Source organism: Vibrio sp. Of14-4, from assembly GCF_022347625.1.
GTDB classification, from domain to species: Bacteria; Pseudomonadota; Gammaproteobacteria; order Enterobacterales; family Vibrionaceae; genus Vibrio; species Vibrio pristinus.
In genome coordinates, this window is record NZ_JAKRGI010000017.1 from 1 (window position 1) to 98,973 (window position 98,973).

The 98,973-nt window shown below is 43.1% G+C and carries 97 protein-coding genes, 1 tRNA gene, 1 pseudogene and 1 riboswitch; of the genes and pseudogenes, 40 read left to right on the plus strand and 59 right to left on the minus strand.

The features are described from left to right. Positions 1-588: 588 nt before the first annotated feature. Together MHN79_RS15565 and MHN79_RS20930 are read right to left on the minus strand one after the other, a co-directional pair. Positions 589-1,620 (minus strand): IS110 family transposase, encoded by a 1,032-nt coding sequence (locus tag MHN79_RS15565; protein ID WP_239173640.1) that lies wholly within the window; start codon positions 1,618-1,620, stop codon positions 589-591. 375 nt (positions 1,621-1,995) lie between these two features. Then, positions 1,996-2,127 (minus strand): hypothetical protein, encoded by a 132-nt coding sequence (locus tag MHN79_RS20930; protein WP_275436459.1) that lies wholly within the window; start codon positions 2,125-2,127, stop codon positions 1,996-1,998. 347 nt (positions 2,128-2,474) lie between these two features. Between MHN79_RS20930 and MHN79_RS15570 the strand changes: the two genes are divergently transcribed. The 3 genes from MHN79_RS15570 to MHN79_RS15580 all read left to right on the plus strand — a co-directional run bounded on the left by MHN79_RS15570 (position 2,475) and on the right by MHN79_RS15580 (position 5,826). Next, positions 2,475-2,864, plus strand: coding sequence for a hypothetical protein (locus MHN79_RS15570; RefSeq protein WP_239173641.1), 390 nt, complete (start codon positions 2,475-2,477; stop codon positions 2,862-2,864). Positions 2,865-3,089: 225 nt separating this feature from the next. Next, the gene (locus tag MHN79_RS21005; protein ID WP_239173642.1) at positions 3,090-4,193 is read left to right on the plus strand and encodes an SEC-C metal-binding domain-containing protein; all 1,104 of its coding nucleotides are present in this window, start codon (positions 3,090-3,092) and stop codon (positions 4,191-4,193) included. Between the two features lie 310 nt (positions 4,194-4,503). Beyond that, a complete protein-coding gene (locus MHN79_RS15580) occupies positions 4,504-5,826 on the plus strand; it encodes a P-loop NTPase fold protein (protein ID WP_239173643.1) in 1,323 nt (440 codons plus the stop codon). Positions 5,827-5,998: 172 nt separating this feature from the next. Here MHN79_RS15580 and MHN79_RS15585 read toward each other — a convergent pair whose 3' ends face one another. Further along, a complete protein-coding gene (locus MHN79_RS15585; protein WP_343283932.1) occupies positions 5,999-6,250 on the minus strand; it encodes a helix-turn-helix domain-containing protein in 252 nt (83 codons plus the stop codon). 558 nt (positions 6,251-6,808) lie between these two features. On the opposite strand from MHN79_RS15585, the gene MHN79_RS15590 reads away from it, so the two are divergent. Next, positions 6,809-7,750: a hypothetical protein gene (locus MHN79_RS15590; RefSeq protein WP_239173645.1), complete on the plus strand. Its 942-nt coding sequence runs from the start codon at positions 6,809-6,811 to the stop codon at positions 7,748-7,750. A gap of 58 nt (positions 7,751-7,808) precedes the next feature. Here MHN79_RS15590 and MHN79_RS15595 read toward each other — a convergent pair whose 3' ends face one another. Beyond that, on the minus strand, positions 7,809-8,543 hold the full coding sequence (locus MHN79_RS15595) for a transporter substrate-binding domain-containing protein (RefSeq protein ID WP_239173646.1): 735 nt from the start codon (positions 8,541-8,543) through the stop codon (positions 7,809-7,811). A 1,503-nt stretch (positions 8,544-10,046) separates the two neighbouring features. Here MHN79_RS15595 and MHN79_RS15600 point away from each other — a divergent pair. After that, positions 10,047-11,180, plus strand: a complete 1,134-nt coding sequence (locus tag MHN79_RS15600; protein ID WP_239173647.1) for a BspA family leucine-rich repeat surface protein — start codon at positions 10,047-10,049, stop codon at positions 11,178-11,180. Positions 11,181-11,380: 200 nt separating this feature from the next. On the opposite strand, the gene MHN79_RS15605 is transcribed toward MHN79_RS15600, so the two are convergent. Then, positions 11,381-11,863, minus strand: a complete 483-nt coding sequence (locus tag MHN79_RS15605; protein WP_239173648.1) for an NUDIX domain-containing protein — start codon at positions 11,861-11,863, stop codon at positions 11,381-11,383. Continuing rightward, positions 11,860-12,798, minus strand: coding sequence for a histone deacetylase (locus MHN79_RS15610; protein WP_239173649.1), 939 nt, complete (start codon positions 12,796-12,798; stop codon positions 11,860-11,862). The genes MHN79_RS15605 and MHN79_RS15610 overlap by 4 nt, the downstream gene beginning before the upstream one ends. A 158-nt stretch (positions 12,799-12,956) precedes the next feature. On the opposite strand from MHN79_RS15610, the gene MHN79_RS15615 reads away from it, so the two are divergent. Then, on the plus strand, positions 12,957-13,637 hold the full coding sequence (locus tag MHN79_RS15615) for an SDR family oxidoreductase (RefSeq protein ID WP_160926519.1): 681 nt from the start codon (positions 12,957-12,959) through the stop codon (positions 13,635-13,637). A 37-nt stretch (positions 13,638-13,674) separates the two neighbouring features. On the opposite strand, the gene MHN79_RS15620 is transcribed toward MHN79_RS15615, so the two are convergent. Then, positions 13,675-15,624, minus strand: a complete 1,950-nt coding sequence (locus MHN79_RS15620; RefSeq protein ID WP_239173650.1) for a DNA topoisomerase III — start codon at positions 15,622-15,624, stop codon at positions 13,675-13,677. Between the two features lie 90 nt (positions 15,625-15,714). Then, on the minus strand, positions 15,715-16,053 hold the full coding sequence (locus MHN79_RS15625; RefSeq protein ID WP_114787932.1) for a Grx4 family monothiol glutaredoxin: 339 nt from the start codon (positions 16,051-16,053) through the stop codon (positions 15,715-15,717). Positions 16,054-16,321: 268 nt separating this feature from the next. Here MHN79_RS15625 and sodB point away from each other — a divergent pair, with 268 nt between their 5' ends. The 3 genes from sodB to MHN79_RS15640 all read left to right on the plus strand — a co-directional run bounded on the left by sodB (position 16,322) and on the right by MHN79_RS15640 (position 18,407). Next, positions 16,322-16,906: a superoxide dismutase [Fe] gene (sodB, locus tag MHN79_RS15630; RefSeq protein ID WP_152429998.1), complete on the plus strand. Its 585-nt coding sequence runs from the start codon at positions 16,322-16,324 to the stop codon at positions 16,904-16,906. Between the two features lie 130 nt (positions 16,907-17,036). Continuing rightward, on the plus strand, positions 17,037-17,546 hold the full coding sequence (locus tag MHN79_RS15635) for a VC2046/SO_2500 family protein (RefSeq protein ID WP_239173651.1): 510 nt from the start codon (positions 17,037-17,039) through the stop codon (positions 17,544-17,546). Between the two features lie 198 nt (positions 17,547-17,744). Next, the gene (locus tag MHN79_RS15640) at positions 17,745-18,407 is read left to right on the plus strand and encodes an SDR family oxidoreductase (RefSeq protein WP_239173652.1); all 663 of its coding nucleotides are present in this window, start codon (positions 17,745-17,747) and stop codon (positions 18,405-18,407) included. Positions 18,408-18,427: 20 nt separating this feature from the next. Here the strand turns inward: MHN79_RS15640 and MHN79_RS15645 are convergent, their stop codons facing one another. Then, a complete protein-coding gene (locus MHN79_RS15645) occupies positions 18,428-18,889 on the minus strand; it encodes a low molecular weight protein-tyrosine-phosphatase (RefSeq protein ID WP_239173653.1) in 462 nt (153 codons plus the stop codon). Positions 18,890-18,979: 90 nt separating this feature from the next. On the opposite strand from MHN79_RS15645, the gene cobO reads away from it, so the two are divergent. Then, entirely contained in the window at positions 18,980-19,585 is a 606-nt protein-coding gene (gene cobO / locus MHN79_RS15650) for a cob(I)yrinic acid a,c-diamide adenosyltransferase (RefSeq protein WP_239173654.1), read from the plus strand. A gap of 64 nt (positions 19,586-19,649) precedes the next feature. On the opposite strand, the gene MHN79_RS15655 is transcribed toward cobO, so the two are convergent. The 3 genes from MHN79_RS15655 to apbC form a co-directional block, all read right to left on the minus strand. Then, positions 19,650-21,791 carry an AsmA family protein gene (locus MHN79_RS15655; protein ID WP_239173655.1) on the minus strand — a complete coding sequence of 714 codons (2,142 nt, stop codon included), beginning with the start codon at positions 21,789-21,791 and terminating at the stop codon, positions 19,650-19,652. A 152-nt stretch (positions 21,792-21,943) separates the two neighbouring features. Next, entirely contained in the window at positions 21,944-22,585 is a 642-nt protein-coding gene (gene udk, locus MHN79_RS15660; RefSeq protein WP_114787926.1) for a uridine kinase, read from the minus strand. A 254-nt stretch (positions 22,586-22,839) separates the two neighbouring features. Then, the gene (gene apbC, locus MHN79_RS15665; RefSeq protein ID WP_239173656.1) at positions 22,840-23,913 is read right to left on the minus strand and encodes an iron-sulfur cluster carrier protein ApbC; all 1,074 of its coding nucleotides are present in this window, start codon (positions 23,911-23,913) and stop codon (positions 22,840-22,842) included. 11 nt (positions 23,914-23,924) lie between these two features. Here apbC and MHN79_RS15670 point away from each other — a divergent pair, with 11 nt between their 5' ends. The 3 genes from MHN79_RS15670 (at position 23,925) to MHN79_RS15680 (ending at position 27,164) form a co-directional block, all read left to right on the plus strand. Continuing rightward, positions 23,925-24,068, plus strand: coding sequence for a hypothetical protein (locus MHN79_RS15670; protein WP_239173657.1), 144 nt, complete (start codon positions 23,925-23,927; stop codon positions 24,066-24,068). A 2-nt stretch (positions 24,069-24,070) separates the two neighbouring features. After that, positions 24,071-26,146, plus strand: a complete 2,076-nt coding sequence (gene metG, locus MHN79_RS15675; protein WP_239173658.1) for a methionine--tRNA ligase — start codon at positions 24,071-24,073, stop codon at positions 26,144-26,146. Between the two features lie 205 nt (positions 26,147-26,351). Further along, a complete protein-coding gene (locus MHN79_RS15680) occupies positions 26,352-27,164 on the plus strand; it encodes a hypothetical protein (RefSeq protein ID WP_239173659.1) in 813 nt (270 codons plus the stop codon). 41 nt (positions 27,165-27,205) lie between these two features. Here MHN79_RS15680 and udp read toward each other — a convergent pair whose 3' ends face one another. The 11 genes from udp to moaA all read right to left on the minus strand — a co-directional run bounded on the left by udp (position 27,206) and on the right by moaA (position 38,961). Beyond that, positions 27,206-27,970, minus strand: a complete 765-nt coding sequence (udp, locus tag MHN79_RS15685) for a uridine phosphorylase (protein ID WP_239173660.1) — start codon at positions 27,968-27,970, stop codon at positions 27,206-27,208. 249 nt (positions 27,971-28,219) lie between these two features. Next, positions 28,220-30,523 carry a zinc/cadmium/mercury/lead-transporting ATPase gene (locus MHN79_RS15690; RefSeq protein ID WP_239173661.1) on the minus strand — a complete coding sequence of 768 codons (2,304 nt, stop codon included), beginning with the start codon at positions 30,521-30,523 and terminating at the stop codon, positions 28,220-28,222. 57 nt (positions 30,524-30,580) lie between these two features. Next, the gene (locus tag MHN79_RS15695) at positions 30,581-32,047 is read right to left on the minus strand and encodes an MATE family efflux transporter (protein WP_239173662.1); all 1,467 of its coding nucleotides are present in this window, start codon (positions 32,045-32,047) and stop codon (positions 30,581-30,583) included. 78 nt (positions 32,048-32,125) lie between these two features. Further along, positions 32,126-32,542, minus strand: coding sequence for a CBS domain-containing protein (locus MHN79_RS15700; RefSeq protein ID WP_160926502.1), 417 nt, complete (start codon positions 32,540-32,542; stop codon positions 32,126-32,128). A gap of 150 nt (positions 32,543-32,692) precedes the next feature. Beyond that, positions 32,693-35,404 carry a hypothetical protein gene (locus tag MHN79_RS15705; RefSeq protein WP_239173663.1) on the minus strand — a complete coding sequence of 904 codons (2,712 nt, stop codon included), beginning with the start codon at positions 35,402-35,404 and terminating at the stop codon, positions 32,693-32,695. Positions 35,405-35,938: 534 nt separating this feature from the next. Beyond that, entirely contained in the window at positions 35,939-36,142 is a 204-nt protein-coding gene (nrtS, locus tag MHN79_RS15710) for a nitrate/nitrite transporter NrtS (protein ID WP_202408474.1), read from the minus strand. A gap of 38 nt (positions 36,143-36,180) precedes the next feature. Further along, the gene (gene moaE, locus MHN79_RS15715) at positions 36,181-36,639 is read right to left on the minus strand and encodes a molybdopterin synthase catalytic subunit MoaE (RefSeq protein ID WP_239173664.1); all 459 of its coding nucleotides are present in this window, start codon (positions 36,637-36,639) and stop codon (positions 36,181-36,183) included. A 5-nt stretch (positions 36,640-36,644) separates the two neighbouring features. After that, positions 36,645-36,890, minus strand: coding sequence for a molybdopterin synthase sulfur carrier subunit (moaD, locus tag MHN79_RS15720; protein WP_239173665.1), 246 nt, complete (start codon positions 36,888-36,890; stop codon positions 36,645-36,647). Next, positions 36,887-37,366, minus strand: a complete 480-nt coding sequence (gene moaC / locus MHN79_RS15725) for a cyclic pyranopterin monophosphate synthase MoaC (protein ID WP_160926498.1) — start codon at positions 37,364-37,366, stop codon at positions 36,887-36,889. The genes moaD and moaC overlap by 4 nt, the downstream gene beginning before the upstream one ends. Positions 37,367-37,374: 8 nt before the next feature. Further along, on the minus strand, positions 37,375-37,887 hold the full coding sequence (gene moaB, locus MHN79_RS15730) for a molybdenum cofactor biosynthesis protein B (protein WP_239173666.1): 513 nt from the start codon (positions 37,885-37,887) through the stop codon (positions 37,375-37,377). 87 nt (positions 37,888-37,974) lie between these two features. Then, a complete protein-coding gene (gene moaA, locus MHN79_RS15735) occupies positions 37,975-38,961 on the minus strand; it encodes a GTP 3',8-cyclase MoaA (RefSeq protein ID WP_239173667.1) in 987 nt (328 codons plus the stop codon). Beyond that, positions 38,950-39,086, minus strand: a riboswitch (molybdenum cofactor riboswitch). (Overlaps the previous gene by 12 nt.) Before the next feature lie 174 nt (positions 39,087-39,260). Between moaA and yvcK the strand changes: the two genes are divergently transcribed. Then, positions 39,261-40,148, plus strand: a complete 888-nt coding sequence (gene yvcK / locus MHN79_RS15740; RefSeq protein WP_239173668.1) for a uridine diphosphate-N-acetylglucosamine-binding protein YvcK — start codon at positions 39,261-39,263, stop codon at positions 40,146-40,148. Here the strand turns inward: yvcK and luxU are convergent. From luxU to uvrB, 3 genes are all read right to left on the minus strand, one after another. Beyond that, the gene (gene luxU, locus MHN79_RS15745; protein ID WP_239173669.1) at positions 40,134-40,472 is read right to left on the minus strand and encodes a quorum-sensing phosphorelay protein LuxU; all 339 of its coding nucleotides are present in this window, start codon (positions 40,470-40,472) and stop codon (positions 40,134-40,136) included. The genes yvcK and luxU overlap by 15 nt on opposite strands. 4 nt (positions 40,473-40,476) lie before the next feature. After that, positions 40,477-41,874, minus strand: a complete 1,398-nt coding sequence (gene luxO / locus MHN79_RS15750; RefSeq protein ID WP_160926489.1) for a quorum-sensing sigma-54 dependent transcriptional regulator LuxO — start codon at positions 41,872-41,874, stop codon at positions 40,477-40,479. Positions 41,875-42,203: 329 nt separating this feature from the next. Continuing rightward, positions 42,204-44,234 carry an excinuclease ABC subunit UvrB gene (gene uvrB, locus MHN79_RS15755; RefSeq protein ID WP_239173670.1) on the minus strand — a complete coding sequence of 677 codons (2,031 nt, stop codon included), beginning with the start codon at positions 44,232-44,234 and terminating at the stop codon, positions 42,204-42,206. A 547-nt stretch (positions 44,235-44,781) separates the two neighbouring features. Here uvrB and MHN79_RS15760 point away from each other — a divergent pair. Next, positions 44,782-44,857 (plus strand) — tRNA-Asn (locus MHN79_RS15760). A gap of 226 nt (positions 44,858-45,083) precedes the next feature. On the opposite strand, the gene MHN79_RS21010 is transcribed toward MHN79_RS15760, so the two are convergent. Beyond that, the gene (locus tag MHN79_RS21010) at positions 45,084-46,766 is read right to left on the minus strand and encodes an ATP-binding protein (RefSeq protein WP_239173671.1); all 1,683 of its coding nucleotides are present in this window, start codon (positions 46,764-46,766) and stop codon (positions 45,084-45,086) included. A 67-nt stretch (positions 46,767-46,833) separates the two neighbouring features. On the opposite strand from MHN79_RS21010, the gene MHN79_RS15770 reads away from it, so the two are divergent. Continuing rightward, a complete protein-coding gene (locus MHN79_RS15770) occupies positions 46,834-47,244 on the plus strand; it encodes a BLUF domain-containing protein (RefSeq protein ID WP_239173672.1) in 411 nt (136 codons plus the stop codon). Between the two features lie 186 nt (positions 47,245-47,430). Here MHN79_RS15770 and MHN79_RS15775 read toward each other — a convergent pair whose 3' ends face one another. Both MHN79_RS15775 and MHN79_RS15780 read right to left on the minus strand, forming a co-directional pair. Next, positions 47,431-48,378, minus strand: a complete 948-nt coding sequence (locus MHN79_RS15775; RefSeq protein ID WP_239173673.1) for an ATP-binding protein — start codon at positions 48,376-48,378, stop codon at positions 47,431-47,433. Between the two features lie 12 nt (positions 48,379-48,390). Then, positions 48,391-48,933 (minus strand): heme NO-binding domain-containing protein, encoded by a 543-nt coding sequence (locus MHN79_RS15780; RefSeq protein ID WP_239173674.1) that lies wholly within the window; start codon positions 48,931-48,933, stop codon positions 48,391-48,393. Positions 48,934-49,181: 248 nt separating this feature from the next. Between MHN79_RS15780 and MHN79_RS15785 the strand changes: the two genes are divergently transcribed. Beyond that, positions 49,182-49,997: a phosphate/phosphite/phosphonate ABC transporter substrate-binding protein gene (locus MHN79_RS15785; RefSeq protein WP_239173675.1), complete on the plus strand. Its 816-nt coding sequence runs from the start codon at positions 49,182-49,184 to the stop codon at positions 49,995-49,997. A gap of 9 nt (positions 49,998-50,006) precedes the next feature. Next, positions 50,007-51,662, plus strand: a complete 1,656-nt coding sequence (locus MHN79_RS15790) for an ATP-binding protein (RefSeq protein WP_239173676.1) — start codon at positions 50,007-50,009, stop codon at positions 51,660-51,662. On the opposite strand, the gene MHN79_RS15795 is transcribed toward MHN79_RS15790, so the two are convergent. From MHN79_RS15795 to MHN79_RS15825, 7 genes are read right to left on the minus strand one after another with little or no spacing between them, the layout of a single operon-like run. Continuing rightward, the gene (locus MHN79_RS15795) at positions 51,637-51,990 is read right to left on the minus strand and encodes an Hpt domain-containing protein (RefSeq protein ID WP_239173677.1); all 354 of its coding nucleotides are present in this window, start codon (positions 51,988-51,990) and stop codon (positions 51,637-51,639) included. The genes MHN79_RS15790 and MHN79_RS15795 overlap by 26 nt on opposite strands. Positions 51,991-52,012: 22 nt before the next feature. Beyond that, positions 52,013-53,314 carry an HD domain-containing phosphohydrolase gene (locus tag MHN79_RS15800; protein ID WP_239173678.1) on the minus strand — a complete coding sequence of 434 codons (1,302 nt, stop codon included), beginning with the start codon at positions 53,312-53,314 and terminating at the stop codon, positions 52,013-52,015. After that, the gene (locus tag MHN79_RS15805; protein WP_239173679.1) at positions 53,311-54,936 is read right to left on the minus strand and encodes an EAL domain-containing protein; all 1,626 of its coding nucleotides are present in this window, start codon (positions 54,934-54,936) and stop codon (positions 53,311-53,313) included. Before MHN79_RS15805 ends, MHN79_RS15800 begins: the two co-directional genes overlap by 4 nt. Before the next feature lie 23 nt (positions 54,937-54,959). After that, positions 54,960-56,267: an ATP-binding protein gene (locus MHN79_RS15810; protein WP_239173680.1), complete on the minus strand. Its 1,308-nt coding sequence runs from the start codon at positions 56,265-56,267 to the stop codon at positions 54,960-54,962. Between the two features lie 12 nt (positions 56,268-56,279). Beyond that, positions 56,280-56,864, minus strand: coding sequence for a chemotaxis protein CheC (locus MHN79_RS15815; RefSeq protein ID WP_239173681.1), 585 nt, complete (start codon positions 56,862-56,864; stop codon positions 56,280-56,282). Beyond that, the gene (locus MHN79_RS15820) at positions 56,861-57,229 is read right to left on the minus strand and encodes a response regulator (protein WP_152429962.1); all 369 of its coding nucleotides are present in this window, start codon (positions 57,227-57,229) and stop codon (positions 56,861-56,863) included. The genes MHN79_RS15815 and MHN79_RS15820 overlap by 4 nt, the downstream gene beginning before the upstream one ends. 9 nt (positions 57,230-57,238) lie before the next feature. Beyond that, positions 57,239-58,390 carry an HDOD domain-containing protein gene (locus MHN79_RS15825; protein ID WP_239173682.1) on the minus strand — a complete coding sequence of 384 codons (1,152 nt, stop codon included), beginning with the start codon at positions 58,388-58,390 and terminating at the stop codon, positions 57,239-57,241. Positions 58,391-59,132: 742 nt separating this feature from the next. Between MHN79_RS15825 and MHN79_RS15830 the strand changes: the two genes are divergently transcribed. The 3 genes from MHN79_RS15830 (at position 59,133) to MHN79_RS15840 (ending at position 61,845) form a co-directional block, all read left to right on the plus strand. Next, positions 59,133-59,741 carry an outer membrane beta-barrel protein gene (locus tag MHN79_RS15830; protein ID WP_152429960.1) on the plus strand — a complete coding sequence of 203 codons (609 nt, stop codon included), beginning with the start codon at positions 59,133-59,135 and terminating at the stop codon, positions 59,739-59,741. A 351-nt stretch (positions 59,742-60,092) separates the two neighbouring features. After that, positions 60,093-60,791 carry a transporter substrate-binding domain-containing protein gene (locus tag MHN79_RS15835; protein ID WP_239173683.1) on the plus strand — a complete coding sequence of 233 codons (699 nt, stop codon included), beginning with the start codon at positions 60,093-60,095 and terminating at the stop codon, positions 60,789-60,791. A gap of 424 nt (positions 60,792-61,215) precedes the next feature. Continuing rightward, positions 61,216-61,845 carry an outer membrane beta-barrel protein gene (locus tag MHN79_RS15840; protein ID WP_239173684.1) on the plus strand — a complete coding sequence of 210 codons (630 nt, stop codon included), beginning with the start codon at positions 61,216-61,218 and terminating at the stop codon, positions 61,843-61,845. A gap of 51 nt (positions 61,846-61,896) precedes the next feature. On the opposite strand, the gene MHN79_RS15845 is transcribed toward MHN79_RS15840, so the two are convergent. The 12 genes from MHN79_RS15845 to MHN79_RS15900 all read right to left on the minus strand — a co-directional run bounded on the left by MHN79_RS15845 (position 61,897) and on the right by MHN79_RS15900 (position 72,707). After that, positions 61,897-62,370, minus strand: coding sequence for a hypothetical protein (locus MHN79_RS15845; RefSeq protein ID WP_239173685.1), 474 nt, complete (start codon positions 62,368-62,370; stop codon positions 61,897-61,899). Then, positions 62,357-63,082, minus strand: a complete 726-nt coding sequence (locus tag MHN79_RS15850; protein WP_239173686.1) for a helix-turn-helix domain-containing protein — start codon at positions 63,080-63,082, stop codon at positions 62,357-62,359. The genes MHN79_RS15845 and MHN79_RS15850 overlap by 14 nt, the downstream gene beginning before the upstream one ends. A gap of 262 nt (positions 63,083-63,344) precedes the next feature. Continuing rightward, positions 63,345-63,785 carry a polymer-forming cytoskeletal protein gene (locus MHN79_RS15855; protein WP_239173687.1) on the minus strand — a complete coding sequence of 147 codons (441 nt, stop codon included), beginning with the start codon at positions 63,783-63,785 and terminating at the stop codon, positions 63,345-63,347. Beyond that, positions 63,671-64,639, minus strand: coding sequence for a M23 family metallopeptidase (locus tag MHN79_RS15860; RefSeq protein ID WP_239173688.1), 969 nt, complete (start codon positions 64,637-64,639; stop codon positions 63,671-63,673). The genes MHN79_RS15855 and MHN79_RS15860 overlap by 115 nt, the downstream gene beginning before the upstream one ends. A 170-nt stretch (positions 64,640-64,809) precedes the next feature. Continuing rightward, complete coding sequence (locus tag MHN79_RS15865) at positions 64,810-65,256, minus strand: flagellar export protein FliJ (protein ID WP_239173689.1); 447 nt, start codon at positions 65,254-65,256, stop codon at positions 64,810-64,812. Between the two features lie 9 nt (positions 65,257-65,265). Next, on the minus strand, positions 65,266-66,612 hold the full coding sequence (locus MHN79_RS15870; protein ID WP_239173690.1) for a FliI/YscN family ATPase: 1,347 nt from the start codon (positions 66,610-66,612) through the stop codon (positions 65,266-65,268). Continuing rightward, complete coding sequence (fliH, locus tag MHN79_RS15875) at positions 66,605-67,354, minus strand: flagellar assembly protein FliH (RefSeq protein WP_239173691.1); 750 nt, start codon at positions 67,352-67,354, stop codon at positions 66,605-66,607. The genes MHN79_RS15870 and fliH overlap by 8 nt, the downstream gene beginning before the upstream one ends. Positions 67,355-67,357: 3 nt before the next feature. Further along, positions 67,358-68,377, minus strand: coding sequence for a flagellar motor switch protein FliG (locus MHN79_RS15880; RefSeq protein WP_160926467.1), 1,020 nt, complete (start codon positions 68,375-68,377; stop codon positions 67,358-67,360). Then, positions 68,340-70,088 (minus strand): flagellar basal-body MS-ring/collar protein FliF, encoded by a 1,749-nt coding sequence (fliF, locus tag MHN79_RS15885; protein ID WP_239173692.1) that lies wholly within the window; start codon positions 70,086-70,088, stop codon positions 68,340-68,342. The genes MHN79_RS15880 and fliF overlap by 38 nt, the downstream gene beginning before the upstream one ends. Positions 70,089-70,091: 3 nt before the next feature. Next, positions 70,092-70,448 (minus strand): flagellar hook-basal body complex protein FliE, encoded by a 357-nt coding sequence (fliE, locus tag MHN79_RS15890; protein WP_239173693.1) that lies wholly within the window; start codon positions 70,446-70,448, stop codon positions 70,092-70,094. Between the two features lie 13 nt (positions 70,449-70,461). Continuing rightward, positions 70,462-71,793, minus strand: coding sequence for a sigma-54 dependent transcriptional regulator (locus MHN79_RS15895; RefSeq protein ID WP_239173694.1), 1,332 nt, complete (start codon positions 71,791-71,793; stop codon positions 70,462-70,464). A gap of 2 nt (positions 71,794-71,795) precedes the next feature. Beyond that, the gene (locus MHN79_RS15900; protein WP_239173695.1) at positions 71,796-72,707 is read right to left on the minus strand and encodes an OmpA family protein; all 912 of its coding nucleotides are present in this window, start codon (positions 72,705-72,707) and stop codon (positions 71,796-71,798) included. A 414-nt stretch (positions 72,708-73,121) separates the two neighbouring features. Here MHN79_RS15900 and MHN79_RS15905 point away from each other — a divergent pair, with 414 nt between their 5' ends. From MHN79_RS15905 to lafA, 8 genes are all read left to right on the plus strand, one after another. Next, on the plus strand, positions 73,122-73,934 hold the full coding sequence (locus MHN79_RS15905) for a FliM/FliN family flagellar motor C-terminal domain-containing protein (RefSeq protein ID WP_239173696.1): 813 nt from the start codon (positions 73,122-73,124) through the stop codon (positions 73,932-73,934). Between the two features lie 2 nt (positions 73,935-73,936). Then, positions 73,937-74,305 carry a flagellar motor switch protein FliN gene (gene fliN / locus MHN79_RS15910; RefSeq protein ID WP_114787894.1) on the plus strand — a complete coding sequence of 123 codons (369 nt, stop codon included), beginning with the start codon at positions 73,937-73,939 and terminating at the stop codon, positions 74,303-74,305. Between the two features lie 35 nt (positions 74,306-74,340). After that, positions 74,341-75,078, plus strand: coding sequence for a flagellar type III secretion system pore protein FliP (gene fliP, locus MHN79_RS15915; RefSeq protein WP_239173717.1), 738 nt, complete (start codon positions 74,341-74,343; stop codon positions 75,076-75,078). 12 nt (positions 75,079-75,090) lie between these two features. After that, the gene (gene fliQ, locus MHN79_RS15920; RefSeq protein ID WP_114787892.1) at positions 75,091-75,360 is read left to right on the plus strand and encodes a flagellar biosynthesis protein FliQ; all 270 of its coding nucleotides are present in this window, start codon (positions 75,091-75,093) and stop codon (positions 75,358-75,360) included. Continuing rightward, entirely contained in the window at positions 75,360-76,136 is a 777-nt protein-coding gene (gene fliR / locus MHN79_RS15925) for a flagellar biosynthetic protein FliR (RefSeq protein WP_239173697.1), read from the plus strand. Before fliQ ends, fliR begins: the two co-directional genes overlap by 1 nt. Continuing rightward, entirely contained in the window at positions 76,133-77,260 is a 1,128-nt protein-coding gene (gene flhB / locus MHN79_RS15930) for a flagellar biosynthesis protein FlhB (protein WP_239173698.1), read from the plus strand. The genes fliR and flhB overlap by 4 nt, the downstream gene beginning before the upstream one ends. Positions 77,261-77,291: 31 nt before the next feature. Next, positions 77,292-79,382 carry a flagellar biosynthesis protein FlhA gene (gene flhA, locus MHN79_RS15935; RefSeq protein ID WP_239173699.1) on the plus strand — a complete coding sequence of 697 codons (2,091 nt, stop codon included), beginning with the start codon at positions 77,292-77,294 and terminating at the stop codon, positions 79,380-79,382. Positions 79,383-79,595: 213 nt separating this feature from the next. After that, the gene (lafA, locus tag MHN79_RS15940; protein WP_160926445.1) at positions 79,596-80,468 is read left to right on the plus strand and encodes a lateral flagellin LafA; all 873 of its coding nucleotides are present in this window, start codon (positions 79,596-79,598) and stop codon (positions 80,466-80,468) included. Positions 80,469-80,642: 174 nt separating this feature from the next. Here the strand turns inward: lafA and MHN79_RS15945 are convergent, their stop codons facing one another. After that, complete coding sequence (locus MHN79_RS15945; RefSeq protein ID WP_160926443.1) at positions 80,643-81,314, minus strand: hypothetical protein; 672 nt, start codon at positions 81,312-81,314, stop codon at positions 80,643-80,645. 524 nt (positions 81,315-81,838) lie between these two features. On the opposite strand from MHN79_RS15945, the gene MHN79_RS15950 reads away from it, so the two are divergent. Together MHN79_RS15950 and MHN79_RS15955 are read left to right on the plus strand one after the other, a co-directional pair. Next, complete coding sequence (locus tag MHN79_RS15950; RefSeq protein WP_160926441.1) at positions 81,839-82,471, plus strand: alternative oxidase; 633 nt, start codon at positions 81,839-81,841, stop codon at positions 82,469-82,471. Positions 82,472-82,488: 17 nt separating this feature from the next. Next, on the plus strand, positions 82,489-82,671 hold the full coding sequence (locus MHN79_RS15955; RefSeq protein WP_239173700.1) for a hypothetical protein: 183 nt from the start codon (positions 82,489-82,491) through the stop codon (positions 82,669-82,671). A gap of 98 nt (positions 82,672-82,769) precedes the next feature. Here the strand turns inward: MHN79_RS15955 and MHN79_RS15960 are convergent, their stop codons facing one another. The 3 genes from MHN79_RS15960 to MHN79_RS20945 all read right to left on the minus strand — a co-directional run bounded on the left by MHN79_RS15960 (position 82,770) and on the right by MHN79_RS20945 (position 84,937). Further along, a complete protein-coding gene (locus tag MHN79_RS15960) occupies positions 82,770-83,021 on the minus strand; it encodes a hypothetical protein (RefSeq protein WP_239173701.1) in 252 nt (83 codons plus the stop codon). Between the two features lie 250 nt (positions 83,022-83,271). After that, the gene (locus tag MHN79_RS15965) at positions 83,272-84,735 is read right to left on the minus strand and encodes an aerolysin family beta-barrel pore-forming toxin (protein ID WP_239173702.1); all 1,464 of its coding nucleotides are present in this window, start codon (positions 84,733-84,735) and stop codon (positions 83,272-83,274) included. A gap of 70 nt (positions 84,736-84,805) precedes the next feature. Next, on the minus strand, positions 84,806-84,937 hold the full coding sequence (locus MHN79_RS20945) for a hypothetical protein (RefSeq protein WP_275436471.1): 132 nt from the start codon (positions 84,935-84,937) through the stop codon (positions 84,806-84,808). Positions 84,938-85,357: 420 nt separating this feature from the next. Here MHN79_RS20945 and MHN79_RS15970 point away from each other — a divergent pair, with 420 nt between their 5' ends. Next, on the plus strand, positions 85,358-86,791 hold the full coding sequence (locus MHN79_RS15970; RefSeq protein ID WP_275436490.1) for a catalase: 1,434 nt from the start codon (positions 85,358-85,360) through the stop codon (positions 86,789-86,791). 89 nt (positions 86,792-86,880) lie between these two features. Here MHN79_RS15970 and MHN79_RS15975 read toward each other — a convergent pair whose 3' ends face one another. Then, positions 86,881-87,384, minus strand: a complete 504-nt coding sequence (locus tag MHN79_RS15975) for a Spy/CpxP family protein refolding chaperone (RefSeq protein WP_239173704.1) — start codon at positions 87,382-87,384, stop codon at positions 86,881-86,883. A 431-nt stretch (positions 87,385-87,815) separates the two neighbouring features. On the opposite strand from MHN79_RS15975, the gene MHN79_RS15980 reads away from it, so the two are divergent. Continuing rightward, positions 87,816-88,832 carry a bifunctional glycosyltransferase family 2/GtrA family protein gene (locus MHN79_RS15980; protein WP_239173705.1) on the plus strand — a complete coding sequence of 339 codons (1,017 nt, stop codon included), beginning with the start codon at positions 87,816-87,818 and terminating at the stop codon, positions 88,830-88,832. Between the two features lie 84 nt (positions 88,833-88,916). On the opposite strand, the gene MHN79_RS15985 is transcribed toward MHN79_RS15980, so the two are convergent. From MHN79_RS15985 to MHN79_RS15995, 3 genes are all read right to left on the minus strand, one after another. After that, on the minus strand, positions 88,917-89,402 hold the full coding sequence (locus MHN79_RS15985; protein ID WP_160926429.1) for a porin: 486 nt from the start codon (positions 89,400-89,402) through the stop codon (positions 88,917-88,919). 253 nt (positions 89,403-89,655) lie between these two features. Beyond that, a complete protein-coding gene (locus tag MHN79_RS15990; protein ID WP_239173706.1) occupies positions 89,656-90,123 on the minus strand; it encodes a DUF3429 domain-containing protein in 468 nt (155 codons plus the stop codon). Continuing rightward, complete coding sequence (locus tag MHN79_RS15995; RefSeq protein ID WP_239173707.1) at positions 90,120-90,665, minus strand: glutathione peroxidase; 546 nt, start codon at positions 90,663-90,665, stop codon at positions 90,120-90,122. The genes MHN79_RS15990 and MHN79_RS15995 overlap by 4 nt, the downstream gene beginning before the upstream one ends. A gap of 207 nt (positions 90,666-90,872) precedes the next feature. Between MHN79_RS15995 and MHN79_RS16000 the strand changes: the two genes are divergently transcribed. Further along, positions 90,873-91,592 carry a transporter substrate-binding domain-containing protein gene (locus tag MHN79_RS16000; RefSeq protein ID WP_239173708.1) on the plus strand — a complete coding sequence of 240 codons (720 nt, stop codon included), beginning with the start codon at positions 90,873-90,875 and terminating at the stop codon, positions 91,590-91,592. Between the two features lie 182 nt (positions 91,593-91,774). Beyond that, complete coding sequence (locus MHN79_RS16005; RefSeq protein ID WP_239173709.1) at positions 91,775-91,924, plus strand: hypothetical protein; 150 nt, start codon at positions 91,775-91,777, stop codon at positions 91,922-91,924. A gap of 11 nt (positions 91,925-91,935) precedes the next feature. Here the strand turns inward: MHN79_RS16005 and MHN79_RS16010 are convergent, their stop codons facing one another. After that, positions 91,936-92,385: a GNAT family N-acetyltransferase gene (locus MHN79_RS16010; RefSeq protein ID WP_239173710.1), complete on the minus strand. Its 450-nt coding sequence runs from the start codon at positions 92,383-92,385 to the stop codon at positions 91,936-91,938. 268 nt (positions 92,386-92,653) lie between these two features. Here MHN79_RS16010 and MHN79_RS16015 point away from each other — a divergent pair, with 268 nt between their 5' ends. From MHN79_RS16015 to MHN79_RS16025, 3 genes are all read left to right on the plus strand, one after another. After that, positions 92,654-93,010, plus strand: a complete 357-nt coding sequence (locus MHN79_RS16015; RefSeq protein ID WP_239173711.1) for a MerR family transcriptional regulator — start codon at positions 92,654-92,656, stop codon at positions 93,008-93,010. 51 nt (positions 93,011-93,061) lie between these two features. Beyond that, positions 93,062-93,874: an SDR family oxidoreductase gene (locus MHN79_RS16020; protein WP_239173712.1), complete on the plus strand. Its 813-nt coding sequence runs from the start codon at positions 93,062-93,064 to the stop codon at positions 93,872-93,874. Between the two features lie 172 nt (positions 93,875-94,046). Beyond that, on the plus strand, positions 94,047-94,676 hold the full coding sequence (locus MHN79_RS16025; protein WP_239173713.1) for a LysE family translocator: 630 nt from the start codon (positions 94,047-94,049) through the stop codon (positions 94,674-94,676). Positions 94,677-94,799: 123 nt separating this feature from the next. On the opposite strand, the gene aphA is transcribed toward MHN79_RS16025, so the two are convergent. Next, on the minus strand, positions 94,800-95,489 hold the full coding sequence (aphA, locus tag MHN79_RS16030; protein ID WP_239173714.1) for an acid phosphatase AphA: 690 nt from the start codon (positions 95,487-95,489) through the stop codon (positions 94,800-94,802). 317 nt (positions 95,490-95,806) lie between these two features. Here aphA and MHN79_RS16035 point away from each other — a divergent pair, with 317 nt between their 5' ends. Together MHN79_RS16035 and MHN79_RS16040 are read left to right on the plus strand one after the other, a co-directional pair. Next, entirely contained in the window at positions 95,807-97,183 is a 1,377-nt protein-coding gene (locus tag MHN79_RS16035) for an SPFH domain-containing protein (protein ID WP_239173715.1), read from the plus strand. Positions 97,184-97,450: 267 nt separating this feature from the next. Continuing rightward, on the plus strand, positions 97,451-98,611 hold the full coding sequence (locus MHN79_RS16040) for a tetratricopeptide repeat protein (RefSeq protein WP_239173716.1): 1,161 nt from the start codon (positions 97,451-97,453) through the stop codon (positions 98,609-98,611). 40 nt (positions 98,612-98,651) lie between these two features. Here the strand turns inward: MHN79_RS16040 and MHN79_RS16045 are convergent. Next, positions 98,652-98,973: pseudogene (locus tag MHN79_RS16045) on the minus strand (hypothetical protein); the annotation flags it as partial.

The following is a 98,973-nucleotide window of genomic DNA, read 5'->3' on the forward strand; positions in this document are numbered from 1 at the left end:
TCGACTTTGAATGCCCCTAAAAACCCAGAGACTTCAAAGCTAAACTCAATATCATTCGCCATACAGCTTCACTCTTGTGATCACAGTAATTGTGGATAACTAATCCACATACATATTAAATGTCTGAACTGTAACAAGTTATATTGAAATCATCACTGTGCAAAAACAGGGGATAAAAACCAAAAAGCACCCACTAATTCACTAATGGATTAGTGCAAATACCTAAAGAGGCATTTAAAGGAACCATAAGACTAGTGAAAACGACAGTTTTTACTGACAGAAGATAATTGTGGTTTTGTGATGGGGTTTGCAGTGCGGAGGTGGGCGGCTTTGTATCTCAGTCGTGGTTTTGCCCCGAAGTGTATATGGAATCCACGTATTTACAAAGCGACGAACCATAAAAGTTAAGATGCGGTCGTATATTCGGTTTCTGTTGGGGGAGCTACCCCCTAACCTTTGATGTTTGCGCACCTACTGACCTATTCAGTTAGGCAGTTTTTGAAAACATTACACTTCGGTCAGGTTCTCAGTAGGTTGGTCTTACCTATTATGCATCATCATTTTGTAAAACTTGGTACTGCGTTAAACTTAAACTGTTGCTGGTATTGATTGATATTTTGTCTCATAGCGAAGCATTGACCACGCGGTTCTAACCGTCTTATTTGCTAATGCAATACAGGCTCGTTTAAAGCCAATCCTCTTGACCAGTTCAATTAACCAAGCCTGTTTCTGGGTAGTAGGAATTTCAGGAAGTCTAGCAAGATAGGACATCGCACCTAAGTAGAGTAATGAGCGTAGATCCTTTACTCCACCAGTTTTGTTAATCCCAAGCATTATAGTTTTACCACCAGAGCTATGTTGTTTTGGAGTTAAGCCAACGAACGCTGAGGCTTGCCGACCATTTTTAAACTGATCGCCATTGCCTAATGTGACATACAGCATTGACGCTGTTGTTTCAGCTATCCCTTCTAACTCCATTAATCTACGACATGGTTCAATCTGTCGAGTAAGAGCGTTTTTGGTTTTTTCTAACTGCTTCAACTCTGATTTTAGATTGAGGTATTGTTGCCACATCATTGTAATCGTTGTAGCCAATGGTGCTGGCATTTCGGACTGTCCATCAAGGACCGAGGTAACTGATTTTTTTAGACCGATTTCTCCTTTAGCATTAACAACACCATACTCAAGAATGATCGCACGAATATGCTGGCCTATGGAAACCATAGAACGAGTTAATAACTGACGACTTGTTTCAAGAGAATGAAGTCCTTGCTGGTCAATTGTTTTGGGCTTACTGTACTTAAGACCAATTTGTAGTGCGGCATTCGCTACAGCTAACGCATCATTCGCGTCAGTTTTATGACCTTCAAGATAGCCTTTGACTTTCTTTGGGTTAATGATTCGTACATCGTGACTAAACCGTTCAGCGAAACGTCCCCAATAATGGCAGCTAGCACATCCTTCAACAGCCACAATAGAAGGCTTAGCCGTTGCCAAAAATTCTTTAAGTTTTTGCCTGCTCATAGCTTTGTTACTCAGTAGTTCTCCATGGATACTGATATGACAAACTTGAAAGACACTTTTCGCTAGGTCTATACCGATCACGTTACTATTTAGCATGCTGGAAGCCTCATTATTGAACACCTTGGCTAAAGTGTAGTTAGCCGAGGAGAGAGTGGATTCCATACATCAGTTACGACCCACATATGAACTTGGGAAACTCGAAGGGAAAGACTTTAGCTTTTCTAACGCTCAGATACGACAAGAGCCACTAAATAGTGGCTCTATTACGCGCTACCTGCGGTCAATACTCTATGAGCGGAAGAGAACAGGGCTATTGAAAGGCGGAGGTCTTTGGCTATCGCGGCGCGGCCTGCGACTCATCAGAGTAGACATCAATGTACTGAAAAAGTCCCGCTGTCATTGATAGAACCTAGTCTATCCTTAAACTCAACAACAAAGCAACCAGAGCTTAAATCTACCTCTACATGCTCGCTAACGGGTTCGCGTAATTCGGTAAGTCTTGATGCTTCCTTCAGCCTTAGCCTTCAGGTAAGCAGCTTTAATTGCTTTCATGCTTTCAATTTTCGCACTTCGAGCTTTCGAAATTTGCTTTATTGGCTTCATAGGTGTGCCTTTACTTTCTGACCACTGTTCCAAACAAACCATACTGCAAGTACCGATGGTTTAGCAAATCATCCTGAGTCAAAATCATCCTGAGTCGAGCTAACTCGCCTATGCCCCAAAATCACTTAGATTAAATACTCTACTTAGGTCAGAGGGCGTGCGTTTACACTACTAAAACTTATTCGATTGAGTTGGTAACTGCTCACTCCCGTCATTAGGCTACATCTTGCAGTCTAATCTCCCTTCATGTGTCATAAATTATTGATTATCAGTTGAGTTAATATAAAAATGACTGCATTGTCGATGGATGAAAAACGACAATTCGTCTTCTAATAAGCGTTAGCTGTTTGGAGAAAAACGAAGCTATGGTGAATCAAGAAGTTGATACTACAGGCTGTGGAATTGCGACTTTTGCGAATGCTTGTTCAATAAGTTCCTTTGAGCGTGCTCGAGACTGGATGTTAGATAGAGGTTTTTGTAAACAAAATGAGTTTGTCACAATTCGTCAAATGAAATCTGCTTTGGAACTGTGGACAGGTAAAATAATTACACTGCATAACTCGATTTCAAACGTATCAGATGAAGCTGTTCTATTTGTCGAGTATGAGAAAGGAACAAGTTATAGGCACTGGGTTTACTACAATAACGGGATCTACTTTGATCCTTTGCCACGGTATTCACAAGGCGTAAGTACTATTTCGTACAAAGTTACGAGGTTGCTAAACATACACAGCTAACAAACGTTCAAGGAATCAACATACTTTGTTTTAATCTGCAAGTACTCTTTTAGATCATCAAGTCTAACAAGGTTCTGCCCCAGCCTGTGCTTCATGTTGGAGTTTGAGTAAAGAGCATTCGGTAGATTCGATATACAAAAATTAACGCGTGGCAAAAGGCAATGACCTGACCCTATTATATTCTAATTGCTGCGGGTGTTGCATTACTTAAGGATAGATAGAACGGTGAATGAAATTGAGGTAATAAGAACACATCCATTGGCTGAATTACCTTTTGATCAGGCTATATCAGTATATCCATTGGTTGTTGAGCTGAAGGATATGGCAGTTCAAGAATTGAACCGCAAGATACATGAATCAGTTCCCGAAGCCGCTAATTTGATTATTCAAGGACTAGACTTTACAGCTAAAAGAAATGCAATTGTCTTCGAGATTAGTAAAGACGGTAAGAAGATGCTTGATTCGGGGAAGGCAATTCTCTCATTTGATAAATCAGGGAAATTATTGCCTCACATTAAAAGTTCAGAAACTGGAAAAATCATTGAGCAGTTTCGTGGAGCAAAATTTCCTTTGGCATCAAAGCTAGCTTCATTGAGCACTATCATAGTCAGTGCCGCACACATTGTATCAGGCGCTGATATATCAAGGAAGCTAGATAGAATTCAAGAAGGCGTTTCATTCCTTGTGGCTGCAAGAAAAATTGACCAAATGGCAGACCTTCGAAGCATATATGAAAATATTCGTGAGCTTTTGTCATTAGAAAAGACTCGTGAAGTGGAAAGGGACCTTAAAAAAGAAATTCGGCATTTGTCAAAGTTGAGGTATACTTGGGTTGGTGAAGTAGAGTACCACTTAAATCAGTTATCTTATGAAGATTCTTATGAATCCAAAAACTGGTTACAAAAGCTCTTTAGCCGAAAAAAAACTGTTGATGATAAAATTTCTACTAAGTTAACGCCGTTTACAGCAGAACTTCAACTTATAGATTTCACGATAGTTCTGGAGCTTCTTATTTATGAATACTGCGGTTTATCTAATCATCTCACTGAAGTAAGAATGGAAGATGAGGTCAAAAATATTGAGAAAATAAGAGACCTTCTGCTTGATAAAGCATCACTTTTGACAGAAGACAGTGTTGATGTCGATATTGTGGTACAAGGGTTTGATGATTTAATCAAGAAATTTGAATGTTTTGTAGGCGATTTTCAGCCTCATATAGATATTGATACCGATGATATTAAGCGTTTGGCTAAAAAGAAAAATATAGGAAGAAATGATGTTTGCCCTTGTGGAAGCTTTGCCAAGTACAAAAACTGCTGTCTGAATTAAGAAATGCTAACAAGGTAGTGTTTAGAAATCTGGCACGATTATTCCCCAAAGTGTCTTAGACCTTTTACTAATTCGCATCTTGTTCATGAGCTTTGTCCTACTAAAAGTTATCCATTCTTCTAATGCTGTTCGCTGTCAGCGTCCGTAACGTATTTCGAGGATAAACTCGACGTTTCTATTAGATTTTACGTTACTTAAGAGTCCATAAATCAGGACTAACCTTATGAAAATATCAACCTTATATTTTGTAATCAGCCTGTGCTGTTATCATACCAGTGTAGAAAAATTATAACTTCAAGGAAAACACTCTATGCGGCTATCACTTCCTGAAATTCAGATTCTCCCAAACCAAGGCTTTACTCAACATGATATTTTCCATAGGAAAAACTACGGTAGTCAACTAACAAATTTTATTTTAAATGCCAATGAAAACTTAGTATTTGCACTTGATTCAAACTGGGGAGCGGGAAAATCAACTTTTATTAAAATGTGGCATTCATATAACAATACACACAGCCCTCGACTTAAAACTATTTATTTTGATGCATTTGAAAATGACTATCAACATGACCCGTTTCTAGCATTAGCTTCAGAGGTGTATGATATCTTTGAAGAAGAAGATGAAGTAAATAAGCAGAAGTTTAAGGATAAAGCTTCAAATGTATGTAAAGCCTTTGGCCGCGGACTGATTAAGACTGGTGTTAAAGTTGCCACCGCAGGAGCTATTGATGGATCGACTTTTGACGTAGCTGAAAGGGAGCTGTCAACACTAGTATCAGATCAGATGGATAGTATTATAGCAGATAAGTTTGAAAGCTCGAAAGTTGACAAAAAGGCACTAAAAGAGTTCAGGACATATTTAAAAAAAATCGTAGAAGAACAGACTGACAATAATAATCTTGTGTTTATTATTGACGAACTTGATCGCTGTAGACCCGATTTTGCTTTAGAAATACTTGAAAAAATCAAGCACTTATTTTCAGTACCAGGTTTGACATTCATACTTGTTATGAACCGTGAACAGTTGCAAGAATCTGTTAAGTCTCGGTATGGAAATGGAATCAATGCTTCATTATATTTGCAAAAATTTATTAATGTTTGGTTGTCACTGCCGAAGTCTGAATCTACTAACAATCACGACTCTGTTACCTTTCTCAATCATGCGATAGAAAAGCTTGGTTCTAATTTATTACACCATAATCAGACGACAATACGAATGTTTTCAACATTGATTTGTCGAAACTCTATATCTTTTCGTGAAATCGAACGTATGTTGACTTATATTGCAGTGATGGAAAATACACAAACCTCAGGCAGTACATGGGAAGCAAATGAACAACTTGTCATAGCATGTGTATGTTACTTAAAAGTTTCCGATTCAATGTTGCTAAAACGGATATTAAACAAGTCAGTATCACCTACTGACGTAGCGAACTCTATAAAAGTCTCTCCAACAGATCACGACAGAGCATCACAAGCTTTAGCCAATGTTATTGCTGGCTGCTTATGTTCAGAAGATGAGTTAGAGGCAATGCTAGCTAACAAAGAAGTACAGCCAGACTCATGGGGTAATTTTAATCAAGACATGTTTTCAAATATATGCACAACATTAGATAGCTTTGCTGTGAGCTGATTGTAATGGATAAGGGAATTAGGATAGCTACATGTCGGCTTGTCGTATAGCTGCAATACTAGAAGTAATCCGTTATATTCTAATTTAGTAATGTAGCTGACAAGCTGTCCATAAATGGGGCTAACTTAGTATGATATTTGTGTGATCACCAAGCGATTCTGTCGTACCTTAATTACCAAGCGTCAGGATCAAACTTGCCTTGGTCTCTGCCTACGACCTTCTCTTCAATATGTAGTTCAAGGTTAAGAGAAGACAGTAGGCGCATTAAACTCTCGATGCTTGACGAAGCTGGGTCTCGTTCCAGTTTTGACACTGTAGTTTGTTTCAAACCCACAATGTCACCAACTAAAGTTTGATTGCGTTTTTGAGTTCGACGCACATCTCTTAGGTATATTCCCAACTGTTTGGGACTTGTAATCAACATCATATTCTCCATAACATTTTTAACCCCTTGGAGGGATAATACTACATTTATCCCTCCAAGGGGTTAAGTTTATTGATTTATACAATGCCTGAAATCACAACCATCGTTCTTTAGTTATCTTTGTCTAAAAATTTTATCGAGTTATCTGCTTGATTCACTTGCTAAGTTAAGCTGTTTTTGTATACTAAATGTGATTCACAATTGTCAACGCGACATTTGATTGATAATCGAAGGAAGCTAATAAACTCAAGAGCTTGATAAATATAGGTTTTCAAAGAGATAGGGTTCAAATCCCTATCTCTCCGCCACATTCTAAGCCCTAGTCGAAAGACTGGGGCTTTTTTTCTATTCTCAAATTCTCCGCGATTACTGAACGTATTGAAACTATTCTTATCCTCTCTCCTAAAAATCATTTGTCAGGACTTAGAAAATCATTCAAATTCAGCATTTTATAAATAAGTATAGATTTACAGGAATTTTCATAATTAATCTCATGACATCAATATACGCGTAAAGATAATTGCAATTATAGACAAATGACTTATCAGAAATATATCTATGAATGTGTTCACCAAAGCTAACCATATTATCCAAGTAAGAAATGGAAACCTTGATAAAGCCTCGTCATCTTATGCACTTAAGAAAGGAAAGACAGATCTTGCGAAAGAAATTATCCGTGTTAAACACGTTCGCGATGATGAAAAGCTGAAGACGCTTCAAGAAAAAAAGAGCCAACTTTTATCCGACTCACCACAGAGCAATGCGACAAAGATTCGCCTAATCGACAAGTCAATCGAAAAGACGCAGGATAAAATTAACAAAAGAGAGCACCGATTAAACCAATATGACCTCTCTGGTGTATCAAAAATCGGTACCGCTTCAAAAGCTGTTCCTTCATCTATACCCGAGACCACCTCTAAATCAGAGTCGTTTGATAAGTCTAACTGTGTCTTCCTCGGCAAAGGTAGTCGCGGTAACGTGTATCGCGATGGTAGTAATGTGATCAAAGAGGTTACTGGGGCGTCTAAAGCTCAAATAGATCACGAGCTCAACACATGTAACCAATGGCACAAGAAAAGTGAAAGCTCTTATTCTGAGGCCCACTTGCTTGGAGAACATCATCTGAAAATGCCGTTTAAAGAAGGTAAATCACCAACAAATGATCAAGTAAAAGCTGCCATCTCCGACATGCACAGCAAAGGATTTATGATAGGCGATGCCAAAAGCAATAATTTTGTTGTCGATGAACAAGGTACCGTCCATCCGATCGATTTTGGACTAGTATTCCAACGTTCAGATATTGAAAATATGAGTAGTGATATTGCTGCTGAGATTGTGGGTGATTACGTAAAAGGCGGGTACAGACTTATTCCTAATGAGCTTAAAGACGAATACTCACGTTGCATCAGAGACTTAGACTCAAAGTGCAAAGTACTTGGAAAGATAAATGTCAGAGACCAAAGTAGAGCTGGCTTACTAAACTTTAGTAAACGTGCATAGCTCCATGTAAGCCCTAGCCTTCGACTAGGGCTTTTTTATCATCTACATTAGCGCAAGATCACTCTGGCCAACTGCTGAGCACCTCAGCTTCATATTTTGCTATCATGGCGTCCAGCTCACCGCTGTCTCTTAGCTCAATAATTTTTTTGTTAATGATCGGAACCAGTTCAGCATGATCTTTGTGGATATAATGATAGAGTCCGAGCTGAGCAAGAGAAGGGCCAACTTGCTCCATCTTATTCTCACCTAATTGTTTAACAAGTATGCTGCCAAGTAGAGGGTTTGTTAGTGCAATTTGCGCTTGCCCACTAGACACAGATTGAATCATAGCCTCTGGGCTATCAACAATTTCAATACTGCTCTTTTTCATGTCTCGAGTTATTCCAGCGGTATGCTTAACCCCTCGAATAATAACCACTTTATACTGGCTTAACTCTTCTTTATTATTTACCTTTATTCCACTGTTGCTAAGAGCGTACCCTACCGTTTTAAGAGAGTAATAGGCGGTTGGAACACGAATAACATTGGGTGTTTGATCGCCGTATTCCCAGATCCGAGCAACTTCACCGGCCACCTTGCCTGAATTGGCAGCGCTTTGAGCTCTCAATCCAGGTAAAGGCGTCACCTCTATGTAATAACCAAGTTGACCATAGATTTGAGTTATGATTTTGGTGCTAATCGTTTGTTCAGGAAGGTTTGCTATTGAAGCAAAGATGTATTCCTCTGCGCTTGAACTAGATAAATAGCTTATCAGCCCAACTGCCACTAAAAATAGTTTCTTTATAAGGTCCATGTGCTATCACTTTGATTCCCTCAATAGACAAGTAATAGTAGATGAACTAACTGGTGGTCAAACTTATGTAACTAGTATGAAAAGAAAACACTCTTGAGTCTAAACAATTGATGATTGCGATGCACCATCAGTTCGTACTTGTAAAATGAATTACAAGGTAGGGATCTTATCAAGGTACTGCATTGTTTAATAAAAAATGGCTCATTATGGGTTACGTATTGAAGTTTGAGAAGAAAAAATACACTCCATAAAAGTAGCGACAACCAAATCGCCCGAGTCATCCTAACCATATCCGTCCATACACTCACCAAGGGAGCTGTTTGTAGCAATATTAAGTAGTTAGGATATACGCTATTTAACTCTCTTGCGTACCAACATCAGCCAATCTCTACCGCCTATATCGGGTGAGGTCAATCAATGTGATTTGGTTAAGAAACGTTGTGTATTGAACTGATAATTAAGCAGTATTTGATCACAAAATAATAATCTAATGGATAATTTCTGGGCATCTTTATACAGACTCCCTGACGAAAGATGCCAAGAGTTTAATGTCCTATAGATAAAGCACAGAAAGCGAGTGAATTTTATTAACCATATACTCTTTGCTCTGCTTATAACCCACTTGGCTTTCACTGCTTGCGCGCAGTCATTATAAATCACACTTACTTTAGTCCTTGTTGGTATGTTTTGGACTTGCTCTTTCGTGCACTAGTATTTTAAATCGGAAATGCCCCATTCTGTGTTGTGTGGTGAAGTTTTAGCAAAAATAATCGGGTAGATTTGATATAGAAAAACTAATGGGTAGCAAGAAGCAAGACTTGACCCCAGAAGTGTATACAGAAGTGTACGAATTCCATCAGGGCCAGATGTTATAGTACTTCACCCCAAGGCCGGATATATGGAAGCATATCTTTCTGTCATACGAGCATTTTGTCTTGCAATACGAGGCGGACCATATATGACCCCATTATATTCTTCTCTAATTACTTTCTGCTTGAGTCTTGAGCCGTATACTGGTGTTGCTAGCCGTTTTTCTATGATTTACTGCTCTATAATACAAAGTAAGAAAACTAACGGTTTTCATATCGACCATATAAACAACAGAGGTCACGTACCAAGATTAGAAATAATGCCTATAAGTATTGAACTAATACTTAATCCAGATTACCTAGAAAAGTTATATCGAGATCATGGGCTAAAATTAAATAAGGCTTTAGACCCAGAGTTGAACTACGAAATACAAAGTAAATATCTATTAAAAATCACACTTAGCTAAAAATAGGCAATCCGAAAAACTTAATAAAATTTAATATTTTTGAGTTAGTTAATATATGTGTTATAATTAAAAACCTGATTACTAGGTATTAGTTTAATAATAAAATCAACCTCTAAGTTACTTAGGTTTATTAATAAAGTCATATTATGAATAAATATTATAAAGCTCTATTAACAATAGTAGTTTTCCCACTATCAACACTAATAGCCAGTTGTGCGTCATATAAAATGGAAAGTGACGTCATCGATGTTAGGAGTAGTAACACCAGCAGTAAATCATACTCTTCTTGCGGAATTTACGAATCGTCAGACCCAGTTAGATTAGAGCTAAACAACCTCATCAATGCAGGTCCAAAAAACCAGTCTGCGATTGAAAACTTTGATACATCCTTAATTACAGATATGGCTTGCTTGTTCTATGAGGCAGATATTGCTGGCTACAATCTTTCTGGATGGGATGTGAGTAATGTCATTAGCATGGCGAATATGTTCCAATCTTCGAATTTTGATGGTGATATTTCCAATTGGGATACCCGTGCGGTGACTGATATGAGCTATATGTTCGCTTATGCAAAATCCTTCAATGGAGTGCTTTCCAATTGGGATACCCGTGCTGTAACCTACATGGCAAATATGTTCTCCAATGCAGAATCTTTCAACCAAGACCTTTCAAGCTGGAATACCCATGCTGTGACTGATATGAGTGCTATGTTCACTTCTGCAATATCCTTCAACCAAGACCTTTCAAGTTGGAATACTCATGCTGTGACTGATATGAGTGCTATGTTCGCTTCTGCAATATCCTTCAACCAAGACCTTTCAAGTTGGGATACTCGTGCTGTTAGTAATATGAAATATATGTTCGCCTTTACGAAATCTTTCAACCAAGACCTTTCAAGTTGGGATACCCGTAATGTGACTGATATGAGTTATATGTTCTCCAGTGCGGAATCTTTCAACCAAGACCTTTCAAGTTGGGATACCCGTACCGTGACTAATATGAGTTATATGTTCGACGGTGCAGGATCTTTCAACCAAGATCTTTCGAGTTGGGATACTCGTAATGTGACTGATATGAGTGGTATGTTCACTAATGCAAAATCCTTCAACCAAGACCTTTCGAATTGGGATACTCGTGCTGTGACTGATATGAGTGGTATGTTCACTAATGCAAAATCCTTCAACCAAGACCTTTCGAATTGGGATACTCGTGCTGTGACTGATATGAGTTATATGTTCTTCAATGCAAAATCTTTCAACCAAGATCTTTCGAGTTGGAGCGTTAGCAATGTTATGAATCATAGAGATTTTGCAAAAGGGACGTTATTTGAACAAGAAACATGGAAGCATCCTTTGTTTTAATGGGTTAACGTAATTGTAATGGGTGGAAGATCAATAGACATTGATCTTCCGAAAGTTCTCGGGGCCAGGTCTTTCCTTTTGCCCTAGCCAAGTTTATCCGAATACCCAGCATGCATAAGAAATTGTAATGTTGAGAGTTCCAGTTTCTGTTTCAATCAGAGAACAGAACACCACCACCCTGACTTTTAGAGGAGGCCAGATTACAAATAATTAACCTCTTCTTTCTCACCCTGAACATAACTGCCTAGGTGGGTAGAAAATTCTTGGTTGTCGATAAGTTCGAGTAGCTTGCGGGCAAGTTCTTTGGGGTATATGCACTTTTCGGCTAGTTCAGATAAAGGCACCCACTCTACTTTTTGGATGTAATGCTCATCGTTGAGTCCAACAAGGTTGTTAAGGTGGGGCTCGCCGCGATGACTTGTCACATGGTAAAACAGCTCACAGTGGTAGCGGTTTTTCTCGGTTTCTAAAAACTCGCGCACGCAAACAAGATCGCCCACTTCAATCTCGAGGCCGGCTTCTTCTTTAAACTCTCTGACTAAACATGCTTTCGAGCTTTTATCCCCCTCTTCTAAGCCACCACCGGGTGGCACCCAATATTCACCTGTGAAGTCTTTGACTTTTAAAAGCAATATCGAGTGCTGATGGATAAGAATGCCTGCCGCTCTAATTCTTTGTTTCATGACTTTTCTTCGCTCTTCGCATAAACCTCAAAGGCGGCATTCAATAACTGCATATGAATGGGCACCAATTCACTGTGATCGCTCCGGTAGCCACCACCGACCACACAGGCTATTGGTAGCGCGCGTTGTTTTGCCATCTCAAACATGCGTTTATCGCGGGCAAAAATCGCTTGCGTGCTGATGTTAAAATAGCCTAGTTCATCTTCTTGATGGATATCCACACCTGCGTCATACAAAATCAAATCCGGTTGATGAAGATTAATCGCCATTTCCACCACCGACTCAAACGTGCTGAGAAATTCTCGGTCGCTGGTCTCTTTTGGCAGAGCAATGTCCATATCTGAGTCTGGCTTTCTGGCCGGAAAGTTTTTATCACAATGGAAAGAAAGGGTAACAATCGCTTGGTTGTCTTGGCATAAAGTCGCGGTTCCATCGCCATGGTGAACATCACTGTCAACGATGAGCACCTTATCGATACCCTCTTGGCGCAGTGCTCGTTTGGCAGCCAACACCAAATCATTCAGCAAACAAAAGCCGCTGCCATAATCATAATGTGCGTGGTGATAACCGCCACTAAGATGGATAGCAATACCTTTTTCTATGGCAAGTTCTGCACTCAAGCAGGTTCCACCAGCGGAGGTGAGCGTGCGCTCAATCAAGCTCTCACTCCAAGGAAAGCCAATTCGTCGCATGGGCGAAACCGCTAACGTTCCAGAAAAAAGCTGCTCTATGTATTGCTTGCAGTGAGTTTGCTCAACTTCCTCTCTTAACAACGGCTCGGGCTGATGGTAGCAAAACCCTGTTTGCCACTGGCTATCGCTTTGGCGCTTGGTTTCGATTTTTTGATAGAGGAGCCGATATTTGTGGATCGGATACCTGTGCCCATCAGGCAAAGGGAGCTTGGAGTAAATTGGGTGATAGACTAGTGGAATCATTAGGTTTTGTTGACCTTTTTGAGCGACTATCTGCGCATATTTTGATGCTTGGCATGGTAACAAGTTGTCGCCCAATTGCAAAACATGCTTAAATTGATTTGCTTAGAGCAAGACGTCTTTTTTCTTGATTACCCTTCCCTAACTAATAAGGATTACCCATGACTACAGTGGTTATTACTGGCGCGAACAGAGGTATAGGCTTGAGCTTGGTTAAGCATTACCTTGCCAAAAACTATCAAGTGCATGCAACGTATCGCTCGCAAAGTCATGCCAGTGAACTGTTTAAGCTCGAAAGTCCAAACTTGCATTGCCATCAGCTCGATGTCACTAACTACGCCCGTTATGAAACCCTATCAAGCCAGCTTCCTGAGATAGATATTTTGATCAACAACGCAGGATATTATGGACCCAAAGGCTATGTATTTGGTGAAACGGATATTGAAGAATGGCGTAAGGTAATGGAAATCAATACCATAGCGCCAATGAAATTGGTTGAAGCTCTTTACCCTAACCTTGAGAGAGGCTCGCTGAAAAAGATCGCCTGCATCTCTTCAAAAATGGGTAGCATGGGTGACAATACATCTGGCGGAGCCTATATCTACCGCTCTTCAAAGGCCGCGCTCAACTCTGTCGTGAAAAGCTTGAGTAACGATCTCGCCAGCCAAGGCTTTACCGTTTTGGCGCTCCATCCTGGCTGGGTACTCACAGACATGGGCGGGCCGAACGCCATGATCACTACAGAGACTTCAGCCATGGGCTTAATTGAGGTTATTGAGTCTGCAACCGCCGACAACTCGGGTGAGTTTATTAACTTCGATGGCTCGCCATTACCTTGGTAACTGATACTTTGACAACTGATACCTTAATAATAATGAATTAGCTTGCGACGCGCTTTTTACCGCTGTACTTAGCGCGCCCGCCACGTTTGCGTTTATAGGCAGGCTTTTCCACTTTCGGTAAATGGCGCAGCGATTCAGGAACAGGTTGTGACTTTATTTGCTGCATCAAACCATCAATCTTGCCTTGAAGCGCCGACATAAAGGGCTGATACGCTTGATTTCTCTCCGCCATTCCCTGCAATTGGTGCTCCCAGTGGGCGGTCATGTCAGGATAGGTTGATTCAGCAGGCAGAGCATGAATAAGGCCTCGCCCGGCTGGCGAGCTTAAAATGGTTTTGCCTTGTCTTTTAAGAAGCTGGCGCTTAAACAAGGTATCGAGGATCCCTGCGCGAGTCGCTTCAGTGCCAAGACCATCGGTCTCTTTTAAGATCTTTTTTAACTCTTTGTCAGAGACAAAACGCGCAATACCTGTCATGGCTTGCAACAAACTAGCTTCCGTAAAATGTTTGGGAGGCTCAGTTTTACGATCTTTGATTTCCCCTTCCCGGCAAGTTAGCACACTGCCTTTAGGTAAAGGAGGAACGGTATCTACCCCTGTGTCTTCTTCATCGGTTTTACCAAGTAGCGCTTTCCACCCCGCAGAAACCAGTTGGCGCCCCTTGGCAACAAACTCACCACCAGCAATATCAAACACCAGTTTAGCTTCGGCATACACAGCCGCAGGATAGAACTGCATTAAATATTGACGCGCAATTTGCTGATAGACTTTCATCTCATTGGCTGATAACGCATTGACTGACGCTTTTTTGGGCGTGGGAATAATAGCGTGGTGAGCATCGACCTTTTTATCATTCCAAGCTTTGGATTTAAGCGTTAAGTCGGCTTGAGAGACGGCCGAATTAAGCTCTTTGGCATTATTGCTAATGGCACCACACACACTGCTTGCCTCAGCATAATGCCCTTTGGGCAGGTAACGACAGTCAGAACGTGGGTAGGTGATCAGCTTGTGTTTTTCGTACAAGGACTGACAAGTGTCAAGAACTTGCTGGGCACTCATGCCAAAGCGTTTCGCTGCATCGATTTGTAGCGCAGACAACGAATACGGCAGCGGTGCGAACTGCTTGGTTTGTTTTTGCTCTGATTCAACCACCTTCGCCGCTTGATTGGCGATTCGGCTTGCAACATTCTCTACCAGCTTTCGATTGAGTACTCTGCCCTCTTCGTCTTGCCAAGGGCGGCAAGCCTCACTGGGTTTCCAGCGAGCACGGATATCAAATTGACGCGCGCCCTCTTGATAAGGGATCAGCGCATCAAGCGTAAAATAATCTCGAGGAACAAAGTTTTCTATTTCTTCATCGCGGCGCACCACCAAGCCAAGCACTGGCGTTTGTACTCGCCCAACCGAGAGAACGCCTTGATAGCCTGCTTGCTGGCCAAGCAAAGTATAAGCTCGTGACATATTCATGCCATACAGCCAGTCAGCACGAGAGCGCGCCAACGCTGAAATAGAAAGAGGAATAAACTCCTGATTACTGCGCATTTGATTTAAGGCGCGTTTTACGGCGGGAAGGTTGAGATCACTGATCAAAAGTCGCTGCGCGCTGGTTTGCTTGGCTTTCGCCACTTTACAGTAATCTAATACTTCATCGACTAGCAGCTGCCCTTCACGATCGGGATCGCCTGCATGGATGATTTCTGTGCAGGTTTTGAGCAGCTTTTTTACCACGGTTAATTGCTTGCTGGCTGATTTTCTTGGTCTAAGCTGCCACTGCTGCGGCACTATGGGCAAATCTGCCATGTTCCACTTTTTGTATCTATCATCGTAGGCATCAGGCTCTACTTGCTCAAGCAAATGGCCAATGCACCAGGTCACCACATCGCCATTACCACAACGAATAAAACCTTGGTCTTTTTTCTGTGGATTAGGCAGCGCTGCCGCAATCGCGCGGCCAAGGCTTGGTTTCTCGGCGATAAATAAACGCGTCATAATCAATGTCAAGCAGATACAATAAGGGCTACATTAACCAATGTAGCCCTTAGAAATCAAGAAAAACTGTGAATTTAAACAGTAGTTTGTTTATTCTTCTTCGTCTGAACCTGCGCGCTCTGCCGCTTCTTTGATCAGTGGCTGAAGCTCACCTTTTTGGAACATCTCAATAATGATGTCACAACCGCCAATCAGCTCGCCTTCAACCCAAAGCTGAGGGAAGGTCGGCCACTGAGCGTAAGCTGGAAGCTCAGCGCGAATATCTGGGTTTTGTAGAATATCAACGTAAGCGAACTTCTCGCCACAAGCCATCAATGCTTGAGACGCCTGAGATGAAAAGCCGCAGCTAGGTAGCTTTGGAGAACCTTTCATGTACAACAGGATAGCGTTCTCTTCAATTTGCTGTTTAATTTTATCTATGGTTTCCATTGCTTCCTCTTTATATGGTATTACCGCAAATTATTGGCATATTTTAAACCATTGTCAGAGAATAAAAAGCCTATAATGTTTATGGCTTTATACCACAAGTTTATTTCATATAGAATTCTGCTGTGATGCTTTTAATAAAGTGAAAACTTGCTAAACTATAGCGCAGTTACCAAAACGACGTGGCGGACCATGGTCCACCATGATAATAAATTACATTGGAAGCAATCGAGGGAGTTTAACTCTCTCATATTTAATGGAGAATCGAGCAATGGCATTTGAACTACCAGCTCTTCCTTACGCAAAAGATGCACTAGAACCACATATCTCAGCTGAAACTCTAGATTTCCACCATGGCAAGCACCACAACACTTACGTTGTTAAGCTAAATGGTCTTATTCCAGGTACTGAGTTTGAAGGTAAATCACTAGAAGAGATCATCAAGACTTCTTCAGGTGGCGTATTCAACAACGCAGCTCAAATCTGGAACCACACTTTTTACTGGCACTGTCTTGCTCCAAATGCTGGTGGTGAGCCTACAGGTGCGGTTGCAGAAGCAATCAATGCTGCGTTCGGTTCTTTCGCAGACTTTAAAGCTAAGTTCACTGACTCAGCAATCAACAACTTTGGTTCTTCTTGGACTTGGCTGGTTAAAAAAGCGGACGGTTCTCTAGATATCGTTAACACGTCTAACGCTGCAACGCCTCTAACAGAAGCAGGTACGACTCCACTGCTTACTGTTGACTTGTGGGAACACGCTTACTACATCGATTACCGCAATGTTCGTCCTGATTACATGAACGGTTTCTGGGCGCTAGTTAACTGGGATTTTGTTGCACAGAATCTAGCAAAATAATTCTGCTACCAGTCTCTAACGCTTATTGCGTATCAAAAGCCAGCATCTGCTGGCTTTTTTCTTTTCTGTTCAACCATTTCACTAAAGTTTGTCTGGGTGTCGCCGTTACATAAGCATCAAGCGAGGTAAGATGCAAACTCAGATTCATACATTAGACAAAGCGGGAATAATTAACGAACTTCAGTTCGGTGATGGGATTAACCATGCCGTTCACGAAGGGCGTCGTGCTGACTTTGCCTTGATTCTATCGATGTTTTCTGATGATGTTAGAGATAATACCCCGATTGAGAAAGTCACTGAAATAGACACAACAGAAGAAGCCTTAAGACGCCGCTTTGAATTATCACAACCTCAAGAACTTCGCTCCAACCAAGAATCTTATCCAGTAGCGGCCACGCAGGCAGAGCTATTCCACTCTTGTGGCCTGCCAAGTGCCAAACTGAGCCACTACCTCAAACCTGATGCTTTGGCTTATCTACCGGAAGACACATTCAATCTTCCCGAAGACGTCTACCACAACCTATCTGGGCACCAACGTCGCCAATTAGGTGAGACTGGCAGCAAATCTATCATGCCAATCGATCTTTACAATCAGTTGGTCACAGCCCAAAGAAACTTCCAAATTCAAACACAAGTTTAAAGATCTATTCAGATCACAATTACTTTCATATCACTCATTTAATAATCAACAAATTTCTCATAAATGTGAATGAGCGCAAGTTATTTAATTTAACCCCAAGATATACACAAGTTATTTGACCTTATTCACACCAAGCGCACAATTAATCTACCATGATATGTGGACAAACTTTCAAGGCCGCCAATGGAGGCACAGTGTATGGACATAAAAAGTGCTGTAATATTAATAACTTCCGCAGGAACTCAACTCGGCAGCACCCTAGCTATGCACTTTGCATCTCTTGATGGAATTGTCATTATTTGTGATACCAATAAATCCCAATTAAATGAAACTTTTGAGCGATGCAGAAAAATTTCATCGAATATTTATCAGCATGCAATGAATGATCATTCTTTAGATAGCATTAACTCATTGTTTAACTTTATTGATCAATCCGTTCATCAATCCCCTGATGTACTGATCAATGCACTCACCAGCCAAACCATGCCAAAATTCTTTGATGAAAAAGCCAGCGATATTTTCACTCAGCATCTATCTTTGATGGCCGCCACTTTATTTACCTTTGGTCAGGCAACCGCTGAAAGAATGCGCCAAGACAAAAAAAATGGTGTGATTGTCAATGTGATTGCTCACGCGGATTACAGTGATATGTCTGGGTTTGAAAATGCTACTTCTATGGTTGCAGGTTTCACCCAAAGCTGGGCAAAAGAGCTGAATCCATTCAATATTCGTGTTGGAGGAGTGGTGCCTTGCTATGAACAGCAAAATATCCACTGGGCAAAGATACGTGATGAGTTAATTAGAAATACCGAATATATTGTCTCTAACGATTACTTTAGCGGCCGAGTTATGGCCGCCTAGTCAGATATTCGTCAAACGCTTTACTGGTTCGATAAGGTTTCGAGCAGCTTTTCTGAGGCTTGTTCAATCAAATCGACAACCAGTTCAAAACCATTGTCCCCGCCATAATAAGGGTCAGGGATTTCTTCGTGCTTGGTCTCACCATAGCTAAGAAACAGCTGCAATTTGTTTCGATACTCAACAGGACATTGCGCGTGTAAATCGGCAAGATTGTCCTTGTCAGCAGCCAAAATTAAATCAAAGTAAGCGAAATCCTCATCGACAATTTGGCGTGATACTATCCCTTTAAATGAATAGCCTCGACGCTCACCAACCGCTTTGGAGCGTGGATCGGGCGGATTGCCTTGGTGATAACCTATCGTTCCTGCTGAATCAACCTCAATATCAAAGCCCATGCGCTCAGCTTTCGCTCTTAGAATTGCCTCTCCTGTCGGTGAACGGCAGATATTACCCATACAAACAACGAGTATTTTCTTGGCCATATTTTCCTTTTCCTTACAAAGCCATGGTTTTTTGCACCACTGTGGATGCGTTATCATAGACTCAGTTTTTAAAATTAAAAAGGACTTCCCGTGACATCTGATAGCCAGAAACAAGAACGCCATCAGGCAAGACAACAAAAAGTGAAGCAACAAGTCGATGCGAGAGTTGCAGCAGCCCAAGATGAAAAAGGTCTGCTACTTATTATTACTGGTAATGGTAAAGGTAAATCGACCTCAGGGTTTGGAACCATAGCCCGCGCGGTCGGCCACGGCTTAACTTGCTCAGTCGCTCAATTTATCAAAGGCACTTGGGATAATGGCGAGCGCAATCTGCTAGAAAAGCTTGGCGTCGAATTTCAAGTAATGGCAACTGGCTTTACTTGGGAAACACAAGATAAAGAGCTCGATACCCAAGCGGCGCAAGTGGTTTGGCAAGAGTGTAAACGTATGCTCAGCGATGCTTCGATAGACGTGGTTTTGCTTGATGAACTGACTTATATGGTTAGCTACGGCTATATCGAATTAGAGGAAGTGGTTGACGCTCTAAACAACAGACCGCCGATGCAATCGGTAATTATTACTGGGCGCGGAGCACATCGCACTCTGATTGAAATGGCCGATACCGTGTCTGAGGTTAAGAATGTTAAACATGCGTTTGACTCTGGAGTCAAAGCGCTAAAAGGGGTTGATTGGTAACCGCCTTAAAATAAAAGCGCCCAACTGGGCGCTTTACTCAAAGCTTGTTCGTAACTAATGCAGCTTAGTTAAACAAGCCTTTAATCAGGCTGTTAACCGCATCCTTGGTCTTTTGATCTTTTATCTTATCGCCGAGTTTCTCATCTAGCTTTTTCAAACCACGATCAACTTCTTTTTCAACTTTCTGTTTCAATACATCGTCAAAGACCAGCTTAAATTTAGGTTTGGCCCAAGAACCAGAGATGTTAATTGGAATGGTCACATCTCTTAGCTCATCAATATTCTTACCACCTTGACCTTCCAGTGAGCCGACAATCGAAGTACTGACCGTAAAGTTAACGGTTTGCTCAATGTAGTTTGCACTGCCATTTCCTCGGATACGAAGCAGTGGCGATTGCATTGATAAATCATTGGTCGAAACAACACCTTTATTAAGCTTTAAGGTTGCTTTCATCGCACTAAAGTCGGTTTTTTGTGCTTCTTTAGAAGGATCGGCTTTTTGACCTTTAAACTTGGCGTAGTTTTCACGAATTAACTGAGCCACATTGATGCCATTCACCGCACCATCGGTAAAGTTAATGACCACAGTACCAACTAAATTCTTTTGAATCCCTGTTGGAGTCAGGCTACGGCCTTTCACATCAACATCGATGTTACCTGTACCTTCTAACTTATCATTGTTAGCCACATCGGAAAGCAAAGGCTGAACCTTAACACCTTTAATGCGCTTTTTGACCGTGTAGCTCGCTGGGCTTTTTCTTGCGTCCAGTTTTGCAGAAGCCGTGATCGAACCTTGGTATAAGTTCGAAGAAAAAGACGTCAGCTCAGCAATACCACGATTGACATAGAAACTAGTTTTAACCTTTTCCATCTTGGCGTTGCTCGCCTTAAATTTATCAATGGTGATATCGCCTTTGATATCTAGAGACTTAAGTGCGGATAAATCGGGTTCAACTTCTGGCTGAGTTGACGCCTTTTGCGCACTGTTTTGGCTTGGCGCTGCCTCTGGTTTTTCCGTCGATGCTTTGTCAGTCTTTGCTGTATCAAGACCAAGAAATTCATCCAAATCGATATTAGGGCTATGCAGTGAAAAACGCACTTTAGGAATATCACCTAAGGTTACATTGGCTTTACCATCGAATGCCAGAGCGTTAGCAGTTAGCTTCTCTAGCACAAAACTTATGTGGCTTTTAGTTAAGTCAAAGGATAAGTCGGAGACCATATCGACCTTCATTGGAGATTGAGGCAGAGTCTCGCCTTTAAACGTTGCATCAAGGGTTAACTTGTCCATCACCACTTTTGAGATCGCTTTATCGACAGTCAAACTGCCGCTGCCTTGCATATCAATGTCGAGATCGGCAGCACGCCCCATTAGGTGATAAGTCAAAGCATTGGCTTTATCAAAATCAAATGTCTCCAAACCTAGTTTGATCGAGTCAAACTTATTCGCTGGATCACTAAAGCCCGCATTGAGTTCTATGCTGCGCAATGAATACTCGGCAAAACCTTTCGCTAACTTAAACTCAGCGCTCCCCTGTGCATTGAACTTCTGTTGATTGTTCTCACCTTTCACCGCGAAATCAGCGCGGGTCCAGTTATCAATAGCAAACTCGGACAAGTTAAGAGAAACATCATACAACTTGGTGTATGAGCCCGCCTGTTTATCCTGAATTTCAATCGCTGCGTTAGATATGGTCACACCGGCAAGGTTAAGGCTCCAATCAGAGGCTGGTTTCTCTGTCGTGTCAGTTGGGGAAGGCTCTACTGGCGTATCAGTGGCTGCTGGCTCTTCTGATTCTGCTTGTTCTGTCTGCGCTTTGGTTAACGCATCAATGTTCTTGCGGCCATCTTTAAGTGTCTCAAGATAGAACTCAGCACCATCAAGGGTAATATTACCAATTTCAAGTTGCTGGTTTAAAAGCGGTGAGACTGATACATCGATGCCAACCGTATCAACTTTGAATAAATTCGGTTTAGAAAATCCTTGTGGGTTTCTCAGTTCTGTCTTGCCTAGCTCAAAGCCAAGCGATGGAAAAAACTTCCAACTGATATCACCTTCTATTACCAACTCCAAACCAGTGTGTTTTTGAGTTTGCTCAACGATAAGTGGCTTAAACTGATTGGGGTTGACGAAAAGCACCAGCGCTACAATCGCGCCAAGCAGCACGATGATTGGAATGGCAATAAATAGGAACAGTTTCTTCATCAGAATTATCCTTGCTATTCAGAGTTGTCGTAGATTGGCCAATACATCCAAAAGCGAACTTGGGTGATAAGGCTTATTACAGATAAAAAGAAAGTGGCACCTAAGGTGCCACTTCTTACGAAAAAAATAAAGCGCTTGAATAGGATTAAGGCTTAAGCTTTCAAAAGTTTTGCAATATGCGCTTTTAAAACATCTATCGCGATGCGATTTTTACCGCCACGAGGCACAATAATATCTGCGTGCTGCTTAGATGGCTCGATAAACTGCATGAACATAGGTCGTACTGTTTCTTGGTACTGTTTTAAAACAGACTCCATAGTACGGCCCCGTTCTTCTACGTCACGTCTCACACGGCGCAGCAAACAAATATCTAGCGGTGTATCCATAAACACTGTCGCGTGCATAAGTTCACGTAAACGAGGGTCTGTCAGAAGAAGGATTCCCTCAAGGATGATGACTTTTTTCGGTGTCATCAAGGTCGTATTTTCTGTACGCGTATGCTCAGAATAGCTGTATTCAGGCACTTCAACTGCATCACCTTTGGTCAGCGTTTTTAAATGCTCACATAATAAGTCATGGTCTAATGCGTTCGGGTGGTCGTAGTTGGTTTTAACACGCTCTTCCATGCTCAGGTGACCCTGATCGTTGTAGTAGCAATCTTCCGTAATTACACCAATTTGATGATCGCCTACTTTTTCACGAAGTTCATTATAGATAGTACTAGCGATTAAACTTTTTCCAGAAGCCGATGCGCCAGCAATACCGACGATGACGCATTGATTATTATCAGACATTATTCTTGCACCCGATGAATTGAATTGGTGTCGTGTTCTAATACTTAAACCGAGCAACACATGCCCACAAAGTACTAGTGTGTAATATATAAACCGCCTGATTATAGGGAGTTCGCCTTTGACATGCTAGTGAGGATTTCATCCCAGTGACTAATTAGAAGCAATAACGGTAACGCAAACGATTACCGCATATACCTCAAATTGAGTATTGTCCTAAAAGCCACAACAAGTATTAACACTAACGTAACGAAACATTAATCAAGCATTGTAAACTGAATAGACTGAGGCTTTTCTTTTCCATGCCAATACATTCTTGCACACACAGACTCTGCTAACTGAATATAGTCCGCCGCTTGTTCTGAATCTGGTCTTGCGACAACGCTTGGGCAGCCATTATCCGTGTCTTCTCTTAACGAAATATGTAAAGGGATTTGAGCAAGCAAATCGAGGCCAAACTCGCCAGCCATTTTTTGCGCTCCTCCGACACCAAAAATGGCTTCTTTACCCCCGCAATGGCTGCAAATGTGATAACTCATATTCTCAACCAACCCAATCACTGGTACCTGCACTTTTTCAAACATGGCCGCACCTTTGCGCGCATCCGCCAGGGCAAGATCTTGTGGTGTGGTGATAATCACCGCACCTGTCACTGGCACCTGCTGAGCTAGGGTTAACTGAATATCACCTGTACCCGGCGGCATATCAATCACAAGGTAGTCGAGCTCTGGCCACTCGGTTTCATTGAGCAGTTGAGCGAGAGCTTTCGAAGCCATTGGGCCGCGCCAAATTGCCGCTTCATCTTTTGACACTAAATAGCCAATAGAGTGGGTATAAATACCGTGCGCCAAGATAGGCTGCATCCATTTATCGTCTTTAACTTGGGGAGAGGCACCTTGTTGGCCAATCATAAGAGGTACGGAAGGACCATAAATATCCGCATCCAACAAACCAACTTTTGCACCGGATTTGGCGATAGCTAGCGCAAGGTTGACGGCGGTAGTTGACTTGCCGACCCCTCCCTTTGCTGAAGTGACGGCAATAATATTTTTAACGCCGCTTACCTCATGACTGACATGAGTCTGCAAAGCCTTTGGCTGCACAATTATTTCGTACTCAACTGGAGCAATTTGTCCATTACAATGTTGCGACTCTATCCAGCTCGATAATCTTTCTACTAGTGACGATGCCGCAAAGGGTATAGATACCGTGAGCTTGGTCGCTGTGGCCGAAACCATACCCGGCACACTAGCCCATTCTTGAGTAAGACTTGGATGCTCAAACTGATTAAGCCAACAGCAAAATTCTTCTGTGTTCGACAATTGACGCATAGGTCCTCCTTATGACTCTAATCCTAGCATTGCTCGTTAATGGACTGAACCCTGAAAAAACTAAGGTATTCGAGCAGATGATACCTTGGAGTCGTAATGTGGATAAGGTAGTATTAGGGTCAATTTTTTATATCTATCAGAAAAGCGAATATTAAGTATGGCAAACGATCAAAGAAACCTTGATCCAAGGAAACTGCTGGTAACTTGTGCCCTTCCGTATGCTAATGGTTCGATCCATTTAGGTCATATGCTTGAACACATTCAGGCTGATATCTGGGTTCGCTACCAACGCCTACGTGGTAACACGGTAAACTTCATCTGTGCTGACGATGCCCACGGCACGCCAATTATGCTAAAAGCACAACAGATGGGAATCACACCAGAAGAGATGATCGCTGCCGTTAGTGAAGAGCACCAAAAAGACTTCGCTGGTTTCGATATTAGCTTTGATAACTACCACAGTACTCATTCTGAAGAAAACAAGCAGCTTGCGTCACATATCTATTTAGAACTGAAGAAAAACGGTTTTATCTCTAGCCGTACGATTTCTCAGCTATTTGATCCAGAAAAAGAAATGTTCCTACCTGATCGTTTTGTTAAAGGCACTTGCCCTAAGTGTAAATCTGACGATCAGTACGGCGATAACTGTGACAGCTGCGGCGCAACCTATAGCACGACTGAACTGATTGACCCTAAATCAGCGGTCTCCGGCGCAACGCCAGTGATGAAAGACTCTGAGCATTTCTTCTTTGATTTGCCACAGTTTGAAAGCATGCTCCAAGAGTGGACGCGCTCAGGTTCACTGCAAGCTGAAACAGCCAATAAGATGCAAGAATGGTTTGAATCAGGCCTGCAACAATGGGATATCTCTCGCGATGCCCCTTATTTTGGTTTTGAAATTCCAGGCGAAAAAGACAAATTCTTTTATGTTTGGCTCGATGCACCTATCGGATACATGGGTTCATTTAAGAACCTATGCGATAAGCGCAGTGATTTAGACTTTGACGAATACTGGAAAAAAGACAGCACAACCGAGCTTTACCACTTCATTGGTAAAGACATCGTTTATTTCCACTCTCTATTTTGGCCTGCCATGCTCGAAGGCAGTGGTTTCCGTAAACCAAATAATGTGTTTGTTCACGGCTACGTCACTGTTAACGGTGCCAAAATGTCTAAATCGAAAGGCACATTTGTTAAAGCCAGCACCTATCTTGATCACCTCGATCCTGAGTGCCTACGATACTACTATGCGGCCAAACTCAACAGCCGTATCGATGACTTAGACCTTAACCTTGAAGATTTCACTCAACGTGTTAACGCAGATGTAGTAAATAAAATTGTTAACCTTGCGTCGCGCAATGCTGGCTTTATCACAAAACGCTTCGAGGGTAAACTTTCTGATGAGTTTGCAGAGCCAGAATTGTATCAAGAGTTTGTTTCCGCGGCCGATCGCATAGCTGAGCTGTATGAAACGCGTGAATTTGGCCGCGCAATACGTGAAGTAACCGCGCTGGCTGACAAAGCCAACCAATATGTTGACGAAAAAGCACCTTGGGTTGTGGCGAAAGAGGAAGGCAAAGACCAACTGCTACAAGATATTTGTTCTGTCGGTATTAACTTGTTCCGCGTGCTGATGACTTATCTCAAGCCTGTGATGCCTGCTCTAGCCGCACGCACAGAAGCTTTCCTAAATGAAGAGTTAACGTGGGAAGGAATAGCCAAACCACTAACAGGTCATGAAATCACCAAATTCAAGGCTCTGTTTAATCGTATCGATCCGAAAAAGGTTGAGGCTATGATTGAAGCATCAAAACAAGATGCCGCGGCAGAAATGGCAGCCAAAGAAAAAGCTGAAGCCGCTAAGAATCAAGCTAGCCAAACCGAATTAGATAAAGACCCAATTGCAGAAGAAATAGATTTCGATGCTTTTGCCGCTGTTGATATGCGTATCGCTCGTATTATCTCCTGCGAGGAAGTACCAAAAGCGAACAAACTACTGAAGTTTCAGCTTGATATCGGTGGCGAGACTCGTCAGGTTTTCTCCGGCATTAAGTCAGCATACAAGCCAGAAGAGCTTGAAGGTAAGTTGACCGTCATGGTTGCAAACCTCAAGCCTCGTAAAATGAAGTTTGGTATGTCAGAAGGTATGATTTTGGCTGCTGGACCAGGTGGAAGCGATCTTTGGATTCTAGAACCTCATGAAGGTGCTCAACCTGGCATGCGCGTCATGTAATAGTGCTTGATAGTATTACTTTAAAGCCCTGCTAAAAATAGCAGGGCTTTTTTGTGTTGTGTCTCACCACATTGGTGACGATTTGCACCGAAAACAAGCAATGCGCTGTCCCTACATATATTAAGACACTGAAAAATAAGAAATAATTACCTGGCATTAAAGCTGCTCCTGTACATGAGTACTCGCTAGCAATAAGGAGCAGCTTGTGTTCGTACTCATTTCTATTTTGTTATCACTGTGCATATTGATCGCACTATTTCAGGTATCTCAACATCGACAATCAGTACAACAGAGAAAATTGGACATTCTTATCTTACTCAGACAAATACTGTTACTTTGCCGGCAGCATCGCTCGTTAACTCATCAAAGCATTACCTTGCCAACATTAAACAACCAGCATCACGCCTTAAAGGATCTAGACCATCAACTGGTCCAAATATCCAATCAATTAATCGCCGTTGCACATTTTGATAACAAACCCGTTTATCGTATTTTCCAGCAAAGTCTTAATAAGTTGCGTCATGACTGGCAGGATCGCTCACCAGCGCGTAATCAAATTATCCATGGGAAAGCCATTCGCCACTGCATGTTTTTAATGGATGACATTGTGATTGCCTGGCTCGCTGAATCTGGCCGCGATGAGTTAACTGAAGAGTACCATATGAACTGGCAAATCATACTTGATGGTATGGAAATACTGACTCAACTTAGAATTGCGATTGAAAATATTCATCAACCCAAAGGGCTGCAATGTGTACAAGGCTACTGCGAGAAAATGAAACGTAAGCTCAATCAACTATCGCTAATCTGCCCTATCTCACTTGCTTCACCTCATAGCACTCAATGCATCAATGAGTTGATTCAAATCATTGAAAATAATAACAAAAATATAAAATCAGAACACTTATACCAACTGACAACAGATTTATCTTTGGTTCTGTCACAGGTATATGATCAAGTTTTATCAGACATCACTCAACATTTATATCTGCCTCTACCAGAGCTGAGGTTGAACTGATAAAAAGCCCTATTCACAAGAGTAGGGCTTTAACTGCAATATTAGTCTTGAAGCATCTTACGTGCGGCCTCAACAACCACTTTAATTGAACGAGCTTCCGTATCTTTCAAGGTTGAGTGATCGGGGATTTCTTTTTGAGTACGGTTGATAATGACTCCTGCTACACAGCCTGCTTTCAAGCCAGAGCTTGCACACATTGTCAGTAAAGTCGCTGATTCCATTTCAAAATTCAGAACACCCATATCTTGCCATTCTTTCATTGAACCTTGAAAACGCCTTACTACGCGGCCAGAGAAGGTATCATAGCGCTCTTGCCCAGGATAAAAAGTATCACTGGAGGCGGTCACGCCCATATGAACTTTAGCGCCAGACTCTTCAACCGCAGCTTTCATTGCCGTCGCAACCTCAAAGTCAGCCACTGCTGGAAATTCCATTGGAGCAAAGTGCAAGCTGGCGCCATCTAGGCGAACTGAAGCTGTGGATACTATCATGTCTCCCACATTCACATGAGGTTGGATAGCACCAGTAGTACCAACACGTAAGAAAGTATTGATACCAAGCTGAGCCAACTCTTCAACCGCGATGGAGGTTGAAGGACCACCAATACCAGTAGAGCAGACAATAACGGGGTTGCCATCAAGCTCAGCACGGTAAAGCGTGTACTCACGATGGCTGGCCAAAAATACAGGATTATCCATCTGTTCGGCAATTTTTTGAACGCGCGCAGGATCACCTGGAATAATCGCTAGCTTGGCATCAGCAAGATCGTCTTGAGTGACTCCTAAATGGAATACAGCTTGAGACATAAAATAGCTCCTTTTATAACGAAATAGGTGGCGTCGCCTATCTTTTCGTTTATTTATTTGGTTGGGTACAGGGCGTAATGTATCCAACTGAACCAACTTTAATAGTGATTAAAATCACAAATAATTTACACACAACTATCTTAATTGCAAATAAAATCGTTTTGCATCACATTTTATCGTCTTATTAATGCCTAGATTACATAAAAAAGCCTGAGAAGATCTCTCAGGCTCGGTTGTGTGACTAAACACCTATGCTTGTGGCTTAAACTTAAGTAGCCTGAGTGCATTAAGGGTCACGATCGCAGTTGCGCCACTATCAGCAAGAACAGCCACCCAAAGCCCAGTAATACCAAGCAAACTGGTGACAAGAAAGATACCCTTGAGTCCCAGCGCAAGAGCAATGTTCTGACGTATGTTGCTAAGCGTTGCACGAGACAGCTCAATCATACTGGCTAACTCTACCAAACGATTATGCGTGATAGCGGCATCCGCGGTCTCAAGTGCCACATCTGTTCCTCCCCCCATAGCAATACCAATGCTGGATGCTTTCATCGCAGGTGCATCGTTGATGCCATCACCAACCATGGCTACATTTGCTGTTGATGACAAACTCTCAACATAAGTCACTTTATCTTGTGGCAGCAATCCGGCTTTGTAGTCGATATCTATCAATGAACTAATGGCCTTTGCACTGCGAGCATTGTCTCCAGTCAGCATAATTGCATTAACGCCAAGATTCTTGAGCGCCTGAACGGCATCTGCCGAGTCTTCTCTCAAGGTATCTTGCCAAGCAATGAGGCCAATAACCGTATTATCACCTTGAGTCGCCACCACCACTGTTTTGCCCTGTTGTTCTAACTGACGCACATCCTCGGCGACATCACTCGACAATACAAAACCGATCTTGCTTGGTGCGATGGCCTGATACTCAACTCCATCTACCAAACCACGCACACCAAGACCTATTAGCGCTTGTTTGTCATCTGCCTCAGGGATCTCTATGCCAGATGATTTGGCTTTATTCACCAGTGACATAGCAAGTGGATGGCTTGAGCCAACTTCAATGGCGGCAATATTGCGCAAAAGCTCTGCTACCTCAACATTACCTATGGCAATAATATCTGTGACTTCAGGTTTCCCCTTTGTCAGAGTACCCGTTTTATCAAAGGCAACGGTTTCTATTTTACCCAGCTGCTCAAGGGCTGCGCCGCCTTTGATTAAAGCACCTCGTTTAGCGCCAGCTGCAAGCCCAGATGTAATGGCTGCAGGTGTGGAGATCACTAGAGCACATGGACAAGCGATAAGCAGTAAAGCGAGTCCTCGATAGACCCAGGTTTCCCAAGGCTGGGCAAAAAATAGCGGTGGTACAAGAATAACAACTAGAGATACCAACATCATTAAGGGCGTATACCAACGACTAAACTTGTCGAGAAAGCGCTCTAGTGGTGCTTTGCGCGATTCTGCTTCCTCAATAAGATGCAAAATTCGATCAATGGCATTTTCTCCTTGCTTAGAGGTGATCTCAAAGCGCACCACTTTATCAACCACTACGGCGCCAGCCATCACTGAATCATTTTCAACACGTTCAACTGGTAGTGATTCACCGGTTAATGCACTTTCATCAAAACTTGCGGTTTGTCCTATCAGTTTTCCATCAGCTGGAAGTCTAGCCCCTGGTGAAACTTCAATAATGTCGCCAGGTTGTAGTTCACTAGCAGACACCTCAACACGCTCATCATTGATTATTTTTGTCGCGGTTTCAGGCACCAACTCCATCAATGACTGAACACCGCTCCGCGCTCGAGAAGCGGCAAATGCTTCTAAACGCTCACCAATCATGAACAGCAAAAGTACCATGGCAGCTTCCGCTGTTTCACCTAAGTAGAGAGCGCCGATAGCAGCAACACTCATTAAAGTTTCTATCGCAAATGGAGTCCCTGACTTAGCCAACTGGAGTGCTTTCTTACCAATTGGATATAAGCCAGCTAAACAGGTTAATGTAAACATCCATTCACTGAATACAGGAGATATAGGTTTAAGAAGTGCAGCGATAGCCATAGATAATGCAATCGCAATAATCGAAGAGTTTTGTTTAACTATGGTTTTCCAGCCTGAGTTAGGCTGCGGCTTTGTTGAAGACAAGTCGCTGTTATAACGAAAGCCTGCATCCTGAATGGCTTGTTCTACGTTATCGGCAGTACTTTTGCTATCTAGCTTGACCACAAGTTTTTCTGTGGCAAATAAAACTTTTGCGTCCATGACACCAGCAACTTTATTAACCGCTGTTTCAATTTTTTTTGCGCATGACGGACAGTCCATGCCCGTAATTTTCCAACTGTGGGTGTGACCTTTTTTCTTAACCCCTATGGGGTCGCTTTCCTCTTCGGAAGACTGAGCTCCACTAGAACAGTTATCTGAACTGCAACATCCAGAATCAACCTCACTGATCCCTTCCATTTGTATGTTAGCTATTTTAGGATTCGAGCAAGCAGCTTCATGACTAGGATTGAAGGCCACTTTAGCTGAGCGACATGCATGATGTTTAGTGCACATAATATTCTCTCCACTTAATGTACACTGTAATCATAAACCTTGGAGTCTACTCCAAGGTCAACTATTTTTTTCGTCGGTTAATAGACTCTCTTTCTGGCTAGCCACCTCATCAATCAATACTGCATCGTGAGTACAAAAAGGTTGAGAGTTAATACTTGTGATCGACGGGTCTTCTTCCTCCAATTCAAATCTATCGCCTTGGGTCAAATCACTGATGTGTTTATGTAATACAATAAGTGCGAGAATACCAAAGACTACCGACCCAATTGCTTGGCCATACAGAACACCAAGCGCGCCAAACCAAATAGACCCAAGGTATACAAAAGGTAAGGTCCCTAACGTCGCTTTCCCTAAATTTAATGCCGTCGAATAAAGCGGTTTACCAAGATTATTGAACGAAGTGTTGGCCACAAACTGAGCGCCATTAAACACAAAGCTAAAGGCTACATAAGTACAAAAAGCAGACACTATGATAGCTGCATCGCCTTGTAAGCTAAATCCTGTAATCACTAATGACTGAGCGAAATAGAGAAGAGTACAAACCACTGTTGTATAAACGGTAGTAACAACTAAAGAGTTGATTAACGTATCCCTGACTCGATCCAACCGCTCGGCGCCAAAGTTTTGCCCAATAATTGGACCAACCGCGCCGGATAACGCAAAGATTACAGCAAAGCAAACAGGAATAAGGCGCCCTATAACAGCATAACCAGCAACAAAATCTTCACCATATTTGGCAATTGATGTGGTTACGATCGCATTGCCAATAGGTGTCGCAATATTGGTAATAATCGCAGGAATAGATATGGTTAATATCGCTTTGAGGCTATTTTTCCACGCTGACAGCGAGGGTAAGGCAACCAAATCGTGATTACGAATAAGAGGGTATAGCGAAAAGAAGAATACGGTAAACCTAGCAAAAACTGTCGCAACAGCAGCACCTTCAACATTCCAACCAAAGCCAAAAATAAAAATTGGGTCCAATACCGCATTAGTGATGCCTCCAGCGAGCGTTGCCCACATAGACCGCTTAGCATCTCCTGCGGCTCTAAGTCCTGCGCCCGCAGACATAGCAATGGCAATTAACGGCCCACTTGGGAGCAATATTTGTAGGTAAGCTTGCGCGCGCTCCGCCACATAACCCTTAGCACCAATGGCAGCGAGAAGTTCAGGAATGAATACGAACATCAAAGTGCTAACAACACAGCTGATAGTAAAGGCGGTAAGCATAATGCTACTACTAAGCCTTCTCGCATGATCACGCTGCTTGGCACCAATCGCTTTGGAAACCAAAGCACCCATGGCTATTGAAGTACCGATCGAAATAGATGTAGAGAAAAAGACTAACGTACCAGCGAATCCTACCGCAGCGGCTAACTCAACCTGACCCAGCATACTAATGAAGAGCATATCAAGTAAATCAACCACAAATAATGCCATGAGGCCAACAGACCCTGCCCCTGACATCACCAATATATGGCGCATGGTCGAGCCTTCAACAAACTTCGCGCTCTGATTCTCCATGTTAAGTCTCAACTCCCACTTTTACTCAACAAAAAAGAGGCGCCCAACAGCGCCTCTTTTTGCTATTTACTTTTATTACTATACCGGATGTTTAAAGCAATCGTCTAGATTCTTAGCAACTGCACGCAATACATCACGACGAGTAATAATTCCAACCAACTTACCACTATCGATAACTGGGTATACCTTAGGCTTACCAGATTTCATCATGTCAGCTAGTTCAATTATCGATGTCTCTGGCCCAACAGAAAGCACTTGTGAGTGCATACAATCGGAGACAATATGTGTATCTTGGCAGTAGTAACTCACTTTGACTAACTTATCGAGTAAATCATGACCTGAGAGAAAACCGATAACCTGATCTTTATCATCAATGACTGGGCCGCCAAGATAACTCGATTTCAACATCTTTTCTAAAGCCGCACTTAATGACATTTCAGGGGTAAATTTCACTGCCTGTAACGTCATATAGTCTTTCACTTTCAATGATTCCATTTGCGTCTCCTTAGCGTGCAAATCTCATTTTCTATAGTGTAATTGTTGTCTAATTTCTTGATTTTACTAAATTGAAATCAACAATTTTTCCAATAGCTCAGGTCTATCACGCAAAAAGCTCTACTGGCTTTATGAAAATGTAAGCTTGCTTTACTGGCTTTGAAGCTTATTCGCCCTTAGGTGAACTCCTAACCCTTTTAAAAGCTTCGATTTTAAATCCAAGCCAGAATCAGCCTTCGATTTGAACTCCAAATCCTTCCAACGGCCAGTGTGTGCTTCCCACCAAGGCGCCGTTTGTTGCTCTAAATAATTTTCTAGACAAGCTTGTGCTTGCTTAAACTTATCCTCATTGTCTTCGTCTTGCTTAAACGCTCTCATGGTAGCGAAGAATTCACCCTGTTGCTCTTCTAGGTTTCTCTTCTCTGTTTGGGGTGCCCTATCAATTAACTCTTTGAAGAAAAATTTCACTTCCTCTTTCATTGGATGTTCACTTGAACCAAGTTTTGCAAACATCTTCTTGTACTCAGCTTTGTTATCTGTGAAAAACTGCTTCCACTCTGCATTGTCGGTGTTTAATTTAGCATCACGATATAAACGATTGAAACGCACCATGGTAAAAGTCAAATCATCACTGGCAATTTTTTCGCTTACTACCGTCGTTTTACTCTTATTGACCCCAACATTAGCCCCTGCATGAGCGCCTACCGCTACCGTGCCAGACCCGCCAACATTGACATTCGCTGATAACGTTTTGGTGGTACGAGAAAACTGTTTGCGCCAGCCCTTCTCACCTTTGTAGTCTTCAGCTTTGCTATAATCGGGCTTAAATGACCGGCTAGTGTATGAAAATGAAACCCCACCACCAATATCAGGAGCGATATCCAGATCTCCTGGTAACTCAATGCCCTGCTCAGCTATCGCTTGTTGTAGTGTGGCCACATTAATCAAACCTTGGAGTGAGCTGGCTACTGAGCCCGTAAATACCACATCGATATAGCGACCTTCACGAACTCTACTAGGGTGGATACGCTGGCGCTCAACGATATCCAACTGGCCTGAAATTGGACCTGCATTAATTGAGAAGCTCGAGCGAGTATCTGCAACCTGCAAATAAATTTCTTGCTCAAAAGTTGCAATTTTGTCTAAGCGTGACTTTGAATACTCAATTGATGGATTTTGTACCAGCACACCCGTTTGACCAATCAAGTTTGACAACTCTTGTTCTCTCTTTGGATTGATCCCAGAAACAAGGTGCTTGTTGGGCATGATGGTACTGGCAAAAAGTGCATGAGATGCGGAAGCAAACTGCAAAAACTGATGTCGACCAATTGCTCCCCAACGATTCTCAATTTCATGCTTTTGGTTTCTTAGCGCTTTTAACTCTGATTTGTTAGCACTGCCAGATGACTTAAAGTAGTCGTATTTTTGCACCACCTCACAGTACTCATTCATGTCCCTTTTCAGCAGGTTTAACCCTCCAATTGCAGCTTTAGGATCGCTGTCATTATTACTCATTAATATTTGTCTAGCGTGATGAGTAAAATTATCTGGTAATTCATCGAGCTTAGCTTTATTTTTGAGTACAACATCGGCAAGCTGATTGGGTACAAACTCATAAATATCCGTAGTACTTTTCGAGCGATTGGCGCCAAACCCACCACCAAAGTTGACATCCAGACTACCAACATTGAATGTAGTGCCAGCATTAACTGATAGTCCAACATCACCCGCTTTAGTGGTGTAAAAACCCATTAGTGGTTTGGTCCTCTCTGGAGCAGGAGCATTAACACTTGCATTGATCTTCAAAGCAGATTTTAGTAGCTCATTAAGCCGGTGCTGACTATTAGCCGCGAGTTGCTTTTGTTTCTTCAGTGCCTTGGTGTTTTTGGCGTCAGGGCCATTTTGCGCAATATAGTCTTTTGAGTTGTTCCACTCTTTAAAATAAGTCAGACTGCCTTGGCCCGAAGCATTGGCTTGTGCCTTCAATCCAACGTTATCCGACAAGCTCGCCTGCACTCCGGCTTTGAGTCCAGAGCTTACACTATGACTGGTTTCCTCAAAGACTAGGCCTTCATCATCGGCGTTAAAACGTGTCTCTGTTGATATACCTAATGAAACATCCGCAAAAGGCCCCACTTTAGCGTCAGTACCCGGAACAGCCAATAAACTTGCTCCTGCGTTGACACCGACACTGTATGTTGTAGCTTTACCTGCTCCGGGCTTTCCTAACTCAAGATATTCGCCTAGCTGCTTAGCCTGCAGTTTCTCATGCTTCATTTGCATCCAATCACACTTAGTATGCTGAGCAAGAATTGTACATAGTTCCTTTAACTCACCTTTAGGTAATTGCTTACTCAGCTTCTTAAATGCCACGTGGATTTGCTTGGTGTCTTGATAAGATAAATGACCACCTGGCTCCTCATAGTCGTTTAGGACTGGTTCCAATTGAGTTTTCAACACATCAATTGCTTTTTGATATTGCTTGTTATTTTCGTCCAATTCTTCTTTGAGCTTTGAATGAATCATTTTAACATCATCAGCGATGACTCGACGCTCTGGCGTTCCACCATTCTCTTTACCTGAACTGCTCAATTTCACCTCGGGCGGTGGCGGAGTCATAGCAGCAGGCGCACTATTTGAGCGAACTAGGCGAATTCGCTTACTCGGCTTACTCTCTTGTAAATCAGAACTCGCGACTTGATGAAGATTCTTTTCGCTTTTGCTAGAGAATGAGAAGCCTCTTAGTTGGCTTACTTTTTTTATATTCCTTCCCACTTCCTGACATTCATTTTTTGACTTCAATGCATTGGAAGAATTGGTGGTCTCACTTCTATTTGGGGTAAAAACTGCGCTTGCTCTCATGGTAATACAACCCTCTCGCTTCAGGTTACAAAACACTCACTAGTCAAAAATAAAAACTTCTTATATCAATGCAATAGTCAAGTGCCGTGAAATGACATGCTGTTCATACAACCACATAATGAATAAAAATGCACTTTAGTATGTTAACAAGCTGTTTCAAGTGTTAAGTCCAGCCGTATTTCATAAATTTTCCAAGGTTTTCATAAACAAAATATCACCATTTTTGATAATAGTGTCTTTAAAAAACCTTTTTTTAGTTAATCAGAACAACATAAGATAAATGAGATCTATCATTATGAGTGGCTATTTACAGTTTCTTGAATTGAATCAGTTAATTTTACTTGTCAAAAAAATATTTACGGAAATTTAGTGGTAAACAAAGCATTAAAAACACTTAACACAATATAAGGTCTTGTTATGCAATTTTTAAACGCAGAAAGGTGAAGGTAAGAGATATGGAAGCAGAATGGCACCAAATTAACCGACAAGTATTATTTCTGTTATCAAGGCCAAAAACACACTATAGGAGCTAAACTAAGAACAATTTGTCTTTGCATCACGAGCTGCCAGCCAACTACTAAACAAAGAAACACAAAAAGGGACACAGTAAGTTAACAGGGCTTTGACCCAATTCAACCCACTATCTCCCACAAATGCATCATATTGGTTAATAAGATTAAGCAGCGTACCCACTACTATAGCGATCATTACAGCCCGTTTAATCATCTGTTTGTTCATATAAACCCCCAGAGATAAAAGTATGTGAAAGGCGGGCTCTAGAGGTTTGATTTCCAACGCTGCGCAGCAAGCTGGTCAGAATTGCGCGATTCAATCCACCGAGTCGAACCATAGATACGCTCCTTTTTCCAAAAGGGAGCCTTGGTTTTAAGATAGTCCATTATAAATTCACAGGCTTCAAAAGCTGCACCTCGGTGAGCGCTTGATACACCCACAAATACGATTTGGTCACCAACATCAAGATCGCCCACACGGTGAATCACTCGAATACCAGATAGCGACCACCTTTGAGTCGCTTGGTCGCAAATTTCCATCAAGGCTTTTTCCGTCATTCCTGGATAGTGCTCCAAAGACAAACCTGTCACACTGTCACCAAGGTTCATATCTCTAACCTTTCCAATAAATGTCACAACAGCACCTGCTGCACTGTTGTCGGCCAGCTTTTCATATTCACAACCTACTGAGAAGTCTTCAGTTTGTACAGAGATGCTATTCACTGGATCTACCCCCCTGTTACTGGCGGGAAAAAAGCCACCTCATCCCCATCAGCGAGGGGATGATTCAAGGACACTATCGATTGGTTAACAGCCGCGAGGAGTTTGCTGGCATCCAAAGCCAAATCCCACTTCCCCTCACGGGTAGCAAGACTAGCGCGCAATGCTTCCACTGTATCAAAGCAAGCTTCCACATCTAAGCTTTCAACACCCACTAACTCTCGAGTTTGAGCAAAAAATAAAACTTTAATCATACGCTTGCCTTAAAGTGACCAGATTTACCACCCGTTTTTTCCAATAAGCGAACCTGTTCAATGACAATGTCTTTTTGTACCGCTTTGCACATGTCATAGATAGTCAGCGCAGCAACAGAAGCTGCTGTCAAAGCTTCCATTTCAACTCCTGTTTTGCCCGCTAATTTACACACGGATTCAATACGCAATTTACTTTCTGATGGCACAACTTCAATGTGCACCTCGACCTTAGACAACAGCAATGGATGGCAAAGCGGGATCAAGTCCCAGGTTCGTTTAGCTGCTTGAATTCCAGCAATGCGAGCAGTAGCCATTACATCACCTTTGTGATGCTGTCCAGAAGTGATGAGCTCTATCGTTTCTGGTAGCATTTGCACTAGAGCCTCTGCACGAGCCTCTCTCACTGTTGATACCTTTTCTGACACATCCACCATGTTGGCTTCACCTGAAGCATTAATGTGAGTTAATTGACTCATAAGGCTACTCACCCTCCAATATGCGGCATAAAGTTACATGGGCGATGTGTGGCGTCTAATTGAGGTTCAATGATTTTGGTCCACCCAGTACGACAAGCTCCGGTTGAACCTGGCAATGCAAAAATAACCGTATGATTAGCAAACCCACCTACAGCACGTGACTGAATCGTCGATGTGCCGATTTCCTGATAAGACACATGACGAAATAACTCACCGAAACCTTCAACCTGTTTATCAAACAGTGGGATCAAAGCTTCTGGAGTACTGTCTCGTGACGTAAAGCCTGTTCCCCCCGTGACCATGACAACTTGTACTTTAGGGTCTGCAATCCACTGTGAAACAATGGCTCGAATTTTGTATTTATCATCAATTACAATCTGTTTATCTATGATAGTGTGTCCTGCTTGAGTGGCACTTTCGACAAGATAAGATCCCGATGTATCATTATCTTCGGTACGAGTATCCGATACCGTTAAAACCGCAATATTGGCGGGTTGAAAGCTTTTTTCTGCATGCCCCATTTGTTCACCTATATTAGTTAATATTTTTATCTTACAGCCTTAACTTGGCCTTTAATTAAATGAAATCAAAACTTACAAAGTCTGATATTAGCCACCGATCGACGCAAGATGAGGCGTCATACCTGAATTACCGTCATGAAGAAAGTGGCTCACCGCTTTAGTTTGTAATTGGCCTTGAATGCGATCGATTAAGGCTTGCTGTTGAGAGTCTCGCTGCAATAAATCGCGCAGTTCAATACCTTGTTCGCCAAACAAGCATAAATGAAGTTTCCCTTTTGCTGATACTCTCAAACGATTGCAACTCACGCAGAAATCTCGTTCATACGGCATGATCAAACCGACTTCCCCAAGGTAATCAGGATGATAGTAGACTTGAGCTGGTCCATCGTGGGATTGTCTTTGTTTGAGCAACCATCCATCAGCTATTAGCTGATTGCGAATCGACACACCTGATACATGCTGACTTTGGAACAGCTGATCCATCTCGCCAGTTTGCATCAGCTCAATAAAGCGTAATTGAATAGGCCTGTCTTTGATCCAACACAAAAACTGCGGTAACGCTCGTGAGTTCAAATCTTTAAGTAAGACCACATTCACTTTCACTTGCTCAAAACCGACTTCAAACGCTCGGTCTATACCGGACATAATTTCAAAGTATCTATTCTCACCAGTGATCTGGTGGAACCTACTTGGATCCAAACTATCCACACTCACATTGATATGGGTTAAACCAGCATCTTTCCAACTGTGAATCTGCTTTTTCATGCGGTAACCATTGGTCGTCATCGCAACCTTAGTTATTCCGTGTGTTTGAGCCACGGTATGAACAATTTCAGCAAAGTCTTTGCGTAAAGTCGGTTCTCCTCCCGTGATCCTCACTTTGGAGGTACCACAATTAGCAAAAGCACCCACCACACGCTGGATTTCGGGGAGCGTTAAAAAAGAATTACTTTTACCCGAAGGTTTGTAACCATCAGGAAGGCAGTACTGACATTTGAAGTTACAAACATCAGTGACCGAAAGGCGCAAATAGTAAAATTTGCGCTGGAACTTATCTTCAAATTGTTGCGCCATTGAACACCTTTCCAAATACGGGAGGCCTAGCCATTTCTGGCTATGCCCTGGTGACACCACGTCACTGGCTTAGCACGCATATTCGTCAAGAACTTAGCCTGATAAGCTCGGAGTTATGGCAACTGCTTTTCGTTAGCGACAAAAACAGTAGCTAGCAGTAAAATACTCAATATTGGCCTATCTTGCTACCTCAAAAAGAGAAAAACACAGCGGAGCAGGAAAAACAATGGCATTGAGTACTTTGGGCTAATCAATTACTCTAAATTGTAGATGAATATGAAAAAATAAGAACACATTGAATGACTTTGTATAAACAAAAGAAGGTGGTTGCAATTGGAGGCGGTCACGGCTTAGGGCGTATGCTCTCAGCTCTTAAAGACTTTGGTCAAAACGCGACCGGTATCGTTGCCACAACAGATAATGGAGGCTCAACGGGCCGAATTCGCCACTGTCAAGGAGGGATCGCTTGGGGAGATACTCGCAACTGTATCAATCAGCTTATTACTTCTCCTTCGATTAGCTCTATGATGTTTGAATATCGCTTCAAAGGTTCAGGCGAACTCGATGGCCACAATCTAGGTAACTTAATGCTCACAGCCCTAGATAATCTTTCTGTTCGTCCTCTAGACGCGATTAACCTGATCCGAAATATGCTCAAGGTGGATATCAATATTATTCCCATGACGGAGCACCCTTGTGATCTCAAAGCTCTGGCTGAAAATGGTCATTGGGTAACGGGAGAAACGAGTGTTGATGAAATGCCGGATAAACTGGTTCGCTTAGAACTCTCTCCTCAAGTTCCTGCGACCAGTGAAGGTGTACTCGCTATCGAGCAAGCGGATGCGATTATTCTTGGGCCGGGAAGCTTTTTAACCAGTATCATGGCTCCCTTACTTTTACCGGAAGTTGGTAGAGCAATAGAAAATAACTCAAACGCGAAGCTTGTTTTTATTGAGAACCTGTCTGCCGAGCACGGTCCTGCAGGAAAAATGAGCTTGAAAGAGAAGCTCGAGTGGTGTGAAAGATCTTGTCGCGGGCGCAAAATTGATATCGTTGTTGGCGAAAAGGAACACCCAGAACTCACTGATTGGCAGTGTCTAACAACCTCTCTCGCGTCACCAAACAGAGAATGGCGACACGATAGAGGTAAACTCCAATCCGTTATAGAGTCATTACTTAGCGAGTAATGTTTGGTAACGCTGCTGCGTTTGTGTCAGTAGCGTTATCATTGCCTCCTGCGTTGCTTCTACGTCAATCATTTCACCAAGTTTAGCCTTGGCATCAATTTCTATGGCAAGTGCACATAAAGATTCGGCTCCAAAGCTTGCAGCACTACTTTTCAATGCATGGCAAATCTCTTTCAGATAGGCTTCTTGATCTCGGCCTTCGTCCTTTAAAGCTTCGATATATTGAGCCATTTCATTAAGAAATATGTCAAGCAATATAGGGACATTGCTGGCACCGATTTCACTCGATAATTGATCAAGTTTATGTTTATTGAGTAGTTCCATTCGACTATTGCGTTTCCTTTGCTGCGTTCCAGTTCTGAAGTTTACGATAAATCGTTGATGGGCTGACGTCCAGATAGCCAGCTGCTTTGGGAATATTTCCGTCACATGCGTCAATAGCTTGTTCTATCGCCTTTTTCTCTGTCATCCAAAGAGGGAATATATCGTTGACCGTGAGCTCATCTTTTTCTTGCCAGTCAACCCTAATGTGATTGTCGGTCGGTACATTGAGTGGGGGTGGCAACATATCTATCGAAATATGTTCGCCGTTATTGAGCACGACCACATTTCGTAATACGTTTTGCAACTGACGAACATTACCCGGCCATTCGTATTGTGCGAAACGATTGACAACTTCAGGCGTCAGCCTAACAAAGTCTTTACCTTCCTCCTTAGACATAAAACCGAGCAAAGAATACGCGATTTCTATCACATCATCACCACGATCCCTCAATGGAGGTAGATGCAGCGGGATGACGTACAGTCGATAATACAAATCCTCTCTAAAGCGCCCTTCTTGAACCTCTTTCCATGGATCACGGTTTGTTGCACAAACAAACCGCACATCGACACTCTTCATTTTTGAAGAACCTACTTTTTGAAAGGTTCCAGTTTGAATAAAGCGTAGGAGTTTAGTTTGTAAATCAAGATCCATCTCACACAGCTCATCAAGAAACAGTGTTCCACCATCAGCAAGTTCAGCAGCGCCTTGCCTGTCAGTAGCTGCTCCAGTGAAGGCACCTTTGACATGACCAAATAACTCACTTTCGATTAAATCTTTCGGGATTGCAGCACAGTTAATTGCAATAAAGGGCTTATCCCCACGTTTGCTTGCCGCATGAATGGCTTCAGCACATACCTCTTTACCCGTTCCACTCTCACCAGTAATAAAAATACTGGCTTTACTCGAGGCTGCGGAATCTATCGTTCGATACACAGCCTGCATAGTCTGACTACTACCAATGAAGCCTTGATAGTTTTGATTTCCGGGATTATCAGCGGCATTCCTTAGTTTGCTCGCTTTACGAATTGCATTGTTTACGGTGACACGCAGCCTGTCCGCTTCACAAGGCTTGATCAAAAAATCCTGAGCACCGTGACGCATGGCCTCTACAGCAGTATCGATTGAGCCGTGAGCAGTCATAAAAATAACCGGAATATCGGCATTTTTCTGTTTAACCGCATGTAAGACATTCATCCCTGTCATATCAGGGAGTCTCAAGTCAAGTAGGATGAGATCTGGTGTACGGAAACTAATACTCTCAATCGCATCTCGCCCCGTGCCAACAATATTAATATCGATGCCAAGAGGCGCGAGGTAAGAGCGATATAGTGCCGCAACTGAAGCAGTATCCTCCACCATCAATAAATATTTAGACTTTTGTGTGTCAGTATTTTGATGCATAACCTAGCCAGATTCTTCTTTGCAAATTGTATAAATAATTGCATTGCGCTTTGCATTATGCAAATTTAATACGTAAAAAAAATATAAAACCTTAAAATATAGAGGGTTAGAAGTTGGCATGGTTAATGCTTTACTAACATTGACCCTATGGGTCACCTAGCCAACTGACGTTGTTAGTGAACAAAGTATTCACAAGAATAGCCAATAGACACTTTCTACTGGCTTTTTTTTTGCCTCGAGATTTATTGCCTTGTGAAGGATAATCTCAAAAACCCTTTCTAAGCCCATAAAACCTCAAACTATATAGCAACTCATCACGCTTTGATACATTAGCTATTGGCAATGAACTGCTGGCGGAGTACTTCTATTTCATCCCGTTTTTGCGCCGCGAATTCAAATTCCAAATCCTGAGCATGTTGATACATTTGTGACTCTAGCTTTGCAATCTCTTTTTCAATTTCCTGTGGAGTCATAGCCTCATATGTTTGTGGCGATTCCGCAACTTTAGACAAAGGAACAGGCTTCGCAGCACGCTGTTTTTTGCTCTTGGTAATGTCACCGAGCTCCATAATATCTTTAACATTACGTTTAAGTGCCTGAGGCTCTATGCCCATGTCATCATTATAGGCTTGTTGTTTCTCCCTGCGACGATTCGTCTCATCTATGGCTTTACGCATAGACTTGGTAACACTATCAGCATAGAGAATCGCTTTACCATGAATATTACGTGCCGCTCTTCCTATGGTCTGAATAAGGGAACGCTCTGAGCGTAAAAAACCCTCTTTATCTGCATCCAATATCGCCACTAAAGACACTTCTGGCATATCGAGTCCCTCTCTGAGCAGGTTAATACCCACCAACACATCAAACTCACCTAAGCGCAAATCTCTGATAATCTCAACCCTCTCAACCGTATCTATGTCCGAATGCAGATAGCGAACCTTTACATCGTGTTCAGTTAAGTACTCGGTCAAGTCTTCTGCCATACGTTTGGTTAATGTGGTCACTAACACCCTTTCATCTTTCGCAGCTCGGATCCGGATTTCAGAGAGCAAATCATCAACCTGGGTAGCGACTGGCCTTACTTCCAACTCAGGGTCTAACAACCCTGTGGGCCGAACAACTTGATCGGCAATTTCACCATCTGACTTCTCTAACTCATAGTTGCCTGGGGTTGCTGAGACAAATATGGTTTGTGGGGCCAAGGACTCAAATTCTTCAAATTTAAGAGGGCGATTATCTAGAGCAGAAGGCAACCGAAAGCCAAACTCCACCAAAGTTTCTTTACGCGATCTGTCTCCTTTGAACATGGCGCCTATCTGCGGAACCGTCACGTGAGATTCATCGATAACCAGAAGTCCATCATGCGGCAGATAATCAAATAAAGTCGGCGGCGGTTCCCCCTCATTTCGTCCACTCAGGTATCTCGAGTAGTTTTCGATTCCAGAGCAAAAACCCAACTCCATCATCATCTCAACATCAAATAACGTTCGCTGAGAGATACGCTGCTCTTCAAGCAACTTATTATTATCGAGTAAGTATTTCTTTCTTTGTTCCAGCTCAACTTTTATATTTTCAATCGCATCAAGAATTTTATCCCTAGGCGTCACATAGTGAGTTTTTGGATAGATAGTAAAACGCGGAAGGTCTCGTTGTTTTACTGCCCCAGTTAAAGGGTCAAAAACGCTAATACAATCAATCTCATCATCAAACATCTCAATACGCACAGCATCTTGATCTGATTCTGCGGGAAATACATCGATGACTTCCCCACGCACCCGAAATTGTCCGCGCTCAAATGCGACATCGTTCCGACTGTATTGCAACTCTGCCAAACGGCGTAAAATATCCCGTTGATCCATGATGTCACCACGACGCAAATGCAACATCATCTGCAAATAAGATTGGGGATCTCCAAGGCCATATATGGCTGAGACAGACGCGACAATAATCGCATCTTTGCGTTCGAGTAATGCTTTAGTTGCCGATAAACGCATTTGCTCAATATGGGCATTGACAGATGCATCTTTCTCAATAAACGTGTCCGTTGTGGGTACATAAGCTTCGGGCTGATAGTAGTCGTAGTATGAGACAAAGTACTCAACAGCATTATTTGGAAAGAATGCCTTCATCTCACCATACAACTGCGCAGCTAACGTTTTGTTCGGCGCGAGCAAAATTGCGGGGCGTTGAGCCTTAGCAATAACATTGGCCAAGGTAAAAGTTTTCCCTGATCCTGTTACTCCCAGAAGGGTTTGGTGTGCAAGGCCCGAATCTAGGCCTTCATACAACTGCGCGATCGCCGTAGGCTGATCACCCGAGGGTTGGTAATCCGAGATCAACTCAAAAACTTTACTCATCTACACCTCTATCCACTCTGAAGATATGTCCCGTCTATTTTGTCTGTATATATGTACAGATACAATAGTTTAGAAAAGTTTTTCTAACTGATCTGATAGCGACTTGTCACCCAAAAATACGAGAAAGCTCATTTTATATATAGATAGTTGTGTCCTGCAATGCTTGCCCACAGAACACTATAAAAAAAGTCACATGTTATCCACATTATTTTCAATGTTTAAAAATTACCCATTCGGATAAATTTTAACTTGTCTACGAAAAAAACATCATTAATCTTACCAATCATCCCACTGGGTAAGGGTTCAGAGACCATTATGTTGTATTTATGTTTAGGCAAAAATACCTACTCTAAAAGTGAATTTTGATTTCTTCATAATAATCAACATGGTTATCCACAATTTTGGTGGATAACTGAATTGATCCATTGAGCCAAAAGGCCTAGTAAAAAGTAAAGTACTTTTTATTAAAAAAAATCTTTAGTTAATCCTATTTTCTTGTTGACACCTATCAGACGGATCGCTAATATTCACGGCGCTTCAGAGCAATTCCCCCTTAGTTCAGTTGGTAGAACGGCGGACTGTTAATCCGTATGTCGCAGGTTCGAGTCCCGCAGGGGGAGCCAAATTCAACAAAAAAGACGTCCTAGGACGTCTTTTTTGTATCTAAACCTAGCTACTTCAAGGGATTGCATTCTCTTAACGTCTTTTCCTGACTCGTACTAGCTTAGAAGTTTAGGTACACAAATAGGTAAATTATCCGTATATTCCAATTTACGGTGTACTTTTTGCCTTTAATTCAGTGTACTATTTTGAAAGCTAGGGCACTCCGTTCGCCTACAGATAACGCGATCATTCCTTGTTAGGAAAAACAACGACCGCTTGAGTTCCTGTGCTTGTGTCGCTATTTAAAACCAACTCCCCACCAAGTCCATTGATCGCATTCAACGCTACTGTTAACCCCATACCTCTGCCATCGCCTACGGGTTTTGTAGTATAAAAAGGCTCAAACACCATGTGTAAGTCTTCAGGTCCGATTCCACACCCGTTGTCTTCAAGCGTTAAGCGTATCTGAGCGGGCTCTACTTCACATCGGTATATTATTTTTGCATCCTGTGCTCGTCCTCGCAAAGCATCCAGAGCGTTCAAATGTAAATTGCTCAATGCCAAATTGAGCATCGTTGGACTCGTTTCTATAACCACATCAGAGTCAATAAAATTCTCTACCAAAGGCTGTCGCTCTCTTTCATAGCAATGGATTTTAATCACCTCATCACAAAGCACTTTGAGACTACAGGGCTCTCGCTCTGAATTCACGCCTCGAGACAAACTGCTTAAATCTGAAACTATACTTTTTACCCTCAATAAGCTTGCTTGAGAGTCTTGGATCACCGAAGACAAATCCTCAAATATAAATGAGACGTCTTTTTGTTTCTTAAAGTCTTCAATATTTTCAGGCACATCAGCTTTACCTGAGGCCTTAAGCTGGTTAATGAAGTCATCATGCATAGTCAGTAAGTTCAATATAGCTTCAGTATAATCGCTTAACGGTGTAAAATTTCCTAAGGCGACACCTAACGGGTTATTAATTTCATGAGCTATACCCGCAGTCAAGCGGCCTAGACTGGCCATTTTTTCAGAGTGCACCAACTGTTCTTTAGCCATGCTGAGTTCCGATAAGGAAGATCTTAATCGTTGATAGTTGTATCTCATACGACGCTGAGATTCCAAATTCTCAAGAATAATTTTCAACTGAACAGCTGCTTCCTCTAATATCTTTATTTTGGAGAACGTAAAACGCTCCGCCTGAGCCTTATCCACCAAACAGATAATAGTGCAAGAGTGCTTTTCTAGAATCCATACAGGAAAAACTAATGCATGAGGCTGTTTTTCTAGCTCAGAAAATTTGATATCTGGCTTAGTCATACTTAAATAAGGACGCCAAAGAGAAGTACATTCCGCGTCGACTTTAACCATTTTGAGCTTAGAATCCGGCGTAGCCTGATATACGAGTAACTCGGGTTCTAGTTTCTTAGTGTCACGTAAGAGATACGTTTGACGGGCCCCACAAAAAGCATCGAGCTCGTTGACAAATTCGGCCATGACTTGGTTTGGGGAAGCATTACCACGGTTGAACTTATTTATTTTGGTGAGCAGATTAAGATATCTCTCATGTTGTTGTAGACGCTTAAAGACCGCCCGTTGTTTTCTCAGCTCACATTGAATATCACGTAGTGCGTCATCATGTCGGTACATATCAGGTGACAGTGTGCGGTCTGCTTCTTTAGCAGTTTCTGCGGCCGCTGATACTGCCCACAACGCAACAAAGTAGTTCTTCAGGTTACTGCGTAAAAACGACTCCAGTTCTTGAATATAACGCTGTGTGTTGTCTCCAACATCAAGAATCACCACTCCAACCTTATGTGATCTCAGCCATGTCTTGGCCTGTTTCACGTTCTCGGTTTGTTCAAACTCTATCTCGCTGAAATAGCTCGGAGTTTCAGCGTTCTGTGACACAAGCAATAGTTCATTCACCGACTTGTCCTTGAAGCAGAATGGAGACTACAATAAAAATAGTGCAATTTAATGCATAAGGGCAACTATGATTCGTTTACTCTATTACAGCAAAGTATCGCGTGAAATGACCATGATGGAGCTCAAAGGCATATTGGACGTTGCTCGCAAGAATAACCATCAACGTGGTATTACAGGTATGCTGTGCTTCGATAACGAATATTTTCTGCAAATATTAGAAGGCGAGCCGACCACCGTCAGCGAATTATTTTTAATCATAGGTAATGACGAAAGGCACCACGACGTAACAATTATGAGCGTGCAATCTGTCGAAAAAAGGGCGTTTGGTGAGTGGAACATGGGGTACGCTGGCAGTAGCGAAGCTCTTCAGACCCAATTAGCTGCGCTTATGATTGATACATTCGACCCAACTGTGCTAGATAACAAACAAGCAGCTGCCTTACTTTATGAATTATCAAAAACTCAAACGTCTCTATAAGTCTCCATTTTTCGAGAGGGGTAAGTAACTTAACACAACTGAGGACTCTTTGTTTGATAGTCGAGGGCGAGCATGGCAGTGATGGCTCATTACAATGAATAGTCGGGACATAGCTGGCTGTGCCTCGACATCCTGATAAACCTTTGTCAGAACTCGATTGTCTAAATGATCTTCTTATTGTTAAACTCACGCTTGGGTTATCGGTAAAAAAATACCAAAGCAGGTCCCCACCCCCACCTTGCTGTTAACACTGATGTGACCACCGTGTTTTTCGACCAAGTTGTGGGTTACGGACAAGCCCAACCCGGTGCCTTCGCCCACTTTCTTAGTGGTGTAAAATGGGTCGAAGATTTTCTCTTTGACCTCGTCGGACATCCCTGAACCATCATCTTTGACTTTGATCAGGATACCTTGCACGCCTTTGTAGACCTGCGTCTGAGTGCTGACGGTGAGTGTCCCTTTATCCTCACACGCGTGGGCGGCATTAATGAACATATTAATGAGGATCTGCTGAATACTTTGCCCATCAGCCTGCACCGAGGGAAGCTCGGGCAGCAAGTGCTTGGTCACCTCCATCTTGTATTTGATTTCATTCCACACCACTTTCAGCGAATCGTCGATACAGCAATTGATGTCGCACTGCTCCCTCGTATTTCCACCTGCGTGGGTCACTTGCTTGAGGCTCGATACGATGTTGCGAACTCGGTCAAGTCCGCCAAGCGTTTCGTCGATCAGCGCCTGCGTGTCGTCTTTGAGTTCGTCGATTGCCAACGCTTGACGCTGCTGCTCGTATTGATGTTTCAGACCGTCTGGAAGTTCCGCTTGGGTCATCATCCACTGGTCGAGTTGAAATATGTGTGACAGGTATTCACTCAGGGTTTGGACGTTGCTCATCGAGAACCCGACGGGGTTATTGATTTCATGAGCCACCCCAGCGGCTAGTTGGCCGATGGATGCCATTTTAGCGGCCTGAATGAGCTGCTTTTGACTCACTTTTAATTCTTCCAGTGTCTTTTCCAGCACGATCACGTTATCGTACAAATCTCGCGTTTTGTCCGCCAGTAAACACTCGGCTTCGGTTCGCGCTAACCGCTCACGCTCGTAGGCGCGCTGATAATTTACCCCACCGCTCATGGTTACGCTCCATTAATCAAATGAAACGATGATCTTGCAGTGCTGATCGTCCCGATGCAGGCACTCTGGATGCGCTAAGTGGATGGGTTGGTTGAAATGTTCAGAAGCGCCAACAATCAGTCCTTCCGCTAGTTCACACAGCGCTCTGTCAGAATTATAATAAATCACCAACGACCCATCGTCTTGTTCCTCGTATGCGAATGTGGGCAGGTAGGCTTGTGGGTAGAGCCGTTTGACTTCTTTGTGAATGACGCTGTCGATCGCGAGCAGGAAGGTTTTGAGATCAGTGATTTGCGAGATGTCGGCGGGGCAACTATCATAGAGTTTCTTGAATAAGTAGTGGCCAAATGCACGCACCAGTTCCCCTGCGGGCAGGTTGGTTTTCTCGGCTAACACACCAACCATGTTGATCAGCTCACTGTCGGCGTAGTTACCACCTGCCGTGTAGACACCGCCGGATTCTGGTTCGGTCGAGTCGATCAGATCATCGAGCATCTCCATGCCCATTTTTTCGACGATCATATCGGAAAATGCTGTAAAGACGGCTCCTTGCATACCGATCTCCTTCTCTAATGGCTGATGACAGGTCAAACGCCAGCGCCTTGAAGCTCACGCTGCTTCTTTTAGGTATAGCACCAAATGATTAAAAAATCGGGGAAAAATCGTCTATTTTGTTACTAATGTGCGTGTTCAAAACCGTGAAACATTCTCAAACTCCCGCTTTGACCAAACCTAACCGGATTCGAATTTTTCCACCTTTTGTCTACGCTTTAAGTAAGTTGGCTATGAGAAGGGGTAACAACATGAAAAAACTGGCATTGGTTGCGTTAATCGTCGGGCTGCCACTACAGGCTCAGGAAAACGTCCTGACGTTCGGCGTAGTTCCACAACAATCGGCAATCACCCTCGCCAAAAACTGGGCACCGATCTTGCAGCACCTGTCTGAAGAGACTGGCTACAAAATCGTCTTTCGCACCGCCAAGGACATACCAGAGTTTGAGCAACGTGTGCTCAAAGGCGAGTACGACATCGCCTACATGAACCCTTATCACTATACGGTGTTTCATCAAAAACCGGGGTACGAAGCGTTTGCCAAACAAAAAGACAAGCAGATCCGTGGCATCGTCATCATCAAGAGTGACAGTCCCATCCAAGACTTGAAGGATTTGAACGGTGAAACCTTGGTCTTTCCTTCGCCCGCAGCCTTTGCCGCGAGTGTCGTCCCCCGGTCGTCGTTGCAAGCTATGGGGATCACCTTCACGCCGCAATATGTCTCTTCGCACGATTCGGTATACATCAACGTCGCCAAAGATTTCTTCCCAGCAGGGGGGGGAATAGAGCGTACCCTTAACAACACCGATCCAGCGGTACGCAGTCAGCTCAAAGTGTTGTGGCGCACCCCCGGCTACACACCGCATGCATTTGCGACACATCCCGCTTTGCCGCCAGACGTAAGCGCGAAGATCGCCGAGGCGATGTTGGCACTGAATGACGACAGCGAAGGACAAGCGCTGTTAGGGCGGATCAAATTCAAAGGGATCGAGCCGGCGCGGGACAGCGACTGGGACGATGTCCGTGCCCTAAATATCACCTTGCTCGACAAGTATCTAACACCTTAGGTTTGAACCATGTCACTGAGACTGAAAACCATCCTCGGGGTGGCCCTGATTGAAGCTGTTCTGTTGGCTATTTTATTGACGTTGACGCTCAATTACTTGCGCACGACCAACTTTGACGGTTTGGATCAACGCGCTTTTTCCACCTCTGACTTGTTCGCCTCCACGGTCAAAAATGCGGTGCTCTCTTACGATTTGGCGACCGTCGAGTCCTTTACCCAAGAGTTGTTGCACAACGAAGACATAGTCTATGTAGCGGTATTCGGTGAGGGTGGGCAAGTACTGTCAAGTGTCGGTTCGGTACCCAGTGATCACGATCCTTCACGCTTGGATAAGGGCTCGCATCAAGTGACGGATGGTATTTTTGATGTCTCGAGCCCGATCACCGAAGCTGGAATCGAATTTGGCGCGGTGTGGCTTGGCTTTGACATGTCGACTCTTAATGCTGCCATCGATTCGGCCAAGAAATGGAGTACGCTTATCGTGGTCGGCGAAATGACCTTAGTGGCGCTATTCTCCTATGTGCTCGGAGCGTATCTGACTCAACGATTGAGCGAACTGCGACGGGCCGCAGACGACATCGCGGCTGGTGCTCGGGATGTAGACGTTCGCACTGACGGCCGAGACGAGCTAGCCACGGTGTCGCGTGCCTTTAGTAACATGGTCGCCCAGATCAAAGTGTCCGAAGACAAAGCTGAACGCTATCAAAACGAGTTGGCGAAAGCCAACGCGACATTAGAGAGCCGAGTGCAAAGGCGCACGCAAGCGCTGACCGAGGCCAATCGTCAGTTGACGGCCACGAATGAGCAACTCAAAAATACCCAAGAGAAACTGGTCGAGTCGGAGAAACTGGCTTCGATTGGTACCATGGCTGCTGGGGTGGCGCATGAAATCAACAACCCCATGGGGGCTGTGAGCAGTAACCTTCAAATGTGCCAGACCTACCTAGGTACTTACCAAACATGGATTGAGCGCAGTGAAGCGTTGCGCGATGGCAGCGATGCTCAAGCCAATCAAGACCTAGAGCAATGGAAACAAGCACAGTACGTAGAGTGTCTAGAGGAAGACTTTCGTGACAGCCTGAACGATGCGCTGGTGAGCGTGGATCGGGTCCGGGCGATCGTCACGGCGTTGCAACGTTACGCCACCCAGCTTCACCAAGAAAAAGGCAGTCGAGAGCCCATTTTGCTCAAACAGTTAGTGACTCACTGCCTGGAAACGCTGGCGCCGCCGGAGACGTTGAGCATTACTGTGAGCACGTCGCTCACTGACTTACCCCCATGGCGCGTGCACCCAGACGACTTTCGACAGTTATTTACTGAACTGCTGAGGAACGCCATTCAAGCGTGCGAGCGCAAGCCTAACCCAGAGGAAGGCCAGATCTCCATAGCCGCCCAACAAGACGGCCAACGTTGGGTGATCCACGTGGTTGATAACGGGGTGGGTATTGAAGCGGCGGATCTCAAGCGGGTGTACGACCCCTTCTTTACCACCTTGCCAGTTGGCCAAGGAATGGGGCTGGGATTGACCTTTGCATATAATATCGTGCGTCATCATGATGGAGTGATGCGCGTACAAAACCGCGATGTCGGCGGTGTGGTTGTCACGCTGGCCTTCCCCCTTTCGCTCTCAGATCAGGCGATCAACGAAACTGCAGATAGTGCGTGATTTGCGTATTAATATCTTTTAATTGCAGTTGAAGGTCGGCCGCCATGGTGGTGATGGCCCCGTTGCACACCGCGCCATCCTTACACGCCGTTTCTAGGGCGAGCGCCTCTTCGGCCACTCGCTCAGCACCGACAAACTGGCTGGCCGCCTTCAGTGAATGCACCGTGCGATAAAATCTGGCGTTGACCACTTCCCCTAGAGCCGGAACGGGCATTGCTAAATATTGATTGGTCAACCCCTGATATGCGGTGAGCAATTCTTCAATGCCCTCCTCTCCCACTAACCCGGCAATGGTATCTGGGGAAAAACCGTAGGTAGGTTTTGTCATATTTACCCCTCTTTCTAACGGATCAGACGTACACGGCAATAGGCACTTCGACGGACGCTTCAATTTGTTTCAGTTTATTGAGTAACGCCTCGTTGATCTCTTGTCCCGCAGACAGCATCATCTGGCCGTTCGGGTGATACACGTCCTGCTTAAGCACGGCGCCAATTTTAAGTTCATCAAGGCCGACACATAAGTCGACGTCGGCGTCTTCCACTTCGGTCTTGAGCACTTCCAAGAAATGGCGAACCACCTCAGGATCGTACAGCGTGCCCGCTTGTTGCTCTATAAAGGCCCTCGCACTGCTCGGCTTGAGACGGGCGGAGTTGTGCAGATTAGAAACAAAAAAGTCGTAATTTTTGATCACGCGTAAAATACGGGCACCGACGGGGATGGCATCCCCGGCAAGATGATCAGGGTGGCCAGTCCCGTCAAAGTTTTCGTCCTGATGACGAATGATATCTACCAACGGTTTAAAGCGCTTAATTTGACCAATGATAGTGGCGCCGACTTCCGCGTTTGCCGGAGGAGCTAGGCGGATCTGCGCCCCCTCTCCTTGGGTCGTCAGTACTTCGGGCGCGGGGTTATCACCTATCAAGCCAATTTCATGCAGCAGGGCACTCAAGTAACAATGGGTCACCTGGTTTTCGGGCAGTGCCATATGTGCCGCGACCAACTTAGTGTATTCGGCGACCCGCTCACTTTGGTGGTGTGGCTGGCCAGTGGCGTGTTGAATAATGGCGGACAGAGCGGCGAGGATGTCTTTAAACGTTCGAGTCCGACTGGTCAGCAGCACGCTCATCTTCTTATTAGAATCTTGCAATGCGGCAGTGCGCTGTTTGACTTTGTCTTCTAGGGCGTCATTCCAGTCACTCAGTTGAGCGTTCTTTTGTTGCAGTTCATCAGTCAGCGCCTGCTTTTGGCGGCGCAATTCGAACAGTTCAGAGGCTTTAGACAGCATCAGTTTCAAGCCTTCGTTGTCCCAAGGTTTGGCAATGTAGGTGTGGATCCCCCCTTCATTGACCGCTCGAATGGTCGACTCCATGTCGCTGTACCCCGTTAAGAGAAACCGAATGGAGTTAGGACGGATCGCGCGGGCTTTAGTGAGAAATTCCGCGCCGTCCATCTCAGGCATGCGCATGTCAGAGATGATGATCGACACGTCATGCTCTTCCAGATGCGCCAAGGCGTCATGACCGTTGTTGAACGACACCACTTGATAATCAAAACGCAACACACGCGTCAAGGACTTGAGAATGTCGGGTTCGTCGTCCAAGAGCAAAAGGTGCAACTTTTCTGAGGGGGAACTGACGTCAGCATCATTCATAATTCGGCTCCTGTCACACGGTTGTCTAAAAAATACAAAAATTCGTCTAGGGGCAGTGGCGGACTGACCAGATACCCTTGAATGCGAGTGCAGCCTTTGCGCTTAAGGTACTTGGCCTGACGGCGCTTCTCGACCCATTCTGCGACCACCTCCATTTTGAGTGATTTGGCGCTGTTGGTGATCGAGGACAAAATGACCTCATCGGATAAATTGTTGCCCAGAGCACGAACGAAGCGGCCGTCAATTTTTACCGCATCGAACGGCAGTTCGCACAGGGATTCAAAACCTGAGTACCCGGTACCAAAATCGTCCATAGCAATCGTGATTCCCAGATCATGTAACTGATGAAACTGCGTGAGGGCCCGCGGGTAGTCGAAGATCTGATCACTTTCCACTACTTCGAGTTCGATATCGCTAAGGACCACCGCAGGGTGGGGCTCAAGCTCATGCAGTAAGCGCTGGGCATACCCTGTGATCAGTTGCTTGGCCGTGACATTAACACTCACCGTCAACGTCCCCGGTGCGCCTTTGCGTTTCAACATGGCCACGGCATGACGCAGCATGACGGCGGTCAGCATGTCGTCGAGGTCATACTTATGGATCAAATGCAAAAAATCCGCTGGGCTTTGATAGGAATTGTCAGGCAGTCGGCGTCGAACCAAGGCTTCACAGTGAGTAATATCACCAGTCTCGAGTGCCAATTGGGGTTGGAAAAACGCCTCGACTTTGCCCTGATCCAAATCTTGGATTAGGGTGCTTAATTCGGTGTACTCCTCTGCGATAGCCCGATTGCCCTCTTGCACCAGCCAGTAGACGTGAGCATTGATGGGTAAAGCGTTGGCTTTACTCGACGACATCTGTTGCTTATTCCAACCATCCCATTGTTTGGCCTCGCTAACGTAACAGCGCATGTCAACCGCTTGTGGGTGCGCTGAACAGATCGCCTTAATGCGCTGACTAAGGGTGTCAATCGTTCGATGGCCTTCGGCCGAGTATTCGGTGAGCGTGACAAACTTGTCATCAGCTCGATACCAGATCTGATCCGTACTGCGCTGGATCGCGATGGCCATCTGCTGGATCAGGGTGTTGCCAGAGGCTTTACCATGCGTGTTGTTGTAGGCGTCCAACTCGGCAATGTCGACAATAACCAACAGCCAAGGCCGGCCATTCTCCGTGTGCTCAGGCAGCAACGCCAAACGTCGGTCAAGCTCTCGGCGAGTCGCCATTTGAGTTCGCCGATCTCGAACGGGATCATGGTCATGCAACGTGGTGGTGATGGCTGAGACCAGTTTATTGGCGTCCCAAGGTTTATCCACGTACTGATTGAGTACGCCAGCGTTGATGGCCGCCGTCACCCCACTCAGATCAGCTTGGCCTGACAACATGATCGCGGGGACTTCTGGGTGTCGTTGCTTAACTTCCAGCAGCAGTTCGGTGCCGGTCATCATAGGCATACGGTAATCGGTGATGATCAAATCGATGTGGTGGGCGTCGAGGACCTCGAGCGCCTGGGCCGCGTTTTCCGCAGTGTGTACGGCGGCGACTTTAAAGCGCAACTCTCGTCGTAGCGCATTTCGGATGCTCATTTCATCATCCACTATGAGAATCTCAGCAAAATCCATGACAACCCTTCTTGTCGACTGTGTTAACTGATCGGATCGGCCGCGTCCGCCGTGGTTTTGTGTACAGGTAGAGTTAGCGTAAAGATGGTCCCCTCACCCACTTCGCTATCCACTTCGATGGTTCCCCCGTGTGCATTGACGATCCCATATGACACAGAGAGGCCCAGTCCTGTGCCATCGCCGACGGGTTTGGTCGTAAAAAACGGTTCGAAGATCGCCGACAGGTTTTCTTTAGGGATACCAGCGCCGTTGTCTTCGATCTGAATTTGCACCAGGTCGTTCGCGAGTGGTTGCACCCGCACTCGGATCACCCCTTTTTCTTGAATGGCGTGACTGGCGTTAACCAACAGATTGAGAAACACCTGGTTAAGTTGCATAGGTTGGCAGTAGACACTTGGCACGTCGTCAGCGTATTCGCGCTCGACGGTGGCGGTGTATTTGATTTCGTTATTGATGATGCGCAGAGTGGAGTCTAATCCTTGTCTGAGATCACTATAAAGCCATTCAGAGTCGTCGGCGTGGGAGAATTCTTTCAGGTTCTTAACAATCGCCATCACTCGGGAAGAACCCTCCAGCGACTCGGCGATCAGATCGGTGACGTCCTCCAGCACATACGTCAGTTGAGACTGTTCCATCAACTGCCGTTTTTGCTCGATCAGCGGTGCGTCACCCGACCCGTCGATCGCTTTCTCCAGTGTACTCACGACGTCAGAGATCTTGCGAAAGTAGTCGTCCAACGTCTGAATGTTGGAGGTAATAAAGCCGAGAGGGTTATTGATTTCATGAGCGATGCCCGCCGACAGTTGACCAATCGATGCCATTTTCTCCGACTGCAGCAGTTGGCTTTGGGCATTTTTAAGGTGGGCTAACGCGTCTTTGAGTTCTTTTTGTTCACGATGCAGGCGGCGAGACAGGCTCTTTAGTTCGGTTTGTTGACAGGCTTGAGTAGTGAGATCGTAAACACAGATGCACACGTGGTCCAGAGCACCGTCTTGGCCATGGATAGGGATAAACTCCAGATCTTGGAACATTTCCTCTTCGTGTCCAGATACTTGGCGAGAAGACTGGAACGGCAGAACGTGGGGGGCTTGTTCCCAAGACGAAAAGCTTGGCGATTCAATGACAAACGCCGTGTCGATTTTGCGTTTCAGTAACGCGGCGCCATCTGAGAAGACCGACAAAACGTTTTGCCCCAGTAGCGCGTCTTTGGCGAGGCCTGCCCGTGACTGGAAGTACGCGTTGGCCATCACGATGGTGTAGTCTTTACGAACGATGCACATAGCCACCGACAGTTGGTTGAGTAAATCTGAGAGCGCCAGTTTTGCTTTCATATCTCCCCCTTGCTATAACCACTCATCCAATCGGTTTACGATGACATTAAACCCACCTTCGGCGAAACAAATGATGGTCTTGGTTTCAAAACTTGCAGACTCGATCAAGAAAGAAACATGCAAAATTATCGCTTGTTGCCATTTATTGCTTGGAATGGGTTGGCGCGCCGGTGAATACATAACCGGTGGTTGAGTCCGCGTACCCAGCTCAATTTGCTCACACAACCCTCTCAAGCTCGCGCCAGACAGGATGTTCGACACCTCGAGCAAACTATCGTGAAGCGTTTGGCTATCGATCACTTGGTCATCGTCCAGTGCCAACAAATCACTGGCAATGGTGTGGCCGCCTTGTTTAGTCAGTTGGGTAATGACTTCGCCGGTCATTTGGCCGAAAAACGGTTGTCTAGTGTAGTAATTGGCTTTGACATCACCGAACATTTCCATCAACTGACCCGGCGAAGCGATGTCAATGCTGGGAATAGTCAAAGTCACTGGATGATTGAGCAAAGTGGCCAGTTTACAGGCCGCCTGACCCATCGAAATGTTGAGCAACTCTTTGAGCGAGTCTTCATGGTCGGCACTTAAGGTCGGATTCATATTATGCCCACCTTATGCAGCAGTTCTTTCAACATCGACGCGTCTAGTGGCTTTTTAAGAAACGACACTGCGCCCAGTTCCATGACTTTTTGCTGAGACGTAGGCTGAATGTCAGCGCTGATCACAAACACGAAGTTCCGAGCGGCCTGTTTTTTTAGCTCAGACAAAACTTCAAAGCCGTCCATGATGGGCATGGTCAGATCCAAAAACATGACGTCGGCTTTGCCCTCATGGAATTTTTCAAGGGCTTCTACCCCATTGGTGGCTTCATAAACGTTGTCGTGCAGCTCTGGTGGCAAGGCACGCATCACAGCTTTCCGTGACATTTTAGAATCATCAACAATGGTGATTGAAATGGATGACATAGGCTCCTCCTACTCTTCCGGTGATTGCAACAGGGCCGGCAACACGGCCAATGGCTCAGGCAGGGAGTCCATCCATTCATTCAACATCCCGGCATTCTGCGCTTGCATATAGTCGTGGCAAAAGTGCATCAGTTGACCCATTTCCCACTGATGAGGTTCAGATACGTCGAACGTCTGGCCGAGTGTCAGAATCGCTTCAGCCACGGGCGAATGGTAGCCCCACAGGATCAGCACGTAGGCACTGATTACGTCGGTGTCTCGATAGCCCACTTGCAAATCAAGCGGATTGTCGCTATCCAGCGCTTGCGTGTGGCCCATCTCCATAAGGATCAATTCCCCAATCGCAGACAATAAACACACTAGATAGACGTTGTCTTGCTCTTCCACAGACCAATGTAATCGCTGGGCAAGAGCCCCAGCAAGGTTAGCGAGCGTTTGATGGTGTGTCACGACCGCCCCATGCTCTTCATCACTAAGTTGGCGAAAAGCATTGCGGCTCATCATGGTCATCGCAATGCCGGACACCACCTTCATGCCCAAACGACACACTGCGGTGCTCAACGAGTTGGTGTGGCTTTCGAACCCCAAATACACGGAATTCGCGGCTTTGATCACCTGGCCCACCAAGGGAGGCTCATTGGCAACGATATGGACAAATTCAGCACTGCCACATTGTTCGTCGTCCATACACCGTTCCAGTTGTCGAACGATGCTGGGCAGCACTGGCAAGTTCTCGATACCGGCTAACTTTTGTCGACAGCGGGTGGAGAACGGTAAAGTCCTGAGCCTCTCAGCACAAGTGAGAATTTGCTCAAAGTCTTTTTCGGAGAAAGGTTTAGGTAATATAAAATGGGTCCAGTTATTGGTTAACGCTTCAATCTCGACCGTGGTGTCGCCGGTGATCAAGGCTCGGATGCTGTTGGGAAAATGTTGGCTGACTTGCGCGAGAAGCTCGTCTCCCTTTAGCTCAGGCATGATGAGATCGCTCAACACCAAATCGGGGGATATGGCCTGTGCGTCAGTCAGATCGCGCCACGTCGCCGGATCTTGGATCAAGGTGATGGACCAGTCGGGTTTCAAACGCCTCAGCAAACGACTGGCGGCTTTCAGCATGAATTCATCATCATCGATATAGATAACCTGAAAACTGCTCTTTGCCATACACCCTCGCTTATCATTCTTCCTAAGATTCTGGTGATGCCCATCACGACTTCATAGCAAACTCAGTCGCTTAACTAAAGCATAGACAAAAAATTAGGCTTTGCTGGTAATCGCTCAAAAAGTGTGAAAAAAATGCGGATAGCGAGGGCGAATCCGGCCTCAATCGGTCCCGACAGAGGTTGTTTTTTTGACTTTCAAACCGCCAAGAGTTTAATGTCCATAACGGCAAGTTAATCAATGACGAAACAAAGCTGTCATCAGATACTCCTTCGGTTAGGTCTCATGACATAAGCAATTAATAATGCTAGATAGGTTATCTGTGTGTAAGAACATAAAACATTACCTCCGAATAACTATAGCTCTTGTGCCTTTCCTCTCATAACAAACTGCTCATTCGACTTATCTATTACCTCCCAACTCAGCCGTTAAGCTTATAAAACCAGCTAACATTGCGCAGAATTTAAACAAAAATCCCCCCCAAAAAGCTAAAGTTAAATTTTACGAAAAATAAAGAAACAAAATAAAACCTTAAAAAACAATTGATTACAGATAAAAAATCAAAAAAACAAAATGAAATTTTACTCTTGATACTTTTTCTGCGTGATTCCGTGCAATTCCTTTCCGTTTTTAGAGCATAAACCCTAATCTGGTTATCACTTCACCACAGTGTGAAACAAAAATCGATAACAACATAACAACAAAATTCGCTACTTGTTAGCTTTAGATACTTAGGAAAACCATTATGCAAAACAAAACAGTAAAACTTTTCACTTTGGGTGCATTGGCAGCAGCAACGACATTTGGTGCTCACGCAGAAAATACCTATGACTACTTTGTCGGTTTTGATGCGGGTACGCATTTAAGTGGTAAAGACACAGAAAAAAACAGTGACGGTTATAATGAGTCTTTTGACACAGAGTCTTCCGTAATTATGGGACTAAGTGGCGGTGCCATTATTAATGATCACCATAGAGTAAAGCTAGGACTTGCCTATGATGGACTGGACTTTGGTAAAAAATTTTCTAATGGCTACCACCATGTGGTGAACCGCACGGACCTAACCGCCAGCTATGACTATATGTTACCTATCGCTAACAAGCTTAACTGGACTCTCGGCGCACATATGGGTTACGAATTCTTTGAAAGCGAAAGTGGTCATGATGTAATGGATGGCTTTATCTATGGTGTGCAAACTGGTCTAGATTACAGACTAACTAAAAACTGGAGTCTAGGTACTGAAATCATGTATACAGCCCATCATGAGGAAGAATTCAAATATGGTGAGTTGGAAGCTTCTTCACAGCTTAAAGACGACGTCAAGCTATTGGCTAACATTCAATACCACTTCTAATTTGTATTAATTGAGCCTAAACACTGTCTTTACACTCCCAGCTTGTGCTGGGAGTTTTTTGTTTGGATATCAATATTCCACTTCAAACAAATATTGCCACACTCCCAACTGTTTTTCACTGCACAATTTAAACCCTGAAAAAGCTCACAGCATTTTTTGCCCCCCCTCAGAGAGCCATTATGATGTTCAGCTCTTTGCCTAATACTCACCATAACCACTTTTGACGCTTAATAATAAGCTGGCGATAACACTCATGTAACGATTCACCACCATGTTAAAAAGAGAGTGTTGCGAAAATCCGGCTAAAAGCCACACTGTAAATAACGAAGAAGTGATTAGCAGAAGGGTGAGATGAGAATACCACTTTCATTGGCTTTACTTTGTGGAGTCATGGGGCTTTGGCCAGCTTATGCTCAGGAAGAAATTGTTCACATTGTCATTGGGGAAAGTTACCGAGACCAAAATAAAAAAACGCACTATGGTATGACAGCAGAAGAGGTGATTAATGCGATTTATTCAGGGGCTGGAATAAAATATCAAATCACGTATATGCCCGATGAACGAGCAATACAATCTGTTTTAACAGGGCAATTTGATGCACTGGATTTAAGAATTAGCAAACTTGGAGAAGATCATAGTCAGGTACTTGTTAAAGTCGATGTCCCTCTAGAAGAGTTCGGTGTCTATGCGTTCTCTGTGGGTGAACAATCCTATTTAAGCTTAAACGAACTTAAAGATAAGAATGTTGTGTCTATGTTTGGTAGTCGTTATGTGGAAAACATAAAACATTATCATCACCTAAAATTAGTCTACCGTGATGAACAAGCGGCCTTAATGCTAATGGCAGGGAGAGTGGATGTGTGGTTAGCCCCTATGCAGTCGTACTACGCCATAAAAGACAAATTCCCGGTAATCAAGGTAGTAAGTCCGCCACTGACTAAAGATTATTTATACCATTACCTTCACATATCCAACTCTTATCTACTCGATGCGCTTGAAGCTTCGGCAAGTGAGTTTATGGAAAGCGTTGCGAGAAAACCGGATGGTTAGAACACATCTTAGCTGTACCATTCATTTTGTAATTCAGCATGACCTTAGATAAGCACTTCTTTACCGTCTATCTAATGGCTCAGCACCACAAGACCACTGGATCTGCGCAAAATTCAAATCATCAGCACACCAAAAAACCTAAATTCAACCCCTTTCAAAATACACACTAAAAATTAAAACCCTCAAAATCAACCACATAAAATAGCACAAAACAAAAAAAGGTAAATAAATGTGCTTGATGTTTTTTCTGCGCGATTCCGCGTAATTCCTTTCTGTTTTTAGGCTCAAGGCTCTAACTTAGTCACCACTTTCACCGCAGCGTGAAACAAAAATTGATAACAAGATTGATATTGATAACACCATCGATACCGACATAACAACAGAGTTAGCTACTTATTAGCTTTAGATACTTAGGAAAACCATTATGCAAAACAAAACAGTAAAACTTTTCGCTTTAGGCGCATTGGCAGCAGCAACCACATTTGGTGCAAGTGCAGAAAACACTTATGACTACTTTGTCGGTTTTGATGCGGGTACGCATGTAAGTGGCAAATATCACGTAGAAAACTCTGGGTTAGATTACGGTGATTCATATTCATATAATGATTCTGTAGATACTGATCCTTCTTTCATTGCTGGTATCAGTGGCGGTGCGATTATTAACGACCATCATAGAATAAAGCTCAACCTTGCTTATGATGCACTGGATCTTGACGGGTCTAATCATACAGTAGATCGCACGGACCTATCTGCAAGCTATGACTATATGCTACCTATCGCAAACAAGTTAAACTGGACTGTGGGCGCACATATGGGTTACGAATTTTTCCAAAGCAAATATGGTTGGGATGAACTGGATGGCTTTACTTATGGTGTGCAAACTGGTCTAGACTACAGACTGACTAAAAACTGGAGTATTGGTACTGAAATCGCGTACACAGTACATGACGAAACTACAGATGGAACTACGTATGCCAATGGAGACTGGGAAAACTACAAAGCACAAATCGAAGACGATGTAACCGTTATGGCTAACGTTCAGTACCACTTCTAATTGAACCTAGACACTGTCTTTACACTACTCCCGGCTTTTGCTGGGAGTTTTTTATCTCAACACAGAATCACGGCTGCGAGTTAGCATCACTGAACTCCTTGGCCCCTCGAGCATGACGATATCTTCATCCTGATAAACCAGCACATTACTAGATTTACCCGATAAGAAAAGTGAGGTATAACTGACCGCATGGTAACCATCGACCACTTTTGACGTTTGAATAGGGTCGGTTGAATAGGAAAGCTCAAACACCCCATCCTTAGATTGTGTTACCTCACCATTGACCGCAAATAATGCCACACCTTCAAGCCCATCTCCTTCTACGGAAATGGTCGATTCAATACGCTCACGATCAAGGTTGACCTCCAGTCTCTCTCTCCACTGACCATTGGTGGTAGAATATCCATGAATACGTGCCACATAACGCCCTTCAATCAGTAGTTGCTGACTACTAAAATACAAAGAGCTGGCATAAACAAGCAGTGAGGCAATAAAAACCCCCACCCAGACTTTAAGGCTTTTCATTAGTTAACTCCCTAACTAATTGAGGAAACATAGCCTCTTCCACTAGGTAGGTTTCGCTTCTGCGAGACGCCTTGTTATGTACCGAGATATGGTAGCGCCCCGTATCTTTGTTGCGACCAAAGAAAAAAAGACAGTCACATTTGGATGACTGTATCGCTTCTAATACTGGTTCAGGGATCTCAGTTCCATGCTTGCGAAGCACTTTCTTGCCATCAAGATTAACTATTTCGTAATTAGGATTAAGATAAGAAACTAGACGAGTGTTGGTCACCTTAGTAAATTCAAGTGCGGATGCGCTAAGCAAGGCTGCACTGGCTAAACCAAGCACTAATTTGGCCCATGTCGTGGGTTGCCATTTGTTATTTTTAGGCTGAGGATGTGACTTACTCTCTGCTTCTACCACACGTTCAGCACAATTACACGAGAGCATATAGCCGACACCCACCACAGTTTTTAACTCAACAGAGTTGGAAATAGCAATCACCAAGCGGATCTTCTGAATCGATTTTTGCAAGGAAGAGTCCGTCACTATGGTGTCAGGCCAACCTGCCGACTTAAGCGCTTCTTTTCCCAATACCTGATTGGCATTGTCTAACAATGCTTTCAGTAATAAACATTCGTTGTAGTTAAGAGAACGACTGTGGTGTGTGGTGCTCACCGTCATTTTTTCTACGTCAAATATCAAGTCATCACATGTATACTGGCTAGTCACGTCTATCCTTGTTTCTATGCAAACATGGTCTCAAGTTACCCTCCCACAAAGCACTTCTACGTCCATCTTGGTCAATCTGAACTGCTGATTATGGGTCGCCTATCATAAAGAGACAGGTAAATTATCTAAACTCAAGACCCTATATATGACAGTAAAATAACATTGCTTAAAGCTTAGCGCAGGTTAATATAAATAAACTTATCAAAAAGTAAAAAACCGTGTTACCTGCACACGGTTTTTTCCATTTCTGTTGCAATTGCCATTAGGCGTATTTTTCAGCTGCTTTTGACGGTTTTGCTGGTAAGGGTTTGTCACGTTTTTTCACGCTATCTAAGGGAACAACTTCTTCCGTTTTGATATTCTTTGAGCTACCTAAGAACACACCGCCTTTTTCAATCGTAAACTCAGTGGCAGACACTTCTCCTTCTAGGTAGCCATGCTCAAGTATTTGTAAACTTTTAGAGTACACTTTACCCACAAAGCGGCCGTTAACAATTAAACAATCACAACGAATTGCGCCTTCTATCGAGCCAGACGTACTTATGGTCACACTCTTGTCTGTCTCTATATTGCCTTTAACCTGACCATCTATCTGGATGTGACAAGTAAGTTTGAGTTTTCCTTCGATAAAGGTGCCTTCTGCGATGACAGTCTGAGAGCCGTTGCCATTTGATTCTCTATTCTGTTTACTAAGTAATCCCATTGTACATCCTCATTTGATTCAAACATTGCATCAAAGTTATTGATTTTCCACTTGGTAAATGGCAAAGGATCTAAAGAGCGCCCAACCAAACGAATCTCATAGTGAAGGTGATAGCCCGTTGATAAGCCAGAATTTCCCGTTAGACCAAGCAATTGCCCCTTTTTTACATAATCGCCACGCTTGACCTTAAAGGTACTTAAATGCGAATACGAAGAGGTAAAACCGAAAGAGTGAGCGACACGCAGAAAGTTACCCGAGCCTTTGTTACTCTTTCTGACCACTTCAATTACGCCATCCGCAGGCGCATAAATTGGCGTACCGACATTGACCGCATAGTCAATACCGTGATGCATTGCTTTTTTCTTGGATACAGGGTGAAGGCGATATCCATAATGCGATGAAAGATAGCCTGTTTTAACTGGCGGCCCATTGGGTATCAATTGCATCATTTGGTGGCGAACTGCAGTGGTCAGCGCGGCACTGTCTACTCTGTCTCTAAGGTTGAAAGAGTCATCAGATAAGGCTAGCGCAGATTCAATCTCGCTCAGTTTGTCGGCGACATAGCTCAGGTCTTGCTGCTTTAATTGCAAATTAATCTCAAGCTCATCTTGAGATGCATAAGAGCGACTAAGTGCATTTTCCAAAGATTGCGTCTTATGAATCAAGCGTGTTTTCTCTTGGTTTGATTCAGATACATCGTCTACAAGTAGCGAAATTGCACTAATCAAGCCCATAATAAGCATCCCCAAAAGTACAAGGCCATACTTAACAGCTGCCACTGTCCGCCGAGAAAAACAGAAAAAGCGCGTTCCTTTTTGACTGGGAACAATGACTGTAAAATGAGTAGGCTGCATAACATCCTCTATCGCAACATACCGCCACTGGGTTTTATCATCTTCGATTGATTTGCCACTCTATCAATACTGCTCAATAGAAAAAGTGGATTGTTTAGAAATCTGAATGTGTATTCCAGAGACTCAAACACTATTTAATCTCAAGTGAGGAAGCGCCGCCTTTCTATAGTCTAAAACTCAAGAACTTTTCGGGCAGCAAGATTGTTTACCATTTCTTCAAGGATCAACTCTTCTTTTTTCTGCTCAACGACTCTTTGCTCACATTGCCAGTCTTCTAACTTGGCCTCAAGACTTTTAACTTTGCAGTGTTTTGCCTCCAGTAAACCTTTTAATGAGTGGTATTGAGCGTGCATGAGTTGAAGTTCGTGTTGCTGATGGTCAATCATCTTGCTTAACATCCCTTCCACTCGACATTGATTGAGTAACATTTCCCGATGAAAAACGGCATGGGTTACCCCTTGGGAACGAGTTTGCGTCTTCAAGTCTTGCAACTGCTCTATCTGCAAAAATGCTTGGTCGGTTTGCTGGCGAAGTGTCTCAAGTTGCACTGACATAAGATCGCGCTGCTTCTGCGTTAATACGCAAAATTTACTTATTGCCCTTTGTTTAGATTGCATTCCATTGCCCTAAGATGATTGAAAAATCTGCGCCAACTCTGCCAAGCTATCAGTAAAACCAGCCGAAGCGTCATAGTTTTGCTTAAGGTAGGCAGTGAGTCTTGGCTGCAAAGCCACATAGCTGTCTAACTTAAGGTCCTGACCAGGCTGATAGCCGCCCAGTGGAATCAGGTCTTTTACTTCAAGATAGCCTGAATAGGCTTGTCTAAACTCACTCGCTAACGCTGAATGCTCCTTGGCAACACACGACGCCATGCATCGGCTGATGGAAGCTCCGATATCAATTGCAGGGTAATGTCCTTGCTCTGCCAGTTTTCGTGATAAGACGACATGGCCATCTAAGATCGCTCGCGCTGAATCAACCACAGGATCTTGTTGATCATCCCCCGCAGCTAGAATGGTATAAATAGCCGTCAAACTGCCCGTTGGGTTTTCTCCATTCCCAGAGCGTTCAAGCAACTGAGGTAAAGCGTTAAAAACAGAAGGTGGGTAGCCTCGAGTCGCCGGAGGCTCACCCAATGACAAAGCAATCTCTCGCTGCGCCATCGCATAGCGGGTGAGAGAATCCATCATTAACAGCACATCCTTACCCTTATCACGATAATATTCGGCAACTCGGTGGCACAATAACGTCGCTCTTAGTCGCATAAGCGGTGAGTCATCTGCTGGAGCCGCAACAACAATGGCTTTACGGCGAGCATCCATGCTTAGGTTTGTCTCAATAAACTCTCGCACTTCACGCCCACGCTCACCAATTAAACCAACCACGACAACATCGGCTTCGGTATTTTTGGCCATCATCCCAAGCAGCATACTTTTGCCAACGCCACTACCCGCCATTAGGCCAATCCTTTGACCTTTACCTACCGTGAGTAATCCATTAATCGCTCGAACGCCTATATCTAAAGGAGAATCAACAGGCCGGCGTTTGAGCGGATTAATCACCTTAGGCTCTAACGAAACCCGATCGCCACCTCGCAGTGCGGGGCCATCATCCAGTGCCTCGCCTAGGCCATTAACCACACGACCTAGCCAGTGGTCTCCTAACTCGACAGTGCTGTCGCCATCCAAAGGGATAACTTTTGCCCCAGCGAATAAACCACCAAGACGGCGTATAGGCATTAAAAAAGCAATTGTGTGGTCAAAACCAACTACCTGAGCTTCTATCATATCGCCATCGGATGTTTCCACTAGGCAGCGCTGCTCAAGTTTGAAGCGACAACCTACTGCTTGCAGCATGTTGCCCGTTACCTTTACCAGCCTGCCCGTCACTCTCGCAACTGGAATCGAGTCAAGTGACGCAATCGCTTCATTCGTGCGTTCAAAGAGTAATTCAAATGCTTGTGTATTAGTCATCAGCCTCATCGCTTACTTGAGTCACTTCATCAAGCAAATACTGCTTTACATTATCCATACAAGCTTGCAGCCTTGAGTCACAACTTGCATCTGCTTCTGCCTCTTCAGTCACTAAATGACATCCCCCTGGTTGCAAATCGGGATTTGCTACCAATTTCCACTCTTTAGCAAGTTCTGAATTGATATCTTCAAGTCGTTCTAAATCTTGTGGATTAAGATGAACCGTCACCTTTTCTGTCTTGCCTGGCATTGCCTCCAAAGTTTCATCCACTAAGGCTAAAATCTGCTGTGGCATGAGGGTTAGCTCGGCGCGAATCACCTGCTGAGCAACTTTTTGCACCAACTCACAAATCACATGCCTTTGCTGCTGTTCTCGCTCCGCTTGCCAGTGCGAAAGTGACTGGTAGATAGCATTCACAGGTTTAGTAGCCTCAACAAATGCTTGCTTTCCTGATTGTTCACCAGAGATAAAACCTTGCTGAAACCCTTCTTTTTGCCCTTCAAGTAAACCCTGCTGTTGCCCTTGGGTTAATCCTTGACGAAGTCCTTCTTCGTGCCCTTGCTCTAGACCCGTTTCAAAACCCTCTTGCAGCTTTTGCTGCAGCTCAGCTTGCGGATCTTGCCATTGGTCGTCAAGAGCAAAGCTATCATCGACCTCTACTGGTTTAGCTAGCGGTGGAAAACGGTGAATGCGGTAGTCGGTCGCCGGTACATCAAAAAATTCAGATTTGGTTAGTGACATGGCTTACTCCACTCTGGGTTCATCATACAGAACCAGTTCTATCTCATCGGCTTCATCCAATTCACGCACCATTTGCATGATGTCATACCTTGCACGTTCTACGCGGCTTAATGGTACGGCTCCTCGGACTTCCATATCGTCTTCCAGCGCTTTGACCATACGCTGTGGCATGGCACTCTTAATGGCTAACTGAAGCTGGATCTCGGCACCTTTAAGCGCTAGTGACCAAAGCTCCATAGGCACCTGCTGCACGAGGCGATCCATTGTTTCTTCCGGTTGGCGGCCCAATACCATAAAGTCAAACATGTTCTGCTCAATCTCACTGACCACGTCTTCATCATGCAATTTGAGCATTTCCATCAGTGAGCCTCTGTCACCCTCAAATCTATTTATGATATCGGCCACTTGTTTGACCCCAGATAATGGAGCGCTTTGACTGACCGAGACTTGCTCAATACAACGTTCAATCAAGTCATTGAGATCACTTGCCACTTGGTGGTCAATGTCTTGCATTTGGGCAATGCGGAACAACAACTCATCATGTTCATCTTGCGGCATGCACTTCAAAACAGCTGATGAGCTTTCTGCTGGCAAGTAAGCAAGAAAGATGGCTTGCATTTGAGGGTGTTCTTTGGCGATAAACCTTGCTAACACATCAGACTCAACCCATTGCAGTCTTTGCATATTGTTACTGATTTCATCACCGTAGAGCGTATTGAGTAGCCCTTTCGCTAGATCGTTGCCCAAGGCTTTGCGCAAGGTTTTAGATAAATACTCTTTCGACGCTCCCCTAATGCCACTGTGTTGACGAAAGTCATCGAAGAAGCTTTGGATAGCACCATTAGCGCTATCACTTTTGATGCCACTTAACTTGGCCATCGCTTTGGTGACGCGCTGAGTTTCATCTCGAGTGAAATGGCGCAACACCTTAGCGGCAGCATCTTCCCCCATTCCCAGTAGGACAAGAGCGGTTTGTTCAACGTAGCTAAGCATTGGCTTTTGCTTTAATTCTGCTGTGTTCATTTACATTCACCCATTGTTTTAATACTTCAGCAACTCGTTCTGGTTCTTCATTCGCGATCAGTTGTAGATGCTTGAGCTGAATTTCTAATGGCGAGCCCGCCGGAGGTAGCATGTCATGTCCCATATCCAGTCCAGATGACACGGAAATCCCTTTTTCAGACAGTTTTCGATTGAGCACTTCTTCTCTTTCCCTTTCTTCTCGGGTTTGTATATCGTCAAATACGGTGTCTTGCTGTGGATCCGCAAACTCAAGCTCTTGTGAGTTAAGATCTGAACCAGTTAAATGAAGAATCAAAGGACGTAAGACAAAGAAAATCATTGCCATACCCAACATACCGCCAATCACATATCGCATCGGTTGCTGTACTGTGGGATCTTGCCACCAAGGAATACTTGGCGGAGCTTCAATGGCTAAAGGTGTAAAACCAAAGCTCATTAAACTTAGCGTGTCACCTCTATCCGCGGAGATACCTATTGCATCAGTCACCATAGTGGATATTTGTGCTTTCTCTTCGTCAGTCCAAGCTTGCCCATTGGGAGCAACGGCTTGATTGAGCAACACTGAAACACTCAACTTATTTATCTTACCTTGTTGATACTGGGTACGGCGCACACTGCTACCCACTGCGTACTGGCGGTTTATTTCTGATCGCGCGTTGGTGTTTTGGCTATCATGGGTTGGAGCTTCACCAGTTACAGGGGGTTGGTTACTTAGAGTTCCCGGAACACCTAAAGCGATCTGGTCAATCGAGTTGTTTGTGATGGTGTGCTCATTGCGCACGATTGGACTATCATCGAGAATTTCCTGTGTTTCTTCGACCTGACTAAAGTCCATATCAGCAGCAACTTGAACACGGAAATTACTCGGCCCAACAATAGGAGTCAGCATATCCGACGCGCGTTGGATAATCTGTTTCTCAACATTACGTTGATACTCTAGATACTTGGCGTTCACTTTTCCCGCTTCGGCAGAACCAACATCCGCACTAAGTAACCGACCATACTGGTCAATTACGGATACTTGCTCTGGTTTCATTGCAGTGACACTGCCCACAACCAAGTTAATAATGGCTTCAACTTGTTCTGGCTTTAAGTCCTCACCGGGTTTTAGTTCCAACATCACTGAGGCAGAAGGCGCTTCGCTATTTTGTCTGACAAATAAGGTCTGGCGAGGTATGGCCAGATGAACCCTAGCATTGGATACCGCATTGAGCGAAATAATAGTGCGAATCAACTCCCCTTCAAGACCATGCCGATAGCGCGCGGTTTCCATGAACTGGCTAGTTCCGAGTGAACTGTCTTCTTTAAGTGAGTCTAGGCCTGTTGGCAGCTTAGCTTTAACACCCTTAGCGGCTAATAACATCCTTATCCTAGCAACCTCACCTTCCGGTACTAATACTTGACCATTTTGTTCTTGCAATCGGTAATTGATCCCTTCAGATTCAAGAACAGAAACGATCTCTCCTGTATCAAACCTCTCTTGTTGGCTGTATAGAGGGCGGTAACTTTGTGTTGAACTCCAAAGCGCCACCACAATTATCGCGGCAACAATGGCTGCTAATACCGCAGACAAGACTAAATTTCGTTGGCTGTTAGACCAAAGCTGCTTGAGTTTGTCGGTGAAATCTTGAATCCCTCTTTGCGAGGAGGAATCAGCACTCGGCACATCAAGTGCTGCGCCACTGGCGACTTGTGTGGTTAATTCTGACATGGGCTACACCGGCATCTTCATGATGTCTTCAAATGAGGTCACAACCTTGTTACGAACTTGCATCAAGGAATCGAAGGACAAACTCGCTTTTTGACTGGCTATCATGGCACCAACGAGGTCGTCACTCTGGCCTGTTTCAACCGCGGTCATTTTCTGACTGGCGACAGATTGATATTGATTCACTGAATCAAGAACATTTACCATGGCATCGGAAAATGACAGAGACGATGTAATATTATGTGTATCGAGAGGATTCGCTGAGATAGCAGGTTCAGGTTGAATAATGGATTGCATCGCTTCCATTTTAGACAACATTAACTGCTCTGCGCTTATCGCATTATGGATAGGGTGACTTGCCATTAATTTTTCTCCTTTATGCAGCCGAGCCTATGGCCGACTGTAAATCAATGCCTTGTTCACGCATTGCGGCTAGTTTATATCGTAATGCGCGCGTGGTAACACCAAGGGCATTTGCTGTCTTGGTTCGGTTTCCGCCAAAATGACGCAGTTGTTCAAGGATGTACTGGAACTCTGCCTGCTTTTTGATTTCGACATGCCCCATGCTTTGTGAAGGTGCTGTTTCCTGTGTAGAGGAGAGTAACTCCATTGGTAACATAAGGTCCTGAGCAGTAATGTAATCACCATGGCGCATAACAAGTGCACGTTGAATAACGTTTTCTAGTTCACGAATATTGCCTGGCCACTTGTATTGGCATAATGCCGTTCTGGCATCATGAGAGAGGTGGCATCGACTACCATCTTGATATTTATTGATAAAGAATTGGCTGATGGGCAAGATGTCTTCGCTTCGTTCTCTAAGCGGAGGCCAATGGAGAGGCAAGACATCTAAACGATAGTAGAGATCTTCACGAAACTGACCATTTTTTACCTCCTCGCGCAAATCTTTGTTGGTTGCAGCAATGACTCTAATATCAAGCTTCACCGCTTTGTGGCTACCAACACGCTCTACTTCGCGCTCTTGAAGTACACGCAGTAATTTAGCTTGCACGGATGGTGACATCTCACCTATCTCATCAAGGAAAATAGTGCCCTGTTCAGCCTCTTCAAACTTGCCGCTTTGCGACTGAGTAGCCCCGGTGAAGGCACCTTTAACGTGTCCAAAAAGCACTGCCTCAAGCATAGACTCTGGAATGGCAGCACAATTGACCGCGACAAAAGGACCGTCTGCCCGAGGTGAGTGCTGGTGAACATATCTCGCCAGAACTTCTTTTCCCGTGCCAGATTCTCCGGTGATGAGAACACTAGCTTTAGTGCATGCGGCTCTGTGGGCTAGTTGAAGAACTTGCTTACTGCGCCAAGATTCAGCAACAAGGTTTGCTATCGGTTTACCGACCACTTCAATACGGCGAAGTAAACTGAGTAGCTGGCAACTTTCAAACGGTCGTAATAAATAATCAGTCGCACCTGCTTTCATGGTTTCTGCCGCAAGTAACCCTTGGTTTTGCTCGACAATTGCAATGGCGACACCAACTCCGGCCTTTTTATTGTGGCAGTGAACAAATTCACGAACACACATATCAGGCAAATTTGAACTCACCAAGGTAATGGCAGTGCTGGGTTCAAGTAATGCACTGCGCCCTGTACGAACATGAGTCACTCTGTATCCAGACGGCTCGAGTACTTTTATGATCGATTGGGCAAGTTCATCCTTGGGCTCAACTAACAAAATACTTGTGCTTGTCATTTTTAAGCCTCTTCCATGTCGTTAATTGTTTGAGTATTGTGAGGTACTATTTTTTCATCACTTCGAACTAACCTGACGGTCACACGCCGATTCTTCGCCTGTCCTTCGGCTGTATCATTATTCGACACCGGGTAACGAGAACCATGTGAGCGTATTTGTATCTTTGTTTTCGAAATGCCATAGCCTAAAAGAACATCAGCGATTGCATTTGCTCTTAGCTCAGATAGAGATAAGTTGTTTAAGTCGGAACCAATATTGTCGCTGTACCCATCGATAAGAATACGGGAAACACTATCGTCTGCATCAAGATAGGTAGTAAAAGCGTATAAAGTCCTTCGCTGAGTATTATCAAGGTGATGCTCTCCTGCGGGAAAAGAGAAAGTAAGATCTCTTGCGGTCACATATGACATGTGAGGGAGGCGAGATAAGCACCGCTGAAACTGTGCTAGTGGCTTTTGAATATGGGTAGTTGGCAGTAGTAGGGATTGAGGTTCGGAAACTTGTTTTCCGCTGAAGCTGAGTTTGATCCAATTACCTTGCTTTATCTTATCTATAAGAAGGCTTATATCTTGATAGAATATCAACTCGCCATCCGTAATAGGCACATGATGGCCAATCCCCCTAAAACTATTATTTTCACTCCAAGGTTCAGGGGCACTATATAATTCACCATACTCAAAATGGTTATTATTGCCTTCTAAATAAATATTTAAATTGGTCTTGCCTATTTCCTCTGACCGGAAAGAAAACTTCCCATAGGAAAGGCTATTGAAAATTAAACTACACTTTAAGCTACTTCCACGATAAGTCCATTTTACTTCATCCATTGGTATTTCTTGTTCAAAATTTGCCAAAGCAGATGAGAAGTAGAAAATAATAAGAAATAAATATTTTTTTTTGACTTTGATATTCATAACTATTCTTTTAGAACCAATTTATTATTGATGTATTTATTTTTATGGATGTTATTTAGTATGGGCGACTGTAAGAACAATAATATTTAACCAATAAGCTCAATAACTTAAACATTTTTCAATCGATGCCACCAATTATGTAACAAATCAATAAAAATCATTTAAAACCAATTGCATACAAAGATTTAATATGCATCAGGTCCCTCTATAAGACATTCATCATTTGCATGTATTGCAAACTAACCTTTTTTATTTTTAATGAGAAGATGTGAATCAGGAATTAAAATCAACATATGGAGTAAAGTCACAAATTTAATAAACAAGACTTATTTGCAACAAAAAAATCTATGAAGAATGCAATAAATTAAGGTAGAAAATTATATAAGTGATTTGTCATGAAATGGTAAAATATAAATGGAACCTATCAGAAAGATATCTATTCCAGACTTTCAAACCCTAAGTATTGAGTCTCTGGGAAGGCCAATTCACATAATTCGAGATAAACTGGATTATCTAATATCAAACTCGTGCAATATTTTAACCTATGAACTTCAGAGCTGGCTAAAATCATATAATATCAAATGTAATATAAATATTGTTTCACTTCACACCTTCTCGGTGGATGAAATGAACAAATCATTAATAAGCACATTTAATCATCAGTCTGGCGGTAAAATTTTCACCTCTATCGATACTCCAACCTTAATTAAACTTGCCGATAGTTTTTATGCTACGAGATTAGAGCGAAACTGTAGTGAGCTTAGTAACAGCGATCTGCGCCTTCAAGAAAAAATCGGGACCATTATCGCGACTTGGTTGGCTCCGCAGGAAATGTGGACTCGATGTGAATTTGAGCCAGCTCAAGGAACGGGGCTGTATGCCTCTATCAATATCAACTTCGACGATCACCAAGGTAGCATCCATATCAAGCTAGATGAAGCGCTCGTCGATACGCTGACTCAAGAGTTAGATCTGCAACCTAAGGAATCCATGTATCTTCCTTTTTGCCAATCTCTCGAGTCCACACCAGTCAAACTCAACGCTTTACTGTGTCAAAAACGCATGCTCCTTAGTGAGCTCTTATCACTAAAGCCCAAAGATATATTACCCGTAGAGTTACTCTCCTCGGTTCCTGTCAGCATTGGGCAGCAGCATTTATTCAATGGCACAGTAGCAGACAATGACGGTCAACTAGTTTTAATTCTTAACCATGATAAGGAATCTTAGTAATGAGCGAGTCAACGGATATCCCAGCTTTTAATACCGATGAATTGGACTTCGATGATTTTCAACTTGAGGAAACACCTAACGAAGACTTAGATTTCACCTCTCACACTCCGGAGCGTGACTTAAGTTTTTTCAAAAATATCCCTGTTACCGTCACATTAGAGGTCGCCAGTAAAGATATTGCTCTGGGCGAGCTCATGAAAGCAGGTTCAGGAAGCGTTATTGAACTTGATAAACTCAACGGAGAACCGCTTGATGTCAAAGTCAATGGATCATTAATGGGACATGCCGAAGTTGTGGTGGTCAACGAAAAATATGGCCTAAGACTTATTGATGTTGTCGATTCAGCTCTTGCCTCTGCGATTCAGTAAAGGCTAAGACAAAAATGACTAAATCTTCTTCTTTGATGAGGTGGATAGCGCATATTGGTTGGTTAATTCTCTTCATTGGTTTCCCTTGTGCTGCCAGTGAATCTGGCTTAACCATCCTCTCTGTTACAGATGGTACATCACAGCAAGAATACAGCGTTAAATTGCAAATTCTGCTTTTGATGACTGCGCTAAGTTTTCTGCCTGCTTTTATTCTTATGGCCACCAGCTTCACGCGCATAATCGTCGTACTGGCCATTCTTCGTCAGGCTCTTGGTCTACAGCAAAGCCCTCCCAATAGGGTGTTGGTAGGTATTGCTCTGGCACTTTCTTTGCTGATCATGCGACCTGTTTGGACCGATATCTACCAAAATGCTTTCCAACCGTACGATAAAGGTGACATCACGTTAGTAGAAGCCTTTTCGATCGCAGAAAAGCCCGTTAGACATTTCATGCTGGCTCAAACTCAGCAAAACTCGTTAGAGCAAATGATGCGCATTGCTAATGAGCCCATAGACTCACAAGTTGAGGACATTTCACTGGCTATCATTCTTCCAGCCTTTGTGATTAGTGAGCTCAAAACTGCGTTCCAAATTGGCTTCATGCTGTTTATTCCTTTCTTAATTATAGATCTGGTTGTGGCGAGCGTTCTAATGGCGATGGGGATGATGATGCTGTCACCACTGATTATTTCTTTACCCTTTAAACTGGTTGTTTTTGTCTTAGTCGACGGATGGGCCATGACAGTGGGTACCCTATCGGCCAGTTTTGGATAGCAAGGAGATATCATGACACCAGAAATGACGGTTACTCTGTTTTCCAATGCCGTGTGGCTAATCATCCTAATGGTCGCGGTATTAGTGTTACCTGGGCTGATTGTCGGACTAGGTATTGCTATTTTTCAGGCTGCCACACAAATCAACGAGCAAACCCTGAGCTTTTTACCACGCTTGCTTGTCACTCTGCTTATGGTGATATTCGCAGGTCACTGGATGCTCAGAAAAATCATGGAGCTATTTGATTACTTGTTCCATAACATTCCGGGAATGATCGGCTAATGGATATTACCTTTGCAGACATTTCACGCATGATTGGCCAATTTTGGTGGCCATTCTTTCGAGTAGGTACAGTATTTATCTCAATGCCTTTCTTTGGTGATGCTTTGATACCTGTCTGGGTTCGCAGCCTATTAGCGCTATCGATTGTGGTGGTTGCTGCTCCTCTAATGCCTGCAATGCCAGCAGTTGACCTTTTTTCATTCACATCGCTTTATTTGGCTTTTGAGCAAGCAATTTGGGGCCTGTTCTTTGGTCTGGTTCTCCATTTACTCTTTAGTATTTTCACCACTCTAGGCCAAACTATATCAATGCAAATGGGTCTGGGTATGGCCATTATGAACGATCCTGTTAACGGTATGTCGGTCGCCATTCTCGGTCGTTTATTTCTGATCTTCAGCACCTTGTTATTTCTGTCTTTAGAAGGACACCTTGTTGTTATTGATGTTCTTATCCAGAGTTTCACCCTATGGCCCGTCGGCTCTGGGCTAACCTCTGCCTCACTCAAAGGGGTGATCAACATTTTTGGCTGGATGTTTGCTTCAGCACTCGCTCTCGCTCTCCCTGCGATTGTTTCAATGTTACTGGCAAACATCAGCTTTGGCGTCATGAATCGAGCTGCCCCCTCACTTAACGTCTACGCTCTCGGCTTTCCTATGACTATGCTATTGGGTTTGTTTAGCGTATTGATCTCCATATCCGGCGTTCCAAGTCGCTACACCATTTTGGTTAACGATACATTGCGCTTCCTAAACCAATATATGACGGGGGGCGGATGAGCGAATCTTCTTCTCAAGATAAAACGGAAAAAGCCTCACCACAAAAGATTAAAAAAGCGCGTGAACAAGGCCAAGTTCCTAGAGCAAAAGAGTTTACGACTGCCGCGCTATTTCTGGTGGTTGCTGTGTACTTTGACAGTCAAATCTCTGTGATCTGGGACAATATCGCTGGCATCTTTCGTTTTAATATGTCCCTGACAAGGCAAGATCTAGAAAACCCAATGCAAATGATCGAGCAACTTGGGCATAGCCTCGGCGTGATCATTACTTTGCTCCTACCCTTGTTTGTCGTCATTATTCTAGTGACATTAGCCAGCACTATGGTGCTTGGAGGCTGGATGTTTCGAATGGCCAATACACTACCAAAACTGAGTAAGTTGAACCCTGTTACGGGAATCAAAAGAATGTTTTCGAGCCGTTCCTTGGTTGAGCTTATCAAGTCATTTATTAAAGTCTTGGTTATTTTCTCCATTCTCTATGCCTATTTGAGCAATCACCTCCAGCCTCTGCTAGGTATGCAAAGACTGCCTCTTACACAAGGGATCGTTAATGTCATGCAAATCTTGTTCGACGGCCTATTACTGATGGGACTCGCTCTTCTCATATTTGGTGTGATCGATATTCCTTACCAAAAGTGGGAGCATGGGAAAGAGCTCAAAATGACGAAACAAGAGCTAAAAGAAGAGTTTAAAAACAACGAAGGTCGACCTGAAGTCAAGCAGCGCATCCGTCAAATTCAACAGCAATTTGCTCGCCGGAAGATTAATAAAATGGTGCCAGATGCTGATGTCGTGATCACTAACCCTACTCATTATGCTGTGGCGATTAAATATGATTTAAGCCGCTCAGATGCGCCCTTCGTTGTAGCAAAAGGTATCGATGAAACAGCAATACACATTCAAAGGGTGGCGCGCGATAACCAGGTTGAAATCATCAATACTCCGCCCCTGACCCGTGCTATTTACCACACTACAGCAATAGAACAAGCGATACCAAGTCAGTTATATGTCGCTATTGCTCATATTCTTACTTACGTGATGCAACTAAAAGCATTCAAAACGGGCAAAGGTGAAAAGCCGATGCCTTTACCTCATTTAGCAATTCCTAAGCACTTACAACATTGATCATACGTTATTAACCCAAGGACACCCGCTCATGCTCAATCGGATAGCACAGATACAAAACTCCACCAAAGGCTATGTCGGCATACCGCTGGTCTTACTCATGATATTGGCGATGGTTATCCTCCCTCTTCCACCATTGTTACTTGATGCCTTATTTACCTTTAACATTGTGCTCGCCATTTTGGTTTTATTAGTAAGCACGACAGCCAAGAGGCCGTTGGACTTTTCAATTTTCCCAACTATTTTGCTTATCGCTACACTACTCAGGCTCACCCTCAACGTTGCTTCTACTCGTGTGGTATTACTTGAAGGTCATAATGGCGGTGATGCTGCTGGTAAGGTCATTCAAGCTTTTGGTGAAGTCGTCATTGGCGGTAATTATGTTGTGGGTATGGTCATTTTTGTTATTTTGATGATCATTAACTTTGTCGTGATTACCAAAGGAGGAGAGCGTATTTCAGAAGTGTCAGCCCGCTTTACGCTGGATGCCTTACCCGGCAAACAAATGGCGATAGATGCGGATCTCAATGCGGGGCTGATTGATCAACAAGGCGCTCGCCGCCGCCGACAAGAAGTCGCCAATGAAGCCGATTTTCATGGTTCTATGGATGGCGCATCTAAATTTGTGAGGGGTGACGCCATTGCTGGTCTATTGATCTTGTTCATCAATATTATTGGCGGTATCAGCATTGGTGTGTTTGAACATGGGCTTGCCGCGTCTGAAGCATTTAAAACCTACGCTCTACTGACCATTGGTGACGGTCTAGTCGCACAAATCCCCTCTCTGTTACTTGCAACCGCTGCTGCAATCATAGTGACTCGCATTAACGATAGTGATAACGCGCTATCAGACACTATGCAAAAACAATTGTTAGCCTCTCCTAAAACCCTGTTTACAGTCGCGGCAGTAATGCTGATTATTGGCATGGTACCCGGCATGCCGCACCTTGCTTTCTTTAGCTTCGCGGCCGCATTAGCTTTTGCAGGTTGGCGACAAAACAAAACCGCTTTTTACGATCCCGAGCTTGAGCAAGTTGAGGTCATGACCCAAGCGATGCAGCAAGATGAAACGCCGCTGAGTTGGGAGGATATTCCGCACGTTCACACACTGTCTCTCTCGCTTGGCTATCGTTTGGTTCACTTAGTGAATAAAGAGCAAGGTGCACCACTCAGCCAAAGAATAAGAGGTGTAAGACGTAACCTTTCAGAGCAAGTTGGTTTTTTACTGCCCGAGGTTCGTATCCGTGACAATTTAAGCCTTAAGCCAAATCAATACACTATCGCCCTGAATGGGGAAGTGATTGAGCAAGGATTGATCGAACCTCAGCGCTTAATGGCGATTGCGGTAGGAGAAACCTATGGTGAAGTGGATGGTATTCTTGGCAGCGACCCCGCTTATCAATTACCAGCAGTGTGGATCGAGCACAGTGATAAAGCCAAAGCACTGAATATGGGTTATCAAGTCGTGGATGATGCAACCGTCATAGCAACTCATATAAGTAAAGTCATAAAAACTCATCTCTCAGAGCTGTTTAATCACGATGATGTTGATGCCATGATGCAAAGGCTCACCCAACAAGCCCCCAAACTAGCTGAAGCTTTAGGGGCAGCATTAAATCCAGCTCAGCAGCTAAAAGTATTTCGTCAGTTACTGCTTGACCAAGTGCCTCTGCAAGATATTAGAACCATAGCCAACACTATGCTTGAGTCATCAGAGAAGACAAAGGATCCAATATTACTGGCCGCTGATGTTCGCTGTGCATTAAGGCGAACTCTGGTTAATCTCATCGCCGGAACCAACGATGAACTAAAAGTCTATACCTTATCTGATGAATTGGAACAGATGCTAATGACGTCACTCCAGCAAGCACAGTCTAACGGCAGTGTGAATCTAGATAGCTTTCCAGTAGAGCCTAATATTCTTGGGCAATTTCAGCAAAACTTGCCTTTGATTAAGCAGCAGCTAAAACAGCAAGGGCTAGCACCTATTTTACTTGTCATGCCGCAGCTTCGCCCATTACTTGCCAGATATGCTCGTACTTTTTCAGCAGGTCTGGCCGTTTTATCTTACAACGAAATTCCCGAAACTAAGCAAATAAATATCGTCGGAAACTTGGGTTAGTCGAGCTAATCTATCGAATCTCAATCTCCATTAATTGGCCCCAACAGGCCAGTTAATGGAATGAAGATCACCAAAAAGCCCTAATAACCATTAATTTCATTCGAAAACTAAATTTTTTATTAATTTCGAACAAGCAGCGTCCGCCTCTTGTTAGTGACCAGGGGAAATCCTGAAGCCAACATCTGAGTATTGTTACCAACCAAGGAGACCAAGATGGCTTTATCAATGCACACTAACTACGCATCACTTGTTACGCAAAACACGCTAAGCAGCACAAACGACCTATTGACAACTGCGATGGAGCGCCTAAGTACAGGTATGCGTATTAACTCTGCGTCTGACGATGCAGCTGGCCTAACTATCGCTAACAAACTTGAAGCGCAAACTCGTGGTATGTCTGTTGCTATGCGCAACTCTCAAGATGCGATTTCTATGCTTCAAACTGCAGACGGTGCTCTAGAAGAGTTGACTAACATTGCATACCGCATGAAAGATCTTGCAACTCAAGGTGCGAACGGCACAAACGGCACAACTGAGCTTGCTGCACTAAACGCAGAGTACCAAGAGCTTGAAAAAGAAGCGGTACGTATTATGGAGCAAACCACATACGGCGCAGGGCAAAAACTACTATCAGGTACAACAACTGGTGGTGGTGCTGGCGGCGGTGCAGCAACTTCTGACGGTAAACTTTCTGAAGCGGTAACTTTCCAAATAGGCGCTTCTGGTGGCGAAACTCTCGAAGTAAATGTTGCAGCTGATTTACAAGGCATCGACTTTTCATCAACAGGTGATTTAGACTCTAACGCTAACGCTAACGCTCAAATCGCTGTTGTGGATGGTTTGTTTGATAAAATCAATACTGTTCGTTCGACTCTAGGTGCAAATATCAACCGACTTGAGCACACAATCAACAACCTAGCAAATATCTCTGAGAACACAGCTGCGGCGAAAGGTCGTATCACTGATGCAGACTTTGCTGTTGAGTCTTCTAACATGACGAAGAACCAGATGCTGATGCAAGCGGGTACAACTGTACTTTCTCAAACTAATCAGCTACCTGGAATGGCAATGTCTCTACTTCGTTAATAGACATCCATACCCTTCTAATATTTACTCCGTAAACTTGTTACTCCGCATTCTATCATACCCGTTGAATGCCTCAGGTAACTTTGCCCTCAAGCACAGCTTGAGGGCTTTTTTCAATATGCTCAAAGGCACATTTACTCAACACTTCTATCAAGTTGAGCGAGATAGATAAAATTAACATCTCAGTGTTTGAAAGGCCTGTCTGTTCTCTTTTGAAATTTTTGCTTCAAGCTTTTCCTTTGCCTGATTGAATATTTCATCTACCGAAGAACAAGTAAGTGACTTTCCATTTACAGAGATATTCATTTTCTCACAATATTCATCGACTATGTTATTCAACTCACGATGTATAGCGATAAACTGCTTTTGAGTTAGAGAATCCCTTACATTTTTGCGCAAATCTTTAAATTCGAAAATCAACGTTATATCGGTCAAGTTGTATTGACCCAATTCTTTCATGGCAGCACTCTCTAGTGCACTTTTACCAGCCCCTGAGCTTACATTTAACCAAGTGGATACTTCACCTAATACTGAACGTTTATTATCCTCAGATGCATATTTTCGTGCCAACTCTGGAGGAAGTTGTTCAAGATATAAATCCCATTTGCGCGCAGCATAACTAATTAAATGCTGATTAACTGCATCTCGCTTGGTCTCAAACTCCTTACATTGCCTCTGCTTCTCAGCTTGTGATGGTTTAAAGATGCTAATAGCTCTGCTCTTAAACCCCACGTCTTTTTCTTTCCCCAGATCCTCAAAAGCTTTTTCGCAAGCTGATTTTACAATCCTATCGCCGTCACGACTGAGCCAGAATTCATTCGAAATTACAGCAGGATCGTTTTCCATATGAAGATCACTGAACGAGCTGTTTCTGGTAAGTTGCACCGTGTCCTCAACGGGATCTGATAATTTGTCAGGCAAGTTATCTTGGCAAGATCGATGAAATAAATGTGTGGGTGAAATCGAACTCATTTGTAGCCTCATTGTGCTTACTAATTAATACTAAAGAAGAGTTTATCTGGTGATAAACGCTTAGTTCCCAGTGAAAATAGCACTTAACCGGTTAGAATTTAATCAGGTAAAAACCTGACATTGCAGTGTTAGCAACATGGTTGATCTTATTTTCTACTCAAGACTTTTACTCCACCTCACAAAATTTACTTAGACCAGCCCTTGTAACACTCCACCCAAAAATTATTAATGACCATTCTACAATCGCCCCAAAAGAGTCAAATAGATATAAAGAGTCATAATGACCTAACTTAAAAGAGTCATAATGACATCTAAATTATAAGAAAGGTCATTATATACATAGATTTAGCACATGGCATGAAATATGTAAGTTAACTATCAGAATAGGAGACTTTGCTATGAAATTTGAACATAAACATTACCAACCTAATAGTATTTCAGAAAAGATTGCGTTGCTGGTAACCAAGCTGCTTAAAAAGACATTAAACCTTTTCTACGGCGGTAAGTATGCTAGACGGGCTATGTTACTTGAAACCATTGCAGCCGTTCCCGGCATGGTCGCTGGTGTATTTAACCACCTCAAAGCATTGCGCAGAATGAAAGATGATGGTGGTTGGATAAAAGAGCTACTTGACGAAGCCGACAACGAGCGTATGCATCTGATGATATTTTTACGCATTACTCAGCCTTCAATCTTAGAACGTGCGTTAGTGATGTTGATACAGTTCTTCTTCGTTTTAGTGTACGGCGTCATTTACCTTCTCTCTTCAAAAACCGCACATCGTATCGTTGGTTATTTCGAAGAAGAAGCCTGTAACAGCTACAGCGAATTTATCGAGAAGGTATTAGATGGCACGGTTGAAAACTCCCCCGCGCCAGAGATCGCTGCTCGCTATTACCAGTTGGGTGAAAATGCAATGTTGTTAGATGTATTGGAGTGCATCCGCCAAGATGAAGCCAAACATAGAGATAAGAACCATGACATTGCTGATGCCTATAAATTTCAAGACCTTCCAGAACATCAAAGCTAAAAAGTATTGGAGGCATTATGGCAATAAACAATCACCATATTGATGAAGCTGAATTTGGACTTTCAGTGGGTATTTCACACTTGATGATAGAAAAAGGCGAGCTTTTTTACTCAAGTGAATCTAAAGACAGTAAATCTCGCCAAAGCTTTATGTCATCGCACTGGCAGAAAATCAAACATTATCTAACGTTCCATCAATAAAAGCGCAGGCTATGGATAGAAGATCACAGGACAAGTTTTACCTTAAACTTGTACCTGTGATTTAGCTAGGTATTCAAAGAAAAATAAACGCATGACCTTTATATAGCCTCACGCTCATCTTCAGTGGACCACAGCCCCATAAGACCGAACTTAGTCAAAGCCACCATAAAGACACCGATTGTCATTACCATGGTGCCCATGGCAATGTGCTCTGGTATCGCTGGTAAAATGAAGAAAATCATCTTTGGTATACAGACACACATAACCAATACTAAAAAGTCCATCATTAAGTGGAAGGGTGTCGATACCTTAATTCCTTTACTAATCAGATATAATAAATTTACGCTCATTGTTTGTGACTCCAGTACTTCTCATATCGCCAGAGAAGCATATCCTGTGCCACAGAGGTCGCGGTCCGATTAATCTTCATATTAGTCATAAAGTTATGAAAGGAGATAACGGCATAATGATTGATTTGCCAAAAAAGCGACGCTGATAACAGTCATTAAATTGCCGCTTTTTCTGATCTGTCGACTTGCCCATATTTGAGGTTAAGTAACGTAAAGCAAGAGATAGTACTCCCTCAAGCATTCAGTTTAACTACAGCCTTTCCACCTTTACGCTTACATAAGGCAGTGCATCAAAAGTGTTGATGACTTTCCACTCCGACGAGTTATCAAGAGATCGCCTGACACGATTCAAACTTTCGAGTTCTTCCGTCTCACCGTAATAAACATCAGCTCCGTAAACGCTCTGCAAAGAAAGATCACCACCCACTTCTGTCACTATCGGCCGTTCAATAGCATCAATAACCGCTTGTGTATAAGGCAAACCAAATGAATTAACAACCCACGGCCAATCCCATGTATGATCTTGAAGTGGTAGATTTCGATTTTCAAACTGATCGCCAAGGTTATTACCACCTGAAGTTTTCCTTCCAATCTCCCACTGGTAGTATTTGTGGGGTCGATTGACTGGGTGCTCAATATCAGCATTACCTGAGTAAGAAAGGAATCCATACAAACCAAGATCATAACTGACCCTTGCTTGTCCCTTATATGGGTATACTTTTGACGTTTTGTATATAGTCATCAGTACTTCTTGTCTGCGCTTTGGTGGGACATTAACCACTATGGTGTCAGTGACCAATTCACTGGCAGCACCTGAGTTTTCCTCTCCCCAACTTTGCCCTGCAGAAAAAGACACCTCAACTTCACTCTCTCCAATAAATGGCAATGTAAAATCACTTTTAACCGATACCGCTTGCTCAAAGTTGATCGAACTTTTGAACTTCCAGCTGGTTTGCTTTTTATAGGAAAATGTCACTCGATATTGTTGATTTATATCAGATTCATTAGTGACTGAGGCTCGCCTAACCCCCAATATTTCTTGGGCTTCGTCCGTGCTATCTCTTTGAGCTACAGTACTGGGTAAAAGCTGATAACTGAGATTAGTGATGTCGATGACTAACCTATCATCGCAGCGATAGCCATAACACGGCATTCCAAACCCAATCGCATCAGATTTAATTTGGTACACTCCTCTATCATAAACAGAAGTGACCATATCCTCTCCACTTTGCCTTCCATCGACTCCACCACTCCAAGCATAACCAAGTAGGTTAGCAAGCTCGGCTAATGGCTCGTAAAATTCTTTTGAATTCACCATAAGCCATTCTAGTTTCTGTCTGTTCGGTGCTTTTAGTGTCAGGGGTAAAGATACGTCAGCTTGGTAGGTATTTTTCTTATCAGATTCGATACACCAGCTTGTATAAGCCAGCCGGTTAGCAATTTTGATATTTCCTTTATGACCAGGGCCCATGATGATCAAGCCATTTTCAATATTTGTCAGCTGCCACTCCCCCATTTTTGCAGCCAATCTTTGTTGATACATCATCGCCGTGCTTAAACTTATTGGTTCATAGCCGCTCTGACATGGTTTCCTTTGCAGCTTAATATCTTCTAGTTCTATGTACCGACTAGGTGTATTTGCCAAAGCATTGTGATGGGTAAAGAAACTTAACCCTATCACACACAAGAACACTCTCAATGAATAGTCACTCATAAATTATATTCCATTGAAGCTGTTACGAGACCATGCCAGATGCGGCGTTACTTAATCTATGCTCGTGACATTAAAGAGGTGAACAAAAGCAGGTGCCAAATCCATCACAAAAAGGGAATTCACCATCAGGGCAAAGACCAGCAGCAGTCGAAGTGGCAGAAGAGAAAAGAATAGCAAGAGATAAAATTAGCTTTTTAGACATTGTATGACCTTATATATAAAGCGTCACGATAGGTTGGAGTTTTATATATCGGAACCTATTGTTAACACCTTGTTAATTAGAGGTCGAAAATCTAAAGGATTATGCAACAAGCTGAAACCATGAAAAACATGAAGTTAGATTTACATCACAAATACGATTATTCACCCAGATTCATTTTGGATGATTATCACAATAACAAACACCCAATACATTATTATGAAACATCACAGATATTACGTTAAACGATAATTCAAAGCTATATAGTTTGCTATCCAGTCTATAAGTATTACTTATTCCATTATTAATAATTTTATCTTTAATCACGTTTGAATCAGAGATATACATGGAGCACTGCCCCATGGCAAAGCAGTTCAAATAAGGCGACTTGACCTTAATACTGAAACTAATGTGGAAGAGATGATGACTAAAAAGCTAACTACTGCTGCAGGCTGCCCTGTCAGCAATAACCAAAATGTAATGACAGCTGGGCCACGGGGTCCACAACTACTTCAGGATGTATGGTTTCTTGAAAAATTGGCTCACTTTGATCGCGAAGTGATACCTGAAAGACGTATGCATGCCAAAGGCTCTGGCGCTTATGGTACTTTTACCGTTACTCATGATATTACAAAATACACGCGAGCAAAGATCTTCTCAGAAATCGGCAAAAAGACCGAGTTATTTGCTCGATTTACCACAGTTGCGGGTGAGCGAGGCGCTGCAGATGCAGAGCGCGACATTAGAGGCTTTGCGCTCAAATTTTATACCGAGGAAGGAAACTGGGATTTAGTTGGTAATAACACACCGATATTTTTTCTGCGCGATCCACTAAAGTTCCCTGACCTAAACCATGCGGTGAAACGAGACCCTCGCACCAATATGCGAAGTGCCATCAACAACTGGGACTTTTGGACATCACTTCCAGAAGCCTTTCACCAAGTCACTATTGTTATGAGTGATCGCGGTATTCCTGCATCTTACCGTCACATGCATGGTTTTGGCAGTCACACCTTTAGCTTCATCAATGTCGATAAAGAGCGCTATTGGGTTAAGTTTCATTTCAAAACTCAACAAGGTATTAAGAACCTAACTGACCAAGAGGCCGCTGAAATAATAGGCAAGGATCGGGAAAGCCACCATAGAGATCTATATCAAGCCATTGAAAATAAAAACTTTCCTAAATGGAAGATGTATGTACAGATCATGCCAGAACTCGAGGCAGATAAGGTTCACTTTAATCCATTCGATTTAACTAAAATATGGTCACAAAAGGATTACCCGCTGATACCTGTCGGTGAGTTTGAGCTAAACCGCAACCCAGAAAACTTCCATGCAGAAGTTGAACAATCTGCCTTTAATCCAGCAGCCGTCGTCCCAGGAATTAGTTTCTCACCAGACAAGATGCTACAAGGACGCTTGTTTGCCTATGGCGATGCGCAGCGCTATCGTCTTGGCGTCAATCACCACCAAATCCCTGTCAATGCACCTAAATGTCCAGTTCACAGCTATCATCGTGATGGGGCAATGCGAGTGGATGGTAACTATGGGTCTACTATAGGTTATCAACCAAACTCAAAACAAGAGTGGGACGAACAGCCTGATTTTTCAGAACCACCACTGCGTATAAATGGAGACGCGGATCATTATGATCACAGAGTCGATGAAGATTACTTTAGCCAAGCTGGTGATTTATTCCGTCTAATGAATAACGAACAGCGCCAAGCATTGTTTGATAATACGGCTCGCGCTATGCAAGGGGTGCCAAGGGAAATTCAAGAACGCCACATCAATCACGCTTTCCAAGCTGACGAAGATTATGGGAAAGGACTCAGAGCCGCGTTAGGCCTTGAGTAAAACTGTGCTATATAAATAGTAAATTCCTATAAAACGTTCGCTTGCTGTTATAAGCAAGCGAACGTCGAACAAAAAGGTCTAATAAAGCACTACTTATTTTGCGCCTTTGCTTTTTCTTGTGCCTTCTGCATGATTAATTTCATTTGTTCTTGTTGCTTCTTACGGCGTTCAGCTAGAGTGTTTTTCTGCTCAGGAGTGAGCACCTGATACATATCATGCTCTGCTTTAATTTTCATCACCTGAATATCAAGTTGCTTTTCGTTGTAACCACGAAGGATTTGCTTTACTTGTTCTTCATCAAACTTCTCGTTTTGCACCAACTTGGTCCACTGCTCTACTTCCTTGGCCATTTTCTCCTGACTCGGGTTTAAAGCTTGAGTTTTAGTTTGTAGATCAATTTGTATCTGTCTAATTTTGCTTTCTTGTTCCGGCGTAATACTCTCCAAACCAAAAGGCTTTGGTGGTGCGACTTTCGCTGTTTTCACAGTCTGATTCGCTTGCTGGCTTAACTTAACAGTATCGGGTTGATTATTATCAGCAAAAGTGGGTAAGCTCGCAAAGGTCAATACCGCAGCAATTAAATAATGTTTCATATATCCTCACAAATAAATAAAAAAGACAAATAGATATGGCAAATAAAAATAAGCCTAACTAGTCAAAATAATACTATGAACTCTCTAGACAATGCATTCATAGTAAAAGTTCCTATCTATATTAAAAATTTACCTAGTTACTACATTTCTATACTTACCATATGCTTTTAAAAACATAACTTTGACAAAATAGTCTTATCAGTTCTGTATGTTTATTTAAGATAGATTACCGGATCAAGTTTTAACTTTACCTATGATTTAAATATTGAAATATATCATTTTGTTTTATTATGGTTTTAAACCATAAGTAAATAATCATTAATCGGATTTTAAGAGTTTTTTTAAAAAAATGTAGATAAAATCAATCCGCATAAACATCACTTATAAATAATAGAGAGGCTATTATTATAATTTCAAATGAAAAGGTAATATTGATACCGGCATATAACCCAAGTGATGCCATTATACACCTGGTTTCAGAAATAAAAACACTATGTCGCTGTTCTATTGTGGTGGTAAATGACGGATCAAGTGATAAATGTAACTATATATTCAAACAGTTAAAAAGCCTTAGCCAGCTCGTTATCCTTAACCACAAGTCAAACTTGGGTAAAGGCCAAGCGCTAAAAACAGGTTTCTCCTACATTATTAATACGATGCCAGAAGTTACTGGCATCATCACCGCAGATGCAGATGGACAACATTCACCACAAGACATCATACGAACTTTAAACGAGTCAAGGTACCAATGTGGTCAAAGCAATAGTCTATTACTCGGTGCTCGTGCTTTTAATGGCAAAGTGCCATTTAGAAGTAGAATAGGTAATGCGATCACGGAAAAAATCTTCCAACTCGTGACCAAAATTCCTATTACCGATACTCAAACAGGACTTAGATACCTATCAACTGATCTTGCCAATAAGTGTTTGTCGATTGAATCTAATGGTTATGAGTTTGAAACAGAAATGTTGCTCTTGGCTACTCGTGAGAAATGCATGATAAAACAAATCGATATTGAAACTATATATATTGACGATAATAGCTCATCCCACTTTAATCCATTTAGAGACTCGATAAAAATTTACTGGACCTTTTTGCGTTTTACTGGCATTTCAATATCAAGTGCATTGATAGACTACCTAATTTTTTACCTCATCTTATTGTCTACTGACTCAACGATGAAATCTTTTATTGTCGCAAGAGTATGTTCTGCTTTTTACAACTACACAATGTCAAAACGGATTGTTTTTAAATCAGATGGGGAAGGTTATCATTCAATAGTAAAATATGTTTTTCTAGCGATTATACTCCTGATTTCATCCATGATATTAACACAATCACTCATAGGGTGTGACATTTCAACCATGTATGCGAAACTCATAGCAGAATGCTTACTATTTATTTCCAGCTTCTTCATTCAGAGGTTTTTTGTGTTTCGTAAAAATTAACTATCCATATAATACTTCAAGTATCTATAAACTATCCTGCCTATTATGAGGCAGGATACAATTTAATATAAACCAAAATTTAACTTATAAGAAGTTAAAAGATACTGTCAGTGACACTGTATCAATATCATTATTACCAACTGAGTAGTTCATATAGTTCGCACCAAGAGATATAGGACCAAATATGGCGTAATCAGCACCGACTCCCCACATAAAGTCTAAATCGTCTTCATCTTTGTAGCTAATGGTGCTTGAATCTTGCTCCCAATAGTGAGCTCCTGCTTTTGCATATACCTGTAAAGGGCCAAAGTTAATACTCGGCTTGAGCGCAGCGTAAAATGATGAAGCTTCAACCTTACCATTACCAAAATCAAACTCACCAAAATTGTTGTAACCCGCTTCAACACCGATAAAAGGTAAGATGCCAGTCCCTACATGAACTGAGTATGTAGTGGTATCTTCCGAGTTAAGGTCAGATTGACCAATAGATGCCCCTCCGTATAACCAAGAGTCGGCAGAAGCAGACGCCGATACACCGATTAACGCTAGCGCTATAATTGTATTTTTCATTTAACACCTTTAATGGACTTTCTTACATTGCTTAAGAATAAAAATGTCAAAATACTATATGCATAGCGCGTTGTACATATGTCAAATAAAAGTAATATATTAAAATATAAGGATTTTTCAGAAAAATACATGACGGGTTAACCTATAAATATGGTTAAGGTATTAACCTCCTTTACCATACTATGAGTAAAAATATCCCCCCCAATCATAGCTGTCAGGTGCACAACAAATGATCCACCCTATCTTGAAGAGCCTAAGTCAACAGCACTATCCCATGCATCAAAACAACGCTGGATGTAAGCCTTGTCCGCATATCAAAATAACCTTCTGGCCCTGCACTCTGGTTTTCTGTACGCATTAACTTTTCAGCCCGCCAAACAGCAATATACCCCATAAGTAAAATCGGTAAACTAACTAACTCATTGTTCTCTCCAACCAAGACAGACAACCAAGCTGCTAATACGATCACATTACTCAAAACTAGCGCTTTATTGCTCCATGGATTTTCAAAGTTTTCGATGCCACTGCCCCATAAGATGCCCGACAAAAAACTTAAAATCACAACACTGTAGGTGATAAAAAGTGCCTCACCACTAAGCCCAAACAGTGTGCTACCTGTCAGAGATACAAACAACCCAGCCACAAAAGGGATCAGGCCCATATAACCAAGCTTAGTCATGGTCTCTCTAGTGTGAGTACTTACTACATAATTAGGCTTCATAATTGCTGCTCGATAGCATTTTTAAGAGTCGAGCTCACCGGCGATGTCGAACTAGGGAAGGTCGCCACCACGTTGCCCTGTTTATTAATGAGGAATTTATAGAAATTCCATTTGGGCTTCACGCCAGCTTGAGATTGTATTTGGGTAAAGACCGGATTGGCGCTACTGCCTGTTAAAGAAGAACGCGCCATCATCGGAAACGTGACGCCGTAATCGAGGTAACATACCTTAGCAGATTGCTCTTCGCTTCCCCTATCTTGGCGAAAATCATTGCTTGGAAAACCAATGACAGTAAAGCCCTTATCTTTGTATGTCTGAAATAACTCTTCAAGCTCTTCAAACTGAGAGGTATAACCACATTGACTTGCCGTATTGACCACTAAAAGAGTTTTGCCTTGAAACGCTTCACACAACTCGATGTTTTCAGTCGAGTTCAGCAGGCGTTGTTTGCTATTCAATATTTCTGGACATGTGGCTGCAGAGGAAGCAAAAGCCATCAAGCTGCCAAGTAAACTTATGCAACAAAGGATCGGATATTTCATAGGGTTAACTTATGTGAGTGATTTTTAATATTACTACTATAGCGCCAAATAAAACGATCACTTCGGCTCGTATCATTGCTCATTCTGATAGCGAGATCTGCAAATACAAATCGGTTGAAAACGAAACCTATCAATTACCGATTGGTCTAAATAACATGGTCTACTTAGCTATAATGTAAGATAATTCGATATCAACAAGAGTCTGAAATGGTGCAGAGGAAGCGTAAATATTCATCACTGTGTCTTGTACTTACCCTAACACTATCTCCAAGTGCTTCTTCTCTAATCGTCAAAGGGGTTCAAGATGAATGGCCACCTTATTTTCATAAAGATACGATGAACAAAGGCAAGCTACACCGGCAAGTTGATGAAATTTTTTGCGCAGCACAGATGGAACTCGCGGTGGAAATATTACCTTGGAATCGCGCCTACAAGATGGCAAAGTCAGGTGAAGTTGATGTGATACTAGGCGCTTGGAAAACATCGCAAAGAGAAAAAGATTTCTACTTTAGCGAGCCCTACTACACCAATCAGATAAAGCTCATCAGCTTGAAAAGCTCGCCAGTCCAATATCAAGATTTACAACAAGAGCGCACGATTAGCATAGCGGTTGTCTCCGGTTATGCATACGGGCGAAACATTAGCAACAAGCATGTGAACTTTTTTCAGACCAAATCTGCTAACGAAAATATTGAATTTTTGCTGAAAAATCGTGTTGACGCTGTGCTCATGGATGAAGAAGTTTTTAATTGGAACATAAAACAGCGATCATTCGATAGAAACCAGTTTCATGTATCAGAACAGGCGGTCGATGTTTTACCACTGTACCTTGCTCTCAGTAAAAACAATGCCCTCTCAAAATCAATCATGGCAAATTTTAATCAGGCTCTAATATCCAACAAACCCTGCAAGACAGCCAAACCATAAATTAAAAATAACCGCTCCTATTTTTTCAATATATTTTTATGTGATCCAATATATTAATATCTGAAATGTTAATTTTAATCATTACACATTATGGATTATTTACTCACAAACAAGAGTTATAAATATTGTTTAAGTAATAGATATAAATAATTATTCTTCCTCCTATAAATAAGGTATCTATTATGAAAATTATTAACTTATCTTTATTACTTGCAGCATGTTCATTCTCTGCACAAGCAAGCTTTGCCCCAACTAATGTTTATCTTGATGGCAAAGCTTATCCCGTGGTTGAGCTCGAATCAGACGTGGTCACCAAAAGCAAAGCAGATTAGACACAGGTATATTATTCATTGTGATATATTTTCGGCCTGAATATTTGCCAAATATAATCTGGTTCATTTACAGGTGTGTAATTATGTTTTTCGTATAACCATCCCGCAGTAGAAGTGACTAGAATAATTCTCCGTAGCTTCTTAATAGAAGGATGCTTATGACAACAACTCATCATCCAACTACCTAACTTCTTCTCCTTCCATTCGTCAACAACATATACATCACATAAATATCCAAAGGTAAAATGATCTGTAATAAATCGAGCAAATCCTATCTGAATATCTTTATAAAATAATCCGAAACAAAGGCTAGACTCTATTGAACCTACTACCGTTTTTTTGTCTATGCCCTTTGCCCACGTCGAATTAGTTAGGTACTGAAAAATATCGTCAAGATTGAATTTTGACTTATCCGTCGTCAGGTGAAAATCACCATTATGCCAACTATGAATTTCTTCCATGTATATACTCTTGAAAAAATAAGTACTGCTTTTAATCCCAAATTATGATTTAAAATACAGTTAGAAAATATCACTAGTATGCATATAAACCATGGAATTTCTGGTGCATTGATCAATAAAATCAGATATTTGCTTCACTTCAGTGCCTTGTCAAAAGTGTTGTCTTAAATTTTTTCGTTTATTCAATTTAAATTCATACGGTTTATTGTCGTAGAAACCTCCAAATGTGGCTAGAATTGTTGGAAAAAATAATACCTAGGAGCAATATATGAACATGAAAGAGTTCTCTAAAAAAGTAGGTTTGTCTTCTCATACTCTTCGATATTATGAAAAGATAGGCTTACTAAAAAATATCAACAGAAACGCCAGTGGACATAGGCACTACACAAGCCATGATGTTGCTTGGGTAACATTTGTAAAACGTCTTAAAGAAACAGGAATGCAACTCAATGAAATAGTAGAATACGCTAGACTATCCGATGGTGGCTCAGACACGCTCGCAGATAGAGAGAATATTCTATCAAAGCACAGAGAGGGGCTTATTAAACAAATAAGCTTACTAGAAGATCACCTCAAAGCCTTAGATTACAAAATTAACTTATACAAAAGTGGTAAAGTATGTTGACTTAGAGTTTACTCTAACCGTTAACCTTGTTTCTCATTTCAAGGAGAAACTATGTTGAATACTAAACCTTTATCTTTAACACTGCATAACGAGCGAAAGGACAACCTTTCCTATCTTTCAAGTCTCTATGATTTCAACGATAAGCTATATCTAATCACAGGCGGGACGAGTGGTATTGGCTTAGCTACAGCAGAAGAGCTGATACGACTGGGGGCTCGGGTTATTATTACTGGACGCAACAGAGAAAAATTGAATGCGCTATCAAATAGATTTGGCTCTTGGATTACTCCTTTAGATATTGATTCTTCAAGTCCTGAATCTGGTAATGAGCTTGCACAAGCGGTGGAACAACATGGCATGCTAGATGGATTATGGCTCAATGCTGCTATCGCTGAACTAGACGGTTTACAACATGTGAATGCAGAAAACTACAGCAAGATCATGGATATAAATATAAGAGGCCCACTTTTACAACTGGCATCACTAAGTGCATACTTGAAGGACAATGCATCTGTCATTGTCACGAGCTCTAGCTCTGTTTACGAGGGTGCAAAGCTGACCTCGTTATATACCGCGTCCAAAGGGGCTCTTTCTGCTGTCATTAGAGTGTGGAGTAATGAACTCGCCCATAGAGGAATAAGGGTCAATAGTTTAGCCCTAGGTCCTGTTGTCACTAACTTAAGGCGCTTCTTGTCTATCGAGGAACAAGTTGAATTTGAAAAAAGCATTGTCGAACAACTGCCACTGGGCAGAGCAGCTTCCGCTCACGAAATTGCGAACGTGGCGATATTTCTTTTTTCTTCCGCATCATCGTATATAACAGGCAGCGAGATCCCTGTCGATGGCGGCCTAATTAAGAGATAGCTAGGAATACCAACAAATACCGCTATTCCAAAGTTCGAGACAGCTTATATCTTTGCCTTGTTAAATAGTTTTATATGGTAAGTTATGTAGTTACCATGATATTTATCGATGGCTAACTGGTAGTCATATAAGCCTATCGACTCAAAAATATAATCATACTCAAGGAGGGGCCATGTTCCCGATAGAAGTTTGGATAACGTATACGTTGGCATGTTTAGTTTTAGTTATATCACCGGGCCCAGATAATATTTTGGCCATTGGTCGTGGCTTGAGCCAAGGTAAACTTGCTGCAAGCTTGTCTGGATTGGCATCTGGGGCCGGTATTTTATTCCATGTTTTAACCGCGACATTTGGATTAACACTATTAATACAAACTTCAGAGCTAGCATTTATTATTGTAAAAACCGTAGGCGCTGGATACCTTATTTGGCTGGGCATCAAAGTACTACGGTCTCGAAGCCTTATTAACTTATCCCCCAGTGAAAAACAGCCACTCACCAGTATTGTCACGACTGGTTTCTTATCCGCATCGCTAAATCCTAAGCCAGGAATGTTCGTGCTCGCTTTCATACCACAATTTGTAAACCCGCAACTTGGTTCAGTAACAACCCAGATGATCGTCTACGGCGCGTGGTTTGCTTTTCTAACAGCGATAGGTTTTACGTTGATGGGAATATTTGCATCTAAATTGGCAGGTTGGCTTAATAAAAAGCCGCGGGTGGTGAATGGACTCAATATAGGAGCAGGTTTAACTTTCATCACTTCAGGTTTTGCTGTCGCCGCATTAAAGCAAAAATACTAACCCTTACCTGCCCTCTCTTGTATTGGTTATCAAAAGGTCTCCTATGTGAAGCTAGCGCAATAAGTATAGTGCGCTAGCTAACACCTCTGATTTCAGTTCAGATTAGATGACGCCCCACCAATTTTAGTAGTTCGAGTTAATCAGAACTTCTTCACCATACTTACCTGCATGAGGTAGCGGAGTATAGGTAGTCTGCGCGCCTCTTAGGAAACGAATCGCTTTTACACCAGCCTCACGAGAACTGGTAATGTCTTCGTCTGAGTCGCCATAGTATTGAGCAATTTTTGCCATTTTGAGTTGCTGAACTTTGTCTAACGAACCTGCGAAAATGACGGGTTTAATTTGCTTCTCGTACTCTTTAGGGAAAATATTACGCAAGGTTTCAGTGACTGTCTCTTGCCCCTCTGGAGCGGTTCGACCAGTAATGAAGTAGACAGTATCACCATGTTTTAAGTGCATGGAGACTAATTCAATCGCTGATTTTTTTGGGATAGAAAAACGATCAAGCCCCGTTGAAGCCTCATTCCAAAAATCTTGGTTTTTTAGGTAATCAAAGGAATCCGGAGAGTACTTTTGTTTACCGTAGTAAAAAACCGGGCTTGAGAACAGCATAGTGTCATCAATATCTAAACCCACATTTATAGGATGCTTCGGAAGCTCTGATGCAATCTTATCAACCGTGGTCCAATTGATATCTGGGTACTGCGTTGATGCCTGAGATGAAAGAGTATGCATATCAAGGGTTGCAGGAGTATTGGCAAGTACTGATACCGAAAAAAGTGAGCTAAGTGCAATGATGGTAGACGTCTTCATTTTTCATCCTAGTGAGAGTTCGTACGCTTAAACCTAGCGATCTTACACCTTTTGTAATGCTATTCATTCGAGCAAAATTAGTTTTTGTTTATGGTGTATAAGACTTTACGATATCAATCGTAAATATGTTCTTATTTAATTAAATGGCATTTTTAATTTTAAATATTAGTAATAACAAATCAGATTGTGTTGTAAAAATAAGAAACCAGCCTATTCATGCAAAATACCTATGAAATCAGTCGTTTTGCTTAATGTGTGAATAAAGACTAATAGATATAATGGTCTCTTATATTTACAACTAATATTTGGAACGAGAAGTGAGAGTGGAAGAGAGACGTCAGTTATTACATAAAGGATTGAAAGCCGCTGTATTTGGTATCCCGCTGCTTGCATTAGGTTTAACCATTAATAGTTCAGTTCTGATGACCGATGCTGGTTATAGCTATGTGCATCAAAACAACATCACTGGTGAGCTGGACGTATTTACTGAACCCGGCATCCATTTTCGCATGCCATTTTTGTCCAAAATCACCAAGTATGACCAATTGATCACTGTGTCATTCGGAAACAACAAAGGTGAAGATTTTTATCAGCGTCTTGATGCGGTGCAGGTTCGCTTTGCCGATACCTACATTGGTCAAATACCCGTCACCTTCCGTTTCAAGCTCAGCAATGATCCTACAGCAATCAAGAAGATGCACCGCGAGTTTCGCAATAATAGCAATTTGATTGACGCATTGCTGGTAAAAAACGCGCGTAACGTAACTGTGATTACTGCAACTCAATATACGGGTGAAGAGTTTTTCCAAGGTGGTTTAAACCAGTTCAAATCCAAATTGGGTGATCAGCTACGTGAAGGTATATACCTAACCGAACGTCGTCAGGTAGAAGTAGAAGAGTTAGACCTTGCTCCAGTAGGCGTAGATCAATCAAACGCAAATCAACTGCAACGTACTAATCAATTGGTATGGAAGACTGTACCTGTAGAAGATGATACGGGCCGACCAATCCGTCAGGATAACCCATTACAACAGTACGGTATTCAAGTGACGCAGGTAACCATAGGTGACCCGCAGCCTGAGAATCAGCTAGACCAGCTACTGGCAGACAAGAAGCGTTTAGTTGCGGATCGCATCCGTGCCATTCAGGAGCAAGAGACCTCGAAGGCGCAAGCAGAGACAGAGCAGTTGCGCAAAGAGATCCAGCGTACTCGTGAAGTACAAGATGCCCAGCGTAGAAAAGAGCTAGCGATCATCGCACAACAAAAAGAGGTCGAAGTTGCGCGCCAAATAGCAGAACGTGAAATCGTCGAAGTAGAGAAAACCAAACGACTAGCTGAAGTGGAAAAAGAAAAGGAATTGGCGATAGCAGAAGCTAACCTAGCGATTCAAAAAGCCAATGCGTTATCTGCAGAATTTGAAGCGAAAGCGATTCGAGAAAAAGGTCGCGCAGAAGCCGAGGTCTTAAAAGCAAAATACGCAGCACTAGGGGCAAACCGAGAAGTGTATTTGGCAGAGTTGAACCGAGATGTGGCGAATTCACTGTACAACAACTTGCAAAACTTCCAAGTTCAGATGCCACAAAACTACATCGGTGGTGGTGAAGCCGCTGGCCTGACAACCAATCTTGATGTCATTACTGGATTTGGCGCATTGGGCTTGATGGACCAAACCAAAAAAGTCGCACAGAAATAAGACCATACGCACCAAAAGCTTGGGCTGCGGTTCCTACGCAATGGAAAGGCTGATACTCGTTATCAGCCTCTGTTTTTTGCTATCGTGACATAGATAAGTAAAAGCCAGATAAACCGGCCAAGATTGAGTTTTCAATCCAAGATAACATCATGCCAAAGCCACCCACTTCTCGCTCGGCTATAGTCGATGATTGTTTTCTACCGAAGACCATTACAACGATTCTGCCGCTTCGAGCTATCGGTTTTTTGAAAACCACAACGTTAATTAATGACTCCTGATACAACCGAGGTAGAAATGCGAGTATTCATTTTATTATTAGCCTCTTTGGGCTTGTTTGGATGCGAAGGTCAACATGACTCGGGGAAAGAACCCCAAATTAATGTCTATTTGGATCAAGCTAAACAAGGCGACCCGACAGGCCAATTGAAGCTAGGCATTTTGTATGAACAAGGAAATGGCGTCGTTCAAGATTATAAGCAAGCGATGTATTGGTATCACAAGGCTGCTGAGCAGGGAAATGCAGATGCTCAGTTTCACTTGGGGGAGATGATCGATGAAGGGAAAGGCGTTTTTAAAAATAGAATAGAAGCGATGAAGTGGTACAGAAAAGCGGCCGAACAGGGACACGCGAAAAGTCAAAACAACTTAGGCACCATTTACAAAGAAGGCCAAGACGTTCCTCAAGACTATACACAATCAGTTTACTGGTACAGAAAGGCTGCCGAGCAGGGGTATGCACCAGGCCAAAATAACTTGGGATCTATGTACTTTGAAGGCACAGGTGTTCCTCAGTTTGATACACAAGCCTTCTATTGGTTCAGAAAAGCAGCAGAGCAAGGAGATGCAATAAGTCAGAACGACTTAGGGTTTATGTATCACAAAGGCAAAGGGGTCTCTGCAAACGATAGAGAAGCAGTGTATTGGTACAGGAAGTCTGCTGAGCAAGGAAATCGAGAGGGTCAGAACAACTTAGGGTTTATGTATGAGAAAGGTAAAGGAGTCCCTGCAAACGATAAAGAAGCAGTGTATTGGTATAGAAAGTCTGCTGAGCAAGGAAGTGGTGCAGGCCAAACTAATCTTGGCTTTATGTACTATTTGGGTAGAGGAACACCTCAAGACTACTCAAAAGCGAAATATTGGTTCAGAAAAGCGGCAGAACAAGAGGAAGCAACAGCCCAGAACAACCTAGGCGTTATGTACTACCTAGGTAGAGGTGTCCCTCAAGATTATACACAAGCGCTGAATTGGTATAGAAAAGGAGCTGAGCAAGGGTATGCGGGAGCTCAAATTAATCTTGGCGTTTTGTACGAAGAAGGGAAAGGTGTCCCCCAAGATAACAGCCAAGCAGTGTACTGGTATCGCAAGGCTGCCGATCAGGGTTATGAAACTGCACAACGTAAGCTTGATAAGATGGGGGCAATTCCTTAGCGCGTTCAAAAGTCCGTAACTGCTAATTGAGCTAGATGTATCAATTGGGCACTTTTATTCGGCCGTACATAAGAGGAAGTTCATGCTCTAGCTCAAGAATGGTGTCTAATCGATCTTCAAATGACTCTGGGCGCTTGTCTATGCGAAAATAGGTCCTTGGTCGCTCTCTCAAAAAGTGCTCTCCTGTGATTAACGCCCTTTTGCCTTTATCCATATAATTGAATAGTTGAGCAAAGAAATAGTCGTTATCTTTCTCTCCATTCAGTGTCACCTTGCCCGTAGGCTGGATAAGGATAGGCTGAGTACAGTAGCCAATTTTCCCTTTTTTATTTTCGCAATAAAGGTACAGTTGCAGACCTGTT

Bases quoted from the DNA above. Each gene is read 5' to 3' on its own strand.
- MHN79_RS15565 (WP_239173640.1), bottom strand. From the start codon at position 1,620: ATGCTAAATAGTAACGTGATCGGTATAGACCTAGCGAAAAGTGTCTTT.
- MHN79_RS20930 (WP_275436459.1), bottom strand. From the start codon at position 2,127: ATGAAGCCAATAAAGCAAATTTCGAAAGCTCGAAGTGCGAAAATTGAA.
- MHN79_RS15580 (WP_239173643.1), top strand. From the start codon at position 4,504: ATGCGGCTATCACTTCCTGAAATTCAGATTCTCCCAAACCAAGGCTTT.
- MHN79_RS15585 (WP_343283932.1), bottom strand. From the start codon at position 6,250: ATGTTGATTACAAGTCCCAAACAGTTGGGAATATACCTAAGAGATGTG.
- MHN79_RS15590 (WP_239173645.1), top strand. From the start codon at position 6,809: ATGAATGTGTTCACCAAAGCTAACCATATTATCCAAGTAAGAAATGGA.
- MHN79_RS15595 (WP_239173646.1), bottom strand. From the start codon at position 8,543: ATGGACCTTATAAAGAAACTATTTTTAGTGGCAGTTGGGCTGATAAGC.
- MHN79_RS15600 (WP_239173647.1), top strand. From the start codon at position 10,047: ATGGAAAGTGACGTCATCGATGTTAGGAGTAGTAACACCAGCAGTAAA.
- MHN79_RS15605 (WP_239173648.1), bottom strand. From the start codon at position 11,863: ATGAAACAAAGAATTAGAGCGGCAGGCATTCTTATCCATCAGCACTCG.
- MHN79_RS15610 (WP_239173649.1), bottom strand. From the start codon at position 12,798: ATGATTCCACTAGTCTATCACCCAATTTACTCCAAGCTCCCTTTGCCT.
- MHN79_RS15615 (WP_160926519.1), top strand. From the start codon at position 12,957: ATGACTACAGTGGTTATTACTGGCGCGAACAGAGGTATAGGCTTGAGC.
- MHN79_RS15620 (WP_239173650.1), bottom strand. From the start codon at position 15,624: ATGACGCGTTTATTTATCGCCGAGAAACCAAGCCTTGGCCGCGCGATT.
- MHN79_RS15625 (WP_114787932.1), bottom strand. From the start codon at position 16,053: ATGGAAACCATAGATAAAATTAAACAGCAAATTGAAGAGAACGCTATC.
- sodB (WP_152429998.1), top strand. From the start codon at position 16,322: ATGGCATTTGAACTACCAGCTCTTCCTTACGCAAAAGATGCACTAGAA.
- MHN79_RS15635 (WP_239173651.1), top strand. From the start codon at position 17,037: ATGCAAACTCAGATTCATACATTAGACAAAGCGGGAATAATTAACGAA.
- MHN79_RS15640 (WP_239173652.1), top strand. From the start codon at position 17,745: ATGGACATAAAAAGTGCTGTAATATTAATAACTTCCGCAGGAACTCAA.
- MHN79_RS15645 (WP_239173653.1), bottom strand. From the start codon at position 18,889: ATGGCCAAGAAAATACTCGTTGTTTGTATGGGTAATATCTGCCGTTCA.
- MHN79_RS15655 (WP_239173655.1), bottom strand. From the start codon at position 21,791: ATGAAGAAACTGTTCCTATTTATTGCCATTCCAATCATCGTGCTGCTT.
- udk (WP_114787926.1), bottom strand. From the start codon at position 22,585: ATGTCTGATAATAATCAATGCGTCATCGTCGGTATTGCTGGCGCATCG.
- apbC (WP_239173656.1), bottom strand. From the start codon at position 23,913: ATGCGTCAATTGTCGAACACAGAAGAATTTTGCTGTTGGCTTAATCAG.
- MHN79_RS15670 (WP_239173657.1), top strand. From the start codon at position 23,925: ATGACTCTAATCCTAGCATTGCTCGTTAATGGACTGAACCCTGAAAAA.
- metG (WP_239173658.1), top strand. From the start codon at position 24,071: ATGGCAAACGATCAAAGAAACCTTGATCCAAGGAAACTGCTGGTAACT.
- udp (WP_239173660.1), bottom strand. From the start codon at position 27,970: ATGTCTCAAGCTGTATTCCATTTAGGAGTCACTCAAGACGATCTTGCT.
- MHN79_RS15690 (WP_239173661.1), bottom strand. From the start codon at position 30,523: ATGTGCACTAAACATCATGCATGTCGCTCAGCTAAAGTGGCCTTCAAT.
- MHN79_RS15695 (WP_239173662.1), bottom strand. From the start codon at position 32,047: ATGGAGAATCAGAGCGCGAAGTTTGTTGAAGGCTCGACCATGCGCCAT.
- MHN79_RS15700 (WP_160926502.1), bottom strand. From the start codon at position 32,542: ATGGAATCATTGAAAGTGAAAGACTATATGACGTTACAGGCAGTGAAA.
- MHN79_RS15705 (WP_239173663.1), bottom strand. From the start codon at position 35,404: ATGAGAGCAAGCGCAGTTTTTACCCCAAATAGAAGTGAGACCACCAAT.
- nrtS (WP_202408474.1), bottom strand. From the start codon at position 36,142: ATGAACAAACAGATGATTAAACGGGCTGTAATGATCGCTATAGTAGTG.
- moaD (WP_239173665.1), bottom strand. From the start codon at position 36,890: ATGATTAAAGTTTTATTTTTTGCTCAAACTCGAGAGTTAGTGGGTGTT.
- moaC (WP_160926498.1), bottom strand. From the start codon at position 37,366: ATGAGTCAATTAACTCACATTAATGCTTCAGGTGAAGCCAACATGGTG.
- moaB (WP_239173666.1), bottom strand. From the start codon at position 37,887: ATGGGGCATGCAGAAAAAAGCTTTCAACCCGCCAATATTGCGGTTTTA.
- moaA (WP_239173667.1), bottom strand. From the start codon at position 38,961: ATGGCGCAACAATTTGAAGATAAGTTCCAGCGCAAATTTTACTATTTG.
- yvcK (WP_239173668.1), top strand. From the start codon at position 39,261: ATGACTTTGTATAAACAAAAGAAGGTGGTTGCAATTGGAGGCGGTCAC.
- luxU (WP_239173669.1), bottom strand. From the start codon at position 40,472: ATGGAACTACTCAATAAACATAAACTTGATCAATTATCGAGTGAAATC.
- luxO (WP_160926489.1), bottom strand. From the start codon at position 41,874: ATGCATCAAAATACTGACACACAAAAGTCTAAATATTTATTGATGGTG.
- uvrB (WP_239173670.1), bottom strand. From the start codon at position 44,234: ATGAGTAAAGTTTTTGAGTTGATCTCGGATTACCAACCCTCGGGTGAT.
- MHN79_RS15770 (WP_239173672.1), top strand. From the start codon at position 46,834: ATGATTCGTTTACTCTATTACAGCAAAGTATCGCGTGAAATGACCATG.
- MHN79_RS15775 (WP_239173673.1), bottom strand. From the start codon at position 48,378: ATGAGCGGTGGGGTAAATTATCAGCGCGCCTACGAGCGTGAGCGGTTA.
- MHN79_RS15780 (WP_239173674.1), bottom strand. From the start codon at position 48,933: ATGCAAGGAGCCGTCTTTACAGCATTTTCCGATATGATCGTCGAAAAA.
- MHN79_RS15785 (WP_239173675.1), top strand. From the start codon at position 49,182: ATGAAAAAACTGGCATTGGTTGCGTTAATCGTCGGGCTGCCACTACAG.
- MHN79_RS15790 (WP_239173676.1), top strand. From the start codon at position 50,007: ATGTCACTGAGACTGAAAACCATCCTCGGGGTGGCCCTGATTGAAGCT.
- MHN79_RS15795 (WP_239173677.1), bottom strand. From the start codon at position 51,990: ATGACAAAACCTACCTACGGTTTTTCCCCAGATACCATTGCCGGGTTA.
- MHN79_RS15800 (WP_239173678.1), bottom strand. From the start codon at position 53,314: ATGAATGATGCTGACGTCAGTTCCCCCTCAGAAAAGTTGCACCTTTTG.
- MHN79_RS15805 (WP_239173679.1), bottom strand. From the start codon at position 54,936: ATGGATTTTGCTGAGATTCTCATAGTGGATGATGAAATGAGCATCCGA.
- MHN79_RS15810 (WP_239173680.1), bottom strand. From the start codon at position 56,267: ATGAAAGCAAAACTGGCGCTCTCAGATTTACTCAACCAACTGTCGGTG.
- MHN79_RS15815 (WP_239173681.1), bottom strand. From the start codon at position 56,864: ATGAATCCGACCTTAAGTGCCGACCATGAAGACTCGCTCAAAGAGTTG.
- MHN79_RS15820 (WP_152429962.1), bottom strand. From the start codon at position 57,229: ATGTCATCCATTTCAATCACCATTGTTGATGATTCTAAAATGTCACGG.
- MHN79_RS15825 (WP_239173682.1), bottom strand. From the start codon at position 58,390: ATGGCAAAGAGCAGTTTTCAGGTTATCTATATCGATGATGATGAATTC.
- MHN79_RS15830 (WP_152429960.1), top strand. From the start codon at position 59,133: ATGCAAAACAAAACAGTAAAACTTTTCACTTTGGGTGCATTGGCAGCA.
- MHN79_RS15835 (WP_239173683.1), top strand. From the start codon at position 60,093: ATGAGAATACCACTTTCATTGGCTTTACTTTGTGGAGTCATGGGGCTT.
- MHN79_RS15840 (WP_239173684.1), top strand. From the start codon at position 61,216: ATGCAAAACAAAACAGTAAAACTTTTCGCTTTAGGCGCATTGGCAGCA.
- MHN79_RS15845 (WP_239173685.1), bottom strand. From the start codon at position 62,370: ATGAAAAGCCTTAAAGTCTGGGTGGGGGTTTTTATTGCCTCACTGCTT.
- MHN79_RS15855 (WP_239173687.1), bottom strand. From the start codon at position 63,785: ATGGGATTACTTAGTAAACAGAATAGAGAATCAAATGGCAACGGCTCT.
- MHN79_RS15860 (WP_239173688.1), bottom strand. From the start codon at position 64,639: ATGCAGCCTACTCATTTTACAGTCATTGTTCCCAGTCAAAAAGGAACG.
- MHN79_RS15865 (WP_239173689.1), bottom strand. From the start codon at position 65,256: ATGCAATCTAAACAAAGGGCAATAAGTAAATTTTGCGTATTAACGCAG.
- MHN79_RS15870 (WP_239173690.1), bottom strand. From the start codon at position 66,612: ATGACTAATACACAAGCATTTGAATTACTCTTTGAACGCACGAATGAA.
- fliH (WP_239173691.1), bottom strand. From the start codon at position 67,354: ATGTCACTAACCAAATCTGAATTTTTTGATGTACCGGCGACCGACTAC.
- MHN79_RS15880 (WP_160926467.1), bottom strand. From the start codon at position 68,377: ATGAACACAGCAGAATTAAAGCAAAAGCCAATGCTTAGCTACGTTGAA.
- fliF (WP_239173692.1), bottom strand. From the start codon at position 70,088: ATGTCAGAATTAACCACACAAGTCGCCAGTGGCGCAGCACTTGATGTG.
- fliE (WP_239173693.1), bottom strand. From the start codon at position 70,448: ATGGCAAGTCACCCTATCCATAATGCGATAAGCGCAGAGCAGTTAATG.
- MHN79_RS15895 (WP_239173694.1), bottom strand. From the start codon at position 71,793: ATGACAAGCACAAGTATTTTGTTAGTTGAGCCCAAGGATGAACTTGCC.
- MHN79_RS15900 (WP_239173695.1), bottom strand. From the start codon at position 72,707: ATGAATATCAAAGTCAAAAAAAAATATTTATTTCTTATTATTTTCTAC.
- MHN79_RS15905 (WP_239173696.1), top strand. From the start codon at position 73,122: ATGGAACCTATCAGAAAGATATCTATTCCAGACTTTCAAACCCTAAGT.
- fliN (WP_114787894.1), top strand. From the start codon at position 73,937: ATGAGCGAGTCAACGGATATCCCAGCTTTTAATACCGATGAATTGGAC.
- fliP (WP_239173717.1), top strand. From the start codon at position 74,341: ATGAGGTGGATAGCGCATATTGGTTGGTTAATTCTCTTCATTGGTTTC.
- fliQ (WP_114787892.1), top strand. From the start codon at position 75,091: ATGACACCAGAAATGACGGTTACTCTGTTTTCCAATGCCGTGTGGCTA.
- fliR (WP_239173697.1), top strand. From the start codon at position 75,360: ATGGATATTACCTTTGCAGACATTTCACGCATGATTGGCCAATTTTGG.
- flhB (WP_239173698.1), top strand. From the start codon at position 76,133: ATGAGCGAATCTTCTTCTCAAGATAAAACGGAAAAAGCCTCACCACAA.
- flhA (WP_239173699.1), top strand. From the start codon at position 77,292: ATGCTCAATCGGATAGCACAGATACAAAACTCCACCAAAGGCTATGTC.
- lafA (WP_160926445.1), top strand. From the start codon at position 79,596: ATGGCTTTATCAATGCACACTAACTACGCATCACTTGTTACGCAAAAC.
- MHN79_RS15945 (WP_160926443.1), bottom strand. From the start codon at position 81,314: ATGGAAAACGATCCTGCTGTAATTTCGAATGAATTCTGGCTCAGTCGT.
- MHN79_RS15950 (WP_160926441.1), top strand. From the start codon at position 81,839: ATGAAATTTGAACATAAACATTACCAACCTAATAGTATTTCAGAAAAG.
- MHN79_RS15955 (WP_239173700.1), top strand. From the start codon at position 82,489: ATGGCAATAAACAATCACCATATTGATGAAGCTGAATTTGGACTTTCA.
- MHN79_RS15960 (WP_239173701.1), bottom strand. From the start codon at position 83,021: ATGAGCGTAAATTTATTATATCTGATTAGTAAAGGAATTAAGGTATCG.
- MHN79_RS15965 (WP_239173702.1), bottom strand. From the start codon at position 84,735: ATGAGTGACTATTCATTGAGAGTGTTCTTGTGTGTGATAGGGTTAAGT.
- MHN79_RS20945 (WP_275436471.1), bottom strand. From the start codon at position 84,937: ATGTCTAAAAAGCTAATTTTATCTCTTGCTATTCTTTTCTCTTCTGCC.
- MHN79_RS15970 (WP_275436490.1), top strand. From the start codon at position 85,358: ATGACTAAAAAGCTAACTACTGCTGCAGGCTGCCCTGTCAGCAATAAC.
- MHN79_RS15975 (WP_239173704.1), bottom strand. From the start codon at position 87,384: ATGAAACATTATTTAATTGCTGCGGTATTGACCTTTGCGAGCTTACCC.
- MHN79_RS15985 (WP_160926429.1), bottom strand. From the start codon at position 89,402: ATGAAAAATACAATTATAGCGCTAGCGTTAATCGGTGTATCGGCGTCT.
- MHN79_RS15990 (WP_239173706.1), bottom strand. From the start codon at position 90,123: ATGAAGCCTAATTATGTAGTAAGTACTCACACTAGAGAGACCATGACT.
- MHN79_RS15995 (WP_239173707.1), bottom strand. From the start codon at position 90,665: ATGAAATATCCGATCCTTTGTTGCATAAGTTTACTTGGCAGCTTGATG.
- MHN79_RS16000 (WP_239173708.1), top strand. From the start codon at position 90,873: ATGGTGCAGAGGAAGCGTAAATATTCATCACTGTGTCTTGTACTTACC.
- MHN79_RS16005 (WP_239173709.1), top strand. From the start codon at position 91,775: ATGAAAATTATTAACTTATCTTTATTACTTGCAGCATGTTCATTCTCT.
- MHN79_RS16010 (WP_239173710.1), bottom strand. From the start codon at position 92,385: ATGGAAGAAATTCATAGTTGGCATAATGGTGATTTTCACCTGACGACG.
- MHN79_RS16015 (WP_239173711.1), top strand. From the start codon at position 92,654: ATGAACATGAAAGAGTTCTCTAAAAAAGTAGGTTTGTCTTCTCATACT.
- MHN79_RS16020 (WP_239173712.1), top strand. From the start codon at position 93,062: ATGTTGAATACTAAACCTTTATCTTTAACACTGCATAACGAGCGAAAG.
- MHN79_RS16025 (WP_239173713.1), top strand. From the start codon at position 94,047: ATGTTCCCGATAGAAGTTTGGATAACGTATACGTTGGCATGTTTAGTT.
- aphA (WP_239173714.1), bottom strand. From the start codon at position 95,489: ATGAAGACGTCTACCATCATTGCACTTAGCTCACTTTTTTCGGTATCA.
- MHN79_RS16040 (WP_239173716.1), top strand. From the start codon at position 97,451: ATGACTCCTGATACAACCGAGGTAGAAATGCGAGTATTCATTTTATTA.